99 protein-coding genes and 2 tRNA genes (1 of these 101 only partly in view) are annotated in these 113659 nt (G+C 73.3%); 67 read left to right on the top strand and 34 right to left on the bottom strand.

Features of this window, described 5'->3' with window-relative positions:
• Positions 1-506: the 5' portion of a metal ABC transporter substrate-binding protein gene (locus AC5L3Z_RS23770; RefSeq protein ID WP_494845134.1), read on the bottom strand. The gene continues 445 nt to the left of window position 1, outside the view; 506 of the gene's 951 nt are visible here — the first part of the coding sequence; it begins with the start codon at positions 504-506; the stop codon falls past the left edge of the window.
• 54 nt (positions 507-560) lie between these two features.
• Positions 561-818 (bottom strand): DUF6703 family protein, encoded by a 258-nt coding sequence (locus AC5L3Z_RS23765; protein ID WP_494845133.1) that lies wholly within the window; start codon positions 816-818, stop codon positions 561-563.
• A gap of 27 nt (positions 819-845) precedes the next feature.
• On the opposite strand from AC5L3Z_RS23765, the gene AC5L3Z_RS23760 reads away from it, so the two are divergent.
• From AC5L3Z_RS23760 to AC5L3Z_RS23740, 5 genes are all read left to right on the top strand, one after another.
• On the top strand, positions 846-1187 hold the full coding sequence (locus tag AC5L3Z_RS23760) for an antibiotic biosynthesis monooxygenase family protein (RefSeq protein WP_494845131.1): 342 nt from the start codon (positions 846-848) through the stop codon (positions 1185-1187).
• Positions 1188-1304: 117 nt separating this feature from the next.
• Positions 1305-1778, top strand: a complete 474-nt coding sequence (locus tag AC5L3Z_RS23755) for a hypothetical protein (RefSeq protein WP_494845162.1) — start codon at positions 1305-1307, stop codon at positions 1776-1778.
• A gap of 115 nt (positions 1779-1893) precedes the next feature.
• On the top strand, positions 1894-3273 hold the full coding sequence (locus AC5L3Z_RS23750; RefSeq protein WP_494845130.1) for a glycine--tRNA ligase: 1380 nt from the start codon (positions 1894-1896) through the stop codon (positions 3271-3273).
• Between the two features lie 62 nt (positions 3274-3335).
• Positions 3336-4508, top strand: a complete 1173-nt coding sequence (gene dusB / locus AC5L3Z_RS23745; RefSeq protein ID WP_494845129.1) for a tRNA dihydrouridine synthase DusB — start codon at positions 3336-3338, stop codon at positions 4506-4508.
• 876 nt (positions 4509-5384) lie between these two features.
• Positions 5385-6068, top strand: coding sequence for a C39 family peptidase (locus tag AC5L3Z_RS23740; RefSeq protein WP_494845127.1), 684 nt, complete (start codon positions 5385-5387; stop codon positions 6066-6068).
• A gap of 67 nt (positions 6069-6135) precedes the next feature.
• Here AC5L3Z_RS23740 and AC5L3Z_RS23735 read toward each other — a convergent pair whose 3' ends face one another.
• Entirely contained in the window at positions 6136-7971 is a 1836-nt protein-coding gene (locus AC5L3Z_RS23735; protein WP_494845126.1) for a beta-N-acetylhexosaminidase, read from the bottom strand.
• A 272-nt stretch (positions 7972-8243) separates the two neighbouring features.
• On the opposite strand from AC5L3Z_RS23735, the gene ppdK reads away from it, so the two are divergent.
• A complete protein-coding gene (gene ppdK, locus AC5L3Z_RS23730) occupies positions 8244-10979 on the top strand; it encodes a pyruvate, phosphate dikinase (protein ID WP_494845125.1) in 2736 nt (911 codons plus the stop codon).
• A 57-nt stretch (positions 10980-11036) separates the two neighbouring features.
• Here the strand turns inward: ppdK and AC5L3Z_RS23725 are convergent, their stop codons facing one another.
• The gene (locus AC5L3Z_RS23725) at positions 11037-11525 is read right to left on the bottom strand and encodes a roadblock/LC7 domain-containing protein (RefSeq protein ID WP_494845123.1); all 489 of its coding nucleotides are present in this window, start codon (positions 11523-11525) and stop codon (positions 11037-11039) included.
• Positions 11526-11748: 223 nt separating this feature from the next.
• Between AC5L3Z_RS23725 and AC5L3Z_RS23720 the strand changes: the two genes are divergently transcribed.
• From AC5L3Z_RS23720 to AC5L3Z_RS23700, 5 genes are all read left to right on the top strand, one after another.
• Positions 11749-12099, top strand: a complete 351-nt coding sequence (locus AC5L3Z_RS23720) for a VOC family protein (RefSeq protein ID WP_334528123.1) — start codon at positions 11749-11751, stop codon at positions 12097-12099.
• Between the two features lie 2 nt (positions 12100-12101).
• A complete protein-coding gene (locus AC5L3Z_RS23715; RefSeq protein WP_494845122.1) occupies positions 12102-13376 on the top strand; it encodes a deoxyguanosinetriphosphate triphosphohydrolase in 1275 nt (424 codons plus the stop codon).
• A gap of 52 nt (positions 13377-13428) precedes the next feature.
• The gene (locus AC5L3Z_RS23710; RefSeq protein WP_494845121.1) at positions 13429-14262 is read left to right on the top strand and encodes a siderophore-interacting protein; all 834 of its coding nucleotides are present in this window, start codon (positions 13429-13431) and stop codon (positions 14260-14262) included.
• A 64-nt stretch (positions 14263-14326) separates the two neighbouring features.
• The gene (gene dnaG, locus AC5L3Z_RS23705; RefSeq protein WP_494845120.1) at positions 14327-16225 is read left to right on the top strand and encodes a DNA primase; all 1899 of its coding nucleotides are present in this window, start codon (positions 14327-14329) and stop codon (positions 16223-16225) included.
• Positions 16225-16761 carry a hypothetical protein gene (locus AC5L3Z_RS23700; RefSeq protein ID WP_494845119.1) on the top strand — a complete coding sequence of 179 codons (537 nt, stop codon included), beginning with the start codon at positions 16225-16227 and terminating at the stop codon, positions 16759-16761. Before dnaG ends, AC5L3Z_RS23700 begins: the two co-directional genes overlap by 1 nt.
• Before the next feature lie 10 nt (positions 16762-16771).
• Here AC5L3Z_RS23700 and AC5L3Z_RS23695 read toward each other — a convergent pair whose 3' ends face one another.
• The 5 genes from AC5L3Z_RS23695 to AC5L3Z_RS23675 all read right to left on the bottom strand — a co-directional run bounded on the left by AC5L3Z_RS23695 (position 16772) and on the right by AC5L3Z_RS23675 (position 23952).
• Positions 16772-17740, bottom strand: a complete 969-nt coding sequence (locus tag AC5L3Z_RS23695; RefSeq protein ID WP_494845117.1) for a TAXI family TRAP transporter solute-binding subunit — start codon at positions 17738-17740, stop codon at positions 16772-16774.
• Positions 17737-18129 carry a roadblock/LC7 domain-containing protein gene (locus tag AC5L3Z_RS23690; RefSeq protein WP_494845116.1) on the bottom strand — a complete coding sequence of 131 codons (393 nt, stop codon included), beginning with the start codon at positions 18127-18129 and terminating at the stop codon, positions 17737-17739. The genes AC5L3Z_RS23695 and AC5L3Z_RS23690 overlap by 4 nt, the downstream gene beginning before the upstream one ends.
• On the bottom strand, positions 18126-20678 hold the full coding sequence (locus tag AC5L3Z_RS23685) for a sensor histidine kinase (RefSeq protein WP_494845115.1): 2553 nt from the start codon (positions 20676-20678) through the stop codon (positions 18126-18128). Before AC5L3Z_RS23685 ends, AC5L3Z_RS23690 begins: the two co-directional genes overlap by 4 nt.
• Before the next feature lie 65 nt (positions 20679-20743).
• Entirely contained in the window at positions 20744-21763 is a 1020-nt protein-coding gene (locus tag AC5L3Z_RS23680; RefSeq protein WP_494845113.1) for a TAXI family TRAP transporter solute-binding subunit, read from the bottom strand.
• Positions 21760-23952, bottom strand: a complete 2193-nt coding sequence (locus AC5L3Z_RS23675) for a TRAP transporter permease (RefSeq protein ID WP_494845112.1) — start codon at positions 23950-23952, stop codon at positions 21760-21762. The genes AC5L3Z_RS23680 and AC5L3Z_RS23675 overlap by 4 nt, the downstream gene beginning before the upstream one ends.
• 349 nt (positions 23953-24301) lie before the next feature.
• Here AC5L3Z_RS23675 and AC5L3Z_RS23670 point away from each other — a divergent pair, with 349 nt between their 5' ends.
• The 27 genes from AC5L3Z_RS23670 (at position 24302) to AC5L3Z_RS23540 (ending at position 57602) form a co-directional block, all read left to right on the top strand.
• Positions 24302-25231 carry an ABC transporter ATP-binding protein gene (locus tag AC5L3Z_RS23670; protein WP_334528146.1) on the top strand — a complete coding sequence of 310 codons (930 nt, stop codon included), beginning with the start codon at positions 24302-24304 and terminating at the stop codon, positions 25229-25231.
• A gap of 313 nt (positions 25232-25544) precedes the next feature.
• A complete protein-coding gene (locus tag AC5L3Z_RS23665) occupies positions 25545-26345 on the top strand; it encodes an ABC transporter permease (protein WP_494845161.1) in 801 nt (266 codons plus the stop codon).
• Positions 26346-26358: 13 nt separating this feature from the next.
• Entirely contained in the window at positions 26359-27168 is an 810-nt protein-coding gene (locus tag AC5L3Z_RS23660) for an ABC transporter permease (protein WP_494845111.1), read from the top strand.
• A 187-nt stretch (positions 27169-27355) separates the two neighbouring features.
• Entirely contained in the window at positions 27356-28405 is a 1050-nt protein-coding gene (locus AC5L3Z_RS23655) for an LLM class flavin-dependent oxidoreductase (protein WP_494845109.1), read from the top strand.
• Positions 28398-29429 (top strand): LLM class flavin-dependent oxidoreductase, encoded by a 1032-nt coding sequence (locus AC5L3Z_RS23650; protein WP_494845108.1) that lies wholly within the window; start codon positions 28398-28400, stop codon positions 29427-29429. Before AC5L3Z_RS23655 ends, AC5L3Z_RS23650 begins: the two co-directional genes overlap by 8 nt.
• 49 nt (positions 29430-29478) lie before the next feature.
• Entirely contained in the window at positions 29479-30174 is a 696-nt protein-coding gene (locus tag AC5L3Z_RS23645; protein WP_494845107.1) for an NADPH-dependent F420 reductase, read from the top strand.
• Positions 30175-30517: 343 nt separating this feature from the next.
• A complete protein-coding gene (locus tag AC5L3Z_RS23640) occupies positions 30518-31600 on the top strand; it encodes a YihY/virulence factor BrkB family protein (RefSeq protein WP_494845105.1) in 1083 nt (360 codons plus the stop codon).
• 400 nt (positions 31601-32000) lie between these two features.
• Entirely contained in the window at positions 32001-33179 is a 1179-nt protein-coding gene (locus AC5L3Z_RS23635; RefSeq protein ID WP_494845104.1) for an ROK family protein, read from the top strand.
• The gene (locus tag AC5L3Z_RS23630; RefSeq protein WP_494845103.1) at positions 33176-34765 is read left to right on the top strand and encodes a sugar ABC transporter ATP-binding protein; all 1590 of its coding nucleotides are present in this window, start codon (positions 33176-33178) and stop codon (positions 34763-34765) included. Before AC5L3Z_RS23635 ends, AC5L3Z_RS23630 begins: the two co-directional genes overlap by 4 nt.
• On the top strand, positions 34762-35898 hold the full coding sequence (locus AC5L3Z_RS23625; protein WP_494845101.1) for an ABC transporter permease: 1137 nt from the start codon (positions 34762-34764) through the stop codon (positions 35896-35898). The genes AC5L3Z_RS23630 and AC5L3Z_RS23625 overlap by 4 nt, the downstream gene beginning before the upstream one ends.
• Before the next feature lie 139 nt (positions 35899-36037).
• Positions 36038-37078, top strand: a complete 1041-nt coding sequence (locus AC5L3Z_RS23620) for a substrate-binding domain-containing protein (protein WP_494845100.1) — start codon at positions 36038-36040, stop codon at positions 37076-37078.
• 20 nt (positions 37079-37098) lie between these two features.
• Positions 37099-38361 carry a Gfo/Idh/MocA family protein gene (locus tag AC5L3Z_RS23615; RefSeq protein ID WP_494845099.1) on the top strand — a complete coding sequence of 421 codons (1263 nt, stop codon included), beginning with the start codon at positions 37099-37101 and terminating at the stop codon, positions 38359-38361.
• A gap of 513 nt (positions 38362-38874) precedes the next feature.
• Complete coding sequence (locus tag AC5L3Z_RS23610) at positions 38875-40023, top strand: inositol-3-phosphate synthase (RefSeq protein WP_494845097.1); 1149 nt, start codon at positions 38875-38877, stop codon at positions 40021-40023.
• A complete protein-coding gene (locus tag AC5L3Z_RS23605; RefSeq protein WP_494845096.1) occupies positions 40020-40895 on the top strand; it encodes an SCO3242 family prenyltransferase in 876 nt (291 codons plus the stop codon). Before AC5L3Z_RS23610 ends, AC5L3Z_RS23605 begins: the two co-directional genes overlap by 4 nt.
• On the top strand, positions 40892-41740 hold the full coding sequence (locus AC5L3Z_RS23600) for a sugar phosphate isomerase/epimerase family protein (protein ID WP_494845095.1): 849 nt from the start codon (positions 40892-40894) through the stop codon (positions 41738-41740). The genes AC5L3Z_RS23605 and AC5L3Z_RS23600 overlap by 4 nt, the downstream gene beginning before the upstream one ends.
• 57 nt (positions 41741-41797) lie before the next feature.
• Positions 41798-42439, top strand: coding sequence for an EboA domain-containing protein (locus AC5L3Z_RS23595; RefSeq protein WP_494845094.1), 642 nt, complete (start codon positions 41798-41800; stop codon positions 42437-42439).
• Between the two features lies 1 nt (position 42440).
• Positions 42441-43292: a TatD family hydrolase gene (locus tag AC5L3Z_RS23590; RefSeq protein ID WP_494845092.1), complete on the top strand. Its 852-nt coding sequence runs from the start codon at positions 42441-42443 to the stop codon at positions 43290-43292.
• Complete coding sequence (gene eboE, locus AC5L3Z_RS23585) at positions 43292-44500, top strand: metabolite traffic protein EboE (RefSeq protein WP_494845091.1); 1209 nt, start codon at positions 43292-43294, stop codon at positions 44498-44500. Before AC5L3Z_RS23590 ends, eboE begins: the two co-directional genes overlap by 1 nt.
• The gene (locus tag AC5L3Z_RS23580; protein WP_494845089.1) at positions 44497-45924 is read left to right on the top strand and encodes an alkaline phosphatase family protein; all 1428 of its coding nucleotides are present in this window, start codon (positions 44497-44499) and stop codon (positions 45922-45924) included. Before eboE ends, AC5L3Z_RS23580 begins: the two co-directional genes overlap by 4 nt.
• Positions 45921-46988: a polyprenyl synthetase family protein gene (locus AC5L3Z_RS23575; protein ID WP_494845088.1), complete on the top strand. Its 1068-nt coding sequence runs from the start codon at positions 45921-45923 to the stop codon at positions 46986-46988. Before AC5L3Z_RS23580 ends, AC5L3Z_RS23575 begins: the two co-directional genes overlap by 4 nt.
• A gap of 335 nt (positions 46989-47323) precedes the next feature.
• Complete coding sequence (locus tag AC5L3Z_RS23570; protein WP_494845087.1) at positions 47324-50185, top strand: PQQ-dependent sugar dehydrogenase; 2862 nt, start codon at positions 47324-47326, stop codon at positions 50183-50185.
• Between the two features lie 128 nt (positions 50186-50313).
• On the top strand, positions 50314-52419 hold the full coding sequence (locus tag AC5L3Z_RS23565; protein ID WP_494845085.1) for a ThuA domain-containing protein: 2106 nt from the start codon (positions 50314-50316) through the stop codon (positions 52417-52419).
• A 155-nt stretch (positions 52420-52574) separates the two neighbouring features.
• Positions 52575-53798, top strand: coding sequence for a sensor histidine kinase (locus tag AC5L3Z_RS23560; protein ID WP_494845084.1), 1224 nt, complete (start codon positions 52575-52577; stop codon positions 53796-53798).
• Positions 53795-54469: a response regulator transcription factor gene (locus tag AC5L3Z_RS23555; RefSeq protein WP_494845083.1), complete on the top strand. Its 675-nt coding sequence runs from the start codon at positions 53795-53797 to the stop codon at positions 54467-54469. Before AC5L3Z_RS23560 ends, AC5L3Z_RS23555 begins: the two co-directional genes overlap by 4 nt.
• Before the next feature lie 138 nt (positions 54470-54607).
• Positions 54608-55552: an ABC transporter ATP-binding protein gene (locus tag AC5L3Z_RS23550; protein WP_494845081.1), complete on the top strand. Its 945-nt coding sequence runs from the start codon at positions 54608-54610 to the stop codon at positions 55550-55552.
• Positions 55549-56376 (top strand): ABC transporter permease, encoded by an 828-nt coding sequence (locus AC5L3Z_RS23545; protein WP_494845080.1) that lies wholly within the window; start codon positions 55549-55551, stop codon positions 56374-56376. Before AC5L3Z_RS23550 ends, AC5L3Z_RS23545 begins: the two co-directional genes overlap by 4 nt.
• A 218-nt stretch (positions 56377-56594) precedes the next feature.
• A complete protein-coding gene (locus AC5L3Z_RS23540; protein WP_334528835.1) occupies positions 56595-57602 on the top strand; it encodes a sugar phosphate isomerase/epimerase family protein in 1008 nt (335 codons plus the stop codon).
• An 85-nt stretch (positions 57603-57687) separates the two neighbouring features.
• Here the strand turns inward: AC5L3Z_RS23540 and AC5L3Z_RS23535 are convergent, their stop codons facing one another.
• From AC5L3Z_RS23535 to AC5L3Z_RS23520, 4 genes are all read right to left on the bottom strand, one after another.
• The gene (locus AC5L3Z_RS23535; RefSeq protein ID WP_494845078.1) at positions 57688-58872 is read right to left on the bottom strand and encodes an ROK family protein; all 1185 of its coding nucleotides are present in this window, start codon (positions 58870-58872) and stop codon (positions 57688-57690) included.
• 110 nt (positions 58873-58982) lie between these two features.
• Positions 58983-60056, bottom strand: a complete 1074-nt coding sequence (locus tag AC5L3Z_RS23530; protein WP_334528818.1) for a sugar phosphate isomerase/epimerase family protein — start codon at positions 60054-60056, stop codon at positions 58983-58985.
• Between the two features lie 79 nt (positions 60057-60135).
• A complete protein-coding gene (locus AC5L3Z_RS23525; RefSeq protein WP_494845077.1) occupies positions 60136-63456 on the bottom strand; it encodes a ThuA domain-containing protein in 3321 nt (1106 codons plus the stop codon).
• 280 nt (positions 63457-63736) lie between these two features.
• A complete protein-coding gene (locus AC5L3Z_RS23520; RefSeq protein WP_494845076.1) occupies positions 63737-64132 on the bottom strand; it encodes a hypothetical protein in 396 nt (131 codons plus the stop codon).
• A 284-nt stretch (positions 64133-64416) separates the two neighbouring features.
• On the opposite strand from AC5L3Z_RS23520, the gene AC5L3Z_RS23515 reads away from it, so the two are divergent.
• The 8 genes from AC5L3Z_RS23515 (at position 64417) to AC5L3Z_RS23480 (ending at position 71347) form a co-directional block, all read left to right on the top strand.
• A tRNA-Asn gene (locus AC5L3Z_RS23515) sits at positions 64417-64489 on the top strand.
• Between the two features lie 523 nt (positions 64490-65012).
• On the top strand, positions 65013-67139 hold the full coding sequence (locus AC5L3Z_RS23510; RefSeq protein ID WP_494845074.1) for an MMPL family transporter: 2127 nt from the start codon (positions 65013-65015) through the stop codon (positions 67137-67139).
• Positions 67129-68370 (top strand): NAD(P)/FAD-dependent oxidoreductase, encoded by a 1242-nt coding sequence (locus AC5L3Z_RS23505; protein ID WP_494845072.1) that lies wholly within the window; start codon positions 67129-67131, stop codon positions 68368-68370. The genes AC5L3Z_RS23510 and AC5L3Z_RS23505 overlap by 11 nt, the downstream gene beginning before the upstream one ends.
• Before the next feature lie 127 nt (positions 68371-68497).
• Positions 68498-68571 (top strand) — tRNA-Ile (locus tag AC5L3Z_RS23500).
• Positions 68572-69046: 475 nt separating this feature from the next.
• Positions 69047-69394 carry a PadR family transcriptional regulator gene (locus tag AC5L3Z_RS23495; protein WP_494845071.1) on the top strand — a complete coding sequence of 116 codons (348 nt, stop codon included), beginning with the start codon at positions 69047-69049 and terminating at the stop codon, positions 69392-69394.
• A 2-nt stretch (positions 69395-69396) separates the two neighbouring features.
• Positions 69397-69777, top strand: a complete 381-nt coding sequence (locus AC5L3Z_RS23490; RefSeq protein WP_494845069.1) for a DUF1048 domain-containing protein — start codon at positions 69397-69399, stop codon at positions 69775-69777.
• Complete coding sequence (locus AC5L3Z_RS23485; RefSeq protein ID WP_494845068.1) at positions 69774-70586, top strand: ABC transporter ATP-binding protein; 813 nt, start codon at positions 69774-69776, stop codon at positions 70584-70586. The genes AC5L3Z_RS23490 and AC5L3Z_RS23485 overlap by 4 nt, the downstream gene beginning before the upstream one ends.
• Positions 70583-71347: an ABC transporter permease gene (locus AC5L3Z_RS23480; protein ID WP_494845067.1), complete on the top strand. Its 765-nt coding sequence runs from the start codon at positions 70583-70585 to the stop codon at positions 71345-71347. Before AC5L3Z_RS23485 ends, AC5L3Z_RS23480 begins: the two co-directional genes overlap by 4 nt.
• 326 nt (positions 71348-71673) lie before the next feature.
• Here AC5L3Z_RS23480 and AC5L3Z_RS23475 read toward each other — a convergent pair whose 3' ends face one another.
• Positions 71674-71895 (bottom strand): hypothetical protein, encoded by a 222-nt coding sequence (locus tag AC5L3Z_RS23475; RefSeq protein ID WP_494845065.1) that lies wholly within the window; start codon positions 71893-71895, stop codon positions 71674-71676.
• Positions 71896-72248: 353 nt separating this feature from the next.
• Here AC5L3Z_RS23475 and AC5L3Z_RS23470 point away from each other — a divergent pair, with 353 nt between their 5' ends.
• Together AC5L3Z_RS23470 and AC5L3Z_RS23465 are read left to right on the top strand one after the other, a co-directional pair.
• Entirely contained in the window at positions 72249-72911 is a 663-nt protein-coding gene (locus AC5L3Z_RS23470) for a hypothetical protein (protein WP_494845064.1), read from the top strand.
• A gap of 491 nt (positions 72912-73402) precedes the next feature.
• On the top strand, positions 73403-74047 hold the full coding sequence (locus tag AC5L3Z_RS23465; RefSeq protein WP_494845063.1) for a hypothetical protein: 645 nt from the start codon (positions 73403-73405) through the stop codon (positions 74045-74047).
• A 177-nt stretch (positions 74048-74224) separates the two neighbouring features.
• Here the strand turns inward: AC5L3Z_RS23465 and AC5L3Z_RS23460 are convergent, their stop codons facing one another.
• Positions 74225-74845: an acyl-CoA-like ligand-binding transcription factor gene (locus AC5L3Z_RS23460; protein ID WP_494845062.1), complete on the bottom strand. Its 621-nt coding sequence runs from the start codon at positions 74843-74845 to the stop codon at positions 74225-74227.
• An 80-nt stretch (positions 74846-74925) separates the two neighbouring features.
• Here AC5L3Z_RS23460 and AC5L3Z_RS23455 point away from each other — a divergent pair, with 80 nt between their 5' ends.
• Entirely contained in the window at positions 74926-75864 is a 939-nt protein-coding gene (locus AC5L3Z_RS23455; RefSeq protein WP_494845061.1) for an oxidoreductase, read from the top strand.
• 131 nt (positions 75865-75995) lie between these two features.
• Here the strand turns inward: AC5L3Z_RS23455 and AC5L3Z_RS23450 are convergent, their stop codons facing one another.
• The 4 genes from AC5L3Z_RS23450 to AC5L3Z_RS23435 all read right to left on the bottom strand — a co-directional run bounded on the left by AC5L3Z_RS23450 (position 75996) and on the right by AC5L3Z_RS23435 (position 81155).
• Positions 75996-76700 carry a YdcF family protein gene (locus AC5L3Z_RS23450; protein ID WP_494845159.1) on the bottom strand — a complete coding sequence of 235 codons (705 nt, stop codon included), beginning with the start codon at positions 76698-76700 and terminating at the stop codon, positions 75996-75998.
• A gap of 150 nt (positions 76701-76850) precedes the next feature.
• A complete protein-coding gene (locus AC5L3Z_RS23445) occupies positions 76851-77753 on the bottom strand; it encodes an aminoglycoside phosphotransferase family protein (RefSeq protein WP_494845059.1) in 903 nt (300 codons plus the stop codon).
• 134 nt (positions 77754-77887) lie between these two features.
• Entirely contained in the window at positions 77888-80278 is a 2391-nt protein-coding gene (locus AC5L3Z_RS23440; protein ID WP_494845058.1) for a ricin-type beta-trefoil lectin domain protein, read from the bottom strand.
• 301 nt (positions 80279-80579) lie between these two features.
• Positions 80580-81155, bottom strand: coding sequence for a dienelactone hydrolase family protein (locus AC5L3Z_RS23435; protein ID WP_494845057.1), 576 nt, complete (start codon positions 81153-81155; stop codon positions 80580-80582).
• 133 nt (positions 81156-81288) lie between these two features.
• Here AC5L3Z_RS23435 and AC5L3Z_RS23430 point away from each other — a divergent pair, with 133 nt between their 5' ends.
• From AC5L3Z_RS23430 to AC5L3Z_RS23415, 4 genes are all read left to right on the top strand, one after another.
• Positions 81289-82098, top strand: coding sequence for a class I SAM-dependent methyltransferase (locus tag AC5L3Z_RS23430; RefSeq protein WP_494845056.1), 810 nt, complete (start codon positions 81289-81291; stop codon positions 82096-82098).
• Between the two features lie 47 nt (positions 82099-82145).
• Positions 82146-82538 (top strand): hypothetical protein, encoded by a 393-nt coding sequence (locus AC5L3Z_RS23425; RefSeq protein ID WP_494845054.1) that lies wholly within the window; start codon positions 82146-82148, stop codon positions 82536-82538.
• Positions 82539-82966: 428 nt separating this feature from the next.
• Positions 82967-83236: a hypothetical protein gene (locus AC5L3Z_RS23420; RefSeq protein WP_494845053.1), complete on the top strand. Its 270-nt coding sequence runs from the start codon at positions 82967-82969 to the stop codon at positions 83234-83236.
• A complete protein-coding gene (locus AC5L3Z_RS23415; RefSeq protein ID WP_494845052.1) occupies positions 83236-84273 on the top strand; it encodes a hypothetical protein in 1038 nt (345 codons plus the stop codon). The genes AC5L3Z_RS23420 and AC5L3Z_RS23415 overlap by 1 nt, the downstream gene beginning before the upstream one ends.
• A gap of 59 nt (positions 84274-84332) precedes the next feature.
• On the opposite strand, the gene AC5L3Z_RS23410 is transcribed toward AC5L3Z_RS23415, so the two are convergent.
• Positions 84333-84863 (bottom strand): SRPBCC family protein, encoded by a 531-nt coding sequence (locus AC5L3Z_RS23410; protein ID WP_494845051.1) that lies wholly within the window; start codon positions 84861-84863, stop codon positions 84333-84335.
• 110 nt (positions 84864-84973) lie between these two features.
• Here AC5L3Z_RS23410 and AC5L3Z_RS23405 point away from each other — a divergent pair, with 110 nt between their 5' ends.
• Entirely contained in the window at positions 84974-85903 is a 930-nt protein-coding gene (locus tag AC5L3Z_RS23405) for an LLM class F420-dependent oxidoreductase (protein WP_494845050.1), read from the top strand.
• Between the two features lie 47 nt (positions 85904-85950).
• Here AC5L3Z_RS23405 and AC5L3Z_RS23400 read toward each other — a convergent pair whose 3' ends face one another.
• On the bottom strand, positions 85951-86355 hold the full coding sequence (locus tag AC5L3Z_RS23400) for a hypothetical protein (protein WP_494845048.1): 405 nt from the start codon (positions 86353-86355) through the stop codon (positions 85951-85953).
• Positions 86356-86435: 80 nt separating this feature from the next.
• Here AC5L3Z_RS23400 and AC5L3Z_RS23395 point away from each other — a divergent pair, with 80 nt between their 5' ends.
• From AC5L3Z_RS23395 to AC5L3Z_RS23380, 4 genes are all read left to right on the top strand, one after another.
• Positions 86436-86828, top strand: coding sequence for a hypothetical protein (locus AC5L3Z_RS23395; RefSeq protein ID WP_494845047.1), 393 nt, complete (start codon positions 86436-86438; stop codon positions 86826-86828).
• On the top strand, positions 86813-87022 hold the full coding sequence (locus tag AC5L3Z_RS23390; protein WP_494845045.1) for a hypothetical protein: 210 nt from the start codon (positions 86813-86815) through the stop codon (positions 87020-87022). Before AC5L3Z_RS23395 ends, AC5L3Z_RS23390 begins: the two co-directional genes overlap by 16 nt.
• Complete coding sequence (locus tag AC5L3Z_RS23385) at positions 87019-88263, top strand: FAD-binding protein (protein WP_494845044.1); 1245 nt, start codon at positions 87019-87021, stop codon at positions 88261-88263. The genes AC5L3Z_RS23390 and AC5L3Z_RS23385 overlap by 4 nt, the downstream gene beginning before the upstream one ends.
• 85 nt (positions 88264-88348) lie before the next feature.
• Positions 88349-89215, top strand: a complete 867-nt coding sequence (locus tag AC5L3Z_RS23380; RefSeq protein ID WP_494845043.1) for a GyrI-like domain-containing protein — start codon at positions 88349-88351, stop codon at positions 89213-89215.
• Here AC5L3Z_RS23380 and AC5L3Z_RS23375 read toward each other — a convergent pair.
• From AC5L3Z_RS23375 to AC5L3Z_RS23365, 3 genes are all read right to left on the bottom strand, one after another.
• The gene (locus AC5L3Z_RS23375) at positions 89212-90354 is read right to left on the bottom strand and encodes a site-2 protease family protein (RefSeq protein ID WP_494845041.1); all 1143 of its coding nucleotides are present in this window, start codon (positions 90352-90354) and stop codon (positions 89212-89214) included. The genes AC5L3Z_RS23380 and AC5L3Z_RS23375 overlap by 4 nt on opposite strands.
• A 260-nt stretch (positions 90355-90614) precedes the next feature.
• On the bottom strand, positions 90615-91526 hold the full coding sequence (locus AC5L3Z_RS23370) for a L,D-transpeptidase (RefSeq protein ID WP_494845039.1): 912 nt from the start codon (positions 91524-91526) through the stop codon (positions 90615-90617).
• A gap of 82 nt (positions 91527-91608) precedes the next feature.
• A complete protein-coding gene (locus tag AC5L3Z_RS23365; RefSeq protein ID WP_494845038.1) occupies positions 91609-93057 on the bottom strand; it encodes an alpha-amylase in 1449 nt (482 codons plus the stop codon).
• A gap of 293 nt (positions 93058-93350) precedes the next feature.
• Between AC5L3Z_RS23365 and AC5L3Z_RS23360 the strand changes: the two genes are divergently transcribed.
• Genes AC5L3Z_RS23360 through AC5L3Z_RS23345 form a run of 4 tightly spaced genes read left to right on the top strand, consistent with a single transcriptional unit; the run spans position 93351 to position 98057 of the window.
• Positions 93351-94970: a ferric reductase-like transmembrane domain-containing protein gene (locus AC5L3Z_RS23360; RefSeq protein WP_494845036.1), complete on the top strand. Its 1620-nt coding sequence runs from the start codon at positions 93351-93353 to the stop codon at positions 94968-94970.
• Complete coding sequence (locus tag AC5L3Z_RS23355; protein WP_494845035.1) at positions 94967-96433, top strand: NADH-ubiquinone oxidoreductase-F iron-sulfur binding region domain-containing protein; 1467 nt, start codon at positions 94967-94969, stop codon at positions 96431-96433. Before AC5L3Z_RS23360 ends, AC5L3Z_RS23355 begins: the two co-directional genes overlap by 4 nt.
• Before the next feature lie 26 nt (positions 96434-96459).
• Positions 96460-97098 carry a TlpA family protein disulfide reductase gene (locus AC5L3Z_RS23350; RefSeq protein WP_494845033.1) on the top strand — a complete coding sequence of 213 codons (639 nt, stop codon included), beginning with the start codon at positions 96460-96462 and terminating at the stop codon, positions 97096-97098.
• Positions 97098-98057: a cytochrome c biogenesis CcdA family protein gene (locus tag AC5L3Z_RS23345; protein WP_494845032.1), complete on the top strand. Its 960-nt coding sequence runs from the start codon at positions 97098-97100 to the stop codon at positions 98055-98057. Before AC5L3Z_RS23350 ends, AC5L3Z_RS23345 begins: the two co-directional genes overlap by 1 nt.
• Here the strand turns inward: AC5L3Z_RS23345 and serS are convergent.
• From serS to AC5L3Z_RS23330, 3 genes are all read right to left on the bottom strand, one after another.
• Positions 98041-99327: a serine--tRNA ligase gene (gene serS, locus AC5L3Z_RS23340; protein ID WP_494845030.1), complete on the bottom strand. Its 1287-nt coding sequence runs from the start codon at positions 99325-99327 to the stop codon at positions 98041-98043. The two genes, AC5L3Z_RS23345 and serS, sit on opposite strands and share 17 nt — an antisense overlap.
• Before the next feature lie 563 nt (positions 99328-99890).
• Positions 99891-100973, bottom strand: a complete 1083-nt coding sequence (locus AC5L3Z_RS23335; protein ID WP_494845158.1) for a DNA polymerase III subunit beta family protein — start codon at positions 100971-100973, stop codon at positions 99891-99893.
• A gap of 46 nt (positions 100974-101019) precedes the next feature.
• Positions 101020-101637 carry a TetR/AcrR family transcriptional regulator gene (locus AC5L3Z_RS23330; RefSeq protein WP_494845028.1) on the bottom strand — a complete coding sequence of 206 codons (618 nt, stop codon included), beginning with the start codon at positions 101635-101637 and terminating at the stop codon, positions 101020-101022.
• 89 nt (positions 101638-101726) lie between these two features.
• Here AC5L3Z_RS23330 and AC5L3Z_RS23325 point away from each other — a divergent pair, with 89 nt between their 5' ends.
• Complete coding sequence (locus AC5L3Z_RS23325; protein ID WP_494845027.1) at positions 101727-102407, top strand: lysophospholipid acyltransferase family protein; 681 nt, start codon at positions 101727-101729, stop codon at positions 102405-102407.
• Between the two features lie 4 nt (positions 102408-102411).
• Here the strand turns inward: AC5L3Z_RS23325 and AC5L3Z_RS23320 are convergent, their stop codons facing one another.
• From AC5L3Z_RS23320 to AC5L3Z_RS23310, 3 genes are read right to left on the bottom strand one after another with little or no spacing between them, the layout of a single operon-like run.
• Positions 102412-103593, bottom strand: coding sequence for a saccharopine dehydrogenase family protein (locus AC5L3Z_RS23320; RefSeq protein ID WP_494845026.1), 1182 nt, complete (start codon positions 103591-103593; stop codon positions 102412-102414).
• 29 nt (positions 103594-103622) lie between these two features.
• A complete protein-coding gene (locus AC5L3Z_RS23315; RefSeq protein ID WP_494845024.1) occupies positions 103623-104798 on the bottom strand; it encodes a zinc-dependent alcohol dehydrogenase in 1176 nt (391 codons plus the stop codon).
• On the bottom strand, positions 104795-105235 hold the full coding sequence (locus AC5L3Z_RS23310) for a hypothetical protein (protein WP_494845023.1): 441 nt from the start codon (positions 105233-105235) through the stop codon (positions 104795-104797). Before AC5L3Z_RS23310 ends, AC5L3Z_RS23315 begins: the two co-directional genes overlap by 4 nt.
• A 185-nt stretch (positions 105236-105420) precedes the next feature.
• Between AC5L3Z_RS23310 and AC5L3Z_RS23305 the strand changes: the two genes are divergently transcribed.
• Positions 105421-108156 (top strand): helix-turn-helix transcriptional regulator, encoded by a 2736-nt coding sequence (locus AC5L3Z_RS23305; RefSeq protein ID WP_494845021.1) that lies wholly within the window; start codon positions 105421-105423, stop codon positions 108154-108156.
• Positions 108157-108224: 68 nt separating this feature from the next.
• Here the strand turns inward: AC5L3Z_RS23305 and AC5L3Z_RS23300 are convergent, their stop codons facing one another.
• Both AC5L3Z_RS23300 and AC5L3Z_RS23295 read right to left on the bottom strand, forming a co-directional pair.
• Positions 108225-108773: a DsbA family protein gene (locus AC5L3Z_RS23300; RefSeq protein WP_494845019.1), complete on the bottom strand. Its 549-nt coding sequence runs from the start codon at positions 108771-108773 to the stop codon at positions 108225-108227.
• A gap of 156 nt (positions 108774-108929) precedes the next feature.
• Positions 108930-109610 (bottom strand): BON domain-containing protein, encoded by a 681-nt coding sequence (locus AC5L3Z_RS23295; protein ID WP_494845018.1) that lies wholly within the window; start codon positions 109608-109610, stop codon positions 108930-108932.
• Positions 109611-109809: 199 nt separating this feature from the next.
• Between AC5L3Z_RS23295 and AC5L3Z_RS23290 the strand changes: the two genes are divergently transcribed.
• Positions 109810-111546 (top strand): hypothetical protein, encoded by a 1737-nt coding sequence (locus AC5L3Z_RS23290; RefSeq protein WP_494845016.1) that lies wholly within the window; start codon positions 109810-109812, stop codon positions 111544-111546.
• Between the two features lie 91 nt (positions 111547-111637).
• Here the strand turns inward: AC5L3Z_RS23290 and AC5L3Z_RS23285 are convergent, their stop codons facing one another.
• Positions 111638-112042, bottom strand: a complete 405-nt coding sequence (locus AC5L3Z_RS23285; RefSeq protein WP_494845014.1) for a hypothetical protein — start codon at positions 112040-112042, stop codon at positions 111638-111640.
• Between the two features lie 129 nt (positions 112043-112171).
• The gene (locus AC5L3Z_RS23280) at positions 112172-112315 is read right to left on the bottom strand and encodes a hypothetical protein (protein WP_494845012.1); all 144 of its coding nucleotides are present in this window, start codon (positions 112313-112315) and stop codon (positions 112172-112174) included.
• A 342-nt stretch (positions 112316-112657) separates the two neighbouring features.
• Here AC5L3Z_RS23280 and AC5L3Z_RS23275 point away from each other — a divergent pair, with 342 nt between their 5' ends.
• Positions 112658-113020, top strand: coding sequence for an STAS domain-containing protein (locus AC5L3Z_RS23275; RefSeq protein ID WP_494845011.1), 363 nt, complete (start codon positions 112658-112660; stop codon positions 113018-113020).
• 150 nt (positions 113021-113170) lie between these two features.
• Complete coding sequence (locus tag AC5L3Z_RS23270; protein ID WP_494845010.1) at positions 113171-113620, top strand: SRPBCC family protein; 450 nt, start codon at positions 113171-113173, stop codon at positions 113618-113620.
• Positions 113621-113659: the final 39 nt, after the last annotated feature.

Here is a 113659-nt window from a genome sequence, read left to right as displayed (position 1 = left end):
CCGAGCCGCTCGGCGAGCTTGTCGCCGACGGTGGCCAGCCGGGTCGGGTCGAGCCAGAGGTGCGGGTCCTTGCCGCCGGACTGCTCGTCGGCGTGTCCGGCCTCACCCTCGTGCTCGTGGCCGGCGGCGGCGGCGTCGAGCAGGGGCTGCACGGTGGCCACGTCGAAGGCGCGGTCGCCGGCGTTCTGGTCGACCGCGTCGTCCACCGCCGGCTGGAAGCCCTTCAGGTAGACCACCAGCTCCGCCTCGCTGAGCTGACCGACCTGGCCGGGGTTGAGCTCCAGGTCGTGCGGCTCCGCGCCCGGCTTGACCAGGTTGGTGACCTTCACCGCGTCCCCGCCGATCCGGTCGGCGACGAACTGCAACGGGTAGAAGGCGGCCACCACGTCGACCCGCTGCGGGTCGGCGCCGGCCGCGCCGTCGTCGGAGCAGGCGGCCACGCCGCCCAGGGCGAGCAGGGCGGCGGCGGCGGTGGCCAGGGCGCGCGGAGCGGAGCGGCTGTTCATGACATCAACTCTCCGTGACAACGAGAATGATTGTCAAAAACGCATGATTGCATGTCAGAGCAGCTTGGCGAGGGCGAACGCGATCAGCAGGGTCAGCATCAGCAGCCGCACCACCCGCGTACGCGGCGCCTGCACCGGCCAGGTCGTGGCGAGCAGCCAGACCAGCGCGGCGGCGAGCGCCAGCAGCAGCGCCCCGCCGACCGGGCCGGGCGCGAAGAACGCCACCAGCACCAGCACCAGGGTGGCGAGGAACACCGACGTCGGGTTCGCCCGGGCCAACCGGGCCAGCAGAGGGCTCTGCGTACGCTGCATCCCACAGACTCTACGAGGAGGAACGCGGTGCTGGTCACCAACCGGTTCGTGGTCGACGTCGATGTCGCGGACGCCTTCGTGCCCCGGGCGCACGCCGCGCTGGCCGCGCTGGCCGCCCGCCCGGGCTACCTGCGCGGCGAACTCCTGCGCGCGCTGGACGACCCGGGCCACTGGTGCCTGGTCACCGAGTGGGAGTCGGTCGGGGCGTACCGGCGGGCGCTCGGCGGCTTCGACGTCAAGATCGCCGCGGTGCCGCTGCTCGCCGAGTCGGTCGACGAGCCGTCCGCGTACGAGACGCTGGCCAGCGCCGCCCCGGACGGTGCAGTCGTGGTGGCCGCCAGTGATCGGGCCTCGATTCCGCACCGCTGAGCCGGCGGGCACTACCCTTCTCCTATGACCGCTCCCGGCCCGGCAGCCCCACCGCCGCACCCCGCGACGCCCGGCCGGGAGGGCGACCCGTCGCCGGCCGGTCCGGCCGATCCGGGCGTGCCCGCCCCGCCGTCGGGGCCCGGTGTGGCGCCGCCGTTCGCCGCTCCGCCCACCGAGGGCGGCCGGGTGCGGCTCTGGATCGGGCTCGGCGTCGGCGCGCTCGCCCTGCTGATCTGCTGCGGCGGGGGTGGCGCCGCCGCGATCGGCCTGGTGGTCAGCAACGTCCAGGCGATCGAGGAGCAGGGCAAGTCGGTCACCGACGACTACTACCGCGCCCTGGTCGAGCAGGACTACGACCAGGCGTACGACAAGCTCTGCGACGACGCGCAGCGGCGCGAGCCGCGCGCGGACTTCGCGCAACGGGTGGCCGACGAGCCGGCGGTGGCCAGCTACCGGGTGGGTGAGGTCGACCCTGCCGCCCTCACCGTGCCGGTCGAGGTGACCTACCGCGGCGGCGGGCGGGACGCCCAGCAGGTGCGGCTCGCGCCCGACCAGCAGACGGGCGGCATGGAGGTCTGCGGGATCAGCTGAGCCGTCCCCCGGTATTCTGCTGGGCTCGGGACGCCGCTGGCCGTACCGTTGTCCCGAACTGCTCCTTCCGTCCACATCACGTCCCCGCCGACCGCCAGCCGGCGTAGGAGGAAACATGCCAGCCGACCGTATCGACGCCGTCGTCAGCCTCGCGAAGCGCCGGGGCTTCGTCTTCCCCTCCAGCGAGATCTACGGGGGCACCCGGTCGGCGTGGGACTACGGTCCGCTCGGCGTCGAGCTCAAGGAGAACGTCCGCCGGCAGTGGTGGAAGACCATGGTGCAGCAGCGCGACGACGTCGTCGGCCTGGACTCCGCGGTCATCCTGGCCCGCAAGGTCTGGGAGGCCTCCGGCCACATCGCCGAGTTCGTCGACCCGCTGACCGAGTGCCAGTTCTGCCACAAGCGGTTCCGCGCCGACCACCTCGAGGAGGCGTACGCCGAGAAGCACGGCAAGCCGCTGACCTCGCTGTCGGAGCTGAACTGCCCGAACTGCGGCAACAAGGGCACCTTCACCGAGCCGAAGATGTTCAACGGCCTGATGAAGACCTACCTGGGCCCGGTGGAGAGCGACGAGGGCCTGCACTACCTGCGCCCGGAGACCGCCCAGGGCATCTTCGTCAACTACAAGAACGTGGAGACGGTCGCCCGCAAGAAGCCGCCGTTCGGCATCGCGCAGACCGGCAAGTCGTTCCGCAACGAGATCACCCCGGGCAACTTCATCTTCCGGACCCGTGAGTTCGAGCAGATGGAGATGGAGTTCTTCGTCGAGCCCGGCTCGGACGAGCAGTGGCACGAGTACTGGCTCCAGGAGCGCTGGAACTGGTACCTCGACCTGGGTCTCTCGGCGGACAACCTGCGCCTGTACGAGCACCCCAAGGAGAAGCTCTCCCACTACTCCAAGCGCACCGTCGACATCGAGTACCGCTTCCAGTTCGGCGGCACCGAGTTCGCGGAGCTGGAGGGGATCGCCAACCGCACCGACTTCGACCTCGCCACGCACAGCAAGCACTCCGGCGTCGACCTGTCCTACTTCGACCAGACCAAGGGCGAGCGCTGGATGCCCTACGTCATCGAGCCGGCCGCCGGCCTCACCCGCGCGGTGCTGGCGTTCCTGCTGGAGGCGTACGACGAGGACGAGGCGCCGAACACCAAGGGCGGCGTGGACAAGCGCACGGTGATGCGCTTCGACCCGCGGCTGGCCCCGGTCAAGGTGGCGGTGCTGCCGCTGTCCCGCAACGAGGCGCTCTCGCCGAAGGCGAAGGGCCTCGCCGCGCAGCTGCGCAAGCGCTGGGTGGTCGAGTTCGACGACTCGCAGGCGATCGGCCGGCGCTACCGCCGCCAGGACGAGATCGGCACGCCGTTCTGCGTCACCGTCGACTTCGACACCCTGGACGACGACGCGGTGACGGTGCGGAACCGGGACACCATGGCCCAGGAGCGGATCTCGCTGGACCAGGTCGAGCGCTACCTGATCGAGCGCCTCCCCGGCTGCTGAGCTGCTCATGGGGCTCCGGCCGGCGCGAAAGGGCGCCGGCCGGGGCCCCGTACACTTGTCCGGTGACCGCCCCGACCCTGCCCGCTCTCCGCCCGCTCACCCTCGGACCGCACCAGGTGTGGCCGCCGGTGGTGCTCGCGCCGATGGCCGGCATCACCAACGTGGGGTTCCGGCAGCTCTGCCGGGAGCAGGGCGGCGGCATCTACGTCTGCGAAATGATCACCACCCGGGCGCTGGTCGAGCGGAACCCGAAGACGCTGCGCATGATCGCCTTCGGCGACAACGAGCGGCCGCGCAGCCTCCAGCTCTACGGCACCGACCCGGAGATCACCGCCGCCGCGGTGCGGATCGTGGTGGAGCGGAACCTCGCCGACCACATCGACCTGAACTTCGGCTGCCCGGTCCCCAAGGTCACCCGCCGGGGCGGGGGTGCCGCGCTGCCCTGGCGGCGTCGGCTCTTCACCCGCCTGGTCTCCGCCGCGGTGGACGCCGCGTCACCCGCCGGGGTGCCGGTCACGGTCAAGATGCGCAAGGGCATCGACGACGACCACCTGACGTACGTCGAGGCCGGCCTCGCCGCCCAGGACGCCGGCGTCGCGGCGGTCGCCCTGCACGGGCGTACGGCCGCGCAGCGCTACTCCGGCACCGCCGACTGGGACGCGATCGCCGCCCTCAAGCAGGCCCTCGACGTGCCGGTGCTCGGCAACGGTGACATCTGGGAGGCCGACGACGCGCTGCGGATGGTCGCGCACACCGGGGTCGACGGCGTGGTGATCGGGCGGGGCTGCCTGGGCCGGCCGTGGCTCTTCGCCGACCTGGAGGCCGCCTTCAACGGCCGCCCGGAACGGCGGCTGCCCAGCCTCGGCGAGGTGGCGGTGACCATGCGCCGGCACGCGGAGCTGCTGGTCGACCAGTTCAGCGCCGGCTCGCGTACCCCGGCGCGGGGCGAGCGGGACGGCTGCACCGACTTCCGCAAGCACGTCGCCTGGTACCTGAAGGGCTTCCCGGTCGGCAGCGAGCTGCGCCGCTCCCTCGCCATGATCGAGAGCCTGGCCCAGCTGGACGACCTGCTCGGCAAGCTCGACCCGGTCGAGCCGTTCCCGGTGGCCACCCTCGGCCAGCCCCGGGGCCGGACCAACTCGCCCGGCAAGGTCCACCTGCCCGACGGCTGGTTGGCCAGCCGCGACGACGACACCGTGCCCGAGGGCGCCGAGCTGGACGACTCCGGCGGCTGACCGCCGTCCACGGACCGGCCCCTCTCCGCCGAGATCACCGCGCCTTTGTCTGTTGTCGGCTCCTTTAGAGCTGATGACGTAGACGACTCAACCTCGGCCCCTGGCGGGTTGGCGAGCGCGGATGCGGTGAGGGCTTCGTCGAGAGCGCGAGGGTCGGACCTGGGCGTGGCGAGTACCGAGTGTGGGTTAGCCCGACCCGCGGCCCGGGGGGCCAGTACCGGGATGGTCCGCGTGACGGGGTGTAGGCAACAGGGATGAGTCGTCTACGTCATCAGCTCTAAAGGACGCGCATCTGCCAACCTCACTGCCACGCTGGGTCGGCCGGACGGTGATGGGGTGGCCGCCGCGCTGGCGCTTCTCCTCGTCGCCCGCCAGCGCGACCCGAAACCGGACATCGCGTCCTTGTACGGATGACCACGCCGGTCGGGACATGGGCGGACAGGTCTCGCAGGCTGGCACTCCGCGGCCTCGCCCACTGCGCGAACGGCGCCACCGCCCCGCACCGAAGTTGGGGGCGGGGCCGGGATCTGGGACCCGATGTCCGGTCTGACCTGGGCTTTCCCGTGATCGGGGCCACCCGGGTGGCGGAGTCGGGGGTGGGTCGGCGTCGTTGTACCTGGCATACCCCGAGGAACCAGCTCGGGACCGCGCCGACAGTCGAGCGCCCCGGTGGAATGCGGGGCCGGGCGGGCCGGTTACATCCCCTGGACAGCGAGCGCCCCGGTGGAATGCGGAGCCGGCCGCGCGAGTTGCGTCCCCCGGACGCCCGAGCAGGTCCCTGTGATCGCCGGGCAGTTCCCTTTCTGACTCTTCCCCTGCGGCGCGCCGCCCCCCGGCGTGTGCGCCGTGCACCCCCGAGCAGAGGAGCACGCCGTCATGCGTACCGATCTGATCCGTAAGACCGCTCTGACCGTTGCCGGCCTCGCCTGCACCGGCGGCGCCATCGCCGCCCCGATCGCCGCCGCGCACGCCGCGCCGGCCACGGAGAAGCCGGCCGCGCAGGTGCAGACCGACCGCAAGAACGACCGCACGGCCGACCGCAAGCCCGCCGGCGAGCGGGAGCTGGACGTGCGCTACGAGGCGCAGCCCAACTTCTACTACTGCGGCCCGGCCGCCACCCGCAACGCCCTCTCCGTGCTGGGCAAGAACATCGATGTCGACGCCATGGCCAAGCTGATGGGCACCACCGAGGCCGGCACCGACAGCATCAACGACATCACCCCGGTGCTGAACAAGGAGACCCGCAAGGACGCCTACCGCAGCGTCGAGATCCGCGGCGCCAGGGCGGACGACAAGCAGACCGACACCCTGCGTGCCGACATCGTCCGCACCGTCGACGACGGCCGCGCCCTGGTGGCCAACATCGCCGGCACCGCCACCGACACCGACGGGGTCACCCACTCCTTCGAGGGCGGGCACTACATCAGCGTCATCGGCTACCGCGACGGCGGTGACACCGTCACCATCGCCGACTCCGCCGACCCCGACATGGCCTCCTACCGGATGAGCGTGGACAAGCTCGCCGACTGGATCGCCACCCGCGGTTACAGCACCTCCTGACGAGCAACGACGACAGGGCCGGCCCCCACCAGGGGGCCGGCCCTTCGTCATGCCCGGGTGCCGCGTCTCAGACGGGCTCGGGGTCTGCCGCCGGCGTGGCCGGTCGCGCCGCCTCCGGGCGGGGCTGCGTGGGGATCGCCGGCGCCGGCCGGCCGGGCGTCGTGTCCTCCGCCGGCCAGGGAATCTCCGGCGAGCGGTGGAAGGCGATCCCGGCGGTGGACCAGCGCGGCCCGTGCCCGGCCAGCCGGTCGCGGAACCCGGCCCAGTCGTGCGTCGTGCGGGGCGACCAACCCAGCTCCGCCAGGGCGGGCAGCCGGGGCAGGAGCAGGTACTCGATCTCGGCCAGCGAGGTCACCGACTCGGTCCAGAGCGGCGCCTCCACGCCGAGCACCGCCGCCGCCGGCACGTCGCGCAGGTGCGTGCCCGGATCCCAGTCGTACGCGCGTCGCACGTCGATCAGGCCGGCCCAGTCGTGTCCGATCGGGGTGTCCGGGGCGTACTTCATGTCGAGGTAGGCGTGGTTGCCGGGGGAGAGGATCAGCCGGGCGCCCCGGCGTACCGCCTCGGCGGTCACCGGGTCGTCGCCGTCGGTGCCCCACCACTGGAGCACCCGGCCGTCGGCGTGCCGCGCCGGGGCGATCTGGTGCCAGCCGACCACGGTCTTCCCGAGGCCGGCGACGATCCGCTGGGCGCGCTCGACGAAACCGGTGTACGCCGCCCCCTTGACCTTGAACGCCTCGTCGCCGCCGACGTGCAGCCACGGCCCGGGGGTGAGCGCCGCCACCTCGCCGAGGACGTCCGCGACGAAGTCGTACGTCCGCTCGTCGGTCGGGTCGACGTAGCTGAAGCCGACCTCGGTGCCGGTGTACGGCGGCGGCGCGACCTTGCCCGGCGCCAGCTCCGGGTACGCGACCAGCGCCGCGTTGGTGTGGCCCGGCAGGTCGATCTCGGGGACGACGGTGACGTGCCGGCGGGCGGCGTACCGGACGATGCGGCGGTAGTCGGCGGCGGTGTAGTGCCCGCCCGGGCCGCCGCCGACCTCGGCGGCGCCGCCGACGGCGGCCAGCCGGGGCCAGCCCTCGACGGCGATCCGCCAGCCCTGGTCGTCGGTGAGGTGCAGGTGCAGGTGGTTGAGCTTGTACCGGGCCAGGTGGTCGATCACCCGCAGCACGTCGGCGACGCCGAAGAAGTGCCGGGCCACGTCGAGCATCGCGCCCCGGTACGGGAAGCGGGGCCGGTCGACGACGACCCCGCCGGGCACCACCCAGCGTCCGGTCACCGGGTTGGGGCTTTCGATCGCCGCCGGGAACAGCTGTCGCAGCGTCTGCACGCCGTGCAGCAGGCCGGCGGGGGCGCCGGCGGTGATCCGGACCGAGTCGGTGGTGACGTCGAGCCGGTAGCCCTCGACGCCGAGCCCGTCGACGTCGACCGGGCCGGCGGCGGTCGCGGTCGGGCCGGCGGGAAGCTGCCCGGCGGCGGCGGGGGGCGCGGCGGCGGCCAGGGTGAGCACCAGCGGACCCTCGGCGTCCGGGTGGTCGGTGTCGGTGACCGGCAGCGGATACCCGGTGGCGGGCCGGAGCAGCTCGGCGAGCTGTTCGGCCACGTCGCGCGCGGCCGGGTCCGGGCTGACCCGGACGGCGGCGTCGGCGGGGAGGGTGAAGTCGGCGGTCGGGTCCGGCTCGACCCGTTCCGGGGCGGGGACCACGTCGCCGAGCCGGACCGGGGCCGGGGGCGCGAGCAGGGCGCCGGCGGCCTGCTCGGCGGTGCGGGCCAGCTCGGCGGCGGCCGGCTGGTGACCGGGCAGGCCGACCGGCCGGGCCGGGTCGTGACCGGCCGCGGAGGTGGCGGGGGTGGTGGGCGACACGGCGGCGGCTCCGGGGTGTATTCGCGTGGGATATGGCAAAGGTCAGCTTCAGCGGATCCAGTGCCGTCAAGGGTACGAGAGGAGTCCGGGTTGCGTGATCGTGCGCGTGGAAGCGTTCCCAGAAACCACCACGAACGCGGATAGTCGTGATGGCTGTGCCTATTGTCACCGAACGGTCCCAGGCCACTCGAAGTTCGCTTAGCCTTCGCCCACCGATCGCTGACGGCACCGGGATTACCGGTGGTCGGCCCCGGGGTATGAGCAACTGAACCTTCGTTAAGTGTCAATTCCGGCGCGCGTGGGAGGCTCTGGTGGCAGCGCAAGAGACGGTGGACAACAAGTACGTCTACGACTTCGCCGAGGGCAACAAGGAACTCAAGGACCTGCTCGGCGGCAAGGGGGCCAACCTGGCCGAGATGACCAATCTCGGCCTGCCGGTCCCACCCGGCTTCACCATCACCACCGAGGCCTGCAAGGCGTACCTCGCCACCGGCGCCGAGCCCGAGGGGCTGGCCGAACAGATCGCCGCCCACCTGGCCGCCCTGGAGCAGGAGATGGGCCGCCGCCTCGGCGACCCGGACGACCCGCTGCTGGTCTCCGTACGCTCCGGCGCGAAGTTCTCCATGCCCGGCATGATGGAGACCGTCCTGAACGTGGGCCTCAACGACCGCAGCGTCGAAGGACTGGCACGACAGGCCGGCGGCTCAGCCGACCAGGCCGCCTCCGGCGGCAACGACCGGTTCGCCTGGGACTCCTACCGCCGGCTGATCCAGATGTTCGGCAAGACCGTCTGCGACGTGCCCGGCGAGGAGTTCGAGCACGCGCTCGACGAGGCCAAGCGCGCCAAGGGTACGCAGAACGACCTTGACCTGGACGCCGACGACCTGCGCGGGCTGGTCGACGCGTACAAGAACATCTTCGCCAAGCACACCGGCCGGGAGTTCCCGCAGGAGCCGCGGGAGCAGCTGGACCTGGCCATCCGCGCGGTCTTCGAGTCGTGGAACGCCGAGCGCGCGGTGCTCTACCGCCGCCAGGAGCGCATCCCGGCCGACCTCGGCACCGCGGTCAACGTGGTCACCATGGTCTTCGGCAACCTGGGCGCCGACTCCGGCACCGGCGTCGCCTTCACCCGCGACCCGGGCAGCGGAGCCCAGGGCATCTACGGCGACTACCTGGCCAACGCCCAGGGCGAGGACGTCGTCGCCGGTATCCGCAACACGGTGCCGTTGCAGGAGCTGGAGCGGCTGGACAAGAAGTCCTACGACGAGCTGCTCGACTTCATGGCCCGGCTGGAGGAGCACTACAAGGACCTCTGCGACATCGAGTTCACCATCGAGCGCGGCAAGCTCTGGATGCTCCAGACCCGGGTCGGCAAGCGCACCGCGGCGGCGGCGTTCGTCATCGCCGGCCAGCTCGTCGACGAGGGCCTGATCGACCTGGACGAGGCGCTGCACCGGGTCAACGGCGCGCAGCTCGCGCAGCTGATGTTCCCCCGGTTCCGGCTCGACCACGAGTTCGAGCCGGTGGCCAGGGGCATCGGCGCCTCGCCCGGCGCCGCCAGCGGCAAGGTGGTCTTCACCTCCGCCCGCGCGGTCGAGCTGGCCGCCGAGGGGGAGTCGGTGATCCTGGTCCGCCGGGAGACCAACCCCGACGACCTCAACGGCATGATCGCCGCCCAGGGCATTCTCACCTCGCGGGGCGGCAAGACCAGCCACGCCGCCGTGGTGGCCCGGGGCATGGGCAAGACCTGCGTCTCCGGCGCCGACGAGATCGACGTGAACGTGCCGGCCAAGCGCTTCACCGTCGCCGGGCGCACCGTCACCGAGGGTGACGTGGTCTCCATCGACGGCACCACCGGAAAGGTCTACCTCGGCGAGGTGCCGGTCATGCCGTCGGAGGTGGTGCAGTACTTCGAGGGCAGCCTCGACCCCGAGCACATCGACAACGCGCTGGTCCGGGCCGTACACCGGATCATGACGCACGCCGACGGCAAGCGGCGGCTGGCGGTCCGGACGAACGCCGACACCGGCGCGGACGCCGCGCGGGCCCGGCGCTTCGGCGCCGAGGGCATCGGGCTGTGCCGCACCGAGCACATGTTCCTCGGCGACCGCCGCGAGCTGGTCGAGAAGCTGATCCTGGCGCGCACCGACGCCGAGCGGGACGCCGCGCTGGCCGCGCTGCTGCCGTTGCAGCGGGCCGACTTCGAGGAGATCTTCCGGGAGATGGACGGCCTGCCGGTCACCGTCCGGCTGATCGACCCGCCGCTGCACGAGTTCCTGCCCCCGCTGGAGCAGCTCGCGGTCAACGTCGCGGTCGCCCAGGAGCGCGGCGAGGACGTGGCCCAGGAGGAGGCGCTGCTCGCCGCCGTCCGGCGGATGCACGAGGAGAACCCGATGCTGGGGCTGCGCGGCGTACGCCTCGGCCTGGTGATCCCGGGCCTCTTCGCGATGCAGGTCCGGGCGATCGCGGAGGCCGCTGTCACCGTCACCCGGGCCGGCGCGGTCGCCAAGCCGGAGATCATGGTCCCGCTGGTCGGCGCCGTGCAGGAGCTGGAGACGGTACGCGCCGAGGCCGAGAAGATCATCGCCGAGGTGGTCGGGGACAGCGGCGTCGAGGTGCTGATCGGCACGATGATCGAGGTGCCCCGGGCGGCGCTGACCGCCGGTCAGATCGCCGAGGCGGCGCAGTTCTTCTCCTTCGGCACCAACGACCTGACCCAGATGGCCTGGGGCTTCTCCCGGGACGACGTCGAGGGCGCGTTCTTCTGGCGCTACCTGGAACTGGGCATCTTCGGCATCTCGCCGTTCGAGTCCATCGACCGCGACGGCGTGGGCCGGCTGGTCCGGATCGCCGCGCAGGAGGGCCGGGCCGCCCGGCCGGAGCTGAAGCTCGGTGTCTGCGGCGAGCACGGCGGCGACCCCGACTCGGTGCACTTCTTCCACGAGGTCGGCCTGGACTACGTCTCCTGCTCACCGTTCCGCGTACCGGTGGCCCGGCTGGAGGCCGGCCGCGCCGCGGTCGAGACGGACGGCTCCGACAGCCGCTGAGCACCGGCCCGGCGGGGGCGGCGGGGCCGAAACGTCGGACCGCCGCCCCCGCCGCGCTCAGCGCGGCGTACGCCGCCAGCCGGTGGTGGTCCCCGGCCGGCGTCGGGTCAGCGCCGGCGCCGGGGCGCCCGCGGTCAGCGCGGCGTGCAGCCGGGGCAGCCTGCTCGCCGCCGCGCCGGTGCGCTGCGCGTCGAACGCCGAGCCGGCCCGCTCGGCCACCGCCCGGGCCTCCTCGTGCAGGGTCTCCAGGTCGGCGTCCGCGCCCGCCACCAGGGTGAGCAGCGCGTGCCGGCCCGCCGGGTAGGTGACGACACACCCGGTCGAGGTGTGCACCACCGACTCGCGCAGATCACCACGCCGGACCGCGTCGGCGACCCGGCTGCCGAGCCCGAAGCCGACCGCGGCCAGCGCGGCCAGGTGGGTGGCGTCCGTGGTCGGCAGGTCGCTGGAGATCAGCAGCCCGTCCCGTCCGGCGAGCACCGTGCCGGCCACCTCCGGGCAGCGTCGCCGCAGCCCGCGCAGCTCGGTGTCCATCGTCGTGTCCACGTCCACGAGCGTCCCCCGTTCGTCGCGTCCTCACGTACCGCTTCCGGAAAGCTACCGAAGGCCACCCCGGCGCGCGATCCCGGGACCGCCCGCGATCGGTCGACAACTCGGTCTGATCGGTGGTTGCGGACCGGCCGCCCGTCGTCCGTCACCGCGACGTCCGCCGGGTCGGGGCGTAACCTGAGCCCTCGACCGTTGCGCACGACCGGCGAAGGGTGGCCGCATGACCAGCGTCTGGGCAAGCTTGACCGTCGACGCCCGGGATCCGGCCCGGCTCGCCCGCTGGTGGGCCGAGGCGCTGGGCTACCAGGTCGTCACGGAGAAGCCGGACGAGGTGGAGATCCGGCAGGCGGCCGACCGGCTGCCCGGCATCGTCTTCGTCCCGGTCACCGACGACAAGCAGGTCAAGAACCGGCTGCACCTCGACCTGCGCCCGGCCGACCGGGAGGCCGAGGTCGAGCGGCTGGTCGACATGGGGGCCCGGCACGTCGACGTGGGGCAGGGTGACGTCGGGTGGACGGTGCTGGCCGACCCGGAGGGCAACGAGTTCTGCGTGCTGCGGCAGCAGGGCTGACCGTGCCGCTTCCCGGTGACCAGGCCGACGCGCGACGTCGGGTCGACGAGGCGCCGAAGGACACCGGGTACGGCCGGTCCCCGTACGAGCGGGACCGGGCCCGGGTGCTGCACTCGGCGGCGTTCCGCCGGCTCGCCGCGAAGACCCAGGTGCACGTCGCCGGCACCGACGACTTCCTGCGTACCCGGTTGACCCATTCGCTGGAGGTGGCCCAGGTTGCCCGGGAGATGGGCGCTCGGCTCGGCTGCGACCCGGACGTGGTGGACACCGCCGGGCTCGCCCACGACCTCGGGCACCCGCCCTTCGGGCACAACGGCGAGGAGGCGCTGGACCAGCTCGCCACGCCCTGCGGCGGCTTCGAGGGCAACGCCCAGACGCTGCGGGTGCTGACCCGGCTGGAGGCGAAGGTGCTCGCCCCGGACGGCGCCCCGGCCGGGCTCAACCTCACCCGCGCCTCGCTCGACGCGGTCTGCAAGTATCCGTGGCCGCGCCGGCCCGGGCTGCGCAAGTTCGGCGTGTACGGCGACGACCGGCCGGTCTTCGACTGGCTGCGTGCGGGCGCCCCGGCGGGCGGCGCCGGCGGCCTGCCCGGCGACGCCCGGCGCTGCCTCGAGGCGCAGGTGATGGACTGGGCGGACGATGTGGCGTACTCGGTGCACGACGTCGAGGACGGCATCCACGGCGGCTACGTCTCGCTGCGGCCGCTGCTGGACGACCCGGACGAGCGGGCCGCGCTCTGCGTCGACGTGGCCGCCGTCTACTCCGGGGAGTCCCCGGCCGACCTGGGCGAGGTGCTGGTCGACCTGCTCGCCGAGCCGGTGCTCGCCCCGCTCGCCGCGTACGACGGCAGCCACCGGTCGCAGGCCGCGCTGAAGGCGACCACCAGCGTGCTCACCGGCCGGTTCGTCTCGACGGTGGTGGCCGCCACCCGGGACCGCTTCGGCCCGGGCCCGCACCGCCGCTACGGCGCCGACCTCGTCGTGCCGCGCCGGATCCGGGCCCAGTGCGCCCTGCTGAAGGGGATCGCCTGGCGCTACGTAATGCGCCGACCGGGTGCCGCCGGCCGGTACGACCGGCAACGGCAGGTGCTCACCGAACTGGTCGGTGCCCTGGCCGACCGGGCCCCCGACGGGCTCGACCCGGTCTTCGCCCCGCTCTGGCGGGAGGCGGCGGACGACCGGGCCCGGCTGCGGGTGGTGGTCGACCAGGTGGCCTCGCTCACCGACCCGGCCGCGCTGGCCTGGCACACCCGTCTGGTCCCGTCCGACGCCCGATAGGGGCGGTCCGCACCGATTGGGATCGGCCGGCGACTTAGGTTAGCCTAACCCCATGACGGAGCGCCCCAAGACAGTCACGTCCGCCCGGGTCGTGCGGACCGAGCGGCCCACCCCGCACCTGATCCGCCTCGTCCTCGGCGGCGAGGAGCTGACCGGGCTGCCCGTCGGGGAGTACACCGACCACTACGTCAAGCTGATCTTCCCGCCGGACGGGGTGACCTACCCGCACCCGGTGGATCTCGCCGCCATCAAGCGGGAGTTCCCGGCCGAGCAGTGGCCGCGGCTGCGCGCGTACACCGTGCGGGCCTGGGACCCGCTCGCCGGGGAGCTGACCATCGACGTCGTGCACCACGGCGACGAGGGGCTGGCCGGGCCGTGGGCGGCCCGGCTGCGCCCCGGCGACGAGGTGCTCTTCACCGGCCCCGGCGGGGCGTACGCGCCGGACCCGACCGCCGACTGGCACCTGCTGGTCGGTGACGAGAGTGCCCTGCCGGCGATCGGCGCGGCGCTGGAGCGGCTGCCGGCCGGCGCCCCGGCCGTCGTCCTCGTCGAGGTCGACGGCCCGGCGGACGAGCAGCTCCTGCTCAGCCCGGGTGCCGTCGCGTTGACCTGGCTGCACCGGGGGGACCGCCCGGTCGGCGCGGCGCTGGTCGCCGCGGTCCGGGCGCTGGAGTTCCCGCCCGGCCGGGTGCACGCGTTCGTCCACGGCGAGGCCACCTTCGTCAAGGAGCTGCGGCGGCTGCTGCGCGTCGAGCGCGGGGTGCCGCGCGAGGCGCTCTCCATCTCCGGCTACTGGCGCCGGGGGATGAACGACGAGGGCTGGCGCTCCACCAAGGCCGACTGGAACCGGCAGGTCGAGGCGGAGGAGATCGTCGCCGTCGGCTGAGCCGCGGCGTCGTGCGCCACACGCCCGTCCCCCCGACGGCGGATCGTCGGTCCGGCAGGGCAGGATGTACGCCGAGGGGGTGGCACAGATGGCTGGGCGGATCCGGGACGAGGACATCGCGCTGGTCCGGGAGCGCACCTCCATCGCCGAGGTCATCTCCGACACGGTCACCCTGAAGTCGGCCGGCGGCGGCAACCTCAAGGGGCTCTGCCCGTTCCACGACGAGAAGAGCCCGTCGTTCAACGTCTCGCCCGCCCGCAACGTCTGGTACTGCTTCGGCTGCGGGGCCGGCGGCGACGCGATCAAGTTCCTGATGGACGCCGAGCACCTCAGCTTCATCGAGTCCGTCGAGCGGCTCGCCGACCGCGCCGGCATCCAGCTGCGCTACGTCGAGAACGACAACGCCGCCCCGCGCCCCCGCCCCCAGCAGGGGCAGAAGCAGCGCCTGGTGGCCGCGCACGCCGCCGCCGTCGAGTTCTACCAGGCCCAGCTCACCACCGCCGGCGCCCGGCCGGCCCGGGAGTTCCTGGCCCAGCGCGGCTTCGACCGGGCCGCCGCCGAACGGTACGGCTGCGGCTTCGCCCCGGACGCCTGGGACCTGCTCACCAAGCACCTGCGCCAGCAGGGTTTCACCCACGACGAGCTGGTCACCGGCGGACTGTCCCGCCCGTCCCGGTCGGGCACCCTGATCGACCGGTTCCGCCGGCGGCTGATGTGGCCGATCCGGGACATCACCGGCGACGTGATCGGTTTCGGCGCGCGCAAGCTCTTCGACGACGACGACGGCCCGAAGTACCTCAACACCCCCGAGACGCCGATCTACAAGAAGTCCCACGTGCTGTACGGCATCGACCAGGCCAAGCGGGAGATCGCCAAGCAGGGCAAGGTGGTCGTCGTCGAGGGCTACACCGACGTGATGGCCTGCCACCTGGCCGACGTACCGACGGCGGTGGCGACCTGCGGCACCGCGTTCGGCGCCGACCACATCGCCGTGCTGCGCCGCCTGCTGCTGGACACCGACGCGGTGGCCGGCGAGATCATCTTCACCTTCGACGGGGACGCCGCCGGGCAGAAGGCCGCGCTGCGCGCCTTCGAGGACGACCAGCGCTTCGTCGGGCGCACCTTCATCGCGGTCAGCCCCGACAACATGGACCCGTGCGAGCTGCGCCTGGCAAAGGGCGACCTGGCCGTACGGGACCTGGTCGCCCGCCGCGAGCCGCTGGTCGACTTCGCGCTCCGCCACGTGATCAACCGGTACGACCTGGACACCGTCGACGGCCGGGTGGAGGCGATGCGCCGGGCCGCCCCGCTGGTGGCGAAGATCAAGGACCGGGAGAAGCGCCCCGAGTACGTCCGCAAGCTCGCCGGGGACCTCGGCATGGAGATCGAGCCGGTGCAGCGGGCGGTCCTCGCCGCCGACGCGGCCCCGGCCGCCGAGCGGCGGGCGCCCGCACCGGCCCGGTCCAAGGCCGCGCCCGAGCCGAGCGTGGACAGCCCGCAGTCGATGGTCGAGCGCGAGGCGTTGAAGCTCGCCCTCCAGGAGCCGGTGCTGGCCGGGCCGATGTTCGACGCGGTCGAGACCCCGGAGTACCGGCACCCGGTGCACGCGGCGGTCCGCGCGGCGGTCGCGGCGGCCGGCGGGGCGGCGGCGGCGACCGGCGGCGCGGTCTGGATCGAGTCGGTCCGGGACGCCTGCGAGGACCTCGCCGCCCGGGCGCTCGTCGGTGAGCTGGCCGTCGAGCCGCTGCGCATCGACGGTGAGCCCGACCCCCGGTACGTCTCGATCACCATGGCCCGGTTGCAGTGGGGCTCGGTGACCGCCCGCATCCGGGACCTCAAGTCGAAGATCCAGCGGATCAACCCGGTGAGCAACAAGGACGAGTACTTCGCCCTGTTCGGGGAACTGCTCTCGCTGGAGCAGCACGCGCGGGCGCTGCGCGAGCAGGCCGCGGGAGGACTGTGATGGGACTGTTCGGCCGGAAACCGAAACTGCCGCCCGCCGCCCGGCCGCCGCTGGCCGCCGACGAGCGGGTGCTGGCCTGGGCCGTCGCCGGCAACGGCGAGGGCGACGGCGTGGTGGTGGCCAGCAACCTCGGGCTCTGGCTGCCCGGCCGGGGGCACCGGCTGGGCTGGCACGACATCCTCAAGGCGGTCTGGTCCGGGCGCGAGCTGACCGTGACGCCCGCCGAGCGGGTCACCCAACGCGACGGCTACCAGGTGGTCGCCGACTGCCCCGCCGAGACCTACCTGCTGGTCGACCCGGGGGACCTGCCGAACCAGGTGCGGGCCCGGGTCACCCGGTCGGTGGCGTACACCCAGCACCACCCGGTGCCCGGCGGCGCCGGACGGATCGCGGCCCGACGGGTGGCCGGCGTGGACGGTTTGAGCTGGACGGTCCGCTACGACCCGGGCACCCCGGCCGACGACGACGCGGTGCTGGCCGAGACCGACCGGCTGGTCGCGGCGGCCCGCGCCTCGGCCACCCCGGCGGACGTCTGACCGTCGCCGGTCAGCCGCCCTGGTAGAAGCGGGCCGCTCCCGGGTGCAGCGGGATCGGGTCGGTGCCGGAGGCGCTCTGCCGGCTGAAGTTGCCCGCCTCCGGGTGCACCCCGATCAGGTCGCCCTGGTACGCGAAGAGCAGCCGGGTCAGGTCGTACGCCAGCTGGTCCGGCATGTCGGCGGCGACCAGGATCACGTTCGACACCGTGACCGTCGGCGTGCCGGCCGCCGTGCCGTAGGCGTCCTTCGGCAGCTCGGCGGTGGTGTAGACCGACCCGTACGTGGCGGTGAGCGGTTCGATCAGGTCGGCGATCGGCAGCAGCGTGAACTGCCCGGGCGCGCCGGCGATCAGGTCGGCGATGCCCGGGGTGGGCAGGCCGCCGGAGAAGAACATGGCGTCCAGGGTGCCGGCCCGCATCCGCTTGACCGTCTCCGGCAGCGACAGGGTCGCCCGGCGCACGTCCCGGTCGGGATCCATCCCGGCGGCGGTGAGCAGCCGGCCGGCGATGATGTCCGTGCCGGACTTCGGCGAGCCGGTGGAGACCCGCTTCCCGCGCAGCCCGGCGAAATCGGTGATCTTCGCGTCGGCCCGGACGATCACGTGGGTGTAGTTGCTGTACACCCGGGCCAACGCCCGCACCGGCTGCGGCTGGGTGAACGCCCCGCGCCCGGCCACCGCGTCCGCGGCGGTGTCGGCGAGGCTGAAGGCGATCTCCATGTCGCCACCGGCCAACCGGGTGACGTTCTCCACGGAGGCGCCGGTCGGCTCGGCCCGCGCCTCGTACCCGGGCAGGTGGCGGCTGATCACGTCGGCGTAGCCGCCGCCGAGCTGGTAGTACACGCCGGTGGTGTTGCCGGTGGCCAGGAAGATCCGGCCGCCGTGCCACGGCTGCGGCGCCGGGTCGCCGTGCTCGCCGCAGCCGGCGGCGGCGAGCACGGCGACCAGCAGGGCGGACAGCACCCGCACCGGCCGGGTCACGCGCGGACCGCCGGTTCCAACGCCTCCGCCACCCGTTGGACCAGCGTCGCCGTCTCGTAGCCGATCTGGCCGAGGTCGCAGCCGGGCGCGGCCAGCACCCCGAGCAGCGCCCGTTCGCCCACCGCCATCACCAGCAGCACCCCGCCGTCCATGTCGACGATCTGCTGGCGTACCCGGCCGGCGGACATCAGCCGCGCCGCGCCGACGGTCAGGCTGGCCAGGCCGCTGATCACCGCGGCGAGCTGGTCGACATGGTCGGCGGAGAGGTGGGGCGAGGCGGCCAGCCGCAGACCGTCCTCGGAGACCGCCACCGCGTGCGACACGTCGGGTACCTGTTCGGCGAAGTTGGCCAGCAGCCAGTCGAGGCCGGCGGTCACGGGTGAGGTCATTCGCTTCTCCCAATCGATGTCGTCTGCTGGTTGCGCCGCATCGCGGTGGCCACCCCCTCGGCGAGCGCGGACAGCCGGGCCCGCACCACCTCGGGGTCGAGCAGGTCGTCCGCCGGTCGGGGCGGCGGGGCGTGGTGCAGCGGGGCCGGCAACTGCCCGCCCCGGACCCGGCGGGGCAGGCCGACCGGTTTGGTCGACGCCACCGGCGTGGGCGCGGTGGCCGGCGGGGCCGTCGCGGCGGCCGGTGGCCGGGACGCCGCTCCGGGTGTCGGGCTGGCCGGCGCCCCGGCCGTCGCGTTCCGCGCGCCGACCACCGGAAGGGTGACCGTCGGCGCCTCGTGCACCGCGGCGGCGGCGACCGCGGCGAGGGTGTCGTCGACGACGCGGCGCACGGCGGGACCGACCGGGCCGGCGGTGGTTCCCGCCCCGACCGGCTGCGGCGCCGCCGGCACGGGCGGGCGTGCGGTGGCGGGCACGGCAGGGCGTGGGGCCGCCGGCACCGGAGTCCGTGGGGTCGCCGGCCCGACCGCCGGGGGCGCACCGGCCCGGGCCGGGAACCAGCCCGCGGCGGCGGCGGGCGGCGCCGGGCGCCGGGTGGGCGCCGACCGCCGGGAGACCGTCTCGATCCGGGTCAGCAGGGACTCCGGCACCGCCACCTGGGCGACGGTCCCCGCTCCGGTGTGGTGCAGCTGCACCCGTACCCCGTGCCGGGCCGCCAGGTGCGCCACCACGTGCAGACCCATGCTGCCGGCCGCCGCGCTGGAGAGCGTCGCCGGGTAGCGGAGCCGCTCGTTGATGACCCGCAGGCGGGCCTCGCCGATGCCGATCCCCTGGTCGTGCACGCGCAGCGTCAGCCCGTCGACGGTGCGTCGGCCGTCCACGTGCACGGGGGTCTGCGGCGGGGAGTAGACGGTGGCGTTCTCCAGCAGCTCGGCCAGGAGGTGGACCAGGCTGCCCACCGCCGCGCCCTGCACCCCGACGTCGGGTACGTCGATCTCCACCCGGGGGTACTCCTCGATCTCCGCCGCCGCGGCCCGGACCACGTCGGCGACCAGGTACGCGCCCTCGTACGGGCGACCCGGTTCGCCGCCGGCGAGGACCAGCAGGTTCTCCCCGTTGCGGCGCATCCGGGCGGCGAGGTGGTCGAGCGCGAACAGCCGGGCCAGCGCGTCCGGGTCGGTCTCGTCGCGTTCGAACTCGTCGAGCAGCCGCAGCTGCCGGGTGATCAGCGTGCGGATCCGCCGGGCCAGCGCCTCGGCCATCCGGGTGACGTCCATCCGCAGCTCGGCCTGCTCGCCGGCGAGCCGCAGCGCGGCCCGGTTCACCGTGTCGAACGCCTCCGCCACCTGGGCGACCTCGTCCCGGCCCTCGCTCATCCCGGCGGTGAGGCGGGATCCCGCCGCGTCGGCCGGTGGGTCCGCGCCAGCCGCGATCGCGGTGATCCGCTCCGGCAGCTCCCGGTGGGCCATGGTGAGCGCGGCGACCCGCAGCCGGCGCAGCCGGCGGCTGGTCCGCACCGCGAGCAGCGCCGCGGCGAGCAGTGAGGCCAGCGCGACCGCGCTGGTCGCCCCGCCGGTGACCAGGGCCCGCCGCCGGGCCTCGGCGGCCAGGCCGGCGGCCTGCCGGTCCAGCTCCTCGGAGAGTTCCCGGCCGAGCAGGTTGTACCGCCGGATCGCCCCGCTCTGGGCCACGTACCAGGCGTCGCCGTCCGTCTTCAGCCCGGCCGGCTCGGCCTCGGCGTTGAGCGCGCTGTCCCGCATCCGCAGCGCGGTGGCGACGTCCGTGCCGGCCATCAGCCGGGCGTACGTGGTCGCGGCGCGCTCGTCCGCGATCCGGGAGAACTCGGCCTGGCGCTGCTCCTGGGCGCCGCGGAGCCGTCCGAGCCGGACCAGCTCCCCGCCGGCCAGCTCGCCCCGGACGAAGACGGCGCGGAGCAGGTCGCGTTCCAGCGAGGCCAGGTGCTCCTGGGCGGCGACCGCCGCCACCTCCCGCGCCCCGTTGGCCAGGTCGGTGTCGCGCAGCTGGGCGGGGAGCGCGTCGGCGACGGCGAGCAGCGACTCGACCATCGTCACGTAGCTCGGGTCGCTGGCCGTTCCGTCCAGCGCCACCCGCCGGGTCGGGTCGAGCCGGTCGAGCTGCCCGTCGGCCCCGTCGAGCACCCGCCCGAGGTCCGGGGCGGTGCGGCGGGCCTCCCGGCCGGCGGTGCGGTACCGGTCGACGGCGGCGTCCACGCGCCGGCGCTGCGCGTCCACCAGCGGACGGCCGGCGGAGCCGCCCCGCTGGCGCAGCGCCCCCGTCTCGCCGAGTTCCCGTTCCAGCTCGTGCACGAGGCGCACGGTGGCGGTGGCGGTGCCGGCGAGCACCCGGGCCCGGTCGGCGTCGGCGGTGGCGTCCAGCGCGCTGTCGGTCTGCACGGCGCCCAGGACCACCAGGCCGACCGTGGCGACCAGGATCGGCGCGAGCAGTTGGGTACGGACCGACCAGAGCCGGTCGGTGTGGTCGGCCGGCCGGTGGTGCCGGCGTACGCGGGCGGGGCCGGGGAGCGGCACGAGGGTCTCCCGTGGTGGTCGGGAGCGCCGGGCCCGGACCGGATGGGCCGGGCCCGGCGCGGGGGTCAGCTCGCGCCGAGGTCGCTCAGGGCCTTGGCGGCGCCGCGGTGCAGCGGCACCGGGTCGATCTTGCGGGCGTTCGCCAGGTCGATGCCCTTCGCCGCCGGGTTGGCCTGGGCGAGGGCGTCGCGCTTGTCGAAGACGGTCCTGGTGATCGCGCAGGCGACGTTCGCGTCGAGGTTCTTGCGGACCAGCAGCACGTTCGGCACCACGATGGTCGGGGTGTCGGCGGCCGTCCGGTAGGCGTCGGCCCGGATCGTGCCGGCCTGGTACGCGGGGTTCAGCTCGGTCATCTTCGGCAGCAGCGGCGTCACGTCGATGAACTTCACCTTGTCGCCGGCGGTGGTGAAGAGGTCGGTCACGCCGCCGGTGGGCACCCCGCCGGACCAGAAGAAGCCGTCGACGCTGCCGTCCTTCACCCCTTCGACGGTCTTGGCCAGGTCGAGCCGCTGCGCCTGGATGTCCTTGGCCGGGTCGAGGCCGGCGGCTTGCAGCAGCCGGTTGGCGATGACCTCGGTGCCCGACTTCGGGGAACCGGTGGAGATCTTCTTGCCCTTCATGTCGGCGACCGAGGTGATCCCCGAGTCGGCCCGCACGACCACCTGGGTGTAGTTGTCGTAGATCCGGGCGAGTGCCTCGACCGGCTGCGGAGCGGTGAAGCTGCCCTTGCCCTGCACCGCGTTGACCGCGGTGTCGAAGAGCGAGAACGCCACGTCGTACTGGCCGGCGACGAGCTGTTCGACGTTCTGCACCGAGGCGCCGGTCTCGGCCGCGGTCCCGCTCAGCTTCCCGCCGGTGGCGGACGAGAGTTGATTGGCGAGGGCGTTGCCGACCACGTAGTAGACGCCGGTGGCGTTTCCGGTGGCGATGCCGACCCGGGTGTTGCCGGCGACCTCGCAGGTGACCTTGTTGGCGGCGTTGTCGGTGGCCGCGCCGTCCTGACGGCCCCCGCATCCGGCGGTGCCCGCCGCGACGAGGGCGAGCGCGCCCACGCCCGCGGCGATCCGCACGTTGATCCGTCTCACTGTCGTTCCTCCCCAGGAATCGTCGATGGAGCTGTCCACGGGCCGCCGGTCAGACCGGCGGCGCCGCGTCGTACACACACCCCCACCACCGCGATCACGGCCAGCACCAGGCCCACGGTGACGGGTACGGGTTCGAGTCGGAGCAGGCTCAGCCCGGCGAGCGCGCCGAGGATCCGCTCCGGTACGCCGGCCGGTCCGACGCCGGGCAGCCAGCCACCCGCCGCCACGGCGAGCGCGGCCACGCCGAGCGCGGAGAGCACCGCGGCCACCGCGACCCGCTCCGGCCCGCCGATGCCGAGCAGTCCGAGCCCGGCCGGGGTGACCACGAAGGCGATCGGGATGAGGTAGGCCGGCAGGGCGTACCGGAGCGCCTGCCACATGGTCGGGACCAGCCGGCCGCCGGTGACCGCCGCGGCGGCCACCGCGGCGAGCGCGGTCGGCGGGGAGACCTCGGAGAGCACCGCGAAGTAGAAGACGAACATCGCCGCGGCCGGCGCGGCGACACCGAGCTCCAGCAGGGCCGGACCGATGATCACCCAGCCGATCACGAAGGAGGCGGTGACCGGTACGGCCAGCCCGAGCAGGCTGAGCGCGACGGCGGCGAGCAGCGCGGTGAGCGCCAGCACCACGGCCGGGTCGGAGCTGACCGTCTCCGCCCCGCTGACCAGCAGCGCCGCCGCCTGCGGGCCGAGCCCCGTCTTCGTGGTGGTGGCCGTGATGACGCCGGCCGCCGCGCAGACCGCGCAGACCGCGAGCACGCCGCGCACCCCGGCGCTGAGCGCGCCGACCAACCGGGCCGGGGTGAGCCGGTGCCGGCGGTCCAGGAAGGACAGCGCGGCGGCCAGCGCGGTGGCCGCGACCACCGCCTTCGTGGCGGAGAAGCCCACCGCGAGCAGCGCGATGATCACGAAGAGGCTGAGGAAGTGGTAGCCGGAGCGGGCCAGCAGCCGCCACGGCGAACCCGTGTCGAGCACCACCGGGCGGACGCCGGAGCGTCGGGCGTCGATCTCCACCGAGAGCAGGATGCCGAGGTAGTACAGGACCGTCGGGACGGTGGCCCAGCCGAGGACCTGGAGGTAGGAGACCCCGAGGTACTCGGCGATGATGAAGGCGGCCGCGCCGAGGGTGGGTGGGGAGAGGATAGCCCCGACGCCGGCGGCGGCCAGCATCCCGCCGGCCCGTTCCGCCGGGTAGCCGGCGCGGCGCAGGATCGGCCAGGTGACCGCGCCGATGCTGACGGTGGTGGCCGCGCCCGAGCCGGAGACGGTGCCGAGCAGGAAGCCCGAGGCGACGGCCGTCCGCCCGGCGGCCGTCCGGGAGCGCCGGAAGGCGGCGGCGGAGAGCTCCACGAAGAACCGTCCGGCCCCGGAGAGGTCCAGCACCGCGCCGTAGACGGTGAAGAGCACGATGTACGACGCCGCGACGTCGAGCGGGGTGCCGTAGAAGCCGCTGTCGGAGTTGTAGAACGCGTCGACGAGCTGGCCGAAGTCGAGCCCGGCGTGGGCGACCGGCCAGGACTGCGGCAGCAGTCCGCCGTAGTAGCCGTAGCCGAGGAAGAGCAGGCAGACGGCGGGCAGGATCCAGCCGGTGGTGCGCCGGCACGCCTCCAGCAGCAGGAGCAGGAGCAGGCTGCCCATCGCCACGTCCACCCCGACGAGCAGGCCCTGCCGGTCGAGGAAGGCGTCGTACCCGCCGCCGCCGGCGCCGAGGGTGACCGGCAGGACCGGGTAGAGGCAACTGGTCAGGGCGGCGGCGGCCAGCGTCCAGTCGGCCGCGGTGGGTCGGGTGGAGACGGGCCCGGTGGCGGGTCGCGGCCGGCCGGGCGGGCGCAGGCCCGCCGGATACGCCAGGAAGACCATCGGCAGGACGCCGGCCAGGAAAACGATCAGGTAGTACTTGCTGCCCTGAGGCAGTGGGCGGAAGACCTGCGTCAGGGCGAGGAGCGCGATCGCCAGCGTCGTACCGGTGACCAGGAGGCCGACCGGTCCGGTGAGTTCGCGCCCCGGTTTCTCGTCCTCGAATTGCGCGGCCAGTTCGCGCGTCTGGGGGGCCGGGCCGGTGTGGTCGACCGCGGTCGCCGCCTCGGCCGGAAATGGCTGGTCAGGGCCGTCCAGACGGAGGGTCTCGGCGCCGGAGCCGGCGTAAGGCGGCTGCGGAGCGGGACCGTCGGAGGAACGAACGGGCGACACGAGGGGGCACGATACGCGAATTGTCTACACCATGGAACATTGCCGACTGTGATTGCGTTGAGTGATGATGAACGGCGACCGATCACGTAGAGGAAGCGAATGTTGAATCGGATTTAACAATTGCGGCGACCGAAATGGTTGACATTCCTCGGCGGCCGTAGTCGTCCGAGATGGACCTGTCCGGAATGCGGGTGCTCGCCCGGCTGTGTCGGCTCTCCGCCGGTGGGAGGGCGCCGGAGTGGATCAACCACGGAATGTAGCGTAAAACACGCTGCGTGGCGACTTCGCCGCCCACCGTGGCCCCGCAAATCGCTTCGAGGGTGTCGGACGCCGCCGGTAGGGTCGCCCGGTGACCACTCAATCGCTCATCCGGGCGCGCGGGCTGGTGAAGCGGTTCGGCGACTTCACCGCGGTCGACGGCATCGACGTCGAGGTCCGCGCCGGCGAGGCGTTCGGCTTCCTGGGCCCCAACGGCGCCGGCAAGTCCTCCACCATGCGGATGATCGGCTGCATCTCCCCGCCCACCGCCGGCGAGCTGCGCATCCTCGGCATGGACCCGGTACGCGACGGCACCGCCATCCGGGCCCGGCTCGGTGTCTGCCCCCAACTGGACAATCTCGACCCCGAGCTGACCGTCCGGGAGAACCTCACCACCTACGCCCGCTACTTCGGGATCCCGCGCCGGGCGGCCCGGGAGCGCGCCGCCGAGCTGCTGGACTTCGTCCAGCTCACCGAGCGGGCCGACAGCAAGGTCGAGCCGCTCTCCGGCGGCATGAAGCGCCGGCTGACCATCGCCCGGGCGCTGGTCAACGAGCCCGACATCGTGCTGCTCGACGAGCCCACCACGGGCCTCGACCCGCAGGCCCGCCACCTGGTCTGGGAGCGGCTGTTCCGGCTCAAGCAGCAGGGGGTGACCCTGGTGCTGACCACCCACTACATGGACGAGGCCGAGCAGCTCTGCGACCGCCTCGTGGTGATGGACGGCGGGCGCATCGTCGCCGAGGGCTCACCGCGCGAGCTGATCGAGCGGCACGCCACCCGCGAGGTGGTGGAGCTGCGCTTCGCCGCCGAGTCGCAGGAGACGTTCGCCGGCAAGCTCGACGGGCTGGGGGAGCGGGTCGAGGTGCTGCCCGACCGGGTGCTGCTCTACGTCCCCGACGGCGACGTGGCGGTCGCCCAGGTGGAGGCGCGCGGCCTCACGCCGGTCAGCGTGCTGGTGCGGCGCTCCAGCCTGGAGGACGTCTTCCTGCACCTCACCGGCCGCACCCTGGTCGACTGAGCGGGGGCGCGGCGACAACAGCGGCGGCGGGCGGTTCACCGCCCGGTGACCAGCCGACCACTGCCGGAAGGATCGCTGCGCGCGCACCGGCACTGCGTCGGTGCGCCGACCCTGATCCTCGACCTGACCGGAGTCGCGCGGGCCCGACGGTGGCGAGGCTTCCGGCCCGGACGGGTCGCCACCGCGCCGCTGCGCCCGGGCGAAACGGGGGGACAGGTCGGCCCGGTCGCCGTAGGGTGACCGCGGTCTGTCGTACCTCCGGGGTAGGAAGGCCGTGTTCGGCGCGGAGCGGAACGGGGTGGTCGCGGTGAGCGTGGCGCAGCAGGCGCGGGACCGGGCGCGTCCGCCGCTGCCCCGGGTGCCGGCGCTGGCGGTGCTGGCGCACTACCTGACCGGCTACCGGCGCACCTGGCGGGCCGGGGTCTTCTCGTCGTTCCTGCTGCCGGTGCTGACCGTGCTCGGGTTCGGCGTCGGCGTCGGCGCCTACATCGACCAGGGTGTCGGCGGCGTGCGCTACCTCGACTGGATCGTGCCCGGGCTGATCGCCTCGACCGCGTTGCAGGTGGCGATCGGTGAGTCGACCTGGCCGGTGTTCAGCAACTTCCAGTGGATCAAGACCTACTTCGCGCAGGGCGCCGCTCCGCTGCGGGTGGCCGACATCCTCACCGGGCACCTGGCCTTCGTGCTGTTCCGGGTCGTCACCACCATCGCCGCGTTCCTGCTGGTGACGGGGCTGTTCGGGGCGCTGCGATCACCCTGGGCGCTGACCGTCCTGCCGGTGGCGGCGCTGCTCGGTCTGGCCGTGGCGGCGCCGACCTTCGCGTACGCCTCGGTGGTCGACAGCGACAGTTGGCTGGCGATGCTGTTCCGCTTCGCGGTGATCCCGATGACGCTCTTCGCCGGGGTGTTCTTCCCGGTCGAGTCGCTGCCGCTCGTGCTGCGCTGGCTGGCGTACGCGACTCCGCTCTGGCACGGCGTCGACCTGTGCCGGGCGGCCACCCTCGGCGTGGCCCCGCAGTGGTCGGTCGCCGGTCACCTGCTCTACCTCGCGGCCTGGGCGCTCGCCGGCTGGCTGCTGGCCCGCCGCGGCTTCCGTCGTCGGCTCGTCGTCTAGGGAGGGTGCCCTCGTGGTGAGTCTCGTGCTGCCCCGGCTGGTGGACGTCGCCGCCGCGTCCCGACGGTCGGTCTCGGTGGCCGAGCGCAACATCGCGGCCCTGCGGTCGGTCTACTGGCTGCTGCTCATCTCCGGGTTCGTGGAGCCGCTGCTCTACCTGCTCTCCATCGGCGTCGGGGTGGGCGCGCTGGTCGGTGACCTCACCCTGGCCGGCGGCGAGGTGGTGTCCTACGCGGCCTTCGTCGCCCCGGCGATGCTCGCGTCGTCGGCGATGACCGGCGCGCTGGCGGAGACCACCTTCAACTTCTTCGGGAAGATGAAGTACATGAAGCTGTACGACGGGGTGATCGCCACCCCGGTGCAGCCGTTCGAGATCGCCCTCGGTGAGCTGGGCTGGGCGATGCTGCGGGGCAGCGCCTACTCCGCCGCGTTCCTGGTGGTCATGGTGGTGATGGACCTGACCACCGCCGCACGGGCGCTGGTCGCCTTCCCGGCGGCGGTCCTGGTCGGCTTCGCCTTCGGGGCGCTGGGCATGACCATTTCCACCCTCATGCGTAGTTGGCAGGACTTCGACCTGATGGGCTCGGCCCAGTTCACCCTTTTCCTCTTCTCCGGCACCTTCGTCCCGGCCGAGGCGTACCCGTCGGTGCTGCGCTGGGTGGTCGAGGTGACCCCGCTCTACCGGGCGGTGCACCTGATCCGTGGCGTCTGCGTGGGCACCGCCGGCTGGTCGTGGCTGCTCGACGTGCTCTACCTGCTGGCGGTGCTGCTCGTCGGCCTGCTGGTCGCCTCGCGTCGGATGGGCAGGCTGCTCTACAGGTAGGTGGTCGGGCCGTCACTCGTCGGGTGGCGAGCTGAGCCGCGCGCGGAGCAACGAGGTGCCCGCCGTGGTGTGTCGTCTGTCATGTCAGGCCCATTTGCTTGACGTAGCAATCTAACCACATAATTGACATGTCAATCGCCTGGTCTCGCAGGGCCCGGCACCACCAGAACCGGTTCAGGAGGTGACCATGACGACCGGAGACTTCGAACTGGGACTCAACTCGTTCGGAGAAGTCGCCACCGACGGCGACCGCGTCCTGACCGATGCCGAGACCGTGCGGCTGATCGTCGAGGAGGCGAGACTCGCGGAGTCGGTCGGCCTGGACGTGTTCAGCGTGGGCGAGCACTACCGCGAGGGCCACAACGACTCCGCCACGCCCGTGCTGCTCGCGGCGATCGCGACGGCGACCGAGCGGATCAAGCTCGGCACCTCCGTCACGGTGCTCAGCACGAACGACCCGGTACGGCTCTACCACGAGTTCTCGACCCTCGACGCGGTGTCGAACGGCCGCGCCCAGCTCGTCCTCGGACGCGCCTCGGCGACCGAGTCGTTCCCGCTGTTCGGTTACGACCTGGCCGACTACCAGCGGTTGTTCGAGGAGAAGCTCGACCTGTTCATGCGGCTCCAGCGGGAGGATCAGGTCACCTGGTCGGGCAGCGTCCGCAGCCGGTTGGACGAGCAGCGGCTGCATCCCCGAATGCGGCCGGGAGGCATCCCGACCTGGATCGGCGTGGGCGGTAGCCCGAACTCCGTGATCCGCGCCGCCCGCTACGGGCTTCCCCTCATGCACGCGATCATCGGTGGGCGCCCGCAGCGGTTCGCCGGGAACGTGGACCTCTATCTCCGCGCGCTCGAGCAGTTCGGGCACCCCGCCCAGCCGATCGGGCAGCACTCGCTCGGCATGGTGGCCGACACCGACTCCGAGGCCGTCGAGACCTGGTGGCGGTACTGGCAACCGGTCGTGGCGCGGACCGCCGCCGAACGGGGCTTCTACGCACCCACGCGGAAACGCTACGAGGCCGAGCTCGACCACGGGGCGCTGTTCGTCGGCTCGCCCGAGACGGTCGCGCGGAAGATCGCCGCCGTCGCGCGCGACCTGCGACTCAGCCGCTTCGACCTCAAGTACGACATCATGCGCCTGCCCCGCGCGGCGCGCACCCGCACGATCGAACTGCTCGGCCGCGAGGTCGCCCCGCGCGTCCGTGAACTGCTCACTCTGGAGGCCAACCATGTCTGATCTCGAGTTCGGACTCGACAACTTCGGTGACGTCCCGCAGGACGACTCCGGCGCGCTCGTCTCCCACGCCGCCGCGATCCGGCAGCTCGTCGACGAGGCGGTGCTGGCCGACGAGCTCGGCGTCGACGTCATCGCCCTCGGCGAGCACCACCGGCCCGAGTACTCCGTCTCCACCCCGGAGACCGTGCTCGCCGGCATCGCCACCCGCACCTCGCGAATCAAGCTCGCCTCCGGGGTGACGGTGCTGAGCTCGGACGACCCGGTTCGGGTGTTCCAGCGCTTCGCCACCGTGGACGCGTTGTCGAACGGCCGTGCCGAGGTCATCCTCGGCCGTGGCTCGTTCACCGAGTCCTTCCCCCTGTTCGGCTACGACCTGAGCGACTACGACGTGCTGTTCGAGGAGAAGATCGAGCTCTTCGCCAAGCTGCTCGACGAGAAGCCGGTCACCTGGAGCGGCACCAAGCGCGCCCCGCTCCGGAACGCCGAGGTCTTCCCGAAGACCGAATCGGGGCGCCTCCCCACCTGGGTGGGCGTCGGTGGCTCGCCGCAGTCCGTCGTCCGCACCGCCCAGTACGGCCTGCCGCTCATGCTCGCCATCATCGGCGGCCAGCCCGGACGCTTCGCTCCCTACATCGACCTGTACCAGCGGGCGGCCGCACAGCTCGGCACGACCGCGCACCCGGTCGGCATGCACTCCCCGGGCTTCATCGCCGACACCGACGAGGAGGCCAAGGAGATCTACTGGCCGCACTACAAGATCCAGCGCGACCGGATCGGTGCGCTCCGCGGCTGGCCGCCCGTCCGCCGTGCGGAGTTCGACGCCGAGGCCGACCAGGGCTCCCTCTACATCGGCTCCCCGGAGACCGTCGCCCGCAAGATCGCCCGTGCGGTCCGCACCCTCGGCGTCGGCCGGTTCGACCTCATCTACGCCGCGGGTGCTCAGCCGGCCAGTGCCCGGCTGCGGGCCGTCGAGCTCTACGGCGCCAAGGTGATCCCCATGGTCCGTGACATCCTCGCCGGCTGACCTGCCGCTCGACGCGGCATACGGCACGGAGAGAGAACCGGAGAGAGACATGACCGACATCGTCCAGCAGGGTCCGCAGACCCTCGGCATCCTCGGCGCCGGCAAGGTGGGCACCGTCCTCGCCCGGCTCGCCCTGGCCGCCGGGTACAAGGTGCTCATCGCCGGCTCCGGGGATCCCGCGAAGATCGCCCTCACCGTCGACGTACTCACGCCGGGAGCGGTCGCGGTCACCGCCGCCGAGGCCGCGGCCCGCGCGGACCTCGTGATCCTCGCCCTTCCGCTCGGCAAGTACCGCACCATCCCCGCGGACGCGCTGCGCGGCAAGCTGGTCGTCGACGCCATGAACTACTGGTGGGAGGTCGACGGCATCCGCGACGACCTCACCGACCCGCGCACGTCGTCCAGCGAGACCGTCCAGGCCTTCCTGCCCGCCTCCCGAGTGGTCAAGGCGTTCAACCACATGGGCTACCACGACCTCGAGGACGAGGCGCGTCCCGCGGGCGAAGCCGGCCGTAAGGGCCTGGCGATCGCCGGTGACGACCCCGCCGACCTCGACACGGTCGCCGCGCTGGTCGACGCGCTCGGCTTCGACCCGGTCGTCGCCGGCCCCCTCGCGGCCGGCGTCACCCTCGAACCGGGCACCGACCTCTTCGGCGCCAACGTCGACGCCGACGAGATCCGCGCCAGACTCGACCGGTTCCCGCAGTCGGAACGCGGGCAGCTCATTGCCCGCGCGCGGGCCTGAAGGCGGCACGGCCGACCGGCCGCGGCGTGGCGGGAGCGACTCCGGCGCGACCCGCCGGCCGGGCCGGCCGCTTTGGCGTGTCGGGGCGTTGGAGCGGCCGGATGCCCCGACACGCCGCCAAGCGCGGGGGAGGCGGGCTGTCGGGTGTCCGAGCGGCCGGATGCCCCCACACGCCGCACAGCGCGGCGGGAGGCGGGCGCACGGTCCCGGCCGCCGGACGTCGCGACCCTGGTGACGCCGGCGTCCCGCCGCGTGGGGAGGTTGCTCGACAAGTAGGTGGTTAGCCGTCACTTCGGTCGGGGCATGTCGTGGGGGACCACAGCCGACATGTGAGGGAGGGGCGATGGCCTCCGACGAGTCATCCGCGCGGCGCGGGCGCGACCATGACGACAACCGCACCGCGACCGCCGGCCAGGCCGACGGTGGCGACTCCCGCTCCGAGGGCGGCCACTCCCGGCCCGTCGGTCCGGATGAGGGGCCGGACAGCCCGGCGGAGCTGCCGGGGAGCGGGTGGAAGGCGGCCCTGCGCCGCACCGTGAAGGAGTTCGGCGACGACAGCCTCACCGACTGGGCGGCGGCGCTGACCTACTACGGGGTGCTCTCGATCTTCCCCGGCCTGCTGGTGCTGATCTCCCTGCTCGGTCTGCTCGGCGACCGCGCCACCCAGGGGGTCAAGGACACCGTCAACCAGGCGGTGCCGGAGGAGAACACCCGGAAGATCATTGAAGGGGCCATCGAGCAGGCGGGCGCCTCGGGTGGGTTGGCCAGCGTCGCCGCGATCGTCGGTCTGCTCGCGGCCTTCTGGTCGGCCTCCGGCTACATCGCCGCGTTCATGCGCGCCTCCAACACCATCTACGACGTGCCGGAGGGGCGGCCGATCTGGAAGACCCTGCCGATCCGGCTCGGAGTGACCGCCGTGGTCGGCGTGATGCTGCTGGCCTGCGCGGTGATCGTGGTCTTCACCGGTGGCTTCGCCGAACAGATCGGCGAGGTGATCGGGGTCGGCTCGACCGTGGTGACGGTGTGGAACATCGCCAAGTGGCCGGTGCTGCTGCTCCTGGTCAGCCTGATGTTCGCCATCCTCTACTGGGCCTCGCCGAACGCGAGGCACGGCGGCTTCCGCTGGGTCAGCCCCGGCGGCGTGCTGGCCGTGGTGATCTGGCTGGTGATCTCCGGCCTCTTCGCCTTCTACGTCGCCAACTTCGGCTCCTACAACAAGACGTACGGTGCGCTGGCCGGCGTGATCGTGTTCCTGGTCTGGCTCTGGCTGAGCAACATCGCGATCCTGCTGGGCGCCGAGTTCGACGCCGAGTTGGAGCGCAGCCGGGCGATCTCCGCCGGTCACTCGGCCGACGAGGAGCCGTACGTCGAGCTGCGCGACGACCGCAAGCTCAAGAAGAAGCGCAACGCCGCCGGGCGTCGCTGACCCGCTCCGCCGTCCCTGCCCCGCCGTCCACCCGGACGGCGGGGCAGTCCCATGTCCACCACCCGCCGCCGAGGGGCGTGCTCCCCAAGATCGTGCTCGATCCTGGAAGTAGTGGTATCGCCGTGGCCGGGAGGCCACTGTTTCCAGGATCGAGCACGACCTTGACGGCCGCGCAGCCGCCCGGCGTCGAGCCCGGTCGATCGTCGCTGTACGGGGCGGGACGGGTGGCGCGCCGTCCGTGACCCTTTCCTTGATCCACTATTAGCTTTTGTTCAAACGGACAAAAGTTGGGACCGGATCGGCCGAAGCTATGGACAGGTGCCACGGAAGACTCCTACTGTGTCGGACACAACACATCGACGTCACGTCAATGTGAACCCCGATCGCGGAGGTGAGTCCCGTGCGGACGGCAGACCCCCTGCACCTGCGGCTGTTGCGGCTGCTCCGCGACGAGGGGCCGGCGTCCCGGGCCGAGCTGGGCGACCGGTTGCAGATGCCCCGGCCCCGGCTGCTCGCCGAGCTGGAGCGGTTGGTCGGCCTGGGTCTGGTGGCCGAGGCGGGGCTGGCCGCGTCCCGGGGCGGGCGGCGCTCCACTCTGGTCGAGCTGAACCCGCAGCTGCGCTTCGCCGCCGTCGACCTGGGCGCCAGCTCCATCGACGTCGAGGTGGTCGACGGGCGGTTGGAGCCGGTCGCCGCGTACGCCGAGGCCGCCGACATCCGGTCCGGGCCGAAGGTCATCCTGCACCGGGTCACCGAGCTGCTGCACAAGGCCCGGGTCGACGGGGCGTACGAGAAGCTGGACGGGGTGGGCGTCGGCGTCCCCGGTCCGGTGAGCTTCCGCGACGGGGTGCCCGTCTCACCGCCGATCATGCCCGGCTGGGACCGCTACCCGGTCCGCGAGCTGCTCACCCGCGAGCACGGCTGCCCGGCGGTGGTCGACAACGACGTCAACATCATGGCGATCGGCGAGCGGCACGGCGGGGTCGCCCACTCGGTCGACGACTTCCTCTTCGTCAAGATCGGCACCGGAATAGGGTGCGGGATCTACCTCAGCGGGGAGGTCTACCGGGGCACCGACGGCTGCGCCGGGGACATCGGCCACATCCAGGTCGACGCGCACGGGCCGGTCTGCTCCTGCGGCAACGTCGGCTGCCTCGAAGCCGTGTTCAGCGGCGCCGCGCTGGCCCGCGAGGCCACCGCCGCCGCCCGTACCGGCGCCTCGCCGGCGCTGGCCGAGCGGCTCGCCGCCCGGGGCGTGGTCACCGCGCGGGACGTCGCCGAGGGAGCGGTCGAGGGGGACGTCACCTGCATCCAACTGATCCGCGACGGGGGTCGACGGGTGGGTCAGGTGCTGGCCGGTCTGGTCAGCTTCACCAACCCGTCGATGATCGTGATCGGTGGTGGGTTGGCCCAGCTCGGCCACATCCTGCTCGCCGAGATCCGCAGTGTGGTCTACCGGCGGTCGCTGCCGCTGGCCACCGGCAACCTCCCGGTCGTCCTGTCCGAGCTGGGATCGCGCGCCGGTGTCGCCGGCGCCGCCGTCCTCGCCAGTGACGTGGCCTTCGGGGAGGCGTCATGACCCAGCGATCCGAGGAGACCGTCGTGACAGATGCTCCGTTGGTCGAGGCGCCCGCCGACACCGTGGACGGCGAGGTGGTCCTGCGCCTCACCGACGTGGTGAAGACCTTCCCGGGCGTACGGGCCCTGGACGGGGTCCAGCTGGAGGTACGCGCCGGTGAGGTGCACTGCCTGCTCGGGCAGAACGGCGCCGGCAAGTCGACCCTGATCAAGGTGCTCGCCGGGGTGCACCGCCCCGACTCGGGGCTCCTCGAGTGGCGCGGCCAGCCCGCCACCTTCGCCAACCCGCAGGCCGCCATGCGCGCCGGCATCGCCACCATCTACCAGGAGCTCGACCTGGTCGAGGATCTCTCCGTCGCGGAGAACGCCTTCCTCGGCCACGAGCCCCGCCGGTTCGGCTTCGTCCGCCGCGGCCACATGGCCCGGCGTACCCGGCAGATCCTCGGCCGGTTGGGGCACGCCGAGATCCCGCCGAACCGGATGGTGCGCTCCCTGCCCGCGGCCGGCAAGCAGATCGTCAGCATGGCCCGCGCGCTGTCGCACGAGGCCCGACTGATCATCATGGACGAGCCGAGCGCGGTGCTCGCCCACGACGAGGTGGGCAACCTCTTCCGGATCATCCGGGAGCTCACCGCGCAGGGCATCGCGGTCATCTACATCTCGCACCGGATGGAGGAGATCCGCGAGATCGGTGACCGGGTGACCGTACTCAAGGACGGCCGGACCACCGCGGCGAACCTGCCGGCCCGCGAGACCCCGACCCGCGACCTGGTCAGCCGGATGACCGGCCGCACCATCGAGTACGTCTTCCCGGACCGTCCCGCCGAGACCGAGCCCGGCGCGGAGCTGCTCACGGTGGAGGGGTTGACCCGCACCGGTGAGTTCGCCGACGTCTCGCTCACCGTCCGGGCCGGGGAGATCGTCGGCATCGCCGGGCTGGTCGGCTCCGGCCGCTCGGAGCTGCTGGAGACCATCTTCGGCGCCCGGCGGGCCACCGCCGGCTCGGTGCGGATGTCCGGCCGGGCGCTGCGCGCGGGCAGCGTCGGCGCGGCGGTGAAGGCCGGCATGGGCATGGCCCCCGAGGAGCGCAAGAGCCAGGCGCTGCTGCTCGGCGAGCCGATCTACCGCAACGTCACCCTCGCCACCTTCGGCCGGTACGCCCGGGCCGGTTTCACCGACGCCGGCCGGGAGCGGGCCGAGGCGGACCGCATCGCCGAGAGCCTGGAGCTGCGGCCCCGGGACGTTCGCCGTCCGGTCCGGACCCTCTCCGGCGGCAACCAGCAGAAGGTGGTGGTCGGGCGATGGCTGCTCGGCGACACGAAGCTGCTGCTGCTGGACGAGCCGACCCGGGGCGTGGACGTCGGTGCCCGGGCCGAGCTCTACCAGGTGATCCGCGCCCTCGCCGCCCGCGGCGTCGGGGTGCTGCTGGTCTCCAGCGAGGTCCCCGAGGTGCTCGGCCTGGCCGACCGGGTGCTGGTGATGCGGGAGGGGCGGGTGGTCCGCGAGGCCCCCGCCGGCGAACTCGACGAGAACACCGTGCTCGACCTCGTCATGGCGGGGTCCCTGATGGAAGGCGCACCGGCATGAGTGACGTGACCCCGACCGCGACGCCGGAGCGTGCGGCGCAACTGCCGGCGCAGTCGCCGCCGGTGGACCCGGCCGAGACGGCGGCGGCCAGCCAGCAGGCGACGGCGGGCGAGAAAGCCCCCGCCGGTGCCCGGCTCTCCTGGTGGCGGGGCGACGGGGGTGAGGGCGCCCGCCGCAACCTGGGCCTGCTCGGGGTCCTGGTGGTGCTGATCGTGATCGGCGCCCTGACCCGCTCGGACCTCTACTCCAACCCCGACTGGGTGTGGGACAACACCCTGACCATCCTCAAGCTGGCGGCCGTGGTCGGCGTGGTCACCGTCGGCATGACCTTCGTGATCATCGGGGGTGGCATCGACCTCTCGGTCGGGGCGATCGTCGCGCTGGCCGGGGTCTGGGCCACCACGGTGGCGACCCAGAGCTACGGCGCCGGCGGCATGATCTTCACCGCGCTGACCGTCGGCCTGGCGGTCGGCCTGGTCAACGGGCTGCTGATCTCCTACGGCCGGCTGGTCCCGTTCATCGCGACCCTGGCCATGCTGGTCGCCGCCCGCGGCCTGGCCGCGGAGATCTCCGCCAAGCAGACGCAGGTGTCGGACAACACCTTCATCAACGGCATCGCCAGCAACAAGCTGCTCGGGATCCCGCTGCTGGTCTACATCCTCGCCGTCGTGGTCGCCGCCGGTTGGGTGCTGCTCAACCGGACCACCTTCGGCCGCCGCACGGTGGCGGTCGGCGGAAACCCGGAGGCCGCCCGGCTGGCGGGCATCAACGTCCGACGGCACACGGTCCTGCTCTACGCGCTCTCCGGCCTGTGCTGCGGCATCGCCGCCATCATGCTCACGGCCCAGGCCAACTCGGCCCAGGCCGCGATGGCCAACCTCTACGAGCTGGACGCGATCGCCGCCGCGATCATCGGCGGCACGCTGCTCAGCGGCGGGCGGGGCACCATCATCGGCTCCCTGCTCGGGGTGGTCATCTTCGCCACCATCACCAACCTCTTCGCCATCAACGGCCTCACCACCGAGGCCCAGAACATGGTCAAGGGCGGCATCATCGTCGCGGCCGTCCTGATCCAGCAGGTCCAGTTCGGCAGCCTCACCCAGTTCCTGGGCCGCAACCGGCTCACCACCTGATCCAGCGGAGCATCCGCTCCGCCGCAGCACCCGACCCACCGAAACACCCGACCCACCGAAACACCTGGGCCACCCGAGCACGACGGTGGCCGGACCCCGCACACCCTTTCTCCTCCACACCGCAAACCAGGAGGTCGTCATGACCCAGCACAGTCGCCGCCGACTGCTCCTCGGCGGGGCCGCCGTGGGCGCCGGCGTACTGCTCGCCGGCTGCACCAGCAACGAGTCCACGCCCACCGCCGCGCAGACCAAGGCCGCCGCGGCGGGCGGCAACAACGAGCCGGGCAAGAAGGTGGTCATCGGCTTCTCCGCCCCGGCCGCCGACCACGGCTGGATCGCCGCCATCACCAACAACGCCAAGGCCCAGGCCGGGGCGTTCTCCGACGTGGAGTTCAAGTCGGTCGAGGCCGGCGCGGACGCGGCGGCGCAGCGCGCGGCGCTGTCCACGCTGATCTCCCAGAAGCCGGACGTGATCGTGCTGCTGCCGCACGACGGCAAGGAGCTCAACGCCTTCGGCCTGGAGGCGATGAAGTCCGGCATCCCGGTGGTGAACCTGGACCGGGCCTTCCCCGACGCGCGGGCCTACCGGCTCCAGATCAAGGGCGACAACTACGGCATGGGCGTGGCCGCCGCCACGTACATCATCAACCAGCTCAAGGCCAAGGGCGTCAGCAACCCGATCATCGGCGAGATCCCCGGCATCGACTCGCTGGAGCTGACCCAGGAACGCTCCAAGGGCTTCGCCGACACCCTCGCGGCGAACGGCCTCAAGGTGAACAACCGCCGGCCGGCCGAGTTCACCGCCGACTCCGGGCAGCAGGCCGCCACCGGCCTGTTCCAGGCGCTGCCGAAGATGGACGCGCTCTGGAACCACGACGACGACCAGGGCATCGGTGTCCTCGCGGCGGTCAACCAGGCCAACCGCAAGGAGTTCTTCATGGTCGGCGGCGCCGGCTCGAAGAAGGCGATGGAGGACATCCAGGCCGACAACACGGTGCTGAAGGCGACCGTCACCTACAGCCCGTCGATGGCCTCCTCGGCCATCTCCCTGGCCCGCCTGATCGGCCAGGGCAAGGGCATGTCCGACCTGGTGGAACTCCAGGTGCCCAAGGAGATCGTGCTCGCCTCGGAGACGATCACCAAGGAGAACGCGGGCAACTACCTCAAGCTCGGGTTCTGACACACGGGGGGAGACCCACCTTGTCCACTCACCACAGCGAACTGCGGGTCGGCATGGTCGGCTACGCGTTCATGGGCGCCGCTCATTCGCAGGCCTGGCGCACCGTGAACCGGGTGTACGACCTGCCGGCACGGGCGCGGATGGCGATGATCTGCGGCCGGGACGCCGGGAAGGTCGCCGACGCGGCGGACCGGCTCGGTTGGGACGCGTACACCACCGACTGGCGGGAACTGGTCAACTCCGACGCGATCGACGTGGTCGACATCTGCACGCCGGGGGACAGCCACGCCGAGATCGCGCTCGCCGCGCTGGCCGCCGGCAAGCACGTGCTCTGCGAGAAGCCGCTGGCGAACACGGTGGCCGAGGCCCGGGGGATGGCCGCCGCGGCGGCCTCCGCCCGAGCCGCGGGGGTACGGTCCATGTGCGGCTTCAACTACCGCCGGGTGCCCGCGGTCACCATGATGCGGCAGTTGATCGCCGACGGCCGGCTCGGAGTGATCCGGCACGTGCGGGCGGCCTACCTGCAGGACTGGATCGTCGATCCGCAGTTCCCGCTGGTGTGGCGGTTGCAGAAGGACAGGGCGGGCTCCGGCGCGCTCGGCGACATCGGCGCGCACATCATCGACCTGACCCAGTTCGTCACGGGTCAGCGGATCACCGGGGTCAGCGCGGTCACCGAGACGTTCGTCAAGGAACGGCCGCTGCCGGCCGGATCCAGCGGACTGGCGGCCACGGTGGACGGCGCCGGTCCGGTCGACGGGCACGGCTCGGTCGACGGGATCGCCTCGGTCGACGGGATCGGCCGGGCGACCGGCACGGTGACCGTGGACGACGCGGCGGTCTTCGTCGCCCGGTTGGACGACGGGTCGCTGGCCACGTACGAGGCGAGCCGGTTCGCCACCGGTCGCAAGAACGCCCTGCGGGTGGAGATCAACGGCTCCCTCGGCAGCGTCGTCTTCGACCTGGAGCGCCTCAACGAGCTGGAGTTCTACGACGCCACCCGGCCCACCGGGGAGCAGGGTTTCACCCGCATCCTGGTGACCGAGGGGGAGCATCCGTACATGTCGGCCTGGTGGCCGCCGGGGCACATCATCGGGTACGAGCACTCGTTCACCCACCAGATGCGCGACTTCGTCGAGGCGGTCGCCACCGGCGCCGACCCGACGCCGTCCTTCGCCGACGCGTTGCAGGTCCAGCTGGTGCTGGACGCGGTGACCCGGTCGGCGGAGCTCGGCTCCCGCTGGACGGAGGTGGAGCCGGCGTTGGCCGCGCTCGCCGTCTGATCAGCCCACCTCCGGCGCCGACCGGCGAGGGACCGGCCGCGGTTGCGCCCCGCGGCCGGGCCGGGGTCGGCGACGGAGGGGCGTGCGGCCGGGTCGCTCAGGCCCGGTGGCGTACGCGTACGACGGTCGTCCGGTGCGGCCGGACCGGGATTCCCCGGCCGCACCGGAGGACCGCCACCACCCACGGCGACCCCCGTGGGAGGTCCGGCTCCGGCCGGTCCCTCCACGGTCGCCGCCGTTCGATGTCCGGTCCGGGGTCACCGCAGCCCCGCGACCGGATGCGGGGGAGGCAGGGCCGAGACGCCGACCGGGCCTGCCTGCCAGCCCCGTCCGTCCACAGTGGCCGACTCATCGGGCCGGTGCCGGCACCGCCGACGCCGACGCCGATCCGGTGTCACCCCGGGCATTCGGGCGGACGGGGCCCACCCCATCGAACGGTATCTTTACCACGAACCATCTGATATCCATGTAAGCGAATGCACGGGCGGTTCCGTTCCCGACGGGAGGAGCACCATGCGTACGGGTGTCTGGCTGGTGGGGGCGCGCGGTTCGGTCGCGACCACCAGCATCGTCGGGGGGCTCGCGCTGCGGGCCGGGTTGACCGGGCCGACCGGCTGCGTCACCGAGCTGCCCGCGCTGCGGGGTCCCGCTCTGCCGACCTTCGCCGACCTGGTCTTCGGCGGTCACGACGTGGCCACCACCCCGCTGACCAAACGGGCCGAGACGTTGGCCGCCGCCGGTGTGCTGCCGGGCCGGCTGGCCGCCGCGCTCGCCGGGGACCTCGCCACGGTCGAGGAGGAGCTGCGCGCCGCCCCCACCGAGGGCAGCCAGCACGACCGGGCCGCCGCGCTCGTCGCCGACCTCACCGCCTTCCGTGACCGGCACCGGCTGGACCGGGTGGTGGTGGTCAACGTCTCCGCCACCGAACCGGCCGCCCGACCGCACCCCGGGCACGCCGACCCGGCCGCCCTGCGGGCCGCGCTGACCGGCCCGGACGAGGTGCTCCCGCCCAGTTCGCTCTACGCGTACGCGGCGGTTGAGGCGGGCTGCCCGTACGTCGACTTCACCCCGTCCACCGGGCTGCGGCTGCCGGCGCTGGCGGCGCTCGCCGCCGCGCGCGGCCTGCCGTACGCCGGGCACGACGGCAAGACCGGGGAGACCCTGGTCAAGTCGGTGCTCGCGCCGATGTTCGCGATGCGGCACCTGGCCGTCCGGTCCTGGACCGGGGTCAACCTGCTCGGCGGCGGCGACGGCGCCACGCTGGCCGACCCGGCCGCCAACGCGGCGAAGGTGGACAGCAAGCAGCGGGTGCTCGGCGAGACCCTCGGCTACCTGCCGCAGGGCGGCACCCGGATCGAGTACGTCGAGGAGCTGGGCGACTTCAAGACCGCCTGGGACCTGATCACCTTCGCCGGCTTCCTCGGCACCGGCATGCGGATGGAGTTCACCTGGCACGGCTGCGACTCCGCGCTGGCCGCGCCGCTGGTGCTCGACCTGGCCCGGCTCACCGCCGCCGCGCACGCCGCCGGCGTGGCCGGCCCCCTGACCGAACTCGCCTTCTTCTTCAAGGACCCGCTCGGCTCGCCCGCCCACTCGCTGGTCGAGCAGTGGCAACGGCTGGTCGAGTTCACCGCCGGGTTGCACGCCGGGGGTGCGGCGTGAGCACCCTCGCCGACCTGGCCGAGCTGGTCCGGGCGCCGGCCGCGCTCTCGGTGCCGGGGGACGTGGTCGCCGGCGCCGCCGCGGCCGGGGTGCTCGGCCCGCGTACCGCCGGGCTGGCCGGCGCGTCGGTGCTGCTCTACTGGGCCGGGATGGCCGCCAACGACTGGGCCGACCGGGGCCTGGACGCCGTGGAACGGCCGGAGCGGCCGATCCCCAGCGGTCGGGTCACCCCGGCCACCGCGGTCGGCCTGGCCGCCGGGCTCACCGCCGCCGGCCTCGGCCTGGCCGCCGCCGCGGGTGGCCGTCGCGCCGCCGCCGTCGCGCTCCCGCTCGCCGCGGCCGTCTGGGGGTACGACCTGGCGGCGAAGAACACCGCCGCCGGTCCGGCCGTGATGGCCGCCTGCCGGGGGCTGGACGTGCTGCTCGGCGCGTCCGGCGGGCGGCTGGTCCGGGCGGTGCCGGCGGCGCTGACCGTGGCCGCGCACACCTGGACGGTCACCGCGCTCTCCCGCCGCGAGGTCACCGGCGCCGACGCCGCGTTGCCCCGGCGTACCCTCGCCGGCACCGCGCTGGTCGCGCTCGCCGCGGCGGCCTCCCGCCGGAGCACCCCCGCGGGTCCACGGGCCGGCGTCGCCCTGCTGCCGGCCGCGCTGGCCGGCTGGTACGCCGCCGGGTACGGCGGCGCGCAGGCCCGGGTGGTCGCCGACCCCTCGGCCGGCCGGGTCCGGGCCGCGGTCGGCGCGGGCATCACCGGGCTGCCCGCGTTGCAGGGCGCGCTCACCGCCGGAGCCGGGGCCGGGCCGCTCGGGCTGGCGGTCGCCGCCGCCGCCCCGCTGGCTCGCCGGCTGGCCCGGAAGCTCTCCCCGACATGAGCGGCCTGCGGTTCGGCTACGGGACCAACGGCTTCGCCAACCACCGGCTCGACGACGCCCTGGCGGTCATCGCCGAGCTGGGCTACCAGGGGGTCGCGCTGACCCTGGACCACGACCACCTCGACCCGTTCGCGCCCGGCCTGACCGGGCGGGTGGCCCAGGTGGCCCGCCGGCTGGAGGCCCTGGGCCTGTCGGTGGTGGTCGAGACGGGCGCCCGGTACCTGCTCGACCCGTGGCACAAGCACGCCCCCACGCTGCTGCACGACGAGCCGGCCCGCCGCGTCGAATTCCTCCGCCGGGCCGTCCGGATCGGCGCCGACCTCGGCGCCGAGGCGGTCAGCTTCTGGGCCGGCGTACGCCCCGCCACCGTCGCGCCGGAGACCGCCTGGGACCGGCTGGTCGCCGGCTGCGCGGCGGTCGTCGAGGCCGCCGACCGGGCCGCCGTGCCGCTCGGTTTCGAGCCGGAGCCGGGGATGCTGGTCGAGGACATCGCGGGCTGGTGGCGGCTGCGCCACGCGCTCGGCGACCCGGACCGCTTCGGCGTCACCCTCGACATCGGACACTGTCGGTGCCTGGAGCCGCAACCGGTGCCCGACTGCGTCCGCGAGGTGGCCCCGCACCTGGTCAACGTGCAGATCGACGACATGCGCCGGGGTGTGCACGAGCACCTGGAGTTCGGCGCCGGCGAGATCGACTTCCCGCCGGTGCTGGGCGCCCTCACCGAGGTCGGCTACCGGGGGCTGGTCGCGGTGGAGCTGCCCCGGCACTCGCACGCCGCGCCGACCGTGGCCGCCCGGTCCATCGACTTCCTCCGCGCCGCGGACACCGGTCGTCGTCGGGAGTGAAGCAGAGCTGACGGGCGCGTCGAGGTGCCTGCGGAGCAGCACGAGAGAGGAGACGGGATGACACCGGATTCACTACGGGCCGCGCTGCGGGGCGTACCCGATCCCGGCTGGCTGGACGCGGCGCTGCGCCGGGTCGCGGCCGACCCCGCCACGATCACCGCCGCCTTCGCCGCGGCCGGCCGGCGCTGCGGTCGGGGGGACCTGGCCGACCTGCCCGGCTGGAGCGCCGACGAGGCGGCCCGGGCGCTGCTGCTGACCGCGCTGCGCGCCGGCCACGCCGGGTACGCCGAGGCGCTCTACCGGCACGGCGACGCCGCCGAGAAGCGGGCCGTGCTCAAGGCGCTGCCGCTGCTGCCGATCGGCGCGGCCGGGGTGCCGCTGCTGCACGACGCCCTCCGCACCAACGACACCCGGCTGGTCGCCGCCGCCCTCGGTCCGTACTCCCGGCAGCTCGACCCGGCGGCCTGGCGGCAGGCGGTGCTCAAGTGCGTCTTCACCGGCGTGCCGCTGGCCGTGGTGCACGACCTCGACGGGCGCGCCGACGCCGGGCTCGCCGCGATGCTCGCCGGGTTGGCCGCCGAGCGGGAGGCGGCCGGCCGCGCCATGCCCGCCGACGCCCTCGACCTGCTGGACCGGCTCGCCGCCCGGTCCGGTCCGATCAGCGGCGGATCCGGCCGCCCACCGTCCCAGGAGGCGTGACATGCGCATCTTCGACCCGCACATCCACATGACGTCGCGGACCACCGACGACTACGAGCGGATGGCCGCCGCCGGGGTCCGGGCGGTGGTGGAGCCGGCGTTCTGGCTCGGCCAGCCCCGCACCAGCGCGGCCTCGTTCACCGACTACTTCGACTCCCTGATCGGCTGGGAACCGTTCCGGGCCGGGCAGTTCGGCGTCCGGCACCACGCCACCGTCGCGCTCAATCCTAAGGAGGCCAACGACCCGCGCTGCCGGCCGGTGCTGGACCTGCTGCCCCGCTACCTCGACAAGGACGCCGTGGTGGCGGTCGGCGAGATCGGGTACGACTCGATGACCCCCGAGGAGGACGCGGCCTTCGCCGCCCAGCTCTCCCTGGCCGTCGCCCACGACCTGCCCGCGCTGGTGCACACCCCGCACCGGGACAAGGCCCGGGGGGTCGAGCGGAGCCTGGCGGTGGTCGCCGAGTCCGGCATCGAGCCGGGGCGGGTGGTGCTCGACCACCTCAACGAGGTCACCGTGAAGCTGGTCCGGGACACCGGCTGCTGGTTGGGGTTCTCCATCTACCCCGACACCAAGATGTCGCCGCCGCGGATGGTGGAGCTGCTGCGGGTGTACGGCACCGAGCGGATGCTGGTCAACTCGGCCGCCGACTGGGGTCGGTCCGATCCGCTGCTGACCCGGGCCACCGGGGAGGCGATGCTGCTGGCCGGCTTCACCGACGACGACGTCGACCGGGTGCTCTGGCGCAACCCGGTGGAGTTCTACGGGCAGTCCGGCCGGCTCGACCTCGCCGACCTCGACCCGGCCGCCGGCACCTTCGCCGGCAACTCGATCCTGCGCGGCGGTGAGTGATGCGGCTGCGGCACGCCGACGGCAGCACCGTGCACCTGGGCTACTGCACCAACGTGCACCCCGCGGAGGACGTCGCCGGCATCCTCGCCCAACTGGACACCTACGCCGTGCCGGTCCGGCAGGCCCTCGGCGCCGACCGGCTCGGGCTCGGCCTCTGGCTGGCCGCGCCGGCCGCCGCCGAGCTCGCCACCGACCCGGCCGCCCGCGGCCGGCTGCGGGCCGAGCTGGCCGGGCGCGGGCTGGAGGTGGTCACCCTCAACGGCTTCCCGTACGCGGCGTTCCAGGCGCCGGTGGTCAAGGGCGCGGTCTACCGGCCGGACTGGACCTCCGACGCCCGGCTGGACTACACCCTCGACCTGGCCCGGGTCCTGGCCGACCTGCTCCCCGACGACGCGGCCCGGGGCTCGGTCTCCACCCTGCCGCTGGCCTGGCGGCACCCCTGGGACGCCGGGCGCGCCGACGCCGCCCGCCGCCGGCTGGACCGGCTCGCGGCCGGCCTGGCGGCGCTGGAGCGCGACACCGGCCGCCGGGTCCGGGTCGGCTTCGAGCCGGAGCCGGGCTGCGTGGTCGAGCGCACCGACCAGGCGGCCGCACTGCTGGCCGGGATGGACACCGACCGGCTCGGGGTCTGCCTCGACCTCGCCCACCTCGCCTGCGCCTGGGAGGAGCCGACGGCGGCCCTGGACCGGTTGCGCGCCGCCGCCCTGCCGGTGGTGAAGGTCCAGGTCTCCGCCGCCCTGGAGGCCGCCGACCCGGACGCCGCCGCGACCGCGCTGGCGCGCTGGGTGGAGCCGCGGTTCCTGCACCAGACCCGGGCCGCCGGCTGCGCCCACGCCGCCGACCCCGCCGACCCGGCGTACGCCGCCGACGACCTGGACGCCGCCCTGGCCGGGCGGCCACCCGGACCGTGGCGGGTGCACTACCACGTGCCGCTGCACGCCCCGCCCGAGGAACCGCTGGCCTCGACCCTGCCGGTGCTGCGCGCCGCGCTGGCCGCGCTCTACGCCGGACCGGTGGCCGGCTGCGACCACCTGGACGTCGAGACGTACACCTGGGGGGTGCTGCCGGCGGCGCGGCGGCCGCGCGGCGACGCGGAGCTGGCCGCCGGGATCGCCGCCGAGCTGGCGTTCGCCCGTGACGAACTGGTCGCCCTGGGCCTCACGCCGGCGGGCCGTCCCGCGCCGGCACCGGCGGGGGTACGGCGATGAGCCGGCGACTGGTGGTGCTGAACGTGGTCGGGCTGACCCCCCGGCTGCTGGCGCACATGCCCCGGCTGCGCGCGGTCGCCGACACCGGGTTCACCGCGGAGCTGGGCACGGTGCTGCCCGCCGTCACCTGCTCGGTGCAGTCGACCTTCCTCACCGGGGAGCTGCCGTCCGGGCACGGGATCGTCGGCAACGGCTGGTACTTCCGGGACCTGGGCGAGGTGCTGCTGTGGCGGCAGCACCACGCGCTGGTGGGCGGGGAGAAGCTGTGGCAGGCCGCCCGCCGGGTCGAGCCGGGCTGGACGGTGGCCAACGTCTGCTGGTGGTACGCGATGGGCGCGGACGTCGACTGGACGGTCACCCCACGGCCGGTCTACCACGCCGACGGGCGCAAGGAGCCGGACTGCTGGACCGATCCGCCGGAGCTGCACGACACGCTGACCGACGCGCTGGGCACCTTCCCGCTCTTCACCTACTGGGGGCCGGGCGCCGGGCTGGCCTCGTCGGCGTGGATCTGCCGGGCCGCCGAGCGGATCCTCGCCGACCACGCCCCCGACCTGACCCTGGTCTACGTCCCGCACCTGGACTACGACCTGCAACGCTTCGGCCCGTCCTCGCCCCGGGCGGCGGCGGCCGCGGCCGAGTTGGACGCGGTGCTCGCGCCGCTGCTGGACGCCGCCCGGGCGCGCGACGCGACGGTGGTGGTGCTGTCGGAGTACGGCATCACCGACGTCTCCCGCCCGGTGGACGTCAACCGGCTGCTGCGCGCCGAGGGGCTGCTGCGGGTCTACACCCAGGCCGGCATGGAGTACCTGGACCCGTGGACGTCGCGCGCCTTCGCGGTCGCCGACCACCAGGTGGCCCACGTCTACGTCCGCGACCCGGCCGACGTGCCGGCGGTGGCGAAGCTCTGCGCGGCGCTGCCGGGGGTGGCCGAGGTGCTGGACGCCGACGGCAAGGCGGCGGCCGGGCTGGACCATCCGCGCGCCGGTGAGCTGGTGCTGGTGGCCGAGCCGGACGCCTGGTTCACGTACTACTACTGGCTGGACGACGACCGCGCCCCGGACTTCGCCCGCAACGTGGACATTCACCGGAAGCCGGGTTACGACCCCGCTGAGCTGCTCTTCGACCCGGCCGGGCCGGCGGCGGCGAAGCGCCGGGCGGCGGTGGCGCTGGCCCGCAAGAAGCTCGGCATGCGCTACCTGATGAGCGTGGTGGGGCTGGACGCCGGCGCCCGGGCGGTCCGGGGGTCGCACGGGCGGCTCCCCGCCGACCCGGCGGACGCCCCGGTGCTGCTCTGCTCCGACCCGGCCGCCGACCGGGACCGGATCGCGGCGACGGAGGTGAAGGGCCTGCTGCTGGAGCTGGCCGGGCTGGCGCCGGACGGGTCCACCCCGCCGGCCGGACGGCCCGGGGAGGGAAAGTGACCGTCACCGCGGCCCCGAGCGACGTGAGCGGGCTGCGGGACCGCTTCGACGCCGAGCTGGCGGCCTTCCTGGACCGGCAGGGGCCGGACTGGCCGGACGGCGCGCCGCGGGGCATCTTCGCGGCCCTGCACCGGTTCGTGCTGGCCGGCGGGAAGCGGCTGCGTCCCCTCTTCTGCTACTGGGGCTGGCGCGGCGCGGGTGGCGGGGACGACCGGCCGATCGTGGTGGCCGCGGCGGCGCTGGAGCTGTTCCACGCGTTCGCGCTGATCCACGACGACATCCTCGACGGCAGCGACCGCCGCCGGGGCGCCCCGTCGGTGCACCGGCTCTTCGCCGACCTGCACACCCGCTCGGCCTGGCGGGGCGACCCGGAGGCGTACGGGCGCAACACCGCGCTGCTCTGCGGTGACCTCTGCGCCGCCTGGTCGGACCAGATGTTCCACGAGTGCGGGCTGAGCACCGCCCAGGTCTGCCGGGGGTACGCGGTCTTCGCCCGGATGCGCACCGAGGTGATCGCCGGGGAGTACCTGGACCTGGTGTCCGGGGTCGGCGACGGCTCGGTGGCCAGCGCGCTCACCGTGATCCGGATGAAGGCGGCCCGGTACACGGTGACCCGGCCGTTGCAGATCGGCGCGGCGCTGGCGGGCGCGGAGCCGGAGCTGATCGCCGCGCTCACCGACTTCGGTGACCCGCTCGGCGACGCGTTCCAGCTGCGCGACGACGTGCTGGGCGTCTTCGGTGATCCGGCGGTGACCGGCAAGTCGGCGCTGGACGACCTGCGGGAGGGCAAGCCGACGGTGATGATGGCGCTGGCCCGGGACGCCGCGGACCGGGCGCAGACCGCCCGGCTGCGTGACCTGCACGGCAACCCCGACCTGGACGAGAGCGGCGCCGCCGAGCTGCGGACGATCATCGAGGCGACGGGGGCCCGGGACCGGATCGAACAGCTGATCCAGGTCCGTGCCGAGGCCGCCCGGACCGCCCTGGACCGGGCGCCGCTGGGGGAGCCGGCCCGGACGGCGCTGGCCGGCCTGGCCGACCAGGCGGTGCGCCGCCGGAGCTGACATCGGGCGGCACCCCCGGGGAGCAGGGCGCTTCCGTTGGCGTGTCCGCCCACTTTCAACTGGATGAACGAAAGTTCGGACGGGTTCGGCAGAAGGTATGGACAGCCAAATCGATCCGCCTTAATGTTCGTGCCATCACGAACATGTTTCGTCGAGGTGAACCGGCGGCGCGGTAACCCATCGACTGGTGACCTTCGGTGCGCGGCCCCCGCCCCGGGCCGGAGGTCACGGCCGGCCGGGCGGCACCCGGGCGGCCCTGCCGCAACCCCCCTACACGGCATCCGGCGCGACGGCGCGCGCCCCGCCTGGCAGTCACCGTCAGGAAGGGACAGTCAATGTCCACACAGGACCACACCACCCACCGCTCCCGACGATGGTTCTCCGGCGCATCGGCCCTGCTCCTGGTGGCGGCCGCCGGCACGATCGGCCTGGCCGGTCCGGCCGCCCTCGGCGGACCCACGCCGGCCCAGGCCCACCCCATCGTCGGCACCGACTTCCAGCAGGTCACGCTCGCCAAGGGCGCCGCCGAGGTCGGCGAGCCCATGACCATCGCGGTGCTGCCGGACCGCTCGGTCCTGCACACCGCCCGCAACGGCACGGTGCGTCGTACCGACGCCAGCGGCACCACCTCGGTGATCGGCACCCTCTCGGTCTACACCCACGACGAGGAGGGGCTCCAGGGCGTCGGGGTGGACCCGAACTTCGCCACCAACCGGCACGTCTACCTCTACTACGCGCCGCCGCTGTCCACCCCGTCCGGCGACGCGCCGTCCACCGGCAGCGACTTCTCCGCCTGGCAGGGCGTCAACCGGCTCTCCCGCTACACCCTGAACAGCGACTTCACCCTCAACACGGGCAGCAAGGTCGACATCCTCGACGTACCGGCCGACCGGGGCATCTGCTGCCACGTCGGCGGGGACATCGACTTCGACGCCGCCGGCAACCTCTACCTCTCCACCGGCGACGACACCAACCCCTTCGACTCCTCCGGCTACGCCCCGATCGACGAGCGCACCAACCGCAACCCGGCGTACGACGCCCAGCGCTCCTCGGCCAACACCAACGACCTGCGCGGCAAGATCCTGCGGATCAAGGTGAACGCCAACGGCACGTACTCGATCCCGTCGGGCAACATGTTCGTCGACTCCGACCCGAAGACCCGTCCCGAGATCTACGCGATGGGCTTCCGCAACCCGTTCCGGATGAGCGTCGACAAGGCCACCGGCATCGTCTACGTCGGCGACTACGGCCCGGACGCCGGCACCACCAGCAGCCGCGGCCCGAGCGGCCAGGTCGAGTTCAACCGGGTCACCGGTCCGGGCAACTACGGCTGGCCGTACTGCACCGGCACCAACACCGCCAACGAGACGTACGCGGAGTGGGACTTCGCCAACAACTCGGCCGGGGCCAAGTACAACTGCACCGGCGGGCCGACCAACAACTCGTTCCGCAACACCGGCCTGACCACCCTCCCGGGCGCCAAGGCCGCCTGGATCCGGTACGCCGGCGACGCCGGCAGCCCGCCGGAGTTCGGTGGCGGCTCCGAGTCGCCGATGGCCGGCCCGGTCTACCGGTACAACTCCTCGTCGACCTCCACCACCAAGTTCCCGCAGGGCTTCGACGGGCAGTTCTTCGCCGGTGAGCTGGGCCGGGGCTGGGTCAAGCCGATCCACGTCAACAGCGACGGCTCGCCGGGCGCGATCGAGAACTTCCCGTGGAACGGCAAGCAGGTCATGGACATGGCGTTCGGGCCGGACGGCGCCCTCTACGTCCTGGACTACGGCACCGGCTACTTCAACGGCGACGCCAACTCGGCGCTCTACCGCTACGACTACATCGCCGGCGGCAACGCCGCGCCGACCGCGGTCGCCACGGCGGACAAGACCTCCGGCGCGGCCCCGCTGACCGTGGCGTTCTCCTCGTCGGGCTCCTCCGACCCGGAGGGTGGCACGCTGACCTACTCGTGGAACTTCGGCGACGGGACCAGCTCCACCGCGGCGAACCCGACCAAGACCTTCAACAGCAACGGCACCTACACGGTCACCCTGACCGTGACCGACCCGCAGGGCGCGACCGGCACCGCCAACGTGACCATCGGGGTCGGCAACACCGCCCCCACGGTCACCATCACCAGCCCCGGCAACGGCCAGTTGTTCAACTACGGCGACACCGTGCCGTTCAGCATCACGGTGACCGACCCGGAGGACGGCACCATCGACTGCACCAAGGTCAAGATGACCTACGTGCTGGGCCACGACAGCCACGGTCACCAGATCACCTCGAAGACCGGCTGCTCCGGCTCGATCACCATCCCGGTCGACGGTGAGCACGACGACGCGGCGAACATCTTCGCGATCTTCGACGCCGAGTACACCGACGCGGGCGGGCTGACCACCCACAAGCAGCACACCCTCCAGCCGAAGAAGCGGCAGGCGGAGCACTACAAGACCTCCTCGGGCATCGCCCAGTACAGCAAGGCGACGGCGGAGGGCGGCAAGACCGTCGGCAGCATCGACAACGGGGACTGGATCGCGTTCGAGCCGTACAGAATCAACAACGTGACCTCCTTCAGCGCCCGGGTCTCCTCCGGCGGCGCCGGCGGCACCCTCCAGGTGCGGGCCGGCTCGGCCACCGGCACCGTGCTCGGCTCGGCCACCGTGCCGGTCACCGGCTCCTGGGAGACCTTCCAGAACGTCACCGGCACCATCTCCAGCCCGCCGGCCGGCACCACCACGCTGTACCTGACCTTCGCCGGCGGCGCCGGTGCGCTCTTCGACCTGGACTCGTTCACGTTCACCACGGGCGCCGGCGGCGGCGGGACCGGTCCGGTCGTCGGGCTCGCCGGCAAGTGCCTCGACGTACGCAACGCGGCGACCGCCGACGGCACCCAGATCCAGATCTACACCTGCAACGGCTCCACGGCGCAGACCTGGACGGTGACCCCGAACAGCACCGTCAAGGCGCTGGGCAAGTGCCTGGACGTCTCCGGCGGCGGCTCGGCCGACGGCACGAAGATCCAGCTCTGGACGTGCAACGGCTCGGGGGCACAGAACTGGTCCGCCCAGGCCGACGGCACGCTGAAGAACCCGCAGTCGGGCAAGTGCCTCGACGTCTCGGGCAACAACTCCGCCGACGGCACCGCCGTGCACCTGTGGACCTGCCACACCGGCGCCAACCAGAAGTGGACCCTGCCCTAACCACGCCCGGGGCCCCCGGTCCACGCCTCGCGCCGCGCCGGGGGCCCCGATCAACCCCGCTCAGCTCGACAGTCCGCAACCCCCGCAGCCCGCGGCCCTCCGCCGGCAGCACCAGTCAGGAGAGCGACATGCGCAGACTCCTCCGACCCGTCCTCGGCGCGGCCACCGCCGTCCTCGCCGCCGTCGCCTGCACCATCCCGGCCAGCCCGGCGTCCGCCGCCGACGCCCCGTACGACTTGCTGGTCTTCTCCAAGACCGCCGGGTTCCGCCACGACTCCATCGCGGTCGGCACCCAGGCCATCCGTGACCTGGGGGCGGCGAACAGCTTCACCGTCACCGCCACCGAGGACGCCGCCGCCTTCACCACCGGCAACCTGGCCCAGTACGAGGCGGTCGTCTTCCTCAACACCACCGGCGACGTGCTCAACGCCACCCAGCAGACCGCCTTCGAGTCGTACATCGGCTCCGGCGGCGGCTTCGTCGGCGTGCACTCCGCCGCCGACACCGAGTACAACTGGTCGTTCTACGGCAACCTGGTCGGGGCGTACTTCGCCTCGCACCCGGCCATCCAGCAGGCGAACGTCAAGGTGGAGAACCGGGCGCACGCGGCCACCGCCCACCTGCCGCAGACCTGGACCCGCACCGACGAGTGGTACAACTACACCACCAACGCCCGGTCCACGGCCCGGGTACTGGCCACCCTCGACGAGTCGTCCTACTCGGGCGGCTCGATGGGCGCCGACCACCCGCACGCCTGGTGCAAGACCTACAGCGGTGGCCGGGCCTTCTACACCGGCGGCGGCCACACCCAGGCGTCGTACTCGGAGGCGGCGTTCCGGGCCCACCTGCTCGGCGGCATCCGGTACGCGGCCGGCCGCACCAAGGCCGACTGCCGCGCGGAGACCGGCTACACCGCGCTCTACAACGGCTCCACCACCGGCTGGTCGCAGGCCGGGCCGGGCAGCTTCACCAACGCCGACGCCACGCTGACCTCCGTCGGCGGGCTGGGCATGCTCTGGTACAGCGCGAAGGAGTTCACCAACTACTCGCTGAAGCTGGACTGGAAGCTCGCCGGGGACGACAACTCGGGTGTCTTCATCGGCTTCCCGCCGTCGAGCGACCCGTACTCGGCGGTCAACAACGGCTACGAGGTGCAGATCGACGCCACCGACGCCGCCGACCGCACCACCGGCGCCGTCTACACCTTCAAGTCCGCCGACATAGCCGCGCGGGACGCGGCGCTGAACCCGCCGGGGGAGTGGAACACCTACGAGCTGCTCGTCGAGGGGGAGCGCCTCCAGATCTTCCTCAACGGGGTGAAGATCAACGACTTCACCAACACCAACCCGGCCCGTTCGCTCGCCGGCCACATCGGCATCCAGAACCACGGCAACGGCGACGACGTGTCGTTCCGCAACATCCGGATCAAGGAATTGGGCTCCACTCCGGGCGGGAACACCACCGTCCAGGCCGAGTCGTTCAGCTCGGCCAGCGGGGTCCAGCCGTTCACCAAGGCCGGCGCCAACGGTGGGCAGACCCTCGGCTACATCGACCCGGGCGACTGGGCCGCGTACAACGGGGTGGACCTGACCGGGGTGGCCTCGTTCAAGGCCCGGGTGGTCTCCGGCGGAGCGGGCGGCACCATCCAGGTGCGTACCGGCTCCACCACCGGCACGGTGCTCGGCTCGGTCGCGGTGCCGAACACCGGTAGCTGGACCACCTACGCCGACGTGACGACGAACCTCAGCGGGGTGCCGTCCGGCACGCAGAACCTCTACCTGACCTTCACCGGCTCGGGTAGCGGGCTCTTCGACGTGGACGACTTCACCCTGGTGAAGGGGTCCGGCACCGGCGGGACCGGCCCGATCAAGGGCCTGGCCGGCAAGTGCCTGGACGTGCGCAGCAGCGGCACCGCCGACGGCACCCAGATCCAGATCTACACCTGCAACGGCAGCACGGCGCAGACCTGGACGGTGACTCCGAACAGCACCGTCAAGGCGCTGGGCAAGTGCCTGGACGTCTCCGGCGGCGGCTCGGCCGACGGCACGAAGATCCAGCTCTGGACGTGCAACGGCTCGGGGGCACAGAACTGGTCCGCCCAGGCCGACGGCACGCTGAAGAACCCGCAGTCGGGCAAGTGCCTCGACGTCTCGGGCAACAACTCCGCCGACGGCACCGCCGTGCACCTGTGGACCTGCCACACCGGCGCCAACCAGAAGTGGACCCTGCCCTGACCTGACCCGACATGAGCACCCGATCGCGGGGCCCCTGCCACGGCGGGGGCCCCGCGGTCCGTGCCGCTCCGGCCGGGTCCGATCGAGCCCGGCCGCGGCGCGCGGCGGTCCGACGTGCCAGGTCCGACGCCGGCCGGCTGCCGTACCTTGGCCGCATGGGGCACCTCGCGGACTGGCGTCGGGTGGCGCGGGCACACCCGACGGGGGCCGACGCGCTGCTGGCCGCCGCGCTGCTGGCGACCAGCCTGCTGCCGGTCGAACCGCCGGGCGGGCCGCCCCGCGCCCCGCTCACCCTCGCCGCGCTGCTGCTGGCCGTCATCGGCTGCGGCGCGCTGGCGCTGCGTCGCCGCTATCCGCTGCCGGTGCTCGGGGTGACCACCGTCGCGGTGGTGCTCGCGCAGCTCTCCGGCCACGCGCGGGGGCCGTTCGTGATCACCGTCGCCATCGCCGCGTACACCGTCGCCACCCGCACCGACCGGCGCACCGCCACCGTGGCCGGCGTGGTCAGCGCCCTCGCGGTCGGCGCGGCGGCGGTCGCCACCCTCGGGGTGGCCTGGCTCGACCCGGCGGTCGTGGTGCTGCTGCTCTGGTTCGGCGTCGCGGTGGCCGTCGGGGACGCGGTGCGCAGCCGCCGCGCCTACGTGGCGGTGCTGGAGGAGCGGGCCCGCCGCGCCGAGCAGACCCGCGAGGAGGAGGCGCTGCGCCGGGTCGCCGAGGAACGGCTGCGCATCGCGCGGGAGCTGCACGACGTGGTGGCCCACCAGATCGCGCTGATCAACGTGCAGGCCGGGGTGGCCGGGCACCTGCTGCGCGGGCAGCCCGACGCGGCCGAGGAGGCGCTCGGGCACGTCCGGTCGGCCGCCCGGGCGGTCCTCGACGAGCTGGCCACCCTGCTGGGGGTGCTGCGCCGGGCCGAGGAGACCGACGCGCCCACCGAACCGGCGCCCAGCCTGAACCGGCTCGACGCCCTGGTGGAGGGCTTCAGCGCCGGCCAGCCGGTGCGCTGGACCGTCGCCGGCCAGCCCCGGCCGCTGCCCACCGCGGTCGACGTCGCGGCCTACCGGATCATCCAGGAGTCGCTGACCAACGCCCACAGGCACGCCCCCGGCGCGGCCGTCGCGGTCCGCCTGCGCTTCGACCCCCACGGCGTCACCGTCGAGGTACGCGACCACGGCCCGCCCCGGCCCGACGGCGCCGTCGCCGACCCGTCCACCGCCGCGCCGCGCGAGGACATCGCGGGTTCCGGCGCCGGGCTCGGGCTGCTCGGGATGCGGGAACGGGCCGAGGCGGTCGGCGGCGCCTTCGCCGCCGGTCCGCGCCCCGGCGGCGGCTGGCTGGTCCGCGCCGAGCTGCCCGCGCCCGAGGAGGAGGCCCGATGACCATCCGGGTGCTGCTGGCCGACGACCAGAGGCTGATCCGGGCCGGGTTCCGGGTGCTGGTCGACTCCGCCCCCGACCTGACCGTGGTCGGCGAGGCGGCCACCGGTCGGGAAGCGGTCGACCTGGCCCGGAGCACCCGCGCCGACGTGGTGCTGATGGACATCCGGATGCCTGAGCTGGACGGTCTGGCCGCCACTCGGGAGATCACCGGCGACGACGACCTGGCCGGCGTGCGGGTGCTGATCCTGACCACCTTCGAGGTCGACGAGTACGTCTTCCAGGCGCTGCGCGCCGGGGCGAGCGGCTTCCTCGGCAAGGGGGTGGAGCCGGCCGAGCTGATCGAGGCCATCCGGGTCGTGGCGGCCGGTGAGGCGCTGCTCTCCCCGCGGGCCACCCGGGGGCTGATCGCCCGGTTCCTGTCCCAACCGGAGCCGCAGGCCACCCCGGAACGGCTGCGCGTGCTCACCGAGCGGGAACGGGAGGTGGTCACCCTGGTGGCGGCCGGCCTCTCCAACGAGCAGATCGCCGAACGGCTGGTGCTCTCCCCGCTCACCGCCAAGACCCACGTCAACCGGGCCATGATGAAGCTGGGCGCCCGGGACCGGGCCCAGCTCGTCGTGGTCGCGTACCAGAGCGGGCTGGTGCGGGTCGCGGAGCCGCCGGCGCCCTGAGGTGCCCGGCCCGCGCGGACCCGCGGGCGCCGGCGGTCGCGCGGTAGGCGGGGCGCCGGTCTACCGCAGCCGCGGTAGGCGCAGGTGTCCGCGCCCGGCCGACGCCACGGCCCGGGTACGCGGGCGATCGTTGGTCGCATGATCGACGTGACCGACCTGAGCAAGCGCTACGGCGACAAGACCGCCGTGGACTCCCTGACCTTCCAGGTCAAACCGGGGATCGTCACCGGCTTCCTGGGCCCCAACGGCGCCGGCAAGTCCACCACCATGCGGATGATCCTCGGCCTGGACGCCCCGACCGCCGGCACGGTGACCGTCAACGGCCGCCGGTACGCCGACCACCCCGCCCCGCTGCGGGAGATCGGCGCGCTGCTGGAGGCGAGGGCGGTGCACACCGGCCGGTCGGCCCGCAACCACCTGCTCGCCATGGCCGCCACCACCGGCATCGGCCGCCGGCGGGTCGACGAGGTGATCGACCTGGTGGGCCTGCACGAGGCGGCCGGCAAGCGGGCCGGCGGCTTCTCCCTCGGCATGGGCCAGCGGCTCGGCATCGCCGCCGCGCTGCTCGGCGATCCGGGGACGGTGATGCTCGACGAGCCGGTCAACGGCCTCGACCCGGAGGGCATCCGGTGGATCCGCGAACTGCTCAGGGGGCTCGCCGACGAGGGACGGACGGTCTTCGTCTCCTCGCACCTGATGAGCGAGATGGCACAGACGGCCGAGCACCTGATCGTGATCGGTCGGGGCCGGCTGCTCGCCGACGTCTCCGTCGCCGACTTCACCCGGGCGGCGTCGCGCCGCACGGTCCGGGTGCGTTCCCCGCAGGCCGGCGCGCTGCGGGACCTGCTCGTCGGCCCGGACGTCACCGTCACCGGTGGCGAGCCGGGACTGCTGGAGGTGACCGGGCTGAGCCGGGAGCTGATCGGGGACCGGGCCGCCGCGGCCGGCCTCACCCTGCACGAGCTCACCGCCACCGAGGCGTCCCTGGAGGAGGCCTTCATGACCATGACCCGGGACGCCGTCGAGTACGCCGCCGAACCGACCGCCGCCCCGTCCGTCCCCGCCGGAAGGACCTCCCGATGACCTCGGCCACCCTCATCCGCACGTCCGTCCCCGCCGACGCCCGCGTCACCTGGTGGCGGGTCGTACGCGCCGAGTGGATCAAGTTCCGCTCGCTGCGCTCCTCGCTGATCATGCTGGCCGCCACGGTGGTCGTCCTGGCCGGCCTGGGTCTGGCCTTCTCCGCCGTGCTGGCGGAGAACCCGCCGACACCCGGCAGCCCCACCCCGCCCGGCGGGCCGTCCTCACTCGACCCGCTCGGCGCCAGCCTCGGCGGGGTGAACCTGGCGCAGCTGCTCATCGGCACGCTCGGCGTGCTCCTGGTGACGGGGGAGTACTCCACCGGGATGATCCGCTCCTCGCTCGCCGCGGTGCCGAAGCGCTGGCCGGTGCTCGGCGCCAAGGTGGCGGTGCTCGCCGGCGTCTCCCTGGCGGTGCTGGTGCCCACCGCGCTGCTGACCTTCCTCGGCGGGCAGGGCATCCTCGGCGCGGACGGCATCTCCCTCGGCGACGACGGGGTGCTGCGGGCCGTTCTCGGCGCGGCCGGTTACCTGGCCGGGGTCGGCGTGCTCGGCATGGCGCTCGGCGCGCTGCTGCGCAACACCGCCGGGGCGATCACCAGCGTGGTGGCGCTGCTGCTGGTGCTGCCCGGGCTGATCTCGCTGCTGCCGGAGAGCTGGTCCGACGCCGTCTCCCCGTACCTGCCGTCGAACGCCGGGCAGGCGTTCATGTCGATCTCGTCCAACCCGGACCTGCTCTCCCCGGGCGCCGGCCTGGCGGTTCTCGCCGGCTGGCTGGTGGCCCTGCTCGGCGCGGCCGTGGTGCTGCTGCGCCGCCGCGACGCCTGAGCGCCCGCCGTGGGCCGGTGCGGGCTCTTCCGCGCCGGCCCCGGCGGTCCTAGAGTGGGGGCGGCGACCGTACGGTCGCCGGTGACCCGACGGGAGGCGCAACCCGTCGGGCCCAGGTGCGTCCGCACCCACCGGCGAACCGGCGCGGCCGCCCGTGCACCGGCCACCCTCGCCCCGGTCCCGTTCAGGAATCCCCCTCACGACAGGGGAGAAAGACGATGGCGCGACCGATCACGCTCTTCACCGGCCAGTGGGCCGATCTGCCGTTCGACGAGGTGTGCCGGCTCGCCTCCGAATGGGGCTACGACGGGCTGGAGATCGCCTGCTGGGGCGACCACTTCGAGGTCGACAAGGCCCTGGCCGACGACTCGTACGTCGAGCGCAAGCGGGAGACCCTGGCCAAGCACCACCTCCAGGTCCACGCGATCTCCAACCACCTGGTCGGCCAGGCGGTCTGCGACCACCCGATCGACGAGCGCCACCAGGGCATCCTGCCGCCCCGGATCTGGGGCGACGGCGAGCCCGAGGGGGTACGCCGCCGCGCCGCCGAGGAGATGAAGGACACCGCCCGGGCGGCGGCGAAGCTCGGCGTCGACACGGTGATCGGCTTCACCGGCTCCTCCATCTGGCACACCCTGGCGATGTTCCCGCCGGTGCCGCCGGAGATGATCGAGCGCGGCTACCAGGACTTCGCCGACCGGTGGAACCCGATCCTGGACGTCTTCGACTCCGTCGGCGTGCGCTTCGCCCACGAGGTGCACCCCAGCGAGATCGCCTACGACTACTGGACCACCCGGCGCACCCTGGAGGCGATCGGGCACCGGCCCGCCTTCGGGCTGAACTGGGACCCGTCGCACTTCGTCTGGCAGGAGCTGGACCCGGTGAACTTCATCCTGGAGTTCGCCGACCGGATCTACCACGTCGACTGCAAGGACGCGAAGGTCCGCACCGGCGACGGCCGGCGGGGCCGGCTCTCCTCCCACCTGCCCTGGGCGGACCTGCGCCGGGGCTGGGACTTCGTCTCCACGGGCCACGGCGACGTGCCCTGGGAGGACTGCTTCCGGGCGCTGAACGCCATCGGGTACGCCGGGCCGATCTCCATCGAGTGGGAGGACGCCGGGATGGACCGGCTGGTCGGCGCCCCGGAGGCGTTGCAGTTCGTCCGCCGGCTCGCCTTCGACGCCCCGACGGCGGCCTTCGACGCCGCGTTCAGCAGCAAGGACTGACCCGGCCCGGGCCCGGGCGGCCCGACCGTCTCCGACCTCCCGCTTCGGCCGGGCGGCATCGGGTCGGTCGGGTCGCCCGGGGCGGTCAGCCGGCGGCGAAGGCCTGTTCGCTGATCAACCGGGCCGCGCCCACCACGCCGGCCCGCTCGCCGAGGTCGGACAGGACGATCGGCATCGTCCCGGTGGTCAGCGGCGCCGACCGGCGGTAGACCACAGCCCGGATCTCGGCCAGCAGGGTGTGCCCGAGACCGTCCGGGGCGCCGCCGATGATCACGATGCCGGGGTTGACGAAGCTGACCAGCCCGACCAGCACCTGACCCAGCCGGCGGGCGGCGTCCCGCACCACGGCCTGCGCCGCCGGGTCGCCGCCGGCCGCCGCCCCGGCGACGTCCGCCATGGTCAGGGTGCCGGCCTCGGCCAGCCGGCCGGCCAGGGCGGGGGAGCGGCCCGACCGCGCCGCGTCCAGCGCCGCGGCGACCAGGCCCGCCTCCCCGCAGTACGCCTCCAGGCAGCCCGCCTCGCCGCAGCCGCAGCCCGGCCCGTCGTCGTCGAGCCGGAGATGGGCGATGTCGCCGGCGCCGCTCGTCGCGCCCCGGTGCACCGCGCCGCGCAGCACCAGGCCGCAGCCGATCGCGTTGCCGAGCTTGACGTACAGGAAGTCGTCGAAGGTGCGGCCGATCCCGGCGTGCTGCTCGCCGAGCGCCATCACGTTGGCGTCGTTGTCGACCAGCGTCGGGCAGCCCAGCTCGGCGCCGAGGGTGTCCCGCACCGGGAAGCCGTGCCAGCCGGGCAGGGCTCCGGGAGCGAGCGGGGTGCCCTCCCGGAAGGCGACCGGCCCCGGCAGGGCGACCCCGACCCCGGTGAGCTGCTCCAGGCCCAGCTCGGCCTGGAGCTTGCCAACCAGTTCCCCGGCCCGGGCGACCACCGGCTCCGGACCGGACCGGCCGTCCGCCGGTTCGCGGAGCTGCGCCAGCACGTTCAGCTCGCCGTCGGTGACGGCGACGGTGAGCCGGTCCGTGCCGATCACGACGCCGGCGAAGCGGACCGTGCCGGCGACGCGGAGCAGCGACGACCGTCGGCCGCCGCGGGAGGCCGCCGGCCCGGCGGTCTCGACCAGGCCCAGCTCCACGAGCCGGTCCACCTCCGCGATCAGCCGCGACCGGGACAGGCCCACCGCGTCGCCCAGCTCCACCCGCGACCGCGGGCCGTCGTCGCGCAGCAGCCGCAGCAGTCGTGCCTGGTACGCGTTCTCCGGTCGGACGGGAACCATCGCCACCACCTCCTCCGGCCGGAGTCTGCCACGGCGGTGTTACGGCCGATGGCGCGAGTGGCCGCACCCGGCGATCCGGGTGCGGCCACTCGATCGACACCTCGGGTCCGTCAGCCCCGCAGACCCGACATGTGCTGGTAGCTCACCTCGGCGTAGCGCAGTGAGCGGCCCGGGTCGGCGCTGCCGCCGGGCGCGTTGTCCTGCTCCCACATCGGGTTGTGGTAGCCCTTGGCACCCATGTTGGCGAAGAAGGTGCCGTAGTCGATGTCGCCCTGGCCGAGCGGCACCATGTCGTACCCGCTGGTGGTGTTCGGGTTGAACGCGCCGTCCTTGGCGTGGAACAGCGGGAACCGGATCGGCTGGGCCGCCACCGTGGCCAGCGGGTCGAAGACGTCGGTCCGCGTCACCCCGTCCGGGTCGGTGTAGCTGCGGAACCGGTGCTGGGCCACGTGCGCCCAGTAGATGTCCATCTCGAACCAGACGTACTCCGGGTCGGTGAGCCCGATGAAGTACTCCAGCTTGCGCACCCCGGAGGACCGGGTGGGCCGGCCCAGCGCGTCCAGCGGCCCGCTGTCGAGCAGGAAGTTGTACGCCGCGTCGTGGTTGTGCGTGTAGAGCTTGAGCCCACGGGCGGCGGCCAGCTGGCCGAGGGTGTTCCACCGGTCCGCCGCCGCGTCCCAGTCGGCCTTGTAGTTGCTGCCGGTGGGGTCGTTGCCGGTGCCGATGTGGGTCATGCCCAGTGTCTCGGCGATGTCGAGCTGCTGCTCGAAGGCGGCGAGGGTGGTCGGGTTGATGGTGCTCGGGATGGAGGCGTGCGAGCCGTTGGCCCGCAGCCCGTTGTCGTCGAGGATCTTGCGGATCTCGGCCGCGGTGATCTGCCGGCCCAGGATCGAGACGTGCTGGTTGTAGCCGGCGAACTCGACCTCCTTGTAGCCGATCTCGGCGAGCCGGGCGAGCACCCGCTCGAAGCCGTACGGCACCCCGGTGGCGTCCGGCGCCGCGCCGATGCGGTCCCGGACGCTGTAGAGGATGATGCCGCGCTTGCCGGTCGGCACGAGCAGTCCGTTGCCGGCGGCTCCGGCGGCGGGTGCCCAGCCGGCGGCCCCGACGGCGGCCGCGCCGGCGACGCCGGCGAAGGCGCCGAGGATCCGACGACGACTCATTCCGTGCTGTCTGTCGTTCATCTGCTGCTGCCCTTCTCGGTGCTGGTGACGGGAAGTTCGGGCCGGGGCCGCCGGGCGGCGGCCCCGGCCACGGCGGCCGCTAGGGCGCGACGCCGATGCCCCGGCCGGCGAACTCGACCCAGTTGAGGTTGCCGAAACCACTGGTCGGGCCGCCGGGAACGGTCTTGAACACGAGGTAGAGCCGGTGTGTGCCGCCCGGGTCGGTGATCGGCACGGTGGTGCTGGTGAAGGCGTTGTTGCCGGTGGTCGCGTTGACCGTGGCGGTGGTCAGCAGCGGACCGGTGGGGGAGTCGAGCCGGAGTTCGACGCCGAACCGGGGCTGCCCGGCGGTGGCCGCGCTGCCGCCCGAGGTACGCAGCGTGACCGACTGCATGTCGTGCAGGTTGACGGTGTTGTTGACCGCGATCCAGTCGCCCGGGTCGAGGCTGCCGCGCTGCTGCCCGCCGCCGGTGTCGGCGCTGGTGCCGACGGTGGTGCCGGATTCGCTGGTGGCGAACTCGACCTCCTGCCGTTTGGCCTGGATGATCTGCTGGTCGACGGTGGTCAGCGCCGGTTGGCCGTTGGCGCCGCCGTCGGTGTAGGACGCGCTGACCACGCCGTAGATGTAGCCGCCGTGGGAGGCGTCGTCCGGGTCGGTCGGCAGCACCCCGGAGCAGCCGAACTGGTTGGCCTCGCCGTGGCCGTGCTGGTCGTGCCCGAGGACGAAGGTCACCTCGACCTTGGCGCAGTCGACCGGCCCGTCCTCCGGGTCGGTGACCGTCACCGACCAGGGGATGTCGTCGCCCCAGCTGAAGAAGCCGCCTTCCAGCGGGGTGGTGACCGTGACGGTCGGCGCGGTGTTGCCGACGGTGATGGTGGTGTTCGCCGACGCGCTCTTGCCGCTGGAGTCGGTCACCGTCAGTCGGGCGGTGTAGACCCCGTTGGTGGTGTAGGTGTGCGACGGGTTCGGGTCGACCGAGTCGGTGCTGCCGTTGCCGTCGAAGTCCCAGGCGAACGAAATCGAGTCCGCCGGGTCGGGGTCCTTGGAACCCTCGCTGGAGAAGGCGACGGTCAGCGGCGCGATGCCGTTGGTGGGCGTCGCCGTCAGCACGGCGTTCGGCGCCCGCAGCCCCTTGACGTAGCTGAACTTCAGCATCGCCGCGTCCGGGTTGACGTTGAAGAACCCGTCGCCGTACGTCAGCAGGTAGAAGTTGCCGTCCGCGCCCCAGCGCATGTCCATCGGGTTGTCGCAGAGGAACGGCTTCGTCGCGGTGGTGGGCGCCTGGCCGCAGTTCAGCACATTGTTGATCTTTAGGATGTCGCCCTTGGCGTCGAGCCGGACCTCCTTGAGGGTGTCCCGGGTGAACTCGCCGAAGAAGACCGCCCCGTCGTAGTACTCGGGAAACTTCGTCTCCGACCTCAGCTCCGGGTCGAAGTCGTAGCGGGCGGCCCCGTGCGGCCCGACACCGCCGGTGCCGAGTTCGGGGAAGAGCACCGGGCAGGTCTGCGTCGGTGTCGACAGGTAGGACTCCGGGCACGGGGTCGGCGCCTGGAACGAGTACCAGAGCTCCGACTTCTCGACCGCCGGCAGGTCGGTCAGGCCGGTGTTGTGCCGGGAGGTGTTCCTCGGCGCCGCGCAGTCGAAGGGCGCGACCGGGGAGATCGGGCTGGTGGTCCAGTTCATCTCGACGTACGGCAGGTTCGGCTGCACGCACATCGGCCAGCCGTAGTTCGCCGGCTCGTCGATCACCATCATCCGGCCGGTGCCCGCCGGCCCTCGGCCGACCGCGGCCGTCGAGGAGTCGGGGGAGTAGTCGGTGACGTACGCGACGTCGTTCTTGTCGAGGGTGATCCGGAACGGGTTCCGCAGCCCCATCGCGTAGATCTCCGGTCGGGTCCGCTCCGTGCCGGCCGGGAAGAGGTTGCCCGCCGGCACGGTGTACGAGCCGTCCGCCCCCACCGCGATCCGCAGCACCTTGCCCCGCAGGTCGTTGGTGTTGGTCGAGCTGCGCCGGGCGTCCGCGAACGGCGCCTGGTACACGCCGGTCGCGCTGACCGAGTCGTTGTGCGGCGAGAAGCCACCCGAGCCGCCCGCGCCCGACGGGGTGTCGTCCCCGGTGACCAGCCAGAGGTTGTTCTTCGAGTCGAAGGCGATGTCGCCGGCCACGTGGCAGCAGGCGCCCCGGTCCACCGGCACCTGGAGGATCTTCTGCTCGGAGGCGAGGTCGAGCGAGGGTGTCTCACCGTCGACGAACTTGTACCGGGACAGCTGGAAGTATCCCTTCCACCGGTCCCAGGTGGCCGGGTCGGTGCTGGTGGTCGGCGCGCTTCCGGCGGGGGTGTCCAGCGGGGGCGCGTAGTACAGGTAGACCCACCGGTTGGTGGCGAAGTCCCGGTCGACCGCCGGGCCGTACATCCCGTCCTCGCTGTGGGTGTAGGCCGGGATCTGGGCCAGCACGGTGGTCTCGTTGCTCTCCGGGTCGTGCAGGCGTACGCCACCGCGGCGGTCGGTCTGGATCACCCGGCCGTCGGGGAGCACGTCGAAGCCGATCGGCTCGTTGACGTTGGGCTGGGCCCCGATCACCGTCATCTGGTAGTTGGCCAGCACGGTCGCGCCGCAGTCGCCGTCGGTCACGCCGGCCGCCCACTGGATCGCCCCGCCGAGGTGGGCGCGCAGGTCGCTGCTGCCGAAGCTCTCCGGCGTCGCGCCGAGTCCGGTGTAGAAGGAGCGACCGCCCTGGTGGTCCTTGCACCAGGTGACCGGGTGGTCGAAGCCCATCGACCCGCCGGCGTACGTCTTCTCGTCCACCGTCGCCAGCACGTGCGACACGCCCCGGACGTTGGCGGCGAAGTTGTACCAGCGGTCGGTGTGCCGCCACCGTTCCGGCAGCCGCTCGGAGGCGGGGTGCACCCGGTCGGCGACGGTGACGGTGGCCGGGCCCGACGCCGTGGCGGCGCCCGTCGCCCGCGTGCCCAGGACGTTGTCCAGGAAGGACCAACCGGGCTCGGCCTCGATGGCCGAGTGGACGCCGACGAAGCCACCGCCGTCGCGGTAGTACTGCTCGAAGGCGGCCTGCTGGCCGTCGGTGAGGATGTCGCCGGCGGTGTTCAGGAACACCACGGCGCGGAACTGTTTGAGATGCGGCTCGTCGAACTTGCGGGCGTCGTCGGTCACCTCGACGGTGAACCGCCGGTCGTTGCCGAGCTGCCGGATGGCGTCGACTCCGGCGGCGGTGGCCGCGTGGCTGCCGTCTGCGGACCGGGTGAAGACGAGGACCTTGTAGTCGATGCCGTTGCTGGCGGGCGCCGGGGCGGCGAGCGCCGGTGTCGGCCGCGGTGGTGCGGTCGCGACGAGGGTCGCGCCGACGAGGGTGAGAAGGCTGAGGTAGGTGGTGGCTCTTCGGCCGGTCGGTCTGCGCATCGAACCTCGCTCTGGTCGGGCGGGTCCGCCTCAGCGCCGTCGCTGAGGAGGTCGCTTCGAGTACCAAGAGCCTGGCCAGGTTCTACGCTGGACGATATTTGCGTCTGGGACCAAAGAGAAGAGTTTGAGAGCAGAAGTTTCCGAGGTTCGGTGCGAACTTTTGCTTCAAATCGCCAAAAGTGGCACCGGCGGTGCGGGCCGGGCCTGACCTGCGCCTTCTTCCGCCCCACGCGCCAGCGGGCCGGTCGTCGGATGACGACCGGCCCGCTGGAAGGTGCGCTCAGAGGGTGCTGGCGTTGGTGCCGGTGCCCGACGGCTTGGGCCGCGGGGCGGTGGCCGACGACGAGGTGGAGGAGCTGGACGAGCTGCCGCCCGACTTCGCGCCGATGGTGGCCGGCGTGCCCGCGAAGGCGTCGTCCGCCGCGGTCAGCTCCTGCTTGTTGCCGTTGCCGGTGCCGAGCTTCTCGCCCAGCTTGGACTGGCCGAGCTTGTCCTTGCCCTCGCTGTAGAGCCGGGTCGCCTGGGCCTGTGCGACGCCCGCCGCCTCCTGGACGGTCGGGTGGTCGAGCACCTTGCGGCCCTTGACGACCAACTCCTCGTACTTCTCCCGGCCGGCACGGGCGCCCAGGACGAAGCCCGCAGCCAGCCCGCCAAGGAACATGATCTTTCCGCGCATGGCGGCTCCTTTCGTACCTGACGCTCCGCCGTTCCCGCCCGGAGATCCGGTCGGGACCGACCATGTCGCGCCCTAGTCCTCTGTCGGCAGCTAACTACCCATCCTGCTCCGCGCTCATGCCTGCTTGTGCCGTGATGACGATTTGTCCACTTTTATTCCTTCCGGTCGCGGTGCTGGGCATCGCGGGTCGGTGGAGGTAACCCCCTGGACCAGACCCCCCGGGAATCCTGTACTCTTGTGCCGTCGCCGAGCGCCGGAGAGATCCGGAGCGCGGAGACGAGCGGTCCCCCGTAGCTCAATTGGCAGAGCAGCCGGCTGTTAACCGGCAGGTTTTTGGTTCGAGTCCAAACGGGGGAGCTTCAGTTCCACCCAACGCCCGTCGGCCCCGCCGGCGGGCGTTTCTGGTTCCTCCGTCCGGTCGCCCGCCACGGATGGTCCGTCCCTGCGCCGCCGACCCTCACCCTCGGACCGCGGCCCTGCGCCTCGGACGCCGTCGCCCGTCCGGGCCAGCCGGCTTCGCTTCATCTCGGACGCGGTCGCCTGTCGCGCGGGCCGTCCCGCCTCGCTCTGGACCTGATGTCGTAGTCGCATCACGACCCCGGTCGCCGATCGTGGTCGGGTCCGCCGCCAAGCTGGAGCCCTGCCGCCGCAGTAAGGCGGTCGGGCCCTGAGGACCCGGTTTGCGGCGTGTCGGGCCATCCCTCCCGCGCGACACCCCGACACGCCGCAAAGCGGGGTCGGGCCCGCCGGGCGGCCGGCTCGGGCGGGGCGTGCGGTGGGCGGTTTCCGTCACGTCGGGCGCCCTCGGGCGGCAGGATGGTCGATGTCGACTTAGACTCCCGCTGCGTCGATTGGTGCGTCGATTCAAGGGTGGGTGGAGATGGCCGGAAGACGGGGCCGTGGCACCGCCACGCTGATCGCGGTGGCGGTGGTGGTGGGCTGGCTGGTGATCGGCGGCGTCGCCGGACCGTACTCCGGCAAGCTCGGCGAGGTCGCGACCAACGACAACGCCTCCTTCCTGCCCACCGACGCCGAGGCGACCCGGGCCCAGGAGCTGGCCGCCGGCTTCGTGGAGCGGCAGGCCATCCCCGCGCTGGTGGTCTACGAACGCACCGCCGGCACCACCGACGCGGACCGGCAGCGGGCCGCCGCCGACGCCGCCCGGTTCGCCGGCGTCCCGGGGGTGATCGGGCCGGTGTCGCCCCCCGTCCCCAGCCAGGACGGCCAGGCGTTGCAGGTGGTCGTACCGATCGACGACGCCGAGGGCGAGCAGGTCGGCGAGGTGGTCGACGAGCTGCGGGCCATCGCCGGAGCCGACCGGGACGGCCTCACCGTGGACGTCGCCGGTCCGGCCGGCCTGCTCGCCGATCTGATCGAGGTGTTCGGCGCGATCGACGGGCCGCTTCTGCTGGTCACCCTGGTGGTGGTGCTGGTCATCCTGCTGGTCGTCTACCGCAGCCCGGTGCTGTGGATCTTCCCGCTGCTCGCCGCCGGCATGTCGTACGCGCTCGCGTCGGTCTTCATCTACCACCTCGCCGAGCAGGATGTGATCAAGCTGAACGGGCAGGCGCAGGGCATCCTCACCGTGCTCGTCTTCGGCGCCGGCACCGACTACGCGCTGCTGCTGATCGCCCGCTACCGGGAGGAACTGCACCGCCACGAGCGCCCCTGGGACGCCATGAAGACGGCCTGGCGGGGAGCTGCGCCGGCCATCATCGCCTCCGGCGCGACCGTCATCGTCAGCCTGCTCTGCCTGCTGCTGTCCAGCCTCAACTCCAACCGCGCCCTCGGCCCCGTCTCCGCCGTCGGCATCGCCGCCACCCTGCTGGTGATGCTCACCTTCCTGCCCGCGCTGCTGCTGCTCGGCGGCCGGTGGGCGTTCTGGCCGCGCCGGCCGGAACTGGACCGGGCCGACCCGCGGACCGAACACGGCATCTGGAGCCGGGTCGCCGGCTTCGTGGCCCGCCGGGCCCGGCCGGTCTGGGTGGTCACCGCCGTCGCGCTGGCCGCGCTCACCCTCGGCCTGACCCAGCTCGGCGCCACCACCCTCGGCCAGTCCGACCTGTTCACCGAACGCACCGAATCGGTGGCCGGGCAGGAGGTGATCGCCCGGCACTACCCGGCCGGCACCGGCAGCCCGGCCACCATCTTCGCCAACCAGCGGACCGCCCAGCAGGTCGCCCAGGTGGCCCAGGGCGTGCCCGGGGTGGCCGCCGTCCGCCCCGTCACCGCCGGCGGCCAGACCGGACCACCGGACCCGAACGCGCCACCCAAGGTGGTCGACGGCCGGGTGCAGCTGGAGGCCACCCTGGCCGACCCGCCGGACAGCGACGGCGCGGAGCAGGCCGTCCGGGACCTCCGCAAGGCGGTGCACGAGGTGCCCGGCTCCGACTCGGTGGTCGGCGGATTCACCGCGATCAACGTGGACACCGCCGCCGCGTCCACCCGCGACCGCAACGTGATCATCCCGGTGGTGCTGGTGGTGATCGCCGTCATCCTGGCCCTGCTGCTGCGCGCGCTGCTCGCCCCGGTGCTGCTCATCGCGACCGTGGTGCTGTCGTTCCTCGCCACGCTCGGCCTCTGCGCGCTGATCTTCAGGTACGTCTTCGACTTCCCCGGGGTCGACCAGTCCTTCCCGCTCTTCGCCTTCGTCTTCCTCGTCGCCCTCGGCATCGACTACAACATCTTCCTGATGAGCCGGGTCCGCGAGGAATCCGTCCGGCGGGGCACCCGGGCGGGCGTGCTGACCGGCCTCGCCGTCACCGGCGGCGTGATCACCTCCGCCGGCGTCGTGCTCGCCGCGACCTTCTCCGCGCTCGCCGTACTCCCTCTGGTGGTGCTGGTCGAGCTCGGCGTGGCGGTCGCCGTGGGCGTGCTCCTGGACACCATCGTCGTCCGCTCACTGCTGGTGCCCGCGCTGTCGTACGACATCGGGCCGAAGATCTGGTGGCCCAGCCGGCTGGCGCGGACGGCCCGGACCCCGACGGAGGTCGGCGATGCTCGCTGAGACGGACGTCGTCATCGTCGGTGGCGGCCTGGCCGGGCTGGCCGCCGCCCGGCGGCTGCACCGCGCCGGCGTGCCCTGGCGGCTGCTGGAGGCCGGCGACCGGCTCGGCGGCCGGGTCGCCACCGACGCCGTCGACGGCTACCTGCTCGACCGCGGGTTCCAGGTGCTCAACACGGCCTACCCGCGCCTCGGCACCCTGCTCGACGTCGACACCCTCGACCTGCGCTGGTTCACCTCCGGCGTGCTGGTACGCCGCGGCGACCGGCTCGACCGGCTGGTCCATCCGCTGCGCGAGCCCACCGGCGCGCCCCGCACCGCGCTGGCCGGCGTCGGCTCGCTGCTCGACCGGGTGCGCTTCGCCGCCCTGGCCACCGGCTGCGCCACCCTGCCGAAGAACCGACTGCTCACCGCCCCGGAGACCACCAGCGAAGCGGCGCTGCACCGGGCCGGGCTCTCCGACGCCATCATCGAGGAGCTGATCCGGCCGTTCCTCTCCGGCGTGCTCATAGACCGGGAACTGGAGACCTCCAGCCACGTGCTCGCGATGATCCTGCGCTCGTTCGCCCGAGGCCGGATCGGCCTGCCCGCGCGGGGGATGGGCGAACTGCCCCGGAGGATCGCCGAACCGCTGCCGGCCGACCTGATCGAACTGGACACCCCGGTCGCCGAGGTGGTGCCCGGCCGGGTCCGCACCCAGGCCGGCGACATCGGCTGCCGCGCCGTCGTGGTCGCCGTGGACCCGCCGGCGGCGACCACGCTGCTGCCCGCCCTGGCCCCGGTACGCATGCACGGCTACACGACCTACTACCACAGCACCGCCGAGCCGCCGCTGACCGAGCCGATCCTCCTGATCGACGGCGATCGTCGGGAGCTGGTCGCCAACACCGTGGTGATCAGCAACGCCGCGCCCACCTACGTGCCTGCCGGGTGGCACCTGGTGGCCACCTCGGTCGTCGGGCCGTCCGCCCCGCCCGAGCCCGCCGTCCGGGCCGAACTGGAGCGGCTCTACGGCCGGTCCACCGCAGACTGGGAGCACCTGACCACCGTCACCATCCCCGCCGCGCTGCCCGCCGCGCCCCCGCCGCAGGGCCGGCTGCGCAAGCCGGTCGCGCTGGGCGACGGGCTCTTCGTCGCCGGCGACCACCGGGACACCCCGTCCATCCAGGGTGCCCTGGCCAGCGGATGGCGGACGGCCGGAGCGGTGCTCGCGGAGCTGCGCGCGACGGGCTGAGCGCGCAGCGCCGCACGGGCGCTGCGGACTGTTATCCTCGCGTAGCCCATCGTGCGGATCGAGGGTTTGTCGCCTGTTCGGTGGTGGCCGGTGATCCGTTGGGCGGGTTACGATCCGGCGCGGTATCGGGGCGGTAGCTCAGCGGGTTAGAGCAGGGGACTCATAATCCCTCGGTCGCGGGTTCGAGTCCCGCCCGCCCCACCCATAGCGCATGACCTGGGAAAACGTAAAACCGGATGGGCGGTACACGAACCGCCTCATCGAGGCGCACCGCGACCTGGGTAAACGTGTGTCCCGGTGGAGCTGCCGTGGGTCGTGGTGTGACGGCCGGGCGGTCCGAAGGGCACGTTGATCGGGCGGACCGGCTACTACTCGGGTGCACTGACGCCTGCGGGCGGCTCGTCGGTAAGCAACTGGCACCTGCCCGAGCTGGCACCGAGCCTCTTCCGCGGCAGAAGTGCGTGGGTCACGCGCCCGGACCGTCCGACGGATCGTTTCGGCGCTGTCGATCACCTCGTCCAACCCAGCCGTCGTAGCGCGACCGGATCAGCATGATCTGGACTCCGGCGCCGAGCGGCCCGCTCTGATCCCTCGGTATTCAGCGTTGCTACCTACCGGTACCTAGTGGTACTGTCTACCGGTAGTCAGCGTCGCTTGGTAGCGAGGGGATGATGGCATGGGCAACCAGATGACAGAGATGCTGAAGGGCACTCTCGAAGGCATTGTCCTGGCGATCCTGGCCCGCAGATCCGCATACGGCTACGAGATCACCGCGTGGCTGCGCGACCGCGGATTCTCGGACATCGCGGAAGGCACCATCTACGCGCTGCTCGTCCGCGTCGAGCAGCGCGGGTTCGTGGACGTGGAGAAGGTTCCCTCCGAAAAAGGACCCCCGCGGAAGGTGTATTCGCTCAACGCGAAGGGGCGAGAGCAACTCGCCGAGTTCTGGAGGACGTGGGGCGTCCTCGCGGAACGCATCGAGCAACTTCACCACAACGACAACCACCACCAGGAAGGAGCATGAGCATGGCCGCGAAGTGGATCGAGAAGCTCGTCGGGTCGCTTGAGCAGAAGAAGCAGTACAAGCACCACATGGCCCGTATGGAGGCCCTGCCGGAGCCCTATCGCAGCGCGGCCGAGGCTCTTCAGCGGTACTTCATGTACCACGGAGGGATCCTCGACGGGGACACGCTCATCACGATGCTCGGCGACTTCGTCGATCTCTGGGAGCGTGCGGTCGCCGACGGAACGCCAGTCCGCGCGATCGTCGGCGACGACCCGGTCGAGTTCGCCGAGACGTTCCTGCGGGCGTACTCCGGCAAGCAGTGGATAGACAAGGAACGTGAGCGCCTCCGGAAGGCGATCGACGCCGCCGCCGGCGACAACGGCGAGAAGAAGAGCGCATGACCACCAAGACGCGCGGACCCGCGATCAGGGTGCAGGCCATCACGAAGTCCTATAAGGACCTGCACGTGCTGCGGGGCGTCGACTTCGACGTGGCAGCCGGAAGCATCTTCGCTCTGCTCGGCTCGAACGGCGCCGGAAAGACCACGCTGGTGCGGATCCTGTCGACGCTGCTGAAGGCGAACACCGGCACCGCGACCGTCCACGGCTTCGACGTCTCCTCGGCCCCGGGCGACGTACGCAAGTCGATCAGCCTGACCGGCCAGTTCGCCGCAGTCGACGAAGTGCTCACCGGCCGGGAGAATCTGATCCTGGTCGCGAAGCTCCGCCACCTGAAGAACCCGGGGGCGATCGCCGACGACATGCTTGCCCGTTTCTCGCTCACTGATGCCGGGAATCGCCGGGCGGCGACGTACTCGGGCGGCATGCGCCGGCGGCTGGACATTGCGATGAGCCTTGTCGGCAACCCGCCGGTCGTATTCCTCGACGAGCCGACCACCGGCCTCGACCCGCAGGCCCGCATCGAGGTCTGGCAGACGGTGAAGCAGCTCGCCAAGGATGGCACGACCATCCTGCTGACCACCCAGTACCTCGACGAGGCCGAGCAACTCGCCGACCGGATCGCGATCCTGCACAAGGGCACGATCATCCAGAACGGCACTCTCGCCGAGCTGAAGCGGCTCCTCCCGTCCGCCAAGGTCGAGTACGTCGAAAAGCAACCGACCCTTGAGGACGTGTTCCTCGCCCTCGTCGGCGACACCAGTGACACCGCCGGCAAGGCAGCCATGTCCGCAGGAGAGGAATCCCGATGACCGTCCACGTCCTCAGCGACACCGGTACCCTCACCGGCCGCTCCCTGCGTCACATCCTCCGCAGCCCGGACACCATCATCACCACAGCGGTCACCCCGGTCGCGCTGATGCTGCTTTTCGTGTACGTGCTGGGCGGAGCCATCAACACCGGATCCGACGAGTCGTACATCAACTACATGCTCCCGGGCATCCTGCTCATCACGATCGCATCCGGCATCGCCTACACGGCGTACCGCCTGTTCCTCGACCTGCAGGGCGGCATCTTCGAGCGCTTCCAGTCGATGCCGATCCCACGACCTTCCGTGCTCTGGGCGCATGTTCTGACCTCACTCGTCGCCAACCTGGCCTCGATCGTGATCGTCACGGGCGTCGCGCTGATCATGGGGTTCCGCACCGGCGCATCCGTGGTCGACTGGCTCGCCGTCGCCGGCATCCTGATCCTGTTCACCCTCGCCCTCACCTGGATCGCCGTGATAGCGGGCCTGTCCGCTAAGACCGTCGACGGCGCGAGCGCCTTCAGCTACCCGCTGATCTTCCTGCCCTTCATCAGCTCGGCGTTCGTCCCCACCGACTCGATGCCCGGCCCGGTCGCGTGGTTCGCCGAGAACCAGCCGGTAACGTCCATCGTGAATACTCTCCGCGCGCTGTTTGCGCAGCAACCCGTCGGCAACGACATCTGGATCGCCCTCGCCTGGTGCGCCGGCATGCTCGTGGCCGCCTACGCCGCTGCGACAGGGATCTACCGTAAGAAGATCAGCTAGCCGATCGCGAGAAGACAGCGCCGCATCCACAAGGATGCGGCGTTGTTCCCTCCGCAGGTCTGCCACCCTGGGCGCGGCACCAGGCTGAGCGGAACCTTCCCGCCTCGAACCACGCGGCGGACAACCGGGTGGTGGCCGCGCAACGAGTGCCGCAGCGCCGACGCTGTTCGTGGATCGGATCCGTCGGGCGGCGCTGCTGGGATGACCAGCGGTGAGTCGGTCAGGGCATGCCTCGGCGTACGGCCCGTAGCATCACGATCGGACCGTGAGCTGCGGGAATGCGGTTCGGGTTCTGCCACATCCGGTCCACCACGCAAACACCCTGGTCAACCATGCTGCCGACGACCCGAGCGGACCGCATCGAGGTCTGAACCGAGCCCCTCAGTCCGCACTGAGTCCGCAGCAGCCCGGCTCGCCGACCGGTCGAGGCGGTCCGCCACCTGGTCCAGCTCGTCCTCGAAGTGGTCCGCGTACACGTCCAGCGTCATGGCCGTCGAGGCGTGCCCGAGCATCCGCTGCACCGCCTTCACGTTGGCGCCCTCAGCCACCGCCAGACTGGTCGCCGTGTGGCAGCTCGTGGGTCAAGAATGCGGCTCGAAAGGTTCGCGGCCATGCTTCGCGTCAGCCATACCGAGGGCAAGCACGGCGGACGACCTGTACGAAGAGATCCGCAACCCGGGCGGCTGGACATCCGGCGACGGCCACGGTCTACACCACATGCTGGACAGATCCTTCCCAGCACATACTTGACGAGGCGCCTAGATCGCCGCGGGTCACGTCACTGTGTGATTGTTCCCGTCGGCCTGAGGGAGGCCGCAATGCCCCTGGTTCTGGCTCGGTCGATTCCGGGTGGCACAGCGGCTCGCAGGGCCGGTTCGTCGTCGGGACGTAGGCTCCCGGCGTGACCGTCTACGACATCGCCGCGCGGCTGCCTTCCATCGACGTGCTGCGCGAGCGCTGCAAAGCCCTGGCGATGCTCGATGCGATCGTCGGGGGCGACTACCACGACTACGACCGCGAATGGGGCGAGGACGAGGCGGCGTCGATGCGCAACGGCAGCGGCGAGGAGTACGACATCGTCTTCACCGCCGACGGCGTATTCGTCAGGGGTATCTACCACGAGTCGTCGATGTTCAACTACACCGACGGGCGGCTGTGGCCGGGCCTCATCGACGGCCTGCCTGAGCAGTTCCAGACGCAGGTACACGAGCCTGCGTTCTGCCGGCAGGACGGCACTCTTGATGCCACCTTCGTCCTCTGGCGGCGCACCAACGACGAGCGGTGGCATGCCGGCAGCGACATCGACTTTTCACCTGCCGACGACGATGAGGTCGACCCAGACGGCTCATGGCTGCTCGACATCCTCTGCGACGACATCGTCTCGGAGTACATCGAGTACGCCAAGGATGTCTACGAAATCGACTTGGATCCCGCTGCGGTTCAACACGTCGTTGCGCTCCGCCCACTGACCGACGCGGCCGTCAGCGCGCTCAATCCGGAAGTTGAACTGGCCGACCTGCGCGAGAAGGCAGAGAAGTACGGCTACCCGATTACGGTGGGGTAGACCCCCGGCTCCACCCGCACGAACCTGCCGCGACTGCGGTCCTGTCACCGTGGGTGAGGGCTGCGGCCAAGTGGTGAATCCCCTGTCAGGCATCTGGTGGGACGCCACTGCCAAGCATGACCCGTGACGGGACAATCCGGCGACGGTCACTGGCTAGTCCCGCCACATGCTTGACGCGTCCGTCCCACCACATGGCTGACAGATGACCTAGTGCTGCCCGGCGAGTTTTCTCAGTCAGTCTCCGAGGGGGTGGGCCGGAAACGGAGCAACTCGTCAGCGAAGCCGTGCTGGCGAGCGACATCTCCCGCCACTCGCCCACCGCCGCAGCAGCCTGTCGCAGGCCCTGCGACTCCTGGAGGCGTCCCCGGCCGAGCGGCCCGGCGGCGAGACCGCAGCTCGCCGCCGGAGCCGGGCGAGCGGCTCACGTCGAACTTGACAACCACCTGTGAAATGGGCCGTACTCGATGCATCCGTCAGCAGGGAGGCTGCCCGTGAGTCTCGTCCAGGTGAGCGTCACGGCGACCGCGACCCTCCTCGCCGTCATGCTGGGCGGCTGGCTCACCGTGCGCTCGCAGGACCGGCACTGGCGGCGTGACCATCAGAGGCAGTGGCGGGACATCCGACTGGCCACCTACTCCGAGTACCTGAGCGCCTTTCGGGAGTTCGTCGCATACGTGCTCCAGCCGACCGCCCAGGTCGTCGCCGTGCCGAGGTCCGTGGAGCCGTACGACCTCATGCCGTTCTTCGACGCGCAGGGCAGCGCGTACCGGGAGCGCCTGGAGGCGTCCAAGACCGCGGTGCGGCTCGTCTCCGGGGGCCCGGATGTCGTGCACGCGTGCAACGCGATGGTGCGGCATGCCCGTCTCCTCGCCGCCGACCGGGCGAGTCACGACGTCGGCTCGGTTCCTCCGGCGCGCTTCCAGGATCTCTGGTCGGCCGAGCGCCAGTTCATGCGGGCGGCCCGCGCGGAGCTTGGTCTCGCCAGTGACTTCGAGGTCGGCGGCGGCCCGCGGCCGGACTACGTGGACGAAGCCGAACCCGCTCCGAAGTCGCCACCGGCGGCGTGCGATCACGACCGGCCGGAGCCGGCGTTCAGGCGCGCGATGACGTTCGGGGCGAAGTCGCGGCGGACGTGAGCGAGGCTGAGCCGTAGCGTCGTGTGGCCGCGCTGAGTGGTCGCGAGGCGAAACCGTTCACCGAGGTCGCGCTGGAACTCGTCGGTGACCGACGAAGGTAGCCGATCGCGCGGACCAGCATGCCGACCGCCACCGGCGAGGCAGCGGCGGCCGACCACCGGTGTTCGACAGGCGGCTCTACGCGGTAGGCGCGTCGAGGGCCGGCGCCACGACGGCGAACGCCCGGTCGGTCAGCTCGGCCAGGTGCTGCTCGTCGTCGCCCGCCTGCCACTGCTGAAGCACCGTGTCGAAGGCCAGCAGGGCCATCCCGGCGGCCATCCGGGGGTAGGGGTCGGTGTCGGGGTCGAGGCCGTGGCGGGCGGCCAGTTCGGCGGCCAGACCGGCGCGCCACTGGATCTGACGTTCCAGCCAGCGGGCCTGCAGGGCAGGGGTGTCCAGGATCAGACGGACCACGACGCGGGCCCGCTCGGCGTGGTCGGGGTGGTCGGCGCAGGCGGCGAGTGGCACCCAGACGGCGTGGCGCAACGCGACCGACGGTGGCTCGGCGCGGGGCCGGGCGGCGAGTTCGGCGACGATGTCCGCGCCCATGTCGGCCAGGAACCGGACGACCACGTCCTCCTTCGACGCGAAGTAGCGGAAGAAGGTGCGCCGCGACATGCCCGCCGCGGCCACGATGTCGTCGACGGTCACCACGTCGAAGCCCCGGGTGGCGAGCAGCATCAGGGCGGCGTCACGCAGCTCGTCGGCGACGAGCTGGCGTTTGCGCTCGGCCATGCTGCTGTCCCCGCGAGGTGCCATCCGCTGATGCTACGTCATGCCTACGTTGGCATCTCACGCACCACTTGACACCCAGTGCCACCGGTAGCACAGTGAGGCGCATGACTGCTGATGGCTGGACCGCGGCACGGATCCCCGACCTGAGCGGCCGCACCTTCGTCGTCACCGGAGCCACGAGCGGGCTCGGCCTGGTCACCACCCGGGCGCTCGCCGCCCGCGGCGCGCGCGTGGTGCTCGCCGTCCGCGACGAGGAGAAGGGCCGCCGGGTGGCTGCCGGCATCGTCGCCGCCCGGCCCCGCGCCGACCTGGAGGTACGGCGGGTCGACCTGGCCGACCTCGACTCGGTGCGGGAGTTCGCCGACCGGATGCACGCCGGGCATCGCCGGGTGGACGTACTGATCAACAACGCCGGGGTGATGGCTGCGCCGCGCACCCTCAGCCCGCAGGGACACGAGCTGCAGTTCGCCACCAACCACCTCGGACACTTCGCTCTCACCGGGCTCCTGCTCGAGCTGTTGCTGGCGGGCCGTGACCCGCGGGTGGTCACGGTCACCTCGGTCAACCATCGGCGGGCGATGCCGCCCTTCGCCGACCCGACCGGTGCGCAGCGCTACTCCCCGATGGGTTGCTACAACACGTCCAAGCTGGCCAACGCGATCTTCGGCTGCGAGCTGCACCGCCGGCTCAGCGCCGCGGCCAGCCCGCTACGCAGCGTCCTCGCCCACCCCGGCTACACCGCCACGAACCTCCAGACCAGCGCCACCACCCCGATCTGGCGGATACTGCTCGGCCGGATCGGCAACCCCCTCCTCGCCCAGCCGGTCGACCGCGGCGCCTGGCCGCAGCTGTTCGCCGCCACCGACCCCGCGGCGCGGTCGGGCCAGCTCGTCGCCCCCGGCGGGCCCGGCGAGCTGCGCGGCCACCCCGCGCCGGGGAAACTGTCCGCGGCCGCGACCGACCCGGACCACGGCCGCCGCCTGTGGGAGCTGTCCGAACAGGCCACCGGCGTACGGTTCGGCCCACTGCGGCGAGCCAGCTGACCGGCTACCTGTGCGGCCAGCCTGTCTCAGGCTTGTCCGCACGGTCCGCACGAAGCACGTTGGCGCAGTCGACAGGCGTAGGCGACGGCACCGAGCGCGAGTCCCCGGAGCGGCCAGAGCATCGAGACGGTCTAGGAATGCCTCAGATCGGACTCGACGAGGAGGGCCTGGTGATGGCGCCAGAGCCACCGTAGGTACTGCTGCACCTCCTCCGGGCTGGCGACCCATCCGTGGTCCAGGTAGTCGAAGATGCGTTTGATCTCGCCGGGTACGAGTTCGTAGGCGGTCGCTCCGGTTTCCGGGACCGGTGTGTCCGGGGGAACGGCCACGGGAAGCGGGATCATGGGGAGGCGTAGGCCGCTCCTGGTGAAGGCCCTGAGGACCGTGAGGTAGACGCGGGTCAGGTGGTAGGGGGAGACAGCGAGCGCGAGGCTGGTGATGCCGCGGGCCTTGACCTGGTCGACGATCCAGGCGGCCTGCATGCCGGTGTTCGGGGCCGGCTCGGCTTGGAGGTGTACCCGGTCGGTGCGACGGAGGCCGAGGCTCCGCAGGTAGTCGAGAGTGAGCGCGACATAGGTTCCTTCAGCCGGGTTCCCGTTCGCCACCAGAAGGCAGCGGAGCGCCGGGTTCGCCTCCCAGTTGCGGATCGCGTGAGTGAGACGCCACTCTTCGCCCTGACCGGTGGGTACCACGAGCGCGTCGACGTGGTCGGCGGCTGACCGGGGCAGGGTCAGGATCATCGTGACGGCTCTGATCACCTCCAGGAACTGGCCGGCGGTGAAGCCGGCCAGATCGTCCTCCGCCACCACCCGAGCGGTCGCCTCGCCCGGACTCACCGAACCGCCCCGGCCGCCGCACGGCAGGTGGTCGGCTTGCGGTGGGAGATCATGCATCCGATCTTCCCAGCCCTGGTCGAAGCGGGAGGCCCTTCCCGGCCCAGGCCGACCGCTTCCCCGCTGAACGCCAACCACCCCGCCGAGTGGCGCTCACGCCAGTTCCGCGATCACCGCGCGGACCATTCGGCGCCCGTGCTCGGCCATGCGCGGGAAGGTGTGCCGGTAGTAGTCGATGCCGGTCAGCGACGGTGCGAGCGCCCAGCCGCAGGCACGACGCCAGGTGGCGTCGTCGTACCCGAGAGCCTTCCGGTAGGCATCCCGGGCCGCGCCGGTGAAGGTCCACAGCGCGGGAGCCACGTCCGGTGCCGGATCGCCGACACCGAGTGCCCCGAAGTCGATGACCGCGGCCAGCCGGCCGCGGTCGGTGATCAGGTTGCCGGGCTGCAGGTCACCGTGGATCCATACCGGGTCCCGGTCCCAGTCGGGGGCAGCCAGGCAGGCCTCCCAGGCCGCCTCGGCCGCGGACACGTCGAAGCCGTCGTCATGCTCGGCGAGCCGGGGCAGGACGCGTCGGACGTCGTCATCGACATGGCGCAGGGCGGATCCGCGCGATCCCGGTGGCTTCACCGGACCTCCGGCCGGATCCACCCGGTGCAGGGCACGTACGAAGGCTGCCACCTCGCGGGCCAGGAGTACGTCGTCGCAGCCGAGCCGGGGAGGGGTGCTCCCCACGACCCACGGCACCACGGTCCACCGCCACGGGTACCCCGCGCCCGGCGAGCCCAGATGAAGCGGCACCGGGATCCGCACCGGCAGGTGGGGCGCCAGGACGGGTAGCCACCGCGCGTCGGCATCGGCCTGGTCGACCGCCCCGGCGATCTTGGGCATCCGGGCGACGAGTTCGTCGCCGATCCGGAAGAGCACGTGGTCGGTGCCCTCCAACTCGTCGGGCAGCGGTGTCACCGGAAGGCCGGCCCACTGCGGGCACTGGGCCGCCACCAGGCGGCGCACCTGCCCGACGGTCGCTCGGATCTCGTCCTCATGGATGGGCACGGCGGGCACGGTACTGCGGTCAGGTGGCGGTGCCAACCGATGAGGTATCCGCCTCCCACCGGACGACGGCCACCACCGGGACCGTGATCCCGATGGTGGCCGCGTACCGGTCGAGAGGCCGGTCAGCTCAGCGCTCAGCCGTTGATCTGCCAGATCTGGTTCGCGCCGCCGGTGGCCGTCCAGATCTGGATCTGGGTGCCGTTGGCGCTGGAGTTCCCGGCGGCGTCGAGCACCTTGCCCGACTGGGGGTTGCGGATGGTGCCGTTCGCCTGCGGCTCCCAGTTCTGGGCGCCGGTGCCGTTGCAGGTCCAGAGCTGCACCTTGGTGCCGTCGGCGGTGCCGGAGTTGCTCACGTCGAGGCACTTGCCCAGGGCCTGGTAGGTGGTGCCGACCCGGCTCCACTTCTGCGCGTTGGTGCCGTTGCAGGTCCAGAGCTGGATCTTCGTGCCGTCGGCGGTGGCCGAGTTGCTCACGTCGAGGCACTTGCCGCCGATCCCGGTGATGGTGCCGCTGGTCGCCGCGCCGGGGATGGCGTTGAGGGTGTACCAGGCCTCGGTGCTCCACAGCGACTTGCCGCTGTCCGAGCTGAACGGCCGGGGCGAGCGGAGGTAGACCACGTGGCCGGCCTTGCGGCCGCTGACCGCCAGCGTGACCTTCTTCCGGTCGGTGGAGAGGGTGGCGGAGGTGACGGTGAGCGTCTCCTCGTCGACCTTCGGGCCGCCGTAGCCGGCGGTCGCCACGTACCGCCACTGCTTGAGCTTGTAGCGGGCGGCCAGGTTCGTCGCGGTCTCCGTCGACAGCGGCTCGGTGTACTCCACCTCGAAGCCGGTCGCGGTCGCCCGCATCGCCTGCATCTCGAAGGTGCTGGTGCTGTTCGGGGTCAGCTTTTGCAGGCCGTACGACAGCTTGCCGCTCTGTCCCCAGTTGCCGCCGGCGCCGAGACCGCCGACGTAGATCGCGCCGTCCGGACCGACGTTGACCTCGGAGACGCCGGCCTCCAGGCCCTGGGTCATCCGGAACAGGGCGCCCTGGTACTCGCCGTTGACCTTCTCCACGTACGCCCGCTGGAGGCCGCCGTAGGTGACGTCGCCGATCACGAACTGGCCGGCGTACCGGCCGGAGGTCAGGTACATCGGGGTGCTGGGGGAGTTGGCGATCTCGTTCTGCGGCATCCAGAGCACCGGCGGGGTGACCGGGTTGGCGTCGAACGGGCCGTCCGGGTTCATGTAGTGGTTGAAGAACCGGCCCTGCTTGACGTGCACCAGCTTGGACGACGGCAGCCAGCCGCCCTGGTTGTCGGTGACGAAGATGCCGTTCTCCGGCCCCCAACCGATGCCGTGCGGGGTACGCAGACCGCCGGCGACGTACGAGACCTCACCGGTGTCCTTGTTGACCTTGATGGTGGTGCCCCGGTTGGCGGCCGGCTGCGGGTCCGTGGTCGCCCCGCCGTAGTTGATCGACACCGACAGGTTCAGGTAGAAGAACCCGTTCTGGTAGAGCAGGCCGAAGGCGAACTCGTGGAAGTTGCCCCCGTACGGCCAGGTCGCGACGGTGTCGAGCCGGTCGGCGACCTCGTCGCCGCTGGTGTCGACCAGCTTGGTCAGACGTTGCTTCTCCGAGACGTAGACCACGCCGTCGACGACCTTGAGCCCCATCGGCTCCTTGAGGCCACCGGCGATCTTCTTGGTGGTCACACTGCCGGGTCCGGTGGACCCGCCGGTGTTGCCGAGGATGTACACCTCGCCGTCCTGGGAGGAGCCGGACTGGTCGCTGCCGCCCCAGGTGGAGATGACCATCCGGCCGTCGGCGAGCCAGTCCATCCCGGTCACCTTGGGCTGGAAGCCGCTGGGTCGCAGGTTGGTCAGCGTGTAACCGGGGTGCACCCCGGTCAGCGGCAGGCCGTCGCCGGGGGAGTCGGCGACGCCCTCGCACTCCTTCTTGCCCGGAGCGGTCACCCGGACCACGCCGGCGTCGGTGCTCAGCGCCGAGTTGGGCACCAGGACGAAGGAGGACGAGCCGGGGGTCTTCCACTCCAGGGTGATCTGCTGCCCGCCGGTGCGCTCGAAGTGGTCGATGCGCAGCGGGTGCAGGCCGGCGGTCAGCGTGACGCTGCCCTCCTTGGGCGGGGTGGGACCGTGCAGACCGTCGTGGTTGATGACGACCTTGTCGTCGAGGGTGAGCCGGGACCCGTCGTCGCTGGTGAGGCGGAAGCTGTAGCTGCCGGCGGTGGTGACGTTCAGGTTGCCGAGCACCTGGCTGACGAAGTAGTCCTCGAAGCCGAAGTCGGTGCTGGACGTCCAGTTGATGGTGGGCATCAACTTGTCCACGTTGGGCGTCTGCCCGGACTTGAGGGTGCAGATCTCGTTCAGCGGCACCTGCACGTCGAAGACGCGCAGCGTGACGCCGGGCTCCTGGGCGGGGGCGGCCTGGGCGGGGGTGGCGATCAGGCCGGTGGTGACGAGCAGTGCGGCGGTGGCGGCGGTCAGGACAGGACTGCGGAATCGGCGCAGCAGCCGTGTGCCCATGGTTCCTCCTGGGAGGTCGGGGTAGGGGCGGCTGACCGCGGGCAGCGGTGCGACGGCAGCCGCCGTTCCGAGCCCGGACCGGCCCTCGACGCCGACGAGTGACCTGCCCGAAGCTGCGAACTGATGGCTGAGATTAACAAAGTTCGATTGAAACGACCATATCTTCCGTCGATATCTGCGAAAGTTCGATCGACGCGTACGGAAGTTTGTGGGATTGATGGTGATATCTGGGCCGATGTCGATAGAGGGGCGCGGCGTGGCCCGACCATCGGCGCCGCCTCGGTTGCGGAGCTGCGCCCTCTCAGCGGGTGCTGAGGAAGTCGAGCACCCGCCAGGTCAGCAGCTCCGCAGCGTCCTTGTCGTACGCCGGGAGGCTGGCGTCGACGAACAGGTGCCGGTCACCGGGGTAGACGAAGAGCTCGGCCTGCTCGGTCGACTCGACCAGCTCACGGGCCGCCGCCAGGTCCCCCTCGCCGCTGAAGAACGGGTCCGCGTCCATCCCGTGGACCTGCACGGGTACGCCGGCCGGCCAGGGCCCGCCGAACTCCGCCGGCGGGATGCAGGACTCGAGCAGCAGCGCGCCGCGGGCCCCGGGCCGGGTCTGGGCCAGTTTCTGCGCCGGCAGCACGCCGAGGGAGATGCCCGCGTAGACCAGCTCGTGCGGGAGCTCGTCCGCCGCCCGGACGCCACGCTCGAGGAGCTCACCGAAGCCGATCTCCCTCGCGTGGACCTGGGCCTCCTCAAGGTCACCGAAGGAGTGGCCGTCGTAGAGGTCGGGCGTGTGCACGGTGTGTCCGGCCGCCCGCAGCTCGTCGGCGAACGCGAGGAAGCCCGGGGTCTGTCCCTGCACGTGGTGGAAGAGCAGCACTTCAGCCATGGTCGCTCCGTCTCTTTGCCGGTGGCGGGGCGGGTGCCGCGACCACATCTGCCACCGGACCCTAGTTCCCGGGCGTCGGTCCGGCGACCCCGCGCGGGTCCGTCACGGATCGACGGTGGCGTATGGTCACCGGATGGGGCACGAGGTCTGGGCCGACGGCGCGGCGTACGAGGCGTACGTGGGCCGGTGGAGCCGGCCGGTCGCGGCGGAGTTCCTGCGCTGGCTGGACGTGCCACCGGGGCGGCGCTGGCTGGACGTGGGCTGCGGCACCGGCGCGCTGACCTCGACGGTCCTCGCCGGGGCGGCGCCGGCGCACGTCGCGGGCGTCGACCGGTCCGAGGGGTTCGTCCGGCATGCCCGGGCCGGGATCGCTCCGGCCTCCTTTCAGGTCGGTGACGCCCGTGCGCTGCCCCTGCCCGACGGCAGCGTCGACGTCGTGGTCAGCGGACTGGCGCTCAACTTCGTACCCGATCCGGCGCGCGCGGTGGCCGAGTTCGCCCGGGTCCTGCGACCGGCCGGGGTGGCCGCCGCCTACGTATGGGACTACGCCGGGGGCATGGCGATGATGCGCCACTTCTGGGAGGTCGCCGCCGAACTCGACCCGGCCGCGGCGGCCCTGGACGAGGGTCGCCGCTTCCCGGTGTGCGCACCGGAGCCGCTGCGCACGCTCTGGGTCGACGCCGGCCTGCGGGCGGTCTCGGTCCGGGCCGTCGAGGTGCCCACGGTCTTCGCCGACTTCGCCGACTTCTGGACGCCGTTCCTGGGTGGTCAGGGCGCGGCCCCCGGCTACGTCAGGTCTCTCGCCGAGCCGGACCGGGCCGCCCTGCGGGACCGGCTCGCCGGCCGGGTGCCCGCCGGACCGGACGGATCGATCCGGCTCACGGCGCGGGCCTGGGCGGTCCGCGGCACGGCGGCCGGGTCGGCCCCGGCACAGGGATCGTGAGTACCGGTGCTCAGGGCCGTACGCGCCGGAGCGGGCAGGATCGAGCCGTGACCACGACGACGCGTACCCGCGCCCTGGGCGGTGCCCTGATCCTCGCGGCGGCCACCGTCGGCGCCTGGTGGGCCTGGCTGGGCTGGGACAGCGGGTACGCCACCGACCCGCGGACCGGCGCGACCACCGGCCCGTACCAGCCGTGGCAGGTCGCCGGTTGCGTGCTCACCCTGGCCCTGCTCGCCGCCGTCGCGGGGTGGCGGCTGTCTCCGTGGCTGGTGGCCCCGGTGATGACCGTCGCCTTCACCCTCGCCTGGGCGGCGCACGCCGCCTCGACCGACGACAGCGGGCTGTGGGCCGTGGGGGCGGTCCTGGTCCTGGTCGGGACGGGCGTCGGGACGACCGTGGTGAGCGTGGTCGCCCACCTGCTGCGCCGACGCCGCGCCTGAAGCCCCGCACACGACCCGCGAGACCACAATCATCCGGGCGGACATCGTCCGGGACGGATAACGGACAGGACGCCGAGCCCTCCTCCGGAGCACTGTTTACGCAGGTGGAGAGGTTGCGGACGGCGGGCCCCGTCCCTTCCTCCCGGCCCGGCGGCGACAGCAACGTCACCGCCGGACGCCGCCACCGAGCCCGGCCCCGGCGCCGCGGCGGACACGGCCCCGCCGATCCGACCGCTCCCGGCCCCGCCGCGACTCGGTCCGCACCGTCCCGGGCGCCCGGCACGGTGTCCGCCCCCGAAGGACAAGGACGTCACCACCTCCGGTCGACGCCGTCGGCGGACCATCCCCCATCGGCGGCAGCCCCGCGTGCCTCGACCGGGCGCGTCGGCCAGAGCCGACGCACGAGCAAGAGAGAGGAGGGGGCGGACATGGCCGCTCCCACCGTCACCGCAAGCCTGAACGCATCCACCTACTCGCCGGGCGACCAGATGACCCTCACGGTCACCTACGGCGACCCGGACACCCGGCCCGTCACCGTCACCATCGTGGTGACCGACGCGCAGGGCAACAGCAGCGCCCCGGTGAGGGCCACCGCCGTCATCGACCCGCTCACCCTCGGCGTCACCGACGACTCCGGCCGTACCTGGACGAAGGCGTCGGACACCGGCGCGGTGGCCGTCTACCGGGCGGTGGCGTGATGCCCCGCGTCACCGTGACGGTCCGTGACAACGGTGGTCGTACCGCCACCGCGACCGTCGACTACCGCGTGGCCCAGCCGGTGCTGGGCGGCTACTACCTCTCCGGCAACGGCGACCCGACGGCGGACATGGCGGGCGGCAACTTCCGCTCGCTGACCCAGTACCGCAGCTTCGCCGACGGCTACACGTTGCCCGGCTACAACAAGTCCTGGCTGCTCGCCCTCGGGCAGAACGGGTTCGCGATCAACATGGTGCTGGAGCTGAAGCAGTACGGCACCGCCACCATCGGGGCGCAGACGTTCACCGTCGACGGGGTCAACTACACCGTCCCGGCGCCGGCGATGACCATCCAGCAGCGCCCGGGAACCACCTGGCCGAGGGCGTACGGGTACGGCCAGGTGCTCGCCGGGCAGTGCGACGGGCTCTTCGCCCGGGCGCTGTCGCAGTACCGGACGATGGGCTTCGGGGTGAACATCCAGCTCGCCTCCGAACTGGACACCGACCACGAGTTCGGCACCACGGAGTCGGGGGTGTCGTACACCTGGGCGGCGTCCGACGCCCGCGCGGTGCAGGCGATGACGTACATCGTGAACTGGTTCAAGGCCCGGGCGCTGCCGGCCGGCACCACCTTCTCGGTCGGCTCCGGCGGGTTCGACCGGGCCTGCTTCCAGCGCACCCACCCCGAGTCGCTGATGGCCAAGCTGGATTTCCTCCAGTGGAACGTCTACGCCACCGACCCGAGCCACACGGCGCTGGCCCGGTTCCGCCGGACCAGGGACTGGGCGGTCACCGACCTCGGACCGGTGGCGCTGTCCCGCCCGGTACTGATCGCCGAGTGGGGGGTGCGGGTGGCCGAGTTCCCGGACCAGGCGGCCTGGATCGCCACCGTGCCGTCCGCCATCGCCCAGCTCAACGCCGAGCGGGGGCCGAGGATCGTCCGGACGAACTACTTCAACTCCAGTTGGGGGACGCTCTCGCCCAAGGCGGCGGGGCTGGCGGCGTTGCGGGCGGCGTACGCGACCAGGCCGTACGTCTGATTCCGGGGTCGGCGGCGTCGGGCCGGTCGGGGCCCGGCGCCGCCGATCGGCCCGGAGGATCAGGCGTCGCCGAGCCGTTCGGCGTACGCGTCGCGCAACTCGGCCCAGCCGAAGTCCTTGGCCTCCGCGCCCCGGATCGGGCCGACCGGGTCGCCGGCGAGCAGCCGGTCGGCGACGTCGAGGCAGAGGTGCCAACCGGCGGCCACCAGGGGCAGTGTCGCCCGGTCGGCGAGCGTGTGGCGCAGGGTCAGTCGGGTCCCCTCGCCGGACGGCGTGAGTTCCCAGCGGAGCAGGCTCTCGCCCCAGGTGTACTCGAGCAGCCGCGGCGGCTCGGCCCGGCGTACGGTCGCGGGCTGCGCGGCGAGGGCGTCGCCGTCGACCAGGGTGAGCACCGCGGCGCCCGGGGTGCCGAGGTCACGGTCGGCGAGGAACGGCGCCCACTCGCGCAGCCGGGCCGGGTCGGTCAGTGCCGCCCACACCCGCTCCGGGGTGTGCCGCAGCTCGCGGACGAACAGCAGGGTCCAGCGGTCGCCGTCGGCCTCGGCGGTGACCTGGGCCGGGGGCCCGGGGTGGAACGAGTCGCGGTCCATGCTCACTCCTTGTCGAGATGGCGCTCCAGGGCGTCCAGGTGCGCGGTGGGGCGGCGGCCGGCTGCGACCGTCCGGGAGCGGTGCCCGGGCGGGCTCCATATGCTCGGGGCATGGAACTGCGGATCTTCACCGAACCCCAGCAGGGCGCCAGCTACGACCAGCTGCTCGCCGTGGCCCGCGCCGCTGAGGACGCCGGGTACGGAGCCTTCTTCCGCTCCGACCACTACCTGAAGATGGGCGCGGTGAGCGGTGATCCCGGCCCGACCGACGCCTGGACCACCCTCGCCGGGCTGGCCCGCGACACCTCCCGCATCCGGCTCGGCACGCTGATGACCGCCGCCACCTTCCGGTTGCCCGGCCCGCTGGCGATCACCGTCGCGCAGGTCGACCAGATGAGCGGCGGCCGGGTCGAGCTGGGCATCGGCACCGGCTGGTACGCCGAGGAGCACACCGCGTACGGCATCCCGTTCCCGTCGCTGGGTGAGCGCTTCGACCGGTTGGAGGAGCAGCTCGCGGTCATCACCGGCCTCTGGGAGACGCCGCCCGGGAAGACCTTCGACTTCCCCGGCACGTACTACCCGGTCACCAGCTCGCCGGCGCTGCCCAAGCCGGTGCAGCAGCCCCGCCCCCCGGTCCTGCTCGGCGGCATGGGCCCGAAGCGCACCCCGCGGCTGGCCGCCCGGTACGCCGACGAGTTCAACCTGCCGTTCGCCTCGGTCGAGGACTCGGCGGCCCAGTTCGGCCGGGTGCGCGAGGCGTGCGCGGCGATCGGCCGGGACACCGCCACCATGCGCTGGTCCAACGCGCTGGTGCTCTGCTGCGGCCGCGACGACGCCGAGGTGGCCCGCCGGGCCGCGGCGATCGGCCGGGAGCCCGACGAGCTGCGCGAGAACGGCCTCGCCGGCACGCCCGCCGAGGTGGTCGACAAGATCGGCCGGTACGCCGGGGTCGGCAGCGAGCGGATCTACCTCCAGCTGCTCGACCTGGCCGACCTGGATCACCTGGAGCTGGTCGCCGCCGAGGTGATGCCGCAGCTGTGAGCGGTCGGCCGCGCCCCGGCGGCCTTCGGTCGGCGGGGCGTCGCCGTTCAGCGCCGCGGCACCGTGCGGCCCGGCTCGCGCAGCACGGTGTCGAGCCGGCCGTCCCGGTCGCTGTCCAGGTAGGTGATGTCCGGGACGCCGTCGCCGTCCAAGTCGAACTGGACCACGTCGGCGATGCCGTCGCCGTCCAGGTCGGTGACGACCTGCGTCGACCCGTCCAGATGGTGGGTGACGATCGAGTGCGCGCCGCTGTCGGCCGTCCGCGGCGGCGGACCGGGGGTCGGCTTCGGCGTGGGCTCCGGCTCCGGGGTGGGCGCCGGCACCGGCGTGGTCAGCTTCCGGTACGCCGGCGACGGCTCGTCCGTCGGGTCGAGCCCGACACCGGTCGGGTCGATCTCCTCCTCCGACGGGTGGACGTCGCCGTGCAGAGTGGGGTCGCGGTAGCTGCTCATCGACTGAGGGTTCCCCGTAATCGGCGGCGACAATCGTGCCGGATGACGCAGCGGACGACGGGCACCGACGGAGGTGGGACATGGAGCTGCACCGGAGCCCGGGGCGGCAGGTGTTACCGGTGGTCTGCCTGCTGGCGGGAGTCACCCTGCTCGCCATCGGTGGGGAGGGCGGGCTGCTGCGCACGGTGGCGGCGGCCGGTGGGACCGGGCTCGGTCTCGTCGCGCTGGTCCGGGCGAACCGGCCGTTCCGCTTCGTGATCGGCGCCGACGGGCTCACCCTGCGCCGGCCCGGCCTGCGTCGGCTGGTCCGCTGGTCGGAGCTGGACGCGGTGGTGCTCGACCAGCCGCCGCCCTCGCCCGGTACGCCGGCGAGCGCTTCCTCGACGCCCGTACGCTGCGCGCCGCCCCGGTCGGGGCCCCTGAGTTCACCGTTGGCCTGCGCGGATACCGTACCGACGTGGTCGACGACATGATCCAGATCGGGCGGGAGGCGCTCCGCTCGGCCGACCCGGTCGAGCGCCGGGCGGCCCGCAGGGCGATCGCCCTGGGCCGCGAACACAGCCTGGTCGTCACCGCTCGCGGCTACAACACCTTCCAGGTGGACGAGGCGTTGGACGCCCTCGACGCCGCCCTCGCCGTCGACCCCTCCGACCGGGAGCCCACATGACCGACGTCCCCCGCCGCAACTGGGCCGGCAACGTCACCTACGCGGCCCGCCGCTTCCACCGGCCCTCGACGGTCGATGAGCTGCGCCGGCTGGTCGCCGGCAGCCAACGGGTCCGCGCCGTCGGCACCGGCCACTCGTTCAACCGGCTCGGCGACACCACCGGCGACCTGGTCTCGCTGGCCGGCCTGCCGCCCACCGTCGAGATCGACCGGGAGCGCGGCACGGTCACCGTCGCCGCCGGCCTCCGCTACGGCGACGTGGCCACCCGGCTGCACGCCGAAGGGCTGGCCCTGGCCAACTTCGCCTCGCTGCCGCACATCTCGGTGGCCGGCGCGGTCGCCACCGGCACCCACGGCTCCGGGGACGGCCACCGCAACCTGGCCGCCGCGGTGGCCGCGCTGGAACTGGTCACCGCCGACGGCTCCCGGCTGACCGTGGACCGGACCGACGCCCGGTTCGCCGGCATGGTGGTCTCCCTCGGGGCGCTCGGCGTCGTCACCCGGGTCACCCTGGACGTCGTCCCGGCCTTCGAGATGCGCCAGTACGTCCGCCGGGACCTGCCGGTGGACGCGCTCGACGCGGCGTTCGGCTCGGCGTACAGCGTCAGCGGGTTCACCTCCTGGCGGTCGTCGACCATCGACCACGTCTGGCGCAAGCAGCTCGCCGACCAGCCGCCCCCGCCGGCGGACTGGCTGGGCACCACGGCGGCCGAGGCGCCGGTGCACCCGGTGCCCGGCATGGACCCGGTGAACTGCACCACCCAGCTCGGCGTGCCCGGGCCCGCCCACGAGCGGCTGCCGCACTTCCGGCTCGGCTTCACCCCGAGCAGCGGCGACGAGCTCCAGTCGGAGTACCACCTGCCCCGCGAGGCGGCGGCCGGCGCGCTGGCGGCGCTGAACGGGATGCGGGACCGGATCACCGGGGTGCTCCAGGTCTGCGAGCTGCGCACGGTCGCCGCCGACGAGCTGTGGCTCAGCCCCAACCAGGGGCGGGACACCCTCGCCGTGCACTTCACCTGGGTCGACGACGCGGCCGCGGTGCTGCCGGTGGTGGCCGGGGTGGAGCAGGCCCTCGCCCCCTTCGGGCCCCGCCCGCACTGGGGCAAGGTCTTCACGCTGGACCCGTCGGCGGTGGCCGCCGCCTTCCCCCGGCACGCCGACTTCGCCGCCCTGCTGGCCGAGCTGGACCCGGCGGGGAAGTTCCGCACCGAGCTGCTGGACCGCTACTTCCCGCGCGCCTGACCCGACCGGGACCGACCCGCTGAGGTCGGGTCGGCCCGCTCCCGGCCGCCTAGCGTCGACCTCGCACAAAGGGAAGGGGAATCGGGTGCTGGAGCGGCTCAACGAGGCCATGGAGTACGTCGAGCGCCACCTCGACCAACCGGTCGAGGTGGCCGAGCTGGCGCGGATCGCGCTGACCTCGGAGCACCACTTCCGGCGGCTCTTCTCCGCGCTGGCGGGGATGCCGCTGTCGGAGTACCTGCGGCGCCGGCGGCTCACCGTCGCCGCGGCCGAGGTGACGGCCGGCGAGCGGACGCTGCTCGACATCGCCGTCCGCTACGGGTACGGCTCGACCGAGGCGTTCACCCGGGCGTTCCGGGCGGTGCACGGGGTGGGGCCGGGCGAGGCCCGGCGCACCGGCGCGGCGCTGCGCTCCCAGCAACGGTTGTCCTTCCGCCTCGTCGTCGAAGGGAGTGGCAGCATGCGCTATCGCGTGGTGGAGAAGCCGGAGTTCCGGCTGGTCGGCCGACGGGCCCGGGTGCCCCTGGTGCATCAGGGGATGAACCCTGCGATCGTGGAGTTCGTCCGGGGCATCCCGAAGGAGACCGTGCGGCGGATCGAGGCCCTGTCGGACCAGGAGCCGGCCGGCATCGTCAACGTCAGCGACCAGTTGGGCGACGACCGGGCGGAGGGCGTCGAGCTGGACTACTGGCACGCGGTGGTGACCGGCGCGGACGCCCCGGCCGACCTGGACGCGGTCACCGTGCCGGCGGGGACGTGGGCGGTCTTCGAGACCTCCGGGGAGTTCCCGGCGGCGGTGCAGGAGTTGTGGCGGGACGTGTTCACCCAGTGGTTCCCGTCGAACGCGTACCGCAGCCGGCCGGGACCGGAGATGTCCCGTAACCGGATCTCTGCGGACGGCACGCACGTGGACGCCGAGCTGTGGATCCCGGTGGAGCGCGCGGCGGCCTAGTGCCGGCTGCCGACCGGCTGGTCGCGAAGGCTGCCGCGCTGGACGGCGCGGCTGATGTCGCTGGGCGAGACGATCCCCACCAGCCGCTGGTCGGCCACCACCAGCGCCCGGCCGTCGGCGCACTCGCTGAGCCGGGGCAGCAGGTCGTTGAGCTGTTCGTCCGGGCTGGCCAGCACGAGCTGGTCGGCCCGGCAGGACACCTCGCCGAGGGTGGTGGCCGCCCGGCGCTCGGCGGGAATGCCGCGTACCCGGTCGAGGGTGACCAGGCCGACCGGCCGGTCCTGGTCGACCAGCGGCAACGCCGAGTGCCGGTACGCGAAGAGGTAGTGGTCGACGAAGTCGGCGACGGTCATCTCCGCCGACGCGGTCTGCGGCTGCGGGGTCATCACGTCGGCGACCCGCACACCCCGCAGGGCGGTGCCCATCCGGGCCTGGCGCTCCTCCGCCCCGGCGGCCCCGATCAGGAACCAGCCGATCAGCGCCAGCCAGAGCCCGCCCACCCCGGCGCCCACCAGGAACTGGACGAGCCCCAGGGCGATCAGCAGCGCGCCCAGCACCCAGCCGGCGCGGGCCGCCACCACGGACGCCTTCGTCCGGTCGCCGGTTGCCTTCCACACCGCCGCCCGCAGCAGCCGCCCGCCGTCCAACGGCGCCGCCGGCAGGATGTTGAAGACCGCCAGCAGCACGTTGATGCCGGCCAGCCACGCCAGCGACCCGAGCAGCAGCCCGTTCTCGCCGGCCAGCGCCACCACCACCGCGATGCCGCCGAAGAAGAGCCCGAGCAGCAGGCTCACCAGCGGGCCGACGCCGGCGATGCGCAGCTCCGCCCCCGGGTCCTTCGCCTCGCCGCGCAGCTCGGCCACCCCGCCGAAGAGCCAGAGCGTGATCCCCTGGACCTCAAGGCCGTTGCGTTTGGCGACCACCGCGTGGGAGACCTCGTGGGCCAGCAGGCCGACGAAGAAGACCACCGCGGCGGCCAGCCCCGCCAGCCAGTACGCCCAGGTGGGGCGGTCCGGGTAGGCCCGGGGGAACTGGCTGGCCGACAGCCCCCAGGCGATCAGCAGGAAGATGACCAGGACGCTCCAGTTGACCCCGACGGGTACCCCCGCGATCCGGCCAAGCCGGAAGCTCGCCCTCATGACCCCGTCATACCCCCGCACGTGCCCGCCATGCCAGGGGTGAAGGTGACTCTCTGGGCATCAATGTTCGACCATGAGCAGGAGTCGACCCCGCTGGCGCCGCTCTGAGCCGCTCCGGTCGGGCGTTGACCCGCCCTGCCGGACAGTGAGCGAGAAGGCCGCCTCCCCGCACCACGAGGGGAGGCGGCCTTCTGCGTCCTGGTCATTCCCATGCGGCCGGAAGTGCCGGGCCGGCGGCGGTTCCGCCCGGGCGGTGGTGGTCAGGCGGTGGCCGGCGGGTTGGGCAGCTCGTCGACCACGATCAGGGCGGTCCCGGCGGGCACCTCGGCGAGGAGCTTGCGTTGCGCGCTGCGGGTCAGCCGGATGCAGCCGTTGGTGGCGTCCTCGCCGAGGGTGTCGTCGTTGTACCAGCTGTGCAGGCCGATGTGCGCGCCCTTGAGGCCGGTCGGCACCGCGTCCGGGTCGTCGGGCACCGAGCCGAGGGCGAAGATGTCGACGCCACCGTAGACGGCCTCGGGTGGTTCGGTGCGGCCGAGGATGAAGGTCCGGCCCAGCGGGGTGGACTGGCCGGGCATGCCGAGGCTGACCGGCCAGGTGTGCAGCGCCCGCCCGTGGCGGTACCAGGTCAGCCGGTGCGGCGCGCGTTCCACCACGATCTGGTCGCGGAGCGCGACGGTGGTCCAGCCCCCCTGGGGCAGCCAGGCGATCCGCCGGTTGGCCGAGGGCAGCAGCACGGCGGTCCAGCCGGTGCGGCGCTCCACCACCGGCATGGTCAGCTCCACGCCGCTGATGGTGGGGGCGAGGAAGGCCAGCGGCCGTCCGCCGGGCGCGTCGTACGCGGCGATGTTCCTGGCCGGTGCGATCCCCTCGGTCAGCGGGGTGGTGTCGAGCGGGCGGGGGTCGGCCGGGAAGCCGGCCGGCGCCGGGCTGTAGTCGATCACCGGCAGGTTCCTGGGGGCGGGTGCGGCCGCCGGGATGGTCTCCTCGGGAATGGGCGGCGGCGGAGTGCTGCTCGGGGTGTCGGTGGGTGCGACCGGTCGGGGCGTCGACGGGGCGGCGGCGGGTTGCAGCGACGAGTGGACCAGCAGCGCGAGGGCGAGCAGTGCCGGGACGCCGACGGCGGTGGCCAGCCAGGCGATACCGAAGCGGGATGTCAATCGGTCAAAGAGCACGAAACCAACTTTAAGTGGATGCAAAGGTGAAGGGGTCCCGACCGGGCGGATTTCGCCGGGCGGGACCCCTTTCGAGTACGGGTCAGGCGAGTCGGGCGCCGACGTGGATGGCGATCGCGTCGTGGGCCGGAACGGTCGCGGCGAACCACCCGGCGGAGTCGACGGTGATCACCGGGCCGGTGCACGAGCCGTTGGCGAAGTCGCCGTGGATCACGTCGCAGTACCGGCCGGCGGGCAGTCCGGTGTAGTAGGAGCGACCGCTGACCGCGGAGCCCTCGTCGTTGACGGTGAGGTAGCCCCTGCCGGTCCGGCTGAAGGCGATGTGGTTGTTGCCGTTGTCGTACCAGTTGGTCATGCCGACGCCCTGCGCGGCGTTGTGGAAGCCGACCATGTTGGCGATCACCCGCCAGCGGTGCTCGCACTGCCAGCCGGAGTAGCAGGTGGTGTTCAGGGTCTTGTTGTTGGCGTCCGACGGCGGGCCGGCGTCCCGGTCGGTGAAGGTGTAGCTCGACATCACCGTGGGGGAGCCGTACGGCCAGGCCAGCATGAAGGCGTTGGCCAGGGCGTAGATGCCGCCGTCCCGGTAGGTCAGCACCCCGCCCACGTCGCGCTGGGTGTCGTGGTTGTCCACGAAGACCGCCCCGGAGCCGCTGGGCAGGTGACCCCAGCCCTCGCCGAAGTTCCTGAGGTAGGCCAGCTTCTCCGACCGGAAGACCCGGGCCAGGTCCTTGCCGTAGCGGAACTCGTGCACGTCACCGTTGCCGGTGTACTCGCTCGGCTGGATCGGCTCCCCGGCGCCGTAGATGACCTCCTGCACGAGGTACGCCGAGCGGGACAGCTTGCCCTTGATGGCGGCGATGTCGGCGGCCGGCATGTGCTTGCTGGCGTCCAGCCGGAACCCGTCCACCCCGAGGGCGAGCAGGTCGTTGAGGTACCCGGCGATCCTCGACCGGACGTAGTCCGACTCGGTCCTCAGGTCCGACAGGTTGACCAGCTCGCAGTTCTGCACCTCGTACCGGTCGTTGTAGTTGGCGATGTCGTCGCCGCCGTTGCGGCCGCAGTGGTGGAAGTCCTGCGTCTGGTAGATGCCCGGGTAGTCGTAGTGGCCGTACGAGGAGCCGGCCCAGCCGGTGCCGCCGTTGCTCTGGCCCGACATGTGGTTGATGACGGCGTCGACGATCACCTTCACGCCCGCGGCGTGGCAGGTGTTGACCATGGACTGGAACTGCGCCCGGGTGCCCTTGCGGGACTCGATCCGGTAGCTGACCGGCTGGTAGGCCAGCCACCACTGGTTGCCCCGGACGTGTTCCTGGGGCGGCGAGACCTGGACCCAGCCGTAGCCCTTGGGGCCCAGCACGTTGGTGCACTCGCTGGCCACCGAGGGCCAGTTCCATTCGAACAGGTTGGCGATGACCTTCTTGGTGCCGGCGGGCGCCGCGGCGGCCGGGGGCGCCGCCACGGCGGTCGGCACCAGCAGACTCGCGATCAGGCCGAGGGCGAGGACCGCCGAACGGCATCGACGTCGATGCATCGGTACTCCTGAGGGTCGGGGGATGGTGGCAGCGCGGGGGAGGGCTTCAGCTGACGGGTTCTTGCAGTCAGGCTGAAAATTTTCGGCAACATTACAAGCGTGTTGCAGCGACTGTCAACGGATGGACATCCGTCGTTGCGTAGGGCGCTACACGCGCCCCGGGCCGGGACGGTTCGACGGATCGCCCGAGAAATTCGCGACCCGAGGTGATCCGTACGTGCCGACCGTCCGTACTGGATGAGGGAGCAGGGTCGGCCGGTGGTGCGCCGCCGTGAGACATGAACGAGGAGCAGATGGCCCGGGCAAAGGAGAACCAGAAGGCGCCGACCGTCCGGACCAGCAGCACCAGCCGCGGCGTCCGGACCCGGTCCAAGCCCGCGGTGGCGCTGCTGGGCGTCTCCGCGCTCGCCCTGCTGTGGGCGGGCGTGGAGCTCACCGGCGCCGGTGGGGCGATGTACGCGTACGGCTTCTTCTTCACCGAGTTCTTCGCCGGGGTGGTGGCCCTGGTCTCGCTCAGCCTCACCGTGATGATGGGGCTGCTCGCCACCGACCGGTTGGTGCTGAAGATCCCGCACCGGGTGCTGCTCCAGTCGGCGCACCGGGCCACCGGCGTCCTCGGCGTGGCCGGGCTGGTCTTCCACGTCATCACCAAGGTCGCCATCGGGCGGGCCGGACCCACCGACGCCCTGGTGCCCTTCGTCGGCGGCAGCGGGCTCTACGTCGGGCTCGGCACCGTGGCCGCCTTCCTCATGGTGAGCGTGCTCTGGACCGGCATCATCCGGGCCCGCTTCGCCGGCGTCGGCCCGAAGTGGGTCTGGCGGGCGCTGCACTCGATGGCGTACCTCTCCTGGCCGTTCGCGCTGTTCCACGGCCTCAACGCCGGCCGCGCCGCGGCGCCCTGGGTGACGCTGAGCTACCTGGTCTGCGTGCTGCTGGTGGTGCTGGCGCTGCTGGTCCGGCTCTCCGTTCACCTCGGCAAGCGCAGCCGGGAGCAGCACCAGGCCGCCGTGCTGAACAAGGCGATGACGGCCCGGACGACCGACGAGGGCAAGGGCCGGACGCTGCTCGCCGGGCTCGGCCGCAGGAAGGCGGAGACCGAGGAGCGGGAGAGCCGGGGCGGCTGGGCCGAGACCACCGCCACCTCCTGGAGCACCCCCACCGGCACCGCCCGCCGGCGCGACCCGGAGCGGTTCACCGTGCCGGTGGTGCCCGAGCCGGGCACCCTGCGCGAACCCGTCCGCGGTGGCCGCCGCCGCGACGCCGAACCCGCCCGGCGCCGCGAGGCCGACCTGGAACCGGCCGCCCGCCGCGACGCCGAGCCGCCCGCGCGCCGGGACGGGGAACGGTCGAGCCGCCGCCGACGCGACGAGGACGTCGCCCCCGTCTCCGGTGGCCGGCGGTCCCGGTCGGAGGAGGACGTGGCTCCGGTCTCGGGTGGCCGCCGGTCCCGGCTGGACGAGGACGTCGCGCCGGTCTCCGGTGGTCGGCGGTACCGGTCCGACGAGGATGTCGCCCCGGTCTCCGTGGGACGCCGGGCCCGGCGGGAGGACGACGACCTGGTCGCCCGCTACTCCTCGCCGCCCCGGGACGTCGAGCCGGAGGAGCCGTGGGACAGCCCGCGCCGCTGGGAGAACGCGCTGCCGGTCTCCGCCGAGCCGATCTCCGCCACCCCGCGCAGCGGCGCCGGCCGGCACAGCGTCGACGACGAGGTGCCGGAGGAGCCGGACTACTGGCGCCCGCCGGCCCGGTACGTCGCCGACGACCTGCCCGTCGACGACACCCCGACCCTGGTCGACCTCGCCTCCCGCCGGAAGCTGAAGGCCTCCAGCGACAGCCGCCGCAAGCGCCGGCGGGCCGACGCCGACGCCGTCGACGGCGCGTACTGGGCCGGGCTGCGGGGTGAGGCGAAGTGATGCGGACCAAGGTGCCCCCGGTGGCCTGCGTCGGCGAGCCCCGGCTCACCGCCGGCTTCGCCGAGTTCGGCCGGCTCGACCTGCTGGCGCACGAGGAGGTGCACGGCCCGATCGGCCCGATGGAGCCGGGCAACCTGCTCCGGCTGGCCGAGGCCATCCAGCTCAAGGGCAAGGGCGGCGCGGGCTTCCCGCTCCACCGGAAGCTGAAGGCGGTGCTGGAGTCCTGCGAGCGGCAGAACCTCTCCGCCGTCGTGGTGGTCAACGCCAGCGAGGGGGAGCCGGCCAGCTGGAAGGACAAGGTGCTGCTCACCCGGGCCCCGCACCTGATCCTCGACGGCGCCGCGCTGGCGGCGTACGCGCTGGACGCCGAGGAGATCGTGATCGGGCTCTCCGACGACATGGTCGGCCGGGACTCCCTCACCGAGGCCCTCCAGGAGCGCCGGATGCCGGTGCCGACCAGCATCGTCACCGTGCCGCACCGGTTCATCTCCGGCGAGGGCGGTGCGCTGGTCAACGGGATCAACGGGCTGCCGCACATCCCGCCCGGCACCAAGAAGCGCTCCAGCGACTCCGGCGTCGGCGGGCTGCCCACCCTGCTCTCCAACGCCGAGACGTACGCCCAGCTCGCCGTCGCCGCCCGGCTCGGACCGTACGAGTACGCGGCGCTCGGCACCGACGAGGAGCCCGGCACGGTGCTGCTCACCGTCACCGGCGCGGCGCGACGCCCGGCCGTGGTCGAGTGCGCCGCCGGCACCCCGCTGCGGGAGATCTTCGACCTCTGCGAGGTGCCGGACTCAGCGGGCATCCTGATGGGCGGCTACCACGGCAAGTGGATCACCCAGGACGCGGCGGACCGGGCCGAGGTGTCCCGCAAGGGGCTCACCAAGGTCGGCGGCACGCTCGGCGCCGGCATCGTCGTGCCGATCGGCGACGACACCTGCCCGCTCGGCGAGGCCGCCCAGGTCGTCCGCTACCTCGCCGGGGAGTCCGCCGGCCAGTGCGGACCGTGCCGGATGGGCCTGCCCGAACTGGCCCGCGCCGTCGACCTGGCGGTCTCCGGCAGCGCGCCGGTGGAGGTCGTCCGGGCCGCCGCCGGCGACGTCAAGGGCCGCGGCGCGTGCAGCCACCCCGACGGTACGGCCCGGTTCGCGCTCTCCGCGATGGAGGTCTTCGCCGAGGACCTGCGGCTGCACACCACCGGCGAGGGGTGCGGCAAGCGGACCCGGGGCGTCATGGGGCTGCCGGGCGCGCCCGACCCCGACCCGCAGAAGCTCACCCTGGACTGGTCCCGCTGCGACGGCCACGGGCTCTGCGCGCACGTCGTCCCGGACTTCATCCGGCTCGACTCCAACGGATACCCCGCCTTCCCGCCCACCCCCGTGCCGACCTGGCTCAAGGAGGGCGCGATGAAGGCGGTCAAGGTCTGCCCCGAGCTCGCACTACGGCTGGCGAAGGCCGAGTAGCGCACCACCACCGAGAGGAGACGCGGATGCGGTCGTCGTACCGGAGGAACCGGTGGGGTGGACGGCCGCCCGCGCGGCTGGCCGCCGTCACCGTCGCGCTGGCCGGCACCCTGCTGGCCGCCACGGCGTGCGCCGGCGGCGCCGACCCGGCCGACCCGTCCGCCGAGGTCGTCGTCCCGACGGGCACCGGGTCGGCGTCGCCCGCCGGCGCCACCCCGGTCGGCCCCACGCCGGGCGCCGCCGCGTCGCCCCCGGCCCGGGTGCCGGACACGCTGCGCTTCACCGCCAGGACCCTCGACGGTACGCAGTTCTCCGCCGCCGACCTGGCCGGCAAGCCGGTGGTGCTCTGGTTCTGGGCCCCCTGGTGCGCCACCTGCGCCAGCCAGGCGTGGACGGTCGCCGAACTCGCCCCGAAGTACCGGGACACCGTGCCGATCGTCGGGGTGGCCGGGCTCGGCGAGCAGAAGGCCATGAAGGACTTCGTGCGGGAGTTCGACCTGGCCGGCACCCCGCAGCTCGACGACCGGGCCGGGGCGCTCTGGCGCCGCTTCGAGGTGGTCGAGCAGAGCACCTTCCTGATCGTCGACCGGGACGGCAAACTGATCCACCAGGGCTTCCTCGACGGCGAGGATCTCAACCGCCGGGTCGCCGCGCTGGCCGGCTGATGACCACCCCGCTGCTGCTCGCGCTGACCGCCGGCATGCTCGGCGCGGTCAACCCGTGCGGCTTCGCGATGCTGCCGGCGTACCTGTCGCTGCTGGTCGCCGGCGCGCCCGACACCCGCGGCGCGGTCGGCCGGGCGCTCACCGCCGCGGCCGGGCTGACCACCGGGTACGTCGTGGTCTTCGGCGCGTTCGGGCTGGCCCTGGCGCCGCTGGGCGGCTGGCTCCGGCCGCGGCTGCCCTGGCTGACCCTCACCCTCGGGCTGGGACTGGTGGCGCTCGGCTGCTGGCTGCTGGCCGGCCGACGGCTGCCCGGCCCGCGCGGGTTCACCCGGGCGCCCCGGCTGACCCGCTCCTGGGCGTCGATGGCGCTGTTCGGCATGGCGTACGCGCTGGCGTCGCTGACCTGCACGATCGCCCCGTTCCTGGCGATCGTGGTGACCAGCGTGCAGGCCGGCTCGACGCTGCGCGGGTTGGCGCTCTTCGTCGCGTACGCGATCGGGATGGGCCTGGTGGTCGCGGTGGCCGCGCTCGCCGTGGCGCTGCTGCGCGACCGGGTGGTGGCCCGGCTGCGGGGCGCCGGCGCGTGGGTGCCCCGGCTCAGCGGCCTGGTGCTGCTGCTCGCCGGCGGCTACGTCGCCTGGTACGGCTGGTACGAGGTCCGGCTGGCCCAGGGCCGGCGGGACGCCTTCGGCGACCCGGTGGTGGCCGGCGCGGCCCGGGTCCAGCAGGCCCTGGTCGCGGCCCTCGACACGGCCGGGCCGGCCGTGCTCGCCGCGGCGCTGCTCGCCCTCCTCCTGCTGGCCGGGAAGGGTCGCCTGCCGACGGCCCTGGCGCGGCGGAGGTCCCCGACCGCTGCGGCGGCGGCCGGGGCGGACCGGGAGCCGGCGGCGGAGACGACGCGGCGGGGGCCGGGAAACCCCACCCCCGCCGACGCCGGAACGGTCAGCGGACCGGCGTGAGCCGGTCCGTGCCCAGCCGGTCGTGGAGCACCTCCGGCAGCAGCACCGAACCGTCGGGCTGCTGGAACTGCTCCAGGATGGCCGGGAAGAGCCGGCTGGTGGCCAGCGCCGAGCCGTTGAGGGTGTGCACGAAGCGGGTCTGCTTGCCACCCGGCTCCCGGTAGCGGATGGCCGCCCGGCGGGCCTGGTAGTCGCCGGCCCAGGAGACCGACGAGACCTCCTTGTACTTGCCGGTGCTCGGCATCCAGACCTCGATGTCGAGGGTCTTCTTCATCGACGCGCTGGCGTCACCGGCGGAGAGCAGGGTGCGCTGGTAGTGCAGCCCCAGCTTCTCGACCAGGCTCTCGGCGTGGCCGAGCATCTGCTCCAGCGCCGTGTCCGCCTGCTCCGGCAGGGTGAACTGGAAGATCTCCACCTTGTTGAACTGGTGGCCCCGGACGGTGCCGCGTTCGTCGGAGTGCGAGCCGGCCGCCTCGCGTCGGTAGCACGGGGTGTAGGCGAACGCCTTCAACGGCAGCTTCGCCGTCTCCAGGATCTCGTCCTGGTACGCCCCGAGGATCGCCGTCTCCGAGGTCGGCAGCAGGAACTGCCCGCGCGGGGCCGACTCCCGGTCCAGGTGGTAGACGTCGTCGTAGAACTTGGGGAACTGGCCGGCGGCGAAGCCGGCGGTGTCCAGCAGCAGGTGCGGCGGGAGCAGGAACTCGTAGCCGGCCTTGACGTGCTCGTCGATGAACCAGTTGATCAGGGCCCACTCCAGCCGGGCGCCCATGCCGGTGTACATCCAGAAGCCGGAGCCGCCGAGCTTGACCCCGCGCTCGTGGTCGACCAGGCCCAGCGCGCGGCTCAGCTCCACATGGTCGCGGACCTTCTCGATGGCCGGCGGCGCACCGAAGGTCTTCACCACCCGGTTGGCCTCCTTGCCGCCCGGCAGGACGTCGTCGGCGGGGAGGTTGGGCAGCTCGCTCATCGTCGTGCGCAGCCGGGACTGCACCTCGTCCAGCTCGGACTCCAGCTCGGCGAGCTGCTTGCGGCCGGCCTCCGGCGCGGAGACCTCCGGCTCGGCGCCGGCCCGCTTCGCCTGCGCGTACGCCCGCGCCTCGGCCTTGCGGCGCTGCCGCTCGCCGTCGATCGCACTGATCAGGGCGCGGCGCTCCTGGTCGAGCCGCTGGATCTCGTCCAGGGCCCGGTTGACCTCGGCGGGATCCAGACGCTTCGCCAGCGCGGTCGCCACCGCCTCGCGATCCTTCCGGATCAACTCCATGTCGAGCATGCTGCTCCGTACGCCTCCGTCCGGGGACTTCAGGTGGGACCCACAGATGCTACCGTCGCGGCCCCCCGCGCCCGGCCCGGCCCGGAAGAGCCGCCGCCGCTGGTGCTCCTGGTGGCGGCGCTCGCCGGGGTGGCCCGGGTCTGGCGCCCGTCGGTAGCAGCGCCGGATGACTCCCGCGTCGCCGCTCCGCCCACTGGGGCATGGCCTTTTGGCACCCGGCGGACGGTGACCGCGCGTCACGGCGGTCGCGCGGGTGGGTTTCGTCACCCTGCGTAGGTGCTTTTTGGAGATCTGGCGACGCCCTGCCGACGTCGAACCTGCTGTCCCGCCCTGAACAGTGCTTTCTTCTCCGGGTCGCGCCGGAACCGAACGCCCCCTCTCCTCGCTTTGCTCTGCTGCCCCCGAGGCAACAGCGACTCAGCGTGGCTGTTGCGCCGGCGGCAGCAGAGCAAAGCGTGCGAGCGGGTCGGGTGGGGGTCGGGGGGTGGTGACGGGTCGTGACGACGCTACGAGCGGTGCAGGGCCTTCCCGGGCCGCGGTGCGAGGCCCGCTGACCGGGGTGGTCAGAGCCGGATGGGCATCAGGATGGAGAAGGCGTCCTCGTCGTCGGGGCGGCGGATGGCCAGCGGGGCGATCGGGCCGTCCAGCTCCAGCAGCAACTGCGAACCGCCGGCGGCGTCCAGCGCGTCGAGCAGGAAGCCACCGTTCACCCCGATCCGCAGCTCGCCCGGGTCCGCGGCCAGGTCGTCCGGCCCGAGCAGCCGCAGCCCGTCCCGCTCGTCCAGGCCGAGCACGGTCACCGCCAGTGGTACGCCGTTGTGCTCCCGGGTGACGGTGGGGGCGCCGCCGTGCCGCAGCGCGGCGCGCAGGGCGGCCGCATCGACGGGGACCTGCCGGCCGGGCGGGTCGCCGGCCGCCCGGCGCAGCAGCCGACGGTGGTCGGGGAAGTCGTACGGCAGGGCGGTGGTGGTGACGTCGTGGCCCGCGACGGTGACGGTGACGCGCGGCCCGGCCACCGTCAACTCCGCCTCCGTGGTGATCCCGCCGCCGGTGTCCAGCAGGGCGCGGATCTCGTCGACCGCCGTCACCGGGACCACCACCCGCGCCGCCGGGCCGTCCACCCGGCCACCGGTACGCGCCACCGCCAGCCGGTGCCGGTCGGTGGCGACCAGTTCGACACCGCCGGGGGCGACGTCGAAGAGCACGCTGGACAGCACCGGCAGTTCGGGATCGTCGCCGACGGCGAAGCGGACGGCGTCCACGGCGGCGGCCAGCTCCACGCGGGACAGTACGAGTCGGGTGGTCATCGGGTTCTCCTCGGGGTCGACCAGGGTGCGGATCCGGGAGAGTTCGCGTCGGGCGTCGGCCAGGCCGTCCTCCAGCCGGCGCAGGTGCGCGTCGAGCAGCCGCCCGACCACCGCCGGCTCGGCGCGGTGCCGCAGCGCCGTGCCGATCTCCGCCAGCGGCATGCCGACCCGGCGCAGGCCGGCCACCAGCCGGGCCGGCGCGACCTGCTCGTCGGTGTACCAGCGGTAGCCGGTGACCGGGTCGACCAGCGCCGGGGTCAGCACCCCGCAGCGGTCGTAGAACCGCAGGGCGCTGACCGTCAGGCCGCTGGCCCGGGCCAGTTCGCCGATGCTGCGCAGTTCGCTCTCCACGCCGGTGATCCTGATGTCTCAACCTGGTCGAGGGTCAAGCCGCGGCGTGGACCGGGACGCCGAGCAGCCGCGCCATGCCCTGGCAGGCGCGCGGCACCGCGTGCGGGTCGTGGCGCAGCCGCAGCGCCTGGTGCAGGGCCAGGGTGAGCCCGGTCAGCTCGAAGACCAGCTGCTCCGGGTCGGTGCCGGCGGGCAGGTCACCGTCGGTCACCGCCCGGCGGGCCTGATCGCGCAGTTCCCGGTGCCACCGGTCGGCGTACCCGAGGACGAGGTCGCGGACCGGGCCGGGTCGGTCGTCGTACTCGCTGGCGGCGGCGACGAAGAAGCAGCCGCCCGGGAAGGCCGGGCGGGCGAGGTAGCGCACCCAGCTGCCGCAGACGGCGGCCAGCCGGGTCAGCCCGGGCGGCCGGTCCGCCACCGGTTCCCAGACCTCCCGCCAGAAGATGTCGGCGGCGGCCTCGACCACCTGGAGCTGGAGGCTCTCCTTGCTGCCGAAGGGGCCGAGCAGCCCGGACTTGCTCATCCCCAGGTCGGCGGCGAGCCGGCCGATGGTCAGCCCGGCCAGCCCCTCCACCGAGGCGACGGCGACGCCGCGCGCCAGGATGGCGGAGCGGGTGCGGGCTGCTTCGGCCAGGGACGAGCGCGGACTCATCGGCACAGTGTAGTCATGATCAAGGGGCATAACGTCCGAACGTTCGTTCGCTATAGTGCCGGCAGCCCCCTCATCCCAGGAGACCCGCCGTGCCCCGAGCCGCCGTCACCGCCCGCGCCGTGCTGCGCCCGCTGATGCGGCTGGCCTGGCGGCCCACCGTGGACGGCGCACCGCACGTCCCCGCCACCGGCCCGGTCATCCTGGCCAGCAACCACCTATCCTTCCAGGACAGCGTGCTGATCCCGCTGGCCGCACCCCGCCCGGTGGCGTTCCTGGCCAAGGCGGAGTACTTCGACGGCCGGGGCGTCACCGGGCTCCTGCGCCGCCAGTTCTTCACCGGCCTCGGCGCGATCCCGGTGCGGCGGGGCGCCAACCGCGAGTTCCAGTCGTCGCTCGACGCCGCCCTCGGCGTGCTCGAGGCCGGCGGCGCGTTCGGCATCTACCCGGAGGGCACCCGCTCCCGCGACGGCCGGCTCCACCGCGGCCGGACCGGGGTGGCCTGGCTGGCGCTGGCCTCCGGCGCCCCGGTGGTGCCGGTGGCGGTGGCCGGCACCACCCGGCTCGGTTCACCGGCGGCGGTGCTGCCCGGCACCGGCCAGCCGGCGGTCCGGTTCGGCCGGCCGCTGGAGTTCCCCGCGCACCGGGGGATGGCCGGCTCCGCCCGGTCCCGCCGCCAGGTGACCGACGAGATCATGGACGCCATCGCGGCCCTCTCCGGGCAGGAGCGGGTACACACCTACAACCCGCCGCCGGGCGACGAGCCGGGCTGACCGGTCAGCGGGGCGGGTCCAGCACCCGGAAGGTCATTCCCGCCTTCACCAGCCGGTCCAGCAGCGCGTCGCCCATCGCGGTGACCGGGGTGACCTGGCCGCGGGTGGGCGGCAGGTCGTCGAGGGCCAGGCAGAGCGCCGACTCGGCAAGCATCTTCGCCGTCTCGTCGTACCCGGGGTCGCCGCCGGAGACCTCGGTGAACACCTTCCGGCCGCCGCCGGAGCCGACGAAGCGGACCCGGAACCAGGACTTCGCCCGCTGCTCGGGGCTCGGCCCCTGGCCGGAGGAGAGCCGGCCGAGCAGCCAACGCCGGGTCGGCGGCAGCTTCACCAGACCGACCAGGCCGGCCAGCCCGGCGCCGCTGACCAGCACCGTCGGCAGCCGCTTCACCGCGGCGAAGTGCCGGTAACGGAAGTCCGGGCCGTACTCGGGGCGGGCCGCCGCCGAGCGGCGGACCACCTGCGGGTCGATGGTGGGCAGCGGGACCGCCCACATCCCGATCTCCCTGGACCGACCCACCCGGCCCGGCACCGCCCGCACCCGGCGGCCCTCCGGCCGCGGCTCGACCGCCTTGCGCTCCCTCGCCGCCCGGCTCGTCTCGCCGGTCCGGGAGAACGCGGTGAGCGCCGAGTGGTACGTCCCGGCGGAGAACCGCCCGCCGGCCCGCACGTACCCGTCGACGGTGATCGGCACGTCCGGCGGCAACTGCTTCACCGTGTACCAGGCGCCCAGGTCGTGCGGGACCGAGTCGAAGCCGCAGGCGTGCACCAGCCGCGCCCCGGTACGCACCGCCTCGGCGTGGTGCCGCACGTACATCAGGTCGACGAACTCCGGCTCGCCGGTGATGTCCAGGTAGTCGGTGCCGACGGCGGCGCAGGCGGCGACGAGCGGCTCCCCGTGGTGGATGTACGGGCCGACGGTGCTGGCCACCACCCGGGCGCTGCGCGCCACCGCGTCCAGGGAGGACGGGTCGGTGACGTCGGCGATGAGCAGCGGCAGCTCGGCCAGCGCCGGATCGATGTCGGCGAGCCGGTCGCGGACCGTCGCCAGTTTGGTCCGGTTCCGCCCGGCCAGCGCCCAGCGCAGGTCGGCGGGGGCGTGCCGGGCCAGGTACTCGGCGGTGAGCGCCCCGGTGAAGCCGGTCGCGCCGAACAGGACGATGTCGTACGAGCGGTCGTCACGCATCCGCCGAGTGTGCCATCCACGGCCGGCGATCACCCGTGCGGAGTGAAGACGGCGCGTACACAGCCGTCCGCGCGGTCCCGGAACAGCTCGTACCCGGCGGCGCCCTGCTCCAGCGGGAGACGGTGGGTGGCCAGGTGTTCGGTGCGCAGCTCGTCGCGGGCCATCCGGTCCAGCAGCATCGGGATCCACCGCTGCCCGTGCTGGCGGGCGCTGCGCAGGGTCAACCCCTTGTTCATCACCGCGCCCAGCGGGAAGGTGTCGACGAAGCCGCTGAAGGTGCCGGAGACGAAGACGGTGCCGCCCTTGCGGCAGGCGTGCACCGCCTCCCGGACGGCGAACGGATCATCGGTCGGGCCACCCCGCCGGCCGGCGAACCGCTGCGCCAACGACGGGGGCGCCGGCGTGGAGCCGTCCGCGCCGACCGCCTCCACGCAGACGTCCGGGCCCCGCCCGCCGCTGCGTTCCCGCAGCTCGGCGGGGACGTCGGTCTGCTCGTAGTTGAGCGTCTCCGCGCCGGCGTGCCGTTCGGCCATCCGCAGTCGCTCCGGGTGCCGGTCGATGACGATCACCCGGTCCGCGCCGAGCAGCGCGGCGGCCTGCGCGGTCAGCTGCCCCACCGCGCCCGCCCCCCAGACCGCCACCACGTCCCCGGGGCCCACCTCACCCAGCTCGGCGCCCATCCAGCCGGCGGGCGCGGCGTCCGAGGCGAAGACCGCCCGGTCGTCGCTGACCGGCTCCGGGACGGTGAACGCCCCGACGTCGGCGTAGGGGACCCGGACGTACTCGGCGTGGCTGCCGGCGAAGCCGCCCATCGCCCGGGGAGCCCCGTAGCAACCGCCGGTGGGCTGGCCCCACGCCGACTCGGTGACCGCCGGGGCGGTGCCGCCGTTGTCGCAGCACGAGTGCAGTCCGCGGCGGCAGTACCAGCAGCTGCCGCAGGCGACCGCGGCGCTGACCACCACCCGGTCGCCGACCCGGTGCCGGCGTACCTCGGGGCCGACCTCGGCCACCTCGCCGAGGAACTCGTGCCCGAGCACGTCACCGGCGGCGAGGAAGGGCAGCCGGCCGCCGAGCAGCGGCAGGTCGGCGCCGCAGGTGGCGCTGCGCCGGACCCGCACGATCATGTCGTGGGCGTTGCGCAGCTCCGGGTCGGGCACCTGGCGTACCGCGAGGGAGTCGACGCCCTCCCAGCAGAGCGCCCTCATCCGGGGACCACCCGGCCGTCCGGCGGGGACCGGTCGGCGCGCAGCAGCTCACCGGTCTCGGCGAGCTGCTTGACCCGGCGCAGCACGTCGCGCAGGAACAGGCCCGGGTCGTCGCCGACCAGGTGCGCGGCCATGCCGGGCGGGGTGGCCACCCCGCCGAGCGGCCGGGCGGCCAGCTCGGTGCCGCGCCCGCCGGGCGCCGGCCGCAGGTGCACCTCGACGGCCCCGTCCAGCGGGCGCAGCGGCTCCGGCCACCGGCCGCCGGGCAGCACCTCCGCCGCCGGCCGGTCCACGGTCACCACCTGCCACCGGGCCGGTCGCGGGTCCGCGCCCGCCGCGCGGGGCCAACCCCGCCGGGGTACGACCACCGCGCGCCGCGCGGTCGCCCCGAGCGCCGCGGCGAGCAGGGCCAGTACGCCACCGGTGAGCCTTCCCATCCGTACCACCCGCCCCTCCCGCGCCGGGTCGAACGGGCGGCCGGTCCCGCGCGGCCGGTCGCCCACGTGCCCCCAGCCTCGGCGCGACCCGGGTGAACCGGGTTCCCCCGGAAGGGGTGAACCGGTCCGGTCCGGGTAACCGCCGCCGGGCCGGGGGAGGAACTGCGCCGACGGGGGTGGGACGGATGCCGCAGCAGCGCAGCAGCAACGGGATCGCCGAGGCCGGTCCACCGCTGCTCGCGTCCCGGCTGACCCCGCCCGCGCTGCCCGAGCCGGTGCTGTTCCGGCCGCGGCTCGCCGGCCGCCTCGACGCCGGCGTCACCGGGCCGGTCACCCTGGTCCGCGCCCCGGCCGGCTGGGGCAAGACCACCCTGCTCGCCTCCTGGGCGCGGGCGGCCCCGCCACCCGGGCCGGCCTGGGTCTCGGTGGAGGTGGGCGACACCGGCGACCGGCTCTGGGCGTACCTGGTGGCGGCGCTGCGCGGCGCGGTGGGGGAGACCGGGCCGTCGTCGGGCGCACCGGACGACGGCCCCGACCAGCTGGAGCCGCTCGCCGCGGCGCTGGCCGGCCGGGAGCGGCCGGTGCTGCTCGTCCTCGACGACCTGCACCGGGTCGACGACGCGCTGACCGGGCTGGAGTTCCTGCTGCGGCACGCCGACGGGCGGCTGCGGCTGGTCGTCGGCGTCCGCACCGACCTGCCGCCGGCCCTGCACCGGCTGCGGCTGGCCGGCGAGCTGACCGAGATCGGTCCCGACGAGCTGGCCTTCACCGACGACGAGGTGGCCGACCTGCTGGTCGCGCACGGCGCCCCGCTGCCGGCGACGGCGGTGGGCCGGCTGCGGGAACGCACCGGTGGCTGGCCGGCCGGGTTGCGGTTCGCCGCGCTGGCCGCCCGGGACCGCCCCGACCCGGAGGGCTGGGCGGCCCGGTTCGGCGGTGACCAGCCGGACGTCGCCGCGTACCTGCGGACGGAGGTGCTCGACGGGTTGCCGGCGCCGGCCCGGGAGTTGCTGCGCAGTACCGCGGTGGCGTCCGCCGTCCGCGCCGACCTGGCGGACGCGCTGACCGGCCGCGGCGACGGTGGGCAGGTGCTGGCCGGGCTGGCCCGGGAGAGCGGCTTCCTGGACCGCGACGACAGCGACCCGCCCTGGTACCGGCCCCACCCGCTCCTGGCCGACCTGCTCCGCGAGGAGTTCGGCGGGCTGGCCGACGACGACCGGCGCGACCTGCACCTGCGGGCCGCCGCCTGGTACGCCGGCCACGACCGGCCGGCGGAGGCGCTGCGGCACGCGCTGACCGCCGGGGAGTGGGACCGGGCCACCGAGCTGCTGCTCACCCGGTGGCCGGAGCTGACCCCGTACGAGCGGGAGACCGCCGCGCCGGGCGCGCCGCCTCCCGCACCGCCGGCGGACGCGGTCCGGCGGGACCCGGAGCTGGCGCTGGCGGGCGCGGCCGAGCGGGCGTACGCCGGCGACGGGGAGGCCGCCGCCACCCGGCTGCGGGACGCGGTCGGGCAGGCCGACGCCCTGCCCGCCCCGCGCCGGGACCGGTTCCGTCGGCTGGCGGTGGCGCTGGAACTCACCCTGGCCCGGCTCGCCGGCGACCACGGGGAGGTACGCGCCGCCGCCGCCCGGCTGCTCGCCACCCGCGGTCCGGCCGGCGGACCGGAGACGGCAGCCGGGCCGCCGACCGGCCCGCCCGCCGGTGTCCGGCTGGCCGGCGTGGCGGAGCCGACCGACCCCGACCCGCGTACCGGGGAGGACGCCGACGTGGGCGCGGTGGCCGGCACGGCGCTCGGCCTGGTCGACCTCGCCGAGGGCGACCTGCGCGCCGCCGCGGCGCGGTTCGGCGCGGCGCTGGCCGCCGCCCGGCGGACCGGCCGGTCGCGGACCGCGCTGGTCTGCGTGTCCCGGCTCGCGCTGCTGCACGCGCTCGCCGGTGAGCTGCGCGCCGCCGAGCGGACCGCGCGGGAGGCGCTGGGCATGCCGCCCTGCCAGGGTTGGTCGGGGCGGGCCGACTGCGCCCACGCGCACCTGGCGCTCGCCCTGGTGGCGCTGCACCGGGACGAGCCGGAGGAGGCGACGGCGCACCTGGCCCTCACCGGCCCGGTCGGCGGTACGGCGACCGTCGCCGCCGCGGCGGCGCTGTGCCGGGCGGCGCTGCTGCGCGACGCCGGGGAGCCGGCCGCGGCGACCCAGGTGGTGTCCCGGGCCCGGGCGGAGCTAACCGGCGGCGAGATCGCCGACCGGCTGCTCGCCCTCGAAGGCGACCTGCGGGGCGAGCAGGGCGACGTGGACACGGCCCGGCGGCTGCTCGCCGACCGGGCCCGGGAACCCGACGCCCCGCCGGTGCTGGCGCTCGCCCTGGCCCGGGTGGAGCTGCGCGCCGGCGACGTCCGGGCGGCCGGGTACGCGCTGCCGGCCTGGGACGCGCCGGCCGCCGAGGGCTGGCCCCTGCCGGTCCGCCTCGGCGCCGGGGTGCTCGACGCGGTGCTGGCCCGGCGCGGCGGTGACGAGCGGCGGGCCGGACGGCTGCTGGAGCGGGTGCTCGACCTGGCCGGACCGGAGGGCTACCGGCGGGTGTTCACCCGCGCCGAGCCGGCGGTACGGGACCTGCTCGCCACCCACCTCGACTCCGGCACCGCGCACTGGCCGACGGTCAGTGAGCTGGTACAGGGCGCCGACGAGCCGGCCGAGCGGGTGCCGACCGGGCCGGGCGGGGCGCTGGACGAGCCGCTCACCGAGCGGGAGCTGACCATCCTGCGTTACCTGCAGAGCATCCTGTCCAACGTGGAGATCGCCAGCGAGCTGTCCCTGTCGGTCAACACCGTCAAGACGCACGTGCGCAACATCTACCGCAAGCTCGACGCGACCCGCCGACGGGAGGCGGTCCGGCGGGCCCGCGAGCTCCGGCTGCTCTGAGCGGCCCGCCGCCACCCCGACGCGCACCGCCCACCGCCAGGGTCGGGGCGGTGGGCGGTGCGGGACCGTCAGGCGGAGGCCGCGGCGTCCACCGCGGCGAGCAGCTCCGCGAGGTCGTACCCGCCCTCGTGGCGGAGCTCGTTGACGAAGAGGGTCGGGGTGCCGTTCACCCCGCTGCGGATGCCCCCCACGAAGTCGTGCCGCACCCGGTCGGCGTACGCCTGCCGGCCGACCTCCGCGCCGAGCTCGTCCTGCGGCAGGCCGAGCTGCTCCACACCGAGCGACAGGTGCACCGGGTCCAGCTGGTCCTGGTGCTCGTAGAGCCAGTCGTGCATCTCCCAGAACCGGCCCCGCCGGCCGGCCGCCTCCGCCACCTCGGCCGCGTGCTCCGCGTACGGGTGCACGTTGGCGATCGGGAAGTGCCGGTAGACCAGCCGGACCGTCTCCGCCCGCTGGCGCAGCACCTCGACCAGGTTCGGGTACGCCGCCCCCGAGAAGCGGCACTGGAAGTCGCCGTACTCGACGACCGTGACCGGAGCGTCGACCGGCCCGCGCACGTGGTCGACCTCGGTCACCGGCACCCGCAGCTTCGCGGTGACCTGTAGCGGCGTACTCATCCGGCCACCACCCTCCGCGTCCGTCGACCGTCGGGGGTGGCCGGCAGGGCGAACTGGGGGGCCCGGCGCCCGGGTCGGATCAGCCCGTCGGAATCAGTCATGTCTCCCACCTTCCCGCCCGGCCGGGTGAGCGCGGTTCACCCGGCCCGGGTGGTCTCAGTGGGCGACCGTCAGGTGGTTGTGCACCTCCCGGATGCCGGGGGCGGACCAGGCGACGCGCTCCACCGCGTCCCGCTCCGGCACCGAGCGGACCAGCCCGTCGAGGAGGACCGTGTCGCCGTACACCCGGACGGTGACCTGGTCCGGCTCGGCGGCCCCGCTGCGGAGCAGGGCGTCGACGATCCGGTCGGGCAGCTCCTCGCCGGTGGGCGGCGTCGCCGGGCGTACGGTGACGCCGTTGCTCACCCCGCGCACTCCGGTCAACCGGCCCACCACCCGTCCGGCGGCCCGGCGCTGGTACTCCCACTCCACCTCGCCGCGCAGCGTCACCCACCCGCCGGCGACGGTCACCTCCAGGTTCTCCACCGGCACGAACGCGTCCCACTCCAGCGCCCGGCCGGCCGCCGCGGCGAGCTCCGGGTCGGTGCGCTCGGCCGACGGCGCGATCCGGACGGTGAGGTCGTTGGCGACCGCGCGGACCCGGGTGACCCGGTGCGCGGCCCGCTCGGCCGCCCACTTGGCGGCGTAGCTGTCCACCCAGCCGGTCAGCGTCACCACCCCCTCGGCGACGGTGACCCCGACGTCGGTGGGGCTCACCCGGGGGTCCCAGGCCAGCTCGTCGAGCACGTCGGTCTGGATGTCCTGGTCGGTACGGGTCACGGTGGTCGCGGTGGCCATGCGTGCGCTCCTTCCCGGGATGCGGTGCGGGGCGGGTGTACGCCCCCGCAGAGCGCGATGCTGCCGCCGGCCGGGGTGAGCCGCCCTCGCCCCGGCCGGGTGACCCGGGGCACGCCGCGGCGGGCCGGCCGGTCGGGCGTCGACAACCGGGGGTTGGCTCGGGCACGATCTGGCCAGCGGCGAGGGGGGGAGCGTGCGGGTGAGGGGTGAGCGTGCCGCCGTCGTGGTCCGGCGGGTCGGCCGGGGCGCGTGGCGGGTGGCCCGGCACGAGTGGAGCCTCGTCGGGCTCGCCGCCCTCGCCCTGGCCGCGGCGCTGACCTGGCCGACGCTGCGTCACCCGGCGAGCACCATCCCGCAGGACACCGGGGACCCGACGTTGCAGGCGTGGCAGATCGCCTGGGGCGGGCACGCCCTGCGGACCGACCCGGCGCGGGTGTGGCACTCGAACACGTTCTTCCCCGAGCCGTACACCTACGCCTACTCCGACACCCTGCTCGGCTTCGCCCCGTTCGCGATGGTGGGGGAGGGGCCGGTCGCGGCGGTGATCCGCTACAACCTGCTCTACGTGCTGGTGCACGCGCTGGCGTTCGTCGGCGCGTACGCGCTGAGCCGGCAGCTGGGGGCCGGGCGGGCCGGCTCGGCGGTGGCGGGGGCGTCCTTCGCGTACGCGCCCTGGAAGCTGGCCCAGGCCGGGCACCTGCACGTGCTCTGCGTCGGTGGGATCGCCCTCGCCCTGGCCATGCTCGCCCGGGGGCACGGCTGGTCGCTGCGGCACGGCCACCGGCCGGACCGGGTGCGGCCGGGCTGGGCGGCCGGCGGCTGGGCGGTCGCCGCCTGGCAGGTCACCCTCGGCTTCGGCATCGGCCTGCCCTTCGCGTACGTGCTGGGTCTGCTCTGCCTCGCCGTGGTGGCCGGGTTCGGCTGGCGTTGGTGGCGGCGCCGCGCCCGGCCGGCGGTCCCGCGCGGCCTGCTCCTGGCCGACCTGGCGGGCGTCGTCGGCTTCGTCGGGGTGACCCTGCTGATGGCGGCGCCCTACTTCGAGGTGGTGGCCCGCCATCCGGCCGGGCGGCGGACGGTCGCCCAGATCGCGATGTTCTCTCCGCCGCCGATCGGCTTCCTGACCGCCCCGCCGCAGTCCTGGCTCTGGGGTGAGCGGCACGGTACGGCCCGGGCGGCGCTCGGCTTCCCGGGTGAGATGACGCTGCTCCCCGGCGTGGTGCTGATCGGCCTGGCGCTGGCCGGCCTGGTCTTCTCCGCCTGGCGGGTCCGGCACCGGATCGCGCTCGCCGCCGGGGTGCTGGTCAGCGTGGCCCTGGCGGCCGGCACGACGCTGGGCGGTGACGGCGACCCGGGCTACCTGACGCTGGTGCGGTACGCGCCGGGCTGGGACGGCATCCGCACCCCGGGCCGGCTGGTGCTCTGGACCACGCTGCTGCTCGGCGTCCTCGCCGCCGGGGCGCTGACCGTCCGGGAGCCGGCGGCGGGGCCGGTCGGGCGGTGGGGGCGGGCGACCCGGCTGGTGCTGGTGCTGCCGGTGGCGTTGGTGCTGCTGGAGGGGGTCAACCGCACCCCGCACGTGCCGGTGCCGGCGCAGCCGGTGGCCCTGCGCGGGCTGACCGGCCCGGCCCTGGTGCTGCCCAGCGAGGGGACCCGCGAGTTCCACGTGATGCTCTGGTCGACCGACGGGTTCCCCCGGGTGGTCAACGGTCTCGCCTCGTTCACTCCCGAGTCGCAGGAGCGGATCAGGGCGGCGAGCGCCACCTTCCCGGACGTCGGCTCGGTCGGGTACCTGCGCGCGGTGGGGGTGCGCACGGTGGTGCTGCTGCCCGGCTACGCCGCGGACACCCGCTGGCGGGGCGCGGCGGACCGGCCGGTGGACGGATTGGGGATCCGGCGCACGGTGGTCGGCGACGGGATCGTCTTCCACCTCGACTGAGCCGCGTCGCGAAAGAGATGCCGGGGCGTGGGACGCGACACGCCCCGGCCGACTGGTCCGTCGGCCGGGGCGTGTCCTGTGCGGTGGAGCGTCAGCCGTCCAGGCCGACCGGGGAGTTGGGCCGATCCACGTCGACGAACTCGATGTCGTCGACGGCCCGGCCGTCGCGGCTGCCGGCGGCCCGCGCGGCGGTGCCGGCGGCCCAGCCGAACGCGGCGCCGACCAGCGCGGCGCTGATCAGCAGGGTCCAGGGCAGGGCCGGTCGGCGTCCGGCCAGCGCGTCGAAGGCCAGCGTCGCCCGGCGCCGGGCCTCGTCGGCCGCCGAGCCGACCAGGTCGCCGGCGTCGCCGAGGCCGGGGCCGCCGCCCCGGACCGACTTCGCGGCGTCCCGGACGCTGTCGCCGGCCGAGCCGACCGCCGACACGAGGTGCTGCCATGCCTGGTCCGCGATCCGCTCCGGCTTGCTGCGGCGCTCCAGCAGGTTGCTGCCGAACATCGTGGTTACCTCCTCGGGGTGCCGAAGCCTGCGGCCACTTCGGACTTCGACGTCTCTGCGGCGCGCGTCATGGTCCGCTCACACTCGCCAGTGCCCAGCCGGGCCGCGCCGCAAACTCACGCCGTGCCCTCAGCGGACCACGACCACCGCGGTCGCGCGGGCGAAATCGTCGTCGTCATCGTCGTCGTCCCCGCCCCCGCCGCCGAAGCCGCAGGCCAGCACGAGGGCGAGCAGCGCGCCGACACCGGCCAGGCCGAGCAGTTTCCTGATCATCGAACGTCCCTTCGTCGTGGTGACGCTTCTGCCGCCGAGGCTAGGTGGCCGGGGCAACCCCGGCCGCGGCCCGCGCCGGGCGGCAGGGGACTCGCCCGCACCGAACCGGATCGGGAATCGGGTGGACGGCGCCCGGTACCCTGGGACGGTTGGAGCGGCCCGGACCGGTCGCTCACCGGAGCGGACGGAACCAGGAACGATGCCGAACAGGGTGGCCCGGTCGGTCCGGATCCGCGAATTGCTCATCCCGAGGGGTGGCGACCGAGGCCGTTGGGGGAATACTCTCGGTCGCGGCCCGCGTACTGATGAGGCGCCCGTGGACGGGCGAGTGGAGGTGCTCGCGTGAGCCTGTCGATCGTGAAGTCGGTCATGCCGGGTGGTGTCATCGAGATCGCCCCGCGGGGTGAGATTGACGTCGACACCGCGTACGAGGTGCGGGAGGCGATCGCCGAGGTGCTCGCCAAGGGGCTGCCGTCCCGGATCGAGCTCAACATGCGGCTCGTCACCTTCATCGACTCGGTCGGCATCAGCGCCATGGTGGCCGGGTTCCAGACCGCCGAGGTCAGCGGCGTCAAGCTGGTGGTCACCGAGCCGAGCCGCTTCGTGCACCGCCAGCTCTGGGTCACCGGGCTGCTCGGCCTCTTCGGTGCCCCCGAGCCCTATTTCGCCGGCCACGCGGCCCCGGAGGTCCTTCCCGGCGCCTGACCCGCGCCGCCTCACCTGCCGTGGGTCGACCTCGCCCCACCACCGCGACGTACGCCGTGCGGGTGGTGTCCCGGCCCCGCGGCGGGTCCCCGTTGCCAGTCCCTCCCCGTACTGGGACGATCGGGCGACCGACGAGGGTGTGGAGGCGCGGTGGTCCGGCGGGAAACGTTCAGCTACACGGTCCAGGCACGCTGCTCGCGCGCGGACGCGGTGGCGCTGCTGAGCGACCCCGCCCGCCAGGGGGAGTTGCATCCGTTGATCGTCCGGGTGCGCCAACTGCCGGCCCGCCCCGGCGCCCGGGCCAGCTACGCCATCACCGACCGGTTGGAGCTGGGCCCGCTGCGTTTCCCGGTCACCTACCAGGCGGACGTCCTGGTCGTCACCGACGACGAGATCGTCACGGTCGCCCGCCAGCAGCCCGGCACGACGGTCCGCAACCACACCCGGCTGCGGGAGGAGTCCGGCCTGCTCCGGATCGACGTGGAGATCACCCTCGCCGCCCCGGCCCCCCTCTTCGGCTACGCCTTCCGCCAGGCCCGCGCCGCCCACCTCGCCCTGGCCACCCGCCTGGGCCCCGCCCTGACCCCCGAGACCCCCTGACCTGGCCCCACCGCCCCGGGTGGATCATGCAGGTGTGGT

Source organism: Micromonospora sp. LZ37, from assembly GCF_059359015.1.
Note: the sequence above shows the minus strand (reverse complement) of the source record. Positions and strands in the feature narration are given on the sequence as shown.

Excerpts from the sequence above, each read along its gene's own strand:
- AC5L3Z_RS23480 (WP_494845067.1), top strand. The coding sequence starts at position 70,583 with ATGACCGTCCACGTCCTCAGCGACACCGGTACCCTCACCGGCCGCTCC.
- AC5L3Z_RS23375 (WP_494845041.1), bottom strand. The coding sequence starts at position 90,354 with ATGAGGGCGAGCTTCCGGCTTGGCCGGATCGCGGGGGTACCCGTCGGG.
- AC5L3Z_RS23540 (WP_334528835.1), top strand. The coding sequence starts at position 56,595 with ATGGCGCGACCGATCACGCTCTTCACCGGCCAGTGGGCCGATCTGCCG.
- AC5L3Z_RS23530 (WP_334528818.1), bottom strand. The coding sequence starts at position 60,056 with ATGAACGACAGACAGCACGGAATGAGTCGTCGTCGGATCCTCGGCGCC.
- AC5L3Z_RS23280 (WP_494845012.1), bottom strand. The coding sequence starts at position 112,315 with ATGATCAGGAAACTGCTCGGCCTGGCCGGTGTCGGCGCGCTGCTCGCC.
- AC5L3Z_RS23555 (WP_494845083.1), top strand. The coding sequence starts at position 53,795 with ATGACCATCCGGGTGCTGCTGGCCGACGACCAGAGGCTGATCCGGGCC.
- eboE (WP_494845091.1), top strand. The coding sequence starts at position 43,292 with ATGCGGCTGCGGCACGCCGACGGCAGCACCGTGCACCTGGGCTACTGC.
- AC5L3Z_RS23580 (WP_494845089.1), top strand. The coding sequence starts at position 44,497 with ATGAGCCGGCGACTGGTGGTGCTGAACGTGGTCGGGCTGACCCCCCGG.
- AC5L3Z_RS23525 (WP_494845077.1), bottom strand. The coding sequence starts at position 63,456 with ATGCGCAGACCGACCGGCCGAAGAGCCACCACCTACCTCAGCCTTCTC.
- AC5L3Z_RS23345 (WP_494845032.1), top strand. The coding sequence starts at position 97,098 with ATGACCACCCCGCTGCTGCTCGCGCTGACCGCCGGCATGCTCGGCGCG.
- AC5L3Z_RS23415 (WP_494845052.1), top strand. The coding sequence starts at position 83,236 with ATGCCCCGCGTCACCGTGACGGTCCGTGACAACGGTGGTCGTACCGCC.
- AC5L3Z_RS23645 (WP_494845107.1), top strand. The coding sequence starts at position 29,479 with ATGACCGACATCGTCCAGCAGGGTCCGCAGACCCTCGGCATCCTCGGC.
- AC5L3Z_RS23550 (WP_494845081.1), top strand. The coding sequence starts at position 54,608 with ATGATCGACGTGACCGACCTGAGCAAGCGCTACGGCGACAAGACCGCC.
- AC5L3Z_RS23560 (WP_494845084.1), top strand. The coding sequence starts at position 52,575 with ATGGGGCACCTCGCGGACTGGCGTCGGGTGGCGCGGGCACACCCGACG.
- AC5L3Z_RS23435 (WP_494845057.1), bottom strand. The coding sequence starts at position 81,155 with ATGGCTGAAGTGCTGCTCTTCCACCACGTGCAGGGACAGACCCCGGGC.
- AC5L3Z_RS23590 (WP_494845092.1), top strand. The coding sequence starts at position 42,441 with ATGCGCATCTTCGACCCGCACATCCACATGACGTCGCGGACCACCGAC.
- AC5L3Z_RS23495 (WP_494845071.1), top strand. The coding sequence starts at position 69,047 with ATGGGCAACCAGATGACAGAGATGCTGAAGGGCACTCTCGAAGGCATT.
- AC5L3Z_RS23320 (WP_494845026.1), bottom strand. The coding sequence starts at position 103,593 with ATGCGTGACGACCGCTCGTACGACATCGTCCTGTTCGGCGCGACCGGC.
- AC5L3Z_RS23310 (WP_494845023.1), bottom strand. The coding sequence starts at position 105,235 with ATGGGAAGGCTCACCGGTGGCGTACTGGCCCTGCTCGCCGCGGCGCTC.
- AC5L3Z_RS23360 (WP_494845036.1), top strand. The coding sequence starts at position 93,351 with ATGGCCCGGGCAAAGGAGAACCAGAAGGCGCCGACCGTCCGGACCAGC.
- AC5L3Z_RS23485 (WP_494845068.1), top strand. The coding sequence starts at position 69,774 with ATGACCACCAAGACGCGCGGACCCGCGATCAGGGTGCAGGCCATCACG.
- AC5L3Z_RS23595 (WP_494845094.1), top strand. The coding sequence starts at position 41,798 with ATGACACCGGATTCACTACGGGCCGCGCTGCGGGGCGTACCCGATCCC.
- AC5L3Z_RS23630 (WP_494845103.1), top strand. The coding sequence starts at position 33,176 with ATGACCCAGCGATCCGAGGAGACCGTCGTGACAGATGCTCCGTTGGTC.
- AC5L3Z_RS23600 (WP_494845095.1), top strand. The coding sequence starts at position 40,892 with ATGAGCGGCCTGCGGTTCGGCTACGGGACCAACGGCTTCGCCAACCAC.
- AC5L3Z_RS23535 (WP_494845078.1), bottom strand. The coding sequence starts at position 58,872 with ATGGTTCCCGTCCGACCGGAGAACGCGTACCAGGCACGACTGCTGCGG.
- AC5L3Z_RS23570 (WP_494845087.1), top strand. The coding sequence starts at position 47,324 with ATGTCCACACAGGACCACACCACCCACCGCTCCCGACGATGGTTCTCC.
- serS (WP_494845030.1), bottom strand. The coding sequence starts at position 99,327 with ATGCTCGACATGGAGTTGATCCGGAAGGATCGCGAGGCGGTGGCGACC.
- AC5L3Z_RS23510 (WP_494845074.1), top strand. The coding sequence starts at position 65,013 with ATGGCCGGAAGACGGGGCCGTGGCACCGCCACGCTGATCGCGGTGGCG.
- AC5L3Z_RS23300 (WP_494845019.1), bottom strand. The coding sequence starts at position 108,773 with ATGAGTACGCCGCTACAGGTCACCGCGAAGCTGCGGGTGCCGGTGACC.
- AC5L3Z_RS23460 (WP_494845062.1), bottom strand. The coding sequence starts at position 74,845 with ATGGCACCTCGCGGGGACAGCAGCATGGCCGAGCGCAAACGCCAGCTC.
- AC5L3Z_RS23620 (WP_494845100.1), top strand. The coding sequence starts at position 36,038 with ATGACCCAGCACAGTCGCCGCCGACTGCTCCTCGGCGGGGCCGCCGTG.
- AC5L3Z_RS23440 (WP_494845058.1), bottom strand. The coding sequence starts at position 80,278 with ATGGGCACACGGCTGCTGCGCCGATTCCGCAGTCCTGTCCTGACCGCC.
- AC5L3Z_RS23650 (WP_494845108.1), top strand. The coding sequence starts at position 28,398 with ATGTCTGATCTCGAGTTCGGACTCGACAACTTCGGTGACGTCCCGCAG.
- AC5L3Z_RS23305 (WP_494845021.1), top strand. The coding sequence starts at position 105,421 with ATGCCGCAGCAGCGCAGCAGCAACGGGATCGCCGAGGCCGGTCCACCG.
- AC5L3Z_RS23410 (WP_494845051.1), bottom strand. The coding sequence starts at position 84,863 with ATGGACCGCGACTCGTTCCACCCCGGGCCCCCGGCCCAGGTCACCGCC.
- AC5L3Z_RS23350 (WP_494845033.1), top strand. The coding sequence starts at position 96,460 with ATGCGGTCGTCGTACCGGAGGAACCGGTGGGGTGGACGGCCGCCCGCG.
- AC5L3Z_RS23405 (WP_494845050.1), top strand. The coding sequence starts at position 84,974 with ATGGAACTGCGGATCTTCACCGAACCCCAGCAGGGCGCCAGCTACGAC.
- AC5L3Z_RS23720 (WP_334528123.1), top strand. The coding sequence starts at position 11,749 with ATGACCAGCGTCTGGGCAAGCTTGACCGTCGACGCCCGGGATCCGGCC.
- AC5L3Z_RS23750 (WP_494845130.1), top strand. The coding sequence starts at position 1,894 with ATGCCAGCCGACCGTATCGACGCCGTCGTCAGCCTCGCGAAGCGCCGG.
- AC5L3Z_RS23565 (WP_494845085.1), top strand. The coding sequence starts at position 50,314 with ATGCGCAGACTCCTCCGACCCGTCCTCGGCGCGGCCACCGCCGTCCTC.
- AC5L3Z_RS23400 (WP_494845048.1), bottom strand. The coding sequence starts at position 86,355 with ATGAGCAGCTACCGCGACCCCACTCTGCACGGCGACGTCCACCCGTCG.
- AC5L3Z_RS23490 (WP_494845069.1), top strand. The coding sequence starts at position 69,397 with ATGGCCGCGAAGTGGATCGAGAAGCTCGTCGGGTCGCTTGAGCAGAAG.
- AC5L3Z_RS23365 (WP_494845038.1), bottom strand. The coding sequence starts at position 93,057 with ATGCATCGACGTCGATGCCGTTCGGCGGTCCTCGCCCTCGGCCTGATC.
- AC5L3Z_RS23315 (WP_494845024.1), bottom strand. The coding sequence starts at position 104,798 with ATGAGGGCGCTCTGCTGGGAGGGCGTCGACTCCCTCGCGGTACGCCAG.
- AC5L3Z_RS23545 (WP_494845080.1), top strand. The coding sequence starts at position 55,549 with ATGACCTCGGCCACCCTCATCCGCACGTCCGTCCCCGCCGACGCCCGC.
- AC5L3Z_RS23710 (WP_494845121.1), top strand. The coding sequence starts at position 13,429 with ATGACGGAGCGCCCCAAGACAGTCACGTCCGCCCGGGTCGTGCGGACC.
- AC5L3Z_RS23430 (WP_494845056.1), top strand. The coding sequence starts at position 81,289 with ATGGGGCACGAGGTCTGGGCCGACGGCGCGGCGTACGAGGCGTACGTG.
- AC5L3Z_RS23285 (WP_494845014.1), bottom strand. The coding sequence starts at position 112,042 with ATGTTCGGCAGCAACCTGCTGGAGCGCCGCAGCAAGCCGGAGCGGATC.
- AC5L3Z_RS23520 (WP_494845076.1), bottom strand. The coding sequence starts at position 64,132 with ATGCGCGGAAAGATCATGTTCCTTGGCGGGCTGGCTGCGGGCTTCGTC.
- AC5L3Z_RS23640 (WP_494845105.1), top strand. The coding sequence starts at position 30,518 with ATGGCCTCCGACGAGTCATCCGCGCGGCGCGGGCGCGACCATGACGAC.
- AC5L3Z_RS23395 (WP_494845047.1), top strand. The coding sequence starts at position 86,436 with ATGGAGCTGCACCGGAGCCCGGGGCGGCAGGTGTTACCGGTGGTCTGC.
- dnaG (WP_494845120.1), top strand. The coding sequence starts at position 14,327 with ATGTACGCCGAGGGGGTGGCACAGATGGCTGGGCGGATCCGGGACGAG.
- AC5L3Z_RS23765 (WP_494845133.1), bottom strand. The coding sequence starts at position 818 with ATGCAGCGTACGCAGAGCCCTCTGCTGGCCCGGTTGGCCCGGGCGAAC.
- AC5L3Z_RS23455 (WP_494845061.1), top strand. The coding sequence starts at position 74,926 with ATGACTGCTGATGGCTGGACCGCGGCACGGATCCCCGACCTGAGCGGC.
- AC5L3Z_RS23295 (WP_494845018.1), bottom strand. The coding sequence starts at position 109,610 with ATGGCCACCGCGACCACCGTGACCCGTACCGACCAGGACATCCAGACC.
- AC5L3Z_RS23625 (WP_494845101.1), top strand. The coding sequence starts at position 34,762 with ATGAGTGACGTGACCCCGACCGCGACGCCGGAGCGTGCGGCGCAACTG.
- AC5L3Z_RS23690 (WP_494845116.1), bottom strand. The coding sequence starts at position 18,129 with ATGACCTCACCCGTGACCGCCGGCCTCGACTGGCTGCTGGCCAACTTC.
- AC5L3Z_RS23610 (WP_494845097.1), top strand. The coding sequence starts at position 38,875 with ATGCGTACGGGTGTCTGGCTGGTGGGGGCGCGCGGTTCGGTCGCGACC.
- AC5L3Z_RS23505 (WP_494845072.1), top strand. The coding sequence starts at position 67,129 with ATGCTCGCTGAGACGGACGTCGTCATCGTCGGTGGCGGCCTGGCCGGG.
- AC5L3Z_RS23330 (WP_494845028.1), bottom strand. The coding sequence starts at position 101,637 with ATGAGTCCGCGCTCGTCCCTGGCCGAAGCAGCCCGCACCCGCTCCGCC.
- AC5L3Z_RS23420 (WP_494845053.1), top strand. The coding sequence starts at position 82,967 with ATGGCCGCTCCCACCGTCACCGCAAGCCTGAACGCATCCACCTACTCG.
- AC5L3Z_RS23700 (WP_494845119.1), top strand. The coding sequence starts at position 16,225 with ATGGGACTGTTCGGCCGGAAACCGAAACTGCCGCCCGCCGCCCGGCCG.
- AC5L3Z_RS23740 (WP_494845127.1), top strand. The coding sequence starts at position 5,385 with ATGCGTACCGATCTGATCCGTAAGACCGCTCTGACCGTTGCCGGCCTC.
- AC5L3Z_RS23385 (WP_494845044.1), top strand. The coding sequence starts at position 87,019 with ATGACCGACGTCCCCCGCCGCAACTGGGCCGGCAACGTCACCTACGCG.
- AC5L3Z_RS23655 (WP_494845109.1), top strand. The coding sequence starts at position 27,356 with ATGACGACCGGAGACTTCGAACTGGGACTCAACTCGTTCGGAGAAGTC.